Below are 115,343 nucleotides of genomic sequence, written 5' to 3'. Positions count from 1 at the left end.
TGCAGCAACGCCCATGCATGGCCTGCATGAAACCCAGTCCCCAAATGCACTTGCCAGCCCCGGCGCAAAGGACGAAAAAAGCCCCCTGTCCTCCGTTCGGTAAACCCTCATGCCTCAACCAAAACCTGTACGCAATGTGCTGTACATCATGTGCGACCAACTGCGCCGCGATTACCTGTCGTGCTACGGCCACGCTCATTTGCACACGCCGAATATCGACCGTCTCGCCGCCGCCGGTGTGCGATTCGGCCGTGCCTACACCCAGGGCACCATTTGCGGACCGTCGCGGATGTCGGCCTATACAGGACGCTATGTCAGCAGCCACCAGGTGGCTTGGAACGGGGTGCCGCTGCCGTTGGAAGAGTTGACGATCGGCGATTATCTGCGCCCCCACGGCATCCGCACCGCGCTGGTAGGCAAGACCCACGCCACGCCAAACCTGGACGCTTTGCAGCGCCTGAAGATCGACCCCCACGGCGCCCAGGCCGAGCCACTGAACGAGGTCGGTTTTGAAGCGTATATGCGTCACGACGGGATTTACCCTGACAGCCCGTTGTTCGACGACAAGCGCGAGTCCGCGCCCTACACGCATTACCTGCGCGAACAAGGCTACAACGGCACCAACCCATGGCATGACTGGGCCAACGCCGCAGAAGGTCAGGACGGTGAGCTACTCAGCGGCTGGCACATGCGCAATGCCGGGCTACCGGCGCGGGTAGCCGAGGCGCATTCGGAAACCGTCTACACCACCGACCGCGCCATCGACTTTATCCACGAACAAGCCGAGCAGCCGTGGTGCCTGCACCTGTCCTATATCAAGCCGCATTGGCCTTACATCGCCCCCGCGCCGTACCACGCGCTGTATGGCGCCGAGCACATCCAGGCGCCCATCCAGCCGGGGCAACCCAGCGATCACCCGGTTTATCAAGCGTTTCGCCAGCACCAGGAAAGCCTCAACTTTTCCCGTGACGAGGTACGCCTCACGGTGATCCCGACCTACATGGGGCTGATCAAACAGATCGACGATCAACTCGGGCGGCTGTTCGATGTTCTGCAAAGCAATGGGCGCTGGGACGACACGCTGATCGTGTTCACCAGCGACCATGGCGATTTCCTTGGCGATCATTTCCTCGGGGAGAAAGAATTCCTGCTGGAGCCGGCCGTAGGCGTCCCGTTGATTGTGCGCGACCCACGCGCCAGTGCCGATGCCAGCCGTGGCACATTCGACGACCGCCTGGTGGAAACCATTGATGCGCTGCCGACCTTCCTCGACGCCCTGGGGCTGCCTGCTGCCGACCACCGCCTGGAAGGCCACTCACTGATCCCACTGTTGCACCGTACGCAAAGCGCCTGGCGACGCTACGCCATCGCCGAATACGACTACGCCTTCCAGGCCCCGGCCCGTGAACGGTTGGAGCAGCCCATCGACCGTTGCCGCATGACGATGGTGCGCAGCGAACGCTGGAAATACCTGGCGTACGATGGCTTTCGCCCACAGCTGTTCGACCTGGAAAACGACCCGCAGGAACTGCATGACCTGGGGGCCGACCCGGCGTACGCCGACGTGCGCGAAACCCATTCGGGCTATCTGTTCGAATGGCTGCGCGGCCTGAAGCGGCGCACCACCATCAGCCACATAGAGATCGATCTGCGTGGCCAACGGTTTCGTTATGGAGAGCCGGAAACAGACAAGGTGGTGCAGATCGGCGTGTGGTGATCACACACCCTTGGTGGTCTTGCTGGCCTGCCCGTGCACGCTCACCGGCACATCGCCCTTGAGCGTGACCCGGCGCACGATACGCTCCTGGGTGCCATAGTCATCCACTGCGTAATGCTGGGTGGCGCGGTTGTCCCAGATCGCTACATCACCGGTGCTCCAACGCCAGCGCACGGTGTTTTCCAGGCGGGTGACGTAGCTCTGCAACAGGTTGAACAGCTGCGCCGAATCTGCCTGGGAGTATCCTTTGAGGCGCTTGACGAAGTGTCCCAGCAACAAGGTTTTCTCGCCGCTGACCGGATGTACGCGCACCACCGGGTGTTCGGTTTCGTAGACAGTGGAGGTGAACACTTTGCGGTATTCCTCCAGCGTCTCCACCGACACATCCGGCTTGCGCGCGGCGTAGTCGTATTCGTTGCTGTGCACCGCCCACAGGTTGTCCGCCAGGGCTCGCAGCTCGACGCTGAGGTCATTGTAGGCGCTGGATGTGTTGGCCCAGACCGTGTCGCCGCCGGACCTGGGTGCCAGCACCGAACGCAGGATCGAAGCCTTGGGGTAGGCGTCGACAAAGGTCACGTCGGTGTGCCAGGAGTTGGCGCGCTGGCCACGACCGCCGTCCAGCTCCATCAGGAAACGGGTGCCGTCGCGCACTGGTACGGTCGGGTGGGCAATCGGTTCGCCCAGCATGTGCGCAAAAGCTTCCTGGCTCTGGTCATCAAGGTGGGTCTGCTCGCGGAAGAAGATCACCTTGTACTGCACCAGGGCCTGCTGGATGGCCTCGACGGTAGCGGCATCCAGGTCGCCGGACAGTCTGACCCCACGGATCTCGGCGCCAATGCGCCCGCCGACGGGGTGAATGTCCAGCGCTTGGGCGATGGGTTGAACAGCGAATGCGGCATTGCTCATTGTGGTGACCCTCATGTGCCTGATGGTGGGAACGCTTTCCGACAACGCTCTATTCATATGCAATTTTGATCTAGCAGATGAATGAATGCTTCGTTGACGGAATAAGAGCTTGCATTTAAAACCTCAGCTCCCTCGGTCGCAAATGCCTTCGACCTATTTTTAAAATGCCGGGAAAGCATATGGATCTTCGCCAACTGCGCTATTTCATCGCCCTCAACGAACACCGCAGTTTTGTGCGTGCCGCGGACGCCATGGGCATCACCCAACCCGCGTTCAGCCGCAGTATCCAAAGCCTGGAACATGAGTTCGGCTGCGTATTGGTGGACCGTGGCAACAAGGACTTGCGCCCCACTCCCGAGGGCCAGGTAGTGCTGCAACATGCGCTGAGCCTGGTGCACGGTGCCGCCTTGCTGAGCAGTGAAGTCACCCGCATGACCAAGCTCGATGCCGGCGACCTGCGCTTCGGCACCGGACCGGCGCCCGCCGTGAAACTGGTACCCGATGCGGTGGCGCGCTTTATCACTGCACACCCGAAGATCCGGACCAGTTTCCAGGTGGATAACTGGGAAAAACTCAGCCGCGCTCTGAGCCGCGAAGAAATCGAGTTCTTCATTGCCGACATCCGCCAGTTCGAAAACGATCCAAACTTCCAGACCCGCGCGCTGAGCCCCAAGCGTGGTGTATTTTTTTGCCGTCCGGACCACCCGCTGCTGGCCAAGGACAGCCTGTCGACCAACGACATGTTCGACTATCCGCTGGCGTCGCCGCTGATCTCCCAGGGCATTCGCAAACTGCTGGCGAACCTCAGCGGGCGCATGGACTTTTCACCCAGCATCCAGACCGAGCACTTCCCGGCGCTGGTGAAGATCGTGCTGCAGTCCAATGCCATTGGCGTGGGCACCGAAGAAGCATTTGCCGAAGACATCGCCCGTGGCTCCCTGGTGGTGCTGCACTGGCGCAACCTGCCGCAGAACATGGACACCATGAGTGCGCGGTGCGGGGTGGTCAGCCGCACCGGCTCGCGCCTGTCGCCGGCGGCGAAGGCAATGATCGAGACGCTGGTACAAGTCGACCGCCAAGACGTGAGCGTGGCGGTCTGACGTCGCTTAGAGACCCGCCGCCTGCAGATTCGGCGCCACCCAGTCACTGACCTGGAAGGACTTGCGAATCAGCCGCTCCTTGGTCGCCAGGTCTACCGACTCCTGCAATTTGCCGAGGAACACCGGGTCGAGGGTCGAGGGGAACAGCTCGCTGAGCTTCTCGTTTTTCAGGTCATTGCTCAGGATGATCGGTGGGTAACTGGCCAGCCCCGACACCAGGTCGATATAGGCTTGCTTGTTGTTGTCATCGGTCAACCACTGCACTGCTTGCTGCTGGGCCTTGAGCAACTTGGCCACGACATCGGGGTGCTCATCGACGAACTTGCCACTGCCCACCAATACAGCCTGGATGCTGCCAGCGCCGCCGAGGTCCTTGGTGGTCAGTGGCAATTCGGCCAAGCCCTTGGCCTGCAGCGCACTGAGGCTAGAACTGCCCCAAGTGGCATCGATCTGCCTGGCAGCCAGGGCGGCGCTCGCGGCGCTGAAATCCAGATTGATTACTTTCAGGTCTTTTTCACTCAGGCCCTGGCTGGCCAGGGCGCTGTCGAACGAGAGTTGAGTGGCCGTGCCGCGAAACACCGCAACGCGCTTGCCCTTGAGGTCCTGCAGGGTCTTGATGCCAGAGCCGGGAACCACGCCCAGATACTGTTTGACGCCGCGTGCCGAAGCACTGAGCAGGCGGGTGTCCAAGCCATTGGAGCGACCGATGATCGCCGCCAGGTCGCCCAGGTAGGCCAGGTCCAGTTGACCGTTGGCGAAGGCCTCGTTGATCACCGGTCCTGCGCCCTTGAAGTAATTCCACTGGATCTTGATGCCTTGGTCGGCAAAGGCTTTCTCGAAGATCTGCTGGTCGCGCAACACATCCGTGATACCACCACCACTGTGCTGGCTCCCCGCGCTGAGGTCGGGTACGGCAATGCGGATTTCCTTGAGTTCGGCGGCCTGGACCCAACCGGCCAGGGCGGTACCCGCGAACAATGCAATCAAGCGTTTAAAGGGCAGTTTCATAAGCGCAGCTCCTGTGGGCGACGGTCGTCCGGGGAGCAGAAAGTAGGCACAACCTACACAAAACTTTAAATACTATAAATTCACAATTTAATAGCTTTTAGAACTATAAGGCTTAAAACGCCGACCCTTGGGGCCTATGCAAGAACAGCATTGAAAATATTCTCCGAATGCATTGGATGCGTGCTCGGCTGAGGCATTAAATGCATTTTCTTATCCCCCAATCATCTTGATTGCGTTTTTGTAAGATCAAAATCACATAACGCCATCGGCGACAACGGAGGTCATCCATGGCCCGAATATCACTGTTGAGCCTGCCTCTGGCCGCTCCCCGTCATGATCGGGCGCACCGCTGGCCGAAACTGGGAGAACGGTTATTGCCCTGGCTGTTGCCCTTGGCGCTGTTCGCGCTGTGGTGGCTGGCCAGCCACAATCACTGGATGAGCGAGCAGATTCTGCCACCACCCTCACTGGTGTGGAGCAGCGCTGTGGAATTGGCCGGTGGCGAGTTGTGGGCTCACCTGGCAATCAGTGTTCAGCGCTTGTTCTGGGGACTCCTGGCGGGCATCGGCGCCGGGGCGTTGCTGGGTGCCCTGCTGGGGTTCAGCGCCCGTGTCGAGCGCGTGGTATTCCCCACGTTCAGCGCTTTGGCGCAAGTGCCAACACTGGCCTGGATCCCCCTGTTCATGGTGTTTTTCGGCATCGGCGAAACCTTGAAGCTGGTGGTGCTGGTGAAGGCAATCGTAGTGCCCGTCACCCTGCATGTACTGGTCGGCGTGCGTGATGCCCAGCCCCACCTGCGTGAAGCCGCCCGCGTGCTGCGCCTGCCCACTCACCTGCTGATTCGTCGGCTGATCCTGCCGGCCGCGCTCCCCGCGTTCATGGCCGGCGTACGCCTCGCGCTGGCCGCCGGCTGGACCTCATTGCTGGCCGTGGAGTTGTTGGCGTCCAGCGAAGGCATTGGTTACTTGATGGTATGGGCTCGCCAGTTGTTCATGCTCGATATCGTTTTCGTGTGCATCGTGGTGATCGGCGTGTTGGGCGTGGTGATGGATCGCGGCATCGGCTGGCTGGACCGCAAATGGGTGCACTGGCCCCATCCGGCGACGGCACAGATTCCTCAGGGCCCCCGCTATCAAGGCTGGCAACGCCTGCAGCCTTGGCTGTTGCCGCTGCTGTTGCTGGCGTTATGGCAACTGGCAACCCAGCAGGATTGGGTGGATGCGAACATTCTGGTCAGCCCATGGACAGTCCTGCACACCACCGTGACGGGCGTGCTGGATGGCAGCCTGTCCGGTGCCCTGGGCAAAAGCCTGGGCCGTACGCTGGGCGGCTTGATCCTCGGCACCAGCCTGGGGTTTGCCATGGGCCTGTGGCTGGGATTGTCGCGGCGCAGCGAGCGCGTACTCGGGCCGACGCTGTCTGCGCTGCGCCAGATTGCGATCTTCGCCTGGGTACCGTTGCTCACCGCGTGGTTCGGACTGGGCGAGTTGGCCAAGGGGGTGTTTATCGCCCTCGCCGCGTTCTTCCCGTTATTTATCGCCACCCAGCGCAGCGTATTGAACCTGTCACCCCAACTGCGCGAGGCGGCGCAGGTGCTGCGCCTGAACCTGTTCCAGCGCCTGCGCCGCCTGGTGTTGCCCGGCGCTGCGACGGGGATTTTCGCCGGCCTGCGCCTGAGCCTGATCTATGCCTGGCTGGGCACCATCGGCGCTGAGTATTTCATGCCCTCCAACGGCGGCATCGGCAGCCTGATGATCGGCGCTCAACAGTTGCTGCGCATGGACCTGATCATGAGCGGCATGCTTCTGGTCGGCCTCACTGGCGCCGCCCTCAACCTTATCGGCCAACGCATCGAAACCCGCGCTACCCGCTGGAGACACGCATGAACGCACCTATCGTCCGCTTCAACCATGTGGGCAAGAGCTTTGACGTCGACGGTGTCGAGCTGGAAGCCATCCGTGAATTCAACCTGGAGATTGCCGAAGGCGAATTCGTCGCGATTGTCGGTTCCAGCGGGTGCGGCAAATCCACCCTGTTGCGCCTGCTGGTGGGCCTGGACACACAGTTCCACGGCCAGATCCAGGTGGACGGCAAAGCCGTCAGTGGCATCGGCCGTGAGCGCGGCATTGTGTTCCAGGAACACCGCTTGTTTCCCTGGCTGACCGTGGAGCAAAACATTGGGCTGGGGCTGGTCAACGAACCATCAGGCGACGCCGAGCGCAGCCAACGGGTCCATGATTTTATCGAGCTGGTCGGCCTGGCCGACTTTACGCGTGCCTACCCCCATCAGCTCTCCGGCGGCATGGCGCAACGCGTGGCAATTGCCCGCGGCCTGGTGGCCAGCCCACGTATCCTGCTGCTGGACGAGCCATTCGGCGCCCTCGATGCGCTGACACGCCAGCAGATGCAGGATGAACTACTGGCGATTCGCGCCCGCGCCAGGATCACGACAGTGCTGGTGACCCACGACGTGGAAGAAGCGATCTTCCTCGCCGACCGCGTCGTGGTGATGGAGCCAAGGCCAGGCCGGATCAAACAAGTGGTGCAAGTCACCCTGCCCCATCCGCGCCAACGCAGCAGTTTCGAGTTCCATCAATTACGTGAGGAGCTGTTGCACGAACTGACCAACGATGACCATTACCAGCCCCCTGTGCGCGAACAGATCCGCAACCTGCCCCTGGCCTTTATTGCCTGCTGAATGAGGAGTGCCTTGATGCCGCAACGTCCCAATTTTCTCGTGATACTGGCCGATGACCTGGGCTTTTCCGACCTCGGCGCCTTTGGCGGGGAAATCGCCACACCACACCTGGACGCCCTGGCCCTGAACGGCCTGCGCCTGACCGACTTCCACACCGCGCCCACCTGCTCGCCGACCCGCTCGATGCTACTGACCGGCACCGACCACCATATCGCCGGCATTGGCACCATGGCCGAGGCCCTCACACCCGAGCTGATCGGCAAGCCCGGCTATGAGGGCTACCTGAACGATAAGGTCGTGGCCTTGCCGGAGCTGCTGCGCGAGGCCGGCTACCAAACCCTGATGAGCGGCAAATGGCACTTGGGCCTGACCGCCGAACTGGCGCCCCACGCGCGGGGTTTCGAACGCTCCTTCGCGCTGTTGCCCGGCGCGGCCAACCACTATGGCTTCGAACCGCCCTACGACGAGACGACGCCCGGCCTGCTCACATCCACGCCTGCGCTGTATATCGAAGACGACACTTTCGTCGAGCGACTGCCTGAACATTTCTATTCATCCGACGCCTTTGGCGACAAGTTGCTGCAATACCTCAGGGAGCGCGACCAGGCGCGACCGTTCTTCGCTTACCTGCCATTCTCCGCCCCGCACTGGCCGTTGCAGGCTCCCGCCGAGATCGTCGACAAATACCGTGGCCGCTACGACGCCGGACCCGAGGTGCTGCGCCTGGAACGCCTGGAAAAGCTCAAGACCCTGGGGCTGATCGACGCGGATGTCGAACCCCATCCACTGATCGGATTGAGTGCCCAATGGGCCGGCCTTACCGAGACACAGCGCCAAGTGTCGGCGCGGGCGATGGAAGTGTATGCGGCCATGGTCGAGCGCATGGACTGGAACATCGGCCGGGTGGTGGAGTACCTGCGCCAGCAGGGTCAACTGGATAACACGTTCATCGTGTTCATGTCCGACAACGGCGCTGAAGGTGCGCTGCTGGAAGCCTTTCCCAAGTTCGGCCCCGAGCTGCTGACCTACCTCAACCAGCACTACGACAACAGCCTGGAGAACATCGGGCGGGCCAACTCCTACGTCTGGTACGGCCCCTCGTGGGCTCAAGTGGCAACCGCCCCGTCACGGCTGTTCAAAGCATTTACCACCGAAGGCGGGATTCGGGTGCCGGCACTGATGCACTACCCTCGGCTGACGCTTGAAGGCCGGATCAGCCATGGGTTTGGCACAGTGATGGACATCACGCCGACGCTCCTGGACCTGGCCGGTGTGCGCCATCCGGGCCAACAATGGCGCGGCAAGCCGGTGGCGCCACTGCGGGGCAAGTCGTGGCTGGGCTTCCTGTCAGGTGAAACCGCCGAGGTGCACGATGAGCACACCGTCACCGGCTGGGAGCTGTTCGGGCGCCGGGCCATTCGCCAGGGCCGGTGGAAAGCCGTGTACATCCCAGGCCCGGTGGGCCCGGCGACATGGCAGCTCTATGACCTGGGCCAGGATCCCGGCGAGATCCACGACCTGGCCCAGCGTCACCCGGACAAACTGGCCACGCTTATCGACCATTGGCAGCAATACGTGGACGAAACCGGCGTAATACTCAGCGCATCACCGTTTCAGCCGGATTGAGCCCCGCGTTTGTGCGCGCTTGCGGCTCCAGCCGATTGGCCCGCGCAAACGTCCCGAAGTCATTGAAGCGCACGCCCATCTCAGCCATCACCTGGTGCGCCACCTTGGCGGTCATCTGGCGGATGTAGAACGGTTCCTTCACCACAAAATGGTGAATGCCATGGGTGCTGCCGAAGTTGAAGCAGAACGCCTGCAGAGGCCACATCCACCAGGGGTTCAACACCTGGGTCTGCTGGATCACATTGCCCAGTTCCACATCGCCGTAGTAGTGCATGTTGGAGCTGACAAAGTGCAGGCAAAAGGTACGCAGCACGTTGGGGCCGATGATCACCACGGCAGCGATATCAATCACCTGCATCATCTGCACGGTGCCGGCTGACCACTCGATAGGCGCACCGAGCAGACTGGCAATGCCATTGGCGGCATGAAAGCCAAGGAACACATACCACGCGCCCCAATGCAGCAGTGCCAGCGGTGCATACACCAGCAGCGAGCGCTTGAGAATCGTCAGTTTGTGCGTCCAGGTCCTGGCCCGCAGGATACGGATGAAGGCCGACATGACGTTATCGCCTACCATCAGCAACCGCGCAAAACCCCAAGGCTCGCCGTTGGTGATGGCGCGCTCTTCCATGTCGGTTTCGGTGCCGGAGACCTTGTGATGGTTGAGGTGCAGGTGCCGGCGCACCCACGGGTTGATCGTACTGGGCCGCGCCAGCCATACCAGGCCCATCATCAGGTTGTGAGGCACACGCTGCTTGCGAAAGTACATGCTGTGGATCAGGTCGTGTTCCAGCTCGTGGGTCAGTGAAGCCAGGAACGCGTTGAGCAGCAGGCACACCCACCAGGCCATATGCCCGCTGATGTAGAGCGCTGCGCAGCCAATCATGCCCGCCAAGGCAAACGCCAGGATGCCCGCGCCCAACGCGTCTTGATGCAGCAGCCAAGGGTGCTGCTGGCGCAGGCGCACGCCCTCGGCCAGCACCACTTCACGGATATGCGCCGAGCGCTGTTGTGCGTTCATCTGCTGGGGACTTGCAGAAGTACCGTCCATGCTTCCATCCTCTGGTTATTGATGGATGCATCCTGGCCCAAGCGGTCCGCCAGGGCATCAGCCACGCACGCCAACCTGTTGACCGCAAGCGCCAATCGCCATGACCGAACCCACCTCCCTCGCCAGCTGGACCCGCGCCCTGCGCAAGCAACTCGACGCCCTGGGCCTCGACAGCGCCGCGCTGTGCCTGCAAGCCGGGCTCGACCCGCAGCAGATGGACGACCCGAATGCGCGCTATCCGTTGTCGGCGACCACGCGTTTGTGGGCGCTGGCGGTGCAGGCCAGCGGCGACACGGCGATTGGTCTGCGGGTGTCGCGGTTCGTCAGCCCCACCACGTTTCATGCGTTGGGGTATGCGCTGGTGGCCAGTGGCAGCTTGCGCGAGGTGTTCGAGCGCATCGTGCGCTATCACCAGGTGGTCAGCGATGCACTGGCCCTGGAGCTGAGCGGCGATGGCGAGCGCTACCGGTTTCGCCTGCTGCAATTGCCCGGCAACCCGGCGCCAGCGTTCGAGGCCATCGATGCGTTTGCGGCGATCTATGTGCGTACCTGTCGCAATCGCCTGGGGCGCGAATACGCGCCGCTGGCGGTGTACCTGCGAAGGCCGGAACCGGCCGATCCCAAGCCATGGCACACAGTATTTCGCGCGCCGGTGTTTTTCGGCGCTGAGGAAGACCGCCTGGAGTTCGCCGCGCAGGATTTCGACAGCCACCTGGACGACGCCAACCCCGAGTTGGCCGAGCACAACGAAACTGTGCTCAAGCGCACCCTCGCTCAACTGCAACCGCTGACCTGGGAGCGCAAGGTTCGCCGGGTGATCGAAGCGCAGTTGCCGGACGGCGAGCCAAGTGCCGAGCGCGTCGCCCAGGCGCTGCACCTGAGCCTGCGCAGCTTGCAGCGTCACCTGGCGGATGAAGGCTGCCGGTTTGATGCGCTGCTCAATGAGTGCCGCGAGAATCTGGCCTTGCTGCACTTGCGCGATCCGCAATGCTCATTGGCCGAGATCAGTCATTTGCTCGGGTTTGCCGACACCAGCAGTTTCAACCGCGCGTTCAAGCGCTGGACGGGGATGACGCCGGGGCAGTTCAGGGATGGGTTGCGGTAGGTGGATTTGCGGTGTTCGTGATGGCCCCATCGCGGGCAAGCCCGGCTCCTACAGGGAATGCATTCCAAATGTGGGAGCTGGCTTGCCTGCGATGGCGGTGGTCCAGGTATTGAAGATGCCGGATCAATCAGCGCCCACGGTCACGCCGCAACAACTTCTTCACCCGCGCCACCAAGGCCTTGGCTTCAAACGGCTTGAGCAAGTAATCATCCTCATGCAGTTCCAACTCGCGCAGACGGTCCTCGATTCCTTCCGGGGTCGTCAAGAACAACACCGGCGTCTCGCCCTTCTTGCGAATCGACTGCTGCAACCTCCAGGCATTCAAACCCGGCAACATTACATCCAGGATCACCAAGTCATAGTCAGTGCTTTCCACAAACCGCTGAGCTGCCATGCCATTGGCTGCGACTTCTACTGCGAAGCCGGCCTCACTCAAGCCCTGGGCCATAAGTTGCGCCAATTTCGGCTGGTCTTCCACTAACAACACCTGCATGCCTACCTCTTGGTTCATTACAAACCTGTAATCGAATTGTTCGGCTTTTGAGCGAGACCGCTGGCTAAGGTAACGGCCTGCTTTCTGGAGCCGTTCCCATGTACCGCAATACCTTGTTCTTGAGCTTCGCCATCAGCGCCAGCGTCCTGGCAGCACCACCGCTGCCGCGCCACGCCGACCTGGATTTGCACACCGCACGCCAACTGGCAGACGCCAGCCTGGCGCAGTGCACGGCGGCACTTACCGTACTCGACCGGGGCGGTAATCCATTGCTGAGCCTGCGGGCCGATGGCGTAGGTCCACACAACAGCATCGCCAGCCAACGCAAAGCGTACACGGCGTTGTCGACTAAAACCCCCACTCGGTTGTTTGCCGAGCGTGCGCGCAACAACCCAGAGGCCGCCAACCTTAACAGCTTGTCCGAATTGCTGTTGCTCGGGGGCGGCGTGCCGCTGTTCGCCGACACTGAACTGGTAGGCGCGCTTGGCATTGCCGGTGCCGGCGGTGCCGAGCAGGACGACGCGTGCGCGGTAAAGGCGGCCAATCAACTTGGCCTGACAATCACCCCTTGAGGAAACCTCAATGAAAACCCTGACTATGACCCTCGCCGCCCTCAGCCTGAGCGGCCTGAGCAGCCTGGCCCTGGCGGCCGGCAACCCGCTGAGCGTGCATGTGCTGAACCTGGAAAACGGTCTGCCGTCTGCCGGTGTCAACGTCACCCTGGAGCAACACGTAGGCGATCACTGGCAGTCGCTGTCCGAAGGTGTCACCAACCAGCAGGGGCGCATCGCCGAACTGTTCCCGGCCAACCAAGCCATGAAGCCGGGCGAGTATCGCGTGGTGTTCAAGACCGGTGACTACTACAAGAAAGCCAATCGCGAGACGTTTTTCCCGGAAGTCCCGGTAATATTCGAGGTCAAGCAGGCCGACCAGCACTACCACATCCCGCTGCTGCTGAGCCCTTACGGTTTTTCGACGTATCGCGGTTCCTAGCCAGCCCCCGCGGCCTGCCGCAAGCGCGGCAGGTCGAGCACTTCAATCGCGCCGTAACTCAGCTTGATGATCTCCTGCTGCTCTAACGCCTTGAGCAAACTGTTGGTGGTCTGGCGCGACAGGCTCAGCATCGCGGCCAGATCTTCCTGGGGCAGTTGCAGGACGCGACGGGAATGCTCTATCTCGCCGTACCCGCCGGCAATCATCAGCAGCCGGTGAGCGATACGTGTCGACGCCGGCATCAGGCTCATCTGTTCGATATTGATCAGCGACAGGCGCAACTTCTGGCTCATCAACAACGCCATGTCGCGCCAATACGCTGGGCTTTGGTCAAGAATCTCGAGCATCGCCGATTGCGGTACCTGCAACAGCGTGCACGGCCCAACCGACAAGGCGTCGTGGGTACGCGGCAAACCGTCGAACAGGCAGATCTCGCCGAACCAGTAAGGCGTTTCAACCAGGCTCAGAATAGCTTCCTTGCCCTGCGCATTGACCGCACTGACCCGCACCGCCCCCTCCAATACCGCATACACCCCACAGGGCGGATCACCGCGCCGGAACAGGTACTGCCCCGCCGTCAGCTGACGCAGCCGAGCCGCCGCCAGCAAACTATCCTGTAGCGGTACAGGCAGGTGGCTGAACCACTGGCCGGTGGCCAATCGGGCATGCCAGGTTGCCGCAATCATGAGAACTCCAGAGATTGTCGCCCAGTTGACAGTCAGTCGCTGGCTGACGGGAGATGATCAAACATCCTACAGGAGGAATAACAATGAAAAGCCTCGTCGATCACCTGAGTCAATACGCTGCCTACCACCGCGACCCGCGCAATATCGCCAGCCACTTTGTCGGCATCCCGCTGATCGTGGTGGCGGTTGCGGTGTTGTTGTCACGCCCGGAATGGGCCGTCGCTGGCCTATGGATCTCACCCGCCGTGATTGTCGCGCTGTTGGCGGCGTGGTTTTACCTGCGCCTGGAATTGGCCCTGGGTCTGCTGATGACAGTGCTGATGGGCCTGTCGGTGTGGGCCGGCCACGTGCTGGCGGCGCAGAGCACGCAGGTGTGGCTCGGCAGCGGCATCGGCCTGTTCGTGGTGGGTTGGGTGATTCAGTTTGTCGGGCATTACTACGAAGGCAGGAAGCCGGCGTTTGTGGATGACGTCTCGGGATTGATCGTGGGGCCATTGTTCGTGGTGGCCGAACTGGCATTCCTGTTGGGGTTGCGGCATGACCTCAAGCAGCAGATCGAGGAGCGTTCGGGGCCGGTGGTTCGACGCGATCTGAAGCCGAGAGAGGCCTAAATGTGGGAGGGGGCTTGCCCCCGATGGCGGTGTTTCAGTGACATGTTTATCAACTGACCCACTGCTATCGGGGCAAGCCCCCTCCCACATTGGCACCGTTTTCACATTGGGTAGTGCGGGGTTATCAGGCTTTCTGCCAGACCTTGGGTTTGAAGAACAGCGTCTCGCCGCGCGCCAGGCCGGTCAGGCTGTCGTGGTCTTTCACCACTTCAGCTTCGATCAGCTCGCTCTGGCCTTCCACTTTCAACGTCACACGGGTAGTCGCGCCGAGTGGGCGAATATCACGCACTTCCGCCGCGTGATGGTCTTCCAGCTCATGCCGCGACAGCGACACTTCGTGGGGACGGAACAGCACGTGTTTGTCTTCACCCAGGTGCAGGCGGTTCGAATCACCCAGGAAGTGGTAGACGAAATCGCTCGCCGGGTTTTCGTAGACGTCACCCGGTGAGCCGATCTGCTCGATCACGCCCTTGTTCATCACCACGATGCGGTCGGCGACTTCCATGGCCTCTTCCTGGTCGTGGGTCACGAACACCGAGGTCAGGTTGATGTCTTCGTGCAGGCGCGCCAGCCAGCGACGCAACTCTTTACGCACCTTGGCGTCGAGGGCGCCGAAGGGTTCATCCAGCAGCAACACTTTCGGCTCCACCGCCAGGGCGCGGGCCAGGGCGATACGTTGGCGTTGGCCACCGGAGAGCTGCTCCGGGTAGCGATCCGACAACCAATCCAGTTGCACCATGTTCAGCAATTCGTGGACCTTGACCGCGATCTGGCTTTCGCTCGGGCGCTGGTTCTTCGGCTTCATGCGCAGGCCGAACGCCACGTTGTCGAACACGGTCATGTGACGGAACAACGCATAGTGCTGGAACACGAAGCCGACGTTGCGATCGCGCACGTCGTGGCCGGACACGTCCTCACCGTGGAACACGATGCTGCCGTCATCCGGGGTTTCCAGGCCGGCGATGATGCGCAGCAAGGTGGTCTTGCCGCAGCCGGACGGGCCGAGCAAGGCCACCAGCTCGCCACTCTGGATGTCCAGGTTGATGCTGTTCAGGGCCTTGAAGGCATTGAAGTTCTTGCTGACATTACGGACTTCGATCGACATGACTTATTCCTCAGCCGCACCGGCGCGCAGGCGGTTAATACGGTTCTCGCTCCACTGCTTGAGCAGCAGGATGAAGAGCGCCAGGATCAGCAACAGACTCGCCACCGCAAACGCGGCAACGTGGTTGTATTCGTTGTAGAGAATCTCGACGTGCAGCGGCAGGGTGTTGGTCACGCCGCGAATGTGGCCGGACACCACCGACACCGCGCCGAACTCCCCCATGGCCCGTGCGGTACACAGCACCACGCCGTAGATCAGTCCCCATTTGATATTCGGCACGGTCACATGCCAGAACATCTGCCAACCATTGGCACCGAGCAGGCGTGCGGCCTCTTCTTCCTGGGTGCCCTGTTCCTGCATCAGCGGGATCAGTTCACGGGCCACGAAAGGCACGGTGACGAAGATGGTCGCCAGCACGATGCCGGGCAAGGCGAACACGATCTGGATGTCGTGGTCCTGCAACCACGGGCCAAAGAAGCCCTGGGCGCCGAACATCAACACATAGACCAGGCCGGCGATCACCGGCGATACCGAGAACGGCAGGTCGATCAGCGTCACCAGGATGCTCTTGCCACGGAACGAGTACTTGCTCACGCACCACGCGGCGCTGACGCCGAACACCAGGTTGAGCGGCACCGAGATCACCACGGCGATCACCGTGAGTTTCAGCGCCGACAGCGCGTCCGGTTCGAGGATCGCGGTGAAGAATGCGCCGAGGCCGTTCTTCAGGCCCTGGGTCACCACGATAAACAGCGGCAACAGCAGGAACAGGGCGAACACCAGCCAGCCAAGGCCGATCAGGATGCGTCGCGACGCGGCGCTGCCACGGCGGGCAGCGTTGGCCGAGGACGCGGCGGAAATAGACGATTGGGACATGTTCCGCGCCTCCTTATGGACGTTCGATGCGCCGCTGCAACAGGTTGATCAGCAGCAGCAGGACAAAGGAAACCACCAGCATCAATACGCCAATGGATGTGGCGCCGCGGTAGTCGTACTGGTCGAGCTTGACCATGATCAGCAACGGCAGGATCTCGGTTTTCATCGGCATGTTGCCGGCAATGAAAATCACCGAACCGTACTCACCGACACCACGGGCAAACGCCAACGCGAAACCGGTCAACCAGGCGGGCAGGAGCGCCGGCACCAGGATGTGACGGAACACCTGCAACGGCTTGGCGCCCAGGCAGGCGGCGGCTTCTTCGACTTCCCGGGGGATATCGGCCAACACCGGCTGCACCGTGCGCACCACGAACGGCAGGGTGACGAAGGTCAGCGCCAGGGTGATACCCAGCGGGGTGTAGGCGATCTTGAAGCCCAGGTCGGCGGCGAACTGACCGACCAGGCCGTTAGGCGTGTACAGCGCGGTCAGTGCGATGCCGGCAACAGCGGTGGGTAACGCGAACGGCAAGTCGATCATCGCATCGATGACCTTGCGGCCGGGGAAGGTGTAGCGCACCAGCACCCAGGCCAGCAGCGTGCCGATCACGCCATTGATCAACGCTGCGTACAGCGCGGTGCTGAAGCTCAGTTGCAACGCCGCCAGCACACGCGGTGCGGAGATGATGTTCCAGAACTGATCCCAGGTGAGTTGAGCGGCGTGTACAAACATCGCCGCCAGGGGGATGAGTACGATCAGGCTGAGGTACACCACGGTGTAGCCCAGCGTCAGCCCGAAGCCGGGTATGACGGGGGAGATACGACGCGACATAAGAGTCCTTGGTCAAAGGGTAGAAACCACTGTAGGAGCGCGCTTTTCTGTGGGAGCCGGGCTTGCCCGCGATGCAGGCACCACGGTGTATCAGTCACACCGCAGTGATGCTATCGCAGGCAAGCCAGCTCCCACAGAAAAGCGAGCCCCTACAGGTATTTTGGCTTACTGCGCCGTGTAGATCTGGTCGAACACGCCACCGTCGTTGAAGAATTTCGGCTGGGCAGTTTTCCAGCCGCCGAAGTCTTTGTCGATAGTCACCAGGTCCAGTTTCGGGAACTGCTGGGCGTATTTGGCGGCCACTTTTGCATCGCGTGGGCGGTAAAAGTTCTTCGCCGCAATCTCCTGGCCGGCCGGGCTGTACAGGTGTTTCAGGTATTCAGTGGCGATTTCGGTGTTGCCCTTTTTCTCGGCGTTCTTGTCGACCACGGCAACCGGTGGTTCGGCGAGGATGGACAGGGACGGCACGACGATGTCGAACTTGTCGGCGCCACCGTCTTCCTTCAGTGCCAGGAACGCCTCGTTTTCCCAGGCCAGCAACACGTCACCCTGACCGTTGTTGACGAAGGTGATGGTCGAGCCGCGAGCACCGGTGTCCAGCACCGGCACGTGCTTGAACAGCTCCTTCACGTATTCCTGGGCCTTGGCTTCGCTGCCGCCGGCCTTGAGGCCATAGGCCCAGGCGGCGAGGAAGTTCCAGCGGGCGCCGCCGGAGGTTTTCGGGTTCGGGGTGATCACGGACACGTCTTTCTTGATCAGGTCGCCCCAATCCTTGATGCCTTTTGGGTTGCCCTTGCGCACCAGGAACACGATGGTCGAGGTGTACGGGGTGCTGGCGTCCGGCAGGCGGGTCTGCCAGTTTTCCGGGAGGGTCTTGCCCAGCTTGGCGATTTCGTCGATATCACCGGCCAGGGCCAGGGTGACCACGTCGGCGCGCAGGCCATCGATCACGGCACGGCCCTGCTTGCCCGAACCACCGTGGGATTGCTGGATCTTGACGTTGTCACCCGGGTGGGCCTGTTTCCAGTAGTTGGTGAACTCAGCGTTGTAGTCCTGGTACAGCTCACGGGTAGGGTCGTACGAGACGTTGAGCAACTCGTAGTCCTTGGCAACCGCGGAACCTGCAAACACGGCGCTGGCCAGGGCGGCCAGGGCGTAACGGCGAATCGACGACATAGAAGCTCCTGAAATTCTTTGGGTGTTGGCTTTTTTTATAGTTGCGGGTCTATCGCCGTTCTTGCTCAGCTCGGTTTGTTACCCGGGTTCTGCAGGCGGAATTTTTCCTTGCGTTCAATCTGTACCACTTGGGCGTTGTGCACGGTGATTTCCACCGCGCCAAACCGCAGATCGCGCAAGGCGCTCTGGATCTCACGCAAAATGGCTGCTTCGTCCTGGCCGTCGACGCTACGTAGAGATGCGCTCATGGTCTCGCTCCTGAAATGAATAGTGCCTGGCAGTGGCGGCACTGCTTGCGGCGTGAGGGCGATAGTAGATAAGCGCGGATATTCTTAAAAATACTATTTAAGAATGTTTATATAACCAGAAAGAATTTTCTGGTGGGACGTGGGGTTGCGCGCAGATTGCTTTCAAATGTGGGAGGGGCCTTGCCCCCGATGAAGGAGTGTCAGTCAACCAATGGGGGGCTGATGCACCGCTATCGGGGGCAAGCCCCCTCCCACATGTCGAGTGCGTTTCAATGCTGGATTGGGGGGGCCCGGTTCCAGTCGATTTCATGAGCAGGCACCGGCCGGCCAAACCAATACCCCTGCCCCATATCGCACTGCTGATCCAGCAGAAACCGCGCCTGTTCAACCTGCTCGATTCCCTCTGCATGCACCTGCATGCCCATGCTTTTCGCCAGGGCGATTACCACGCGCACGATCGCTGCATCGTCCTCGTCCCATGGCAAACCGGCAACGAAGCCCTGATCGATCTTGAGCTTCTGCACCGGCAAGCGCTTGAGGCGCAACAGCGAGGAATAACCGGTCCCAAAATCATCGATTGCCAGGCGCAAACCCAGCTCGCGCAGACGATGCAGTTGTTCCAGGGCCATTTCAGGGTCATCCATCACCGCGCTTTCGGTGACTTCCAGTTCCAGGCAGGCGGGATCCAGACCCGTGTCGTGCAGCACCTGTGCGACCTGCTCGTACAACTCGCGCCGGGCAAACAGGCGGCTGGAGACGTTGATGGCGATAAAACTCAGCGGCACCTCATCGGCCAGCCATTGGCACATCTGCCGACAGGCCTTGTCCATCACCCAGGCGTCGATATCGGCAATCAACCCGGTGCGCTCGGCAATCGGGATGAACTCGCCCGGCGGCACCAGACCGCGCTCCGGGTGCTGCCAGCGCACCAGCGCTTCGACGCCGATCAGGCGGCTGCCCTGCAGGTCGTGCACCGGCTGGTAGTAGACGCACAGCTCCTGCTGTTCAAGGGCACGGCGCAGCTCACTGGCGATCTCCACCCGGTTCTGCGCATGGGCGGTCAGTTCTTCGGTGTACAAGGCATAGCTTTCGCGGCCGGCACTCTTGGCCTTGAACAGCGCGGAATCGGCGTTGCGCAACAGCTGTTCGGCGCTCAGGGCGTCGTTGGGGAACAGGCTGATGCCAATGCTGGCGCTGATAAACAGCTGATGGCCGTCGAAGATGAACGGTTGCTTCATCGCATCCAGCATGCGTTGCGCCAAACTGGCCGCTTGCGCCACCTGTGGACAACTTTCCACCAGCACGGCGAACTCATCCCCACCCAGCCGCGCCAGGGTCACGCCTGGGCCGAACAGCGCCTTGAGCCGTTCGCCGACCAGCTTGAGCAACTGGTCGCCAATGTTATGGCCCAGGCTGTCATTGATGATCTTGAAGTGGTCCAGGTCCAGCAACAGCAAGGCGCAACCACGCTTGTGGATTTGTGCCGAAGCCAGCGCCTGTTCGGCACGGTCGGTGAACAGCAGGCGGTTGGGCAGGTCGGTCAGCGGGTCGTGATGGGCGAGGTGAGCCAACTCGTGCTCGGAGTCCTTGATGGCGCTGATATCGGAAAATACCGCGACGTAATGGCTGACGTGGCCCTGGTCATCGTGGATCACACGAATGGTTTGCCACTGGGGGTAAATTTCGCCGCTTTTGCGCCGGTTCCAGATTTCACCGCTCCATTCGCCGGTGCGCTCCAGGCTCTGGAACATCTGCTGGTAGAAATGCGACGAATGGCGCCCGGACTTGAACAGGCTGGGCTGCTGGCCCATGACGTCTTCGCGGCTGTAGCCGGTGATCGCCATGAAGGCCCGGTTCACATGCACGATCAGCCCCTGCGCGTCGGTGACCAGCACGCCTTCGCGGGTGCAGTCGAACACGGCGGCGGCCTGGCGCAGGCGTTCGCGGTTTTCCTTCAACGGTTGCTGAAGCTGGCTGGCACGCGCAAATCGGGCGCACATCAGGTAAATCGCCAAGGCGCTGAAGGCCACCCACACATAGCCACGCACTTGCAGCCAGCGTCCCAACTCCCACGGTTCATCGAGAAAGCTGATCAATAAGTGGTTGCTGAGCTGGAGCCACGCAATGGAAACCAGCAGGTATACCAGCCCCACACGCAGGGCACCTCGGTATGAAAACGGCATATGTTCAGTAATCCTTACCAAAAAAACAGAATCGCCCTACAAAGGCTGCGGATTATAGAATAAGAAACATCCAGTCACTCCTATCTGAAAGGGCGGCTGGTTTTCTCTGTAGGCTTAGTGATAATGCGTGAGCTGTTCTTTTCTTTATCTGAGGGCCATACAGCCTATGTGGTACAACGGTTTTCTTGACCTGTCAGCCTGGCAACTGGTGGCAGTCACGCTGTTGATGACCCACGTGACCATTGTTGGGGTCACGGTCTATCTGCACCGTTATTCAGCCCATCGCTCCCTGGAGCTCAATGCCGGCCTGAAACATTTCTTCCGCTTCTGGCTGTGGCTGACCACGGCGCAGAACACCCGCGAGTGGACTGCCATCCACCGCAAGCACCACGCCAAATGCGAAACCGTCGACGACCCGCACAGCCCGGTCATCAAGGGCCTGTCCACCGTGTTGCGCAAAGGCGCCGAGCTGTACCGCGCCGAGGCCGAAAACCCAGAGACCCTGCGTATCTACGGCAAGAACTGCCCGGACGACTGGATCGAACGCAAGCTCTACACCCCCTACCCGCTGCTGGGCGTGGCGATCATGGGGGTGATCGACCTGCTGCTGTTCGGCACCATCGGCATCACCATCTGGGCGATCCAGATGATGTGGATTCCCTTCTGGGCCGCCGGCGTGATCAACGGCCTGGGGCATGCCGTGGGCTATCGCAACTTCGAATGCCGTGACGCGGCCACCAACCTGGTGCCGTGGGGCATCATCGTCGGCGGCGAGGAGCTGCATAACAATCACCATACCTACCCCAACTCCGCCAAACTGTCGGTGAAGAAGTGGGAGTTCGACCTGGGCTGGGCGTGGATCAAGGTGTTCAGCTTCCTGCGCCTGGCCAAGGTGCAGCGTGTCGCCCCCATCGCCCACCGCGTGGAAGGCAAGGGCCACCTGGACATGGATACCGCCATGGCGATCCTCAACAATCGTTTCCAGATCATGGCCCAGTACCGCAAGTTGGTGATCGGCCCGCTGGTCAAGCAGGAGCTGGAAAAGGTCGATCACTCGGTGCGCCATCAATTCCACCGCGCCAAGCGCCTGCTGTCGCGGGAAACCAGCTTGCTGGATGACCGCCATCACGTGCGCATCCAGAGCATGCTTGAACACAGCCATGCACTGAAAGTGATCTACGAAAAGCGCCTGGCGCTGCAGCAGATATGGCTCAAGACCAGCTCCAATGGCCACGATATGCTGGCGGCCATCAAGGAATGGGTGCATGAAGCCGAGGCCAGCGGCATCCAGTCCCTGCGGGATTTTGCGCACCAATTGAAGACTTATTCGCTGCGTCCTGCGGCAGTCTGATGCTGCGGTGGGAGGGCTTGCCCTCCCACCTATCGGCTTTTTGGCGTCATTTACCGGGCACCGGCAATCGGTCCTGTTGACGGAACTTCACTGCAATTCGCCTCTCTCAATGAACACTTCGCCATCATGGTGGCCCCTTGTAGTGACCGCTGCTCCTGTTTGCGGCGCGCCCAGAGAGAGTTGTGCCGATGGTTCACGAAAAGTCCTCCTTAATCGACGCGCCTGCAGCTGAGCATCCCCGCCCAGCAGCGGCGGCGACCCTGCTGGCGCTGGTGCATGCCCAGGGCGAAGTCGAGCGACTGAGCGAACGTGAGCAATTGCTGAGCTCAATGCTGGTCAGCGTGAATGCTGTGCTGTGGGCCATCGATTGGGAAACCCGCCGCGTGCTGTATGTGAGCCCCGCCTACGAACGCGTCTTCGGGCGCTCTGCCGGCCTGCTGCTGGCCGACCACCGGGAGTGGCGCAACAGTATCCACCCCGAAGACCTCGACTACGCCGAACACAGCCTGGCCCGCGTGCTGGAACAGGGCGCCGTGGAAGACCGCGAGTACCGCATCATCACCGCCGACGGGCAGATTCGCTGGTTGAGCGACAAGTGCTACATCAACCAGCAGGTCGAGCCCGGCGAGCCACTGATCGTGGTGGGCATGGCCGAAGACATCACCGAAAAGAAACAGATGGAGCTGGAGCTGCACCGCCTCGCCACCACCGACGTGCTGACCCAGAGCAGCAACCGCCGGCACTTCTTCGAATGCGCCAACCAGGCCTTCGACAGTGCCTGCGCACAAGGTGCCCCGCTGGCCTTTTTGCTGCTGGATATCGATGACTTCAAGGACATCAACGACAGCTACGGCCACCTGGAGGGCGACCAGGTACTGCGGCGTATCGCCGAGAGCGGTCGAGGGGTGCTGCGCCGTGGCGACCTGTTCGGACGCATCGGTGGCGAAGAGTTCGCCGCCGTACTGCCTGGTTGTGCGCCGGAGATGGCGTTGCAAGTGGCCGAGCGCCTGGGCCGGGAGATCCAGGAGCTGAGCTTCAGCTACGAAGGCCAGGCTTTCAGCGTGACCATCAGCCAGGGCCTTGCCAGCCTCACCGAGCGCGACTCGACCCTGGACAGTCTGTTCGCCCGTGCCGATGCGGCCATGTACGAGGCCAAGCGCCTGGGCAAGAACCGTGTGATCGCGGGCTAGGAGTCGACACTGCTCAAATGTGGGAGGGGGCTTGCCCCCGATAGCAGGGGGTCAGCCAGCACATGGGTGACTGATACACTGCCATCGGAGGCAAGCCTCCTCCCACATTAGGATTTGCGTACTCGAGTCAGCTCCGAAAAGCCCAGCTTGAGCAATCGCGCCGTCTTGCCCGCCGCCAGCTCTTCCAAACCTTCATGTTCAGTCAAACGCGCCATCTGCGCCGCCAGGTTCACCACCAGCGCATCCCGCGCATACACACCGCCCTCCAGCGAGTAGATCGCCGCAATCAACTGGCGCAGCTCCAGCGGCAAACGCCAACGCGCGCGCAGTGCCGAGCCGTAGGCGGCGCCAAAGGTGTAGAGGGATTCGCCAATCGCTTCGTCATCCAGCTCGCCGCCACCCTGGCGCCAGTCCTCCAGGCAGCGTAACAGCGCCAGGTCGCCCAGCCGATGGAGGATACCCGCGCTGTAGCAGCGCTCGTGATCCAGCTCCAGCATGCGGGCCAGGCGCCGGGCGTAGTCAGCGGTGTCCTGGGATAATTGCCAGTGCCGCTCGGCGTAGGCGACCAGCGCCGGGTCGCTCAGTACCACGTTGTGCTTGAGCGCCAGCCCGAGGATCAGGTTCATGCTTTGCCCCGGCACCAGCTTGTGCAGGGCGCCGGGCAGGGTCTGCACCGGTGCGCCGTGATGGCCTGCACTGTTGGCAGCGGCGATGAGCACGGCGGTGATTTGCGGGTCCATGCGCACCTGGTCTTCCAGATGCTTGAGGTCAAGGCTTTCCGGCCCGAGGCTGTGTTGCACGGCGGCTTTCACATCGACCCGCAAGGGCGCGCCATCGCACACTTCGCGGCGCCGCTCGAGAAACACTGGCAAGGTCATGCCGGGCGCCAGCGGTGGGATCTCGCAGTACACCGTTTCGCCTTCGTTGAGCAGCAGGTCCTGCAGGCGCTGGGTCAGGCCTTCCATGTTCAAGGGTTTGGTCAGGTACGCCGTGGGCGCCAGGGGCAAGGCTTCGCGCACGCTGGCGCTGTCATTGCGACTGCTCAGCAGAATGAACGGCAGAAGCGGCGAGCGGCGCTTATGGCGCACACTGCGCAGAAGGCTCAGGCCATCGATACCGGGCAACTCCCAATCGGCCAGGATCAGGTCATAGGCCTTATCTCGCAGCAGGGTCGCCGCTTGCTGCCCGTCCGCACACACATCCAGCCGCGCATCGCAGCGCACATTCAACAGCACTTGCTTGAGCAGGTCCCGCGACCAAGGGTCCGCCTCGGCAATCAACACGCGGGGTACAGCGGGTAAATCAACAGCAGTCATCCAGCACGCTCCATCGGCAATGCTTGCAACCTTAGTCAATGGAGCCGCCTACGTACAATGAACACGACCTGAATGTGCGGCAATGGGCGTAAAAAAAACCGCCGAAGCGGGTTTTTTCTGTCGAACAGGTCAACTTTCTCTTACAGCTCGGAGAAGCACTCTTCGATGATCGCCAGGCCTTTGTCCAACTGTTCGTCCGGCGAAGTCAGCGGGACCAGTACGCGCAACACGTTGCCGTAGGTGCCGCAGCTCAGCAGGATCAGACCCTTGTCACGCGCCTTGGCCACCACGGAAGCAACAGCCGCCGCATTTGGCTTGTGGGTGTCGCCGTCATCGAACAGCTCGACCGCGATCATCGCGCCCAGGGCACGTACTTCGCCGATCACCGGGTACTTGGCCTGGATGGCTTTGAGACCGGTCACCAGACGCTCGCCAACTGCCTTGCAGCGGTCCAGCAGGTGCTCTTCTTCGAACACTTCCATCACCGCCAGCGCAGCTGCGCAAGCGATCGGGCTACCGGCGTAGGTGCCGCCCAGGCCGCCTGGCGCGATGGCGTCCATGTATTCGGCCTTGCCGCACACACCGGCCAGCGGGAAGCCGCCGGCGATGGATTTGGCAAAGGTGGTCAGGTCGGCGGCAACGCCCATCTGTTCCATGGCGAAGAAAGTACCGGTACGGCCGGCGCCGGTTTGCACTTCGTCGGCGATCAGCAGGATGCCGTGCTTGTCGCACAGTTCGCGCAGGCGCTTCATGAAGGATTTCGGCGCGACGTAGAAACCGCCTTCGCCCTGCACCGGCTCGATGATGATGGCAGCGATATCACGCGGCTCGGCATCGTTCTTGAAGATGCGTTCGATGCTGGCGATGGCGTCGTCGTCGCTCACACCATGCAATTCGTTCGGGAACAGAGCGCGGAACACGCCGCCTGGCATCAGGCCCATGCCGGCCGAGTAAGGCACGACTTTACCGGTGAGACCCAGGGTCATCATGGTGCGGCCGTGGTAGGCGCCGGTGAAGGCGATCACGCCGGCACGGCCCGTGGCGGCGCGGGCGATTTTCACGGCGTTTTCCACAGCTTCGGAACCGGTGGTGACCAGCAGGGTTTTCTTGGCGAAATCGCCTGGGACCCTGGCGTTCACTTTCTCGCACAGTTCCACGTAAGGCTCATAGGCCAATACCTGGAAGCAGGTGTGAGTCAGCTTGTTCAGTTGCTCGGTCACAGCGGCGATGATCTTCGGGTGCACGTGGCCGGTGTTCAGCACGGCGATACCGCCGGCGAAATCGATGAACTCGCGACCTTCAACGTCGGTCACGGTGGCGTTCTTCGCGGATTCGGCGAAGATCGGGTGAATCTGGCCAACACCGCGCGGTACAGCGGCTTCGCGGCGTTTCATCAGGGATGCGTTGGTCTTGCTCATAAAGTCCTCATTCGCCACTCATCGGGTGGCGTGGTCCAAGGAATACGTGGCGGGGAGGCAACTACGGCAGCATGCGATGATCGACTGCCACAGCTTTCCCGGCCACTACGAATTACGCGATGGAACACGCAAAGGGTCAGCGCTCTCGTGCCCTTTGCGTTTGCTGCAATCTCTTGCCGGGTCAGATGCCCAGGCAGAGGTATTTGATTTCCAGGTAATCCTCGATCCCGTACTTGGAGCCTTCACGGCCCAGGCCCGAGGCCTTGATGCCGCCGAACGGCGCCACTTCGTTGGAGATCAACCCGGTGTTGACGCCAACCATGCCGTATTCCAGGGCTTCAGCCACACGGAACACACGGCCCAGGTCGCGGGCATAGAAGTAGGACGCCAGGCCGAACTCGGTGTCGTTGGACATCGCGATCACTTCGGCTTCGTCTTTGAAGCGGAACAACGGCGCCAGTGGGCCGAAGGTTTCTTCCTTCGCCACGGCAGCGTCTTTCGGCACGTCGACCAGGATGGTCGGCTCGAAGAAGTTACCTTCCATCACTTTGCCACCGGCCAGCAGCTTGGCGCCTTTGCTCAGGGCGTCAGCGATGTGTTCCTGCACCTTGGCCACGGCTTTCTCGTCGATCAGCGGGCCAGTGGTGGTGCCTTCTTCCAGACCGTTGCCGATCTTCAATTTGGCCACCGCCACTTTCAGCTTCTCGGCGAACGCGTCGTACACCGAGTCCTGGATGTACAGGCGGTTGGCGCAGACGCAGGTCTGGCCGTTGTTGCGGTACTTGGAGATGATCGCGCCTTCGACGGCCTTATCCAGATCGGCGTCGTCGAACACGATGAACGGGGCGTTACCGCCCAATTCCAGGGAAACTTTCTTGATGTCCTTGGCGCATTCGGCCATCAACTGGCGACCGATTTCGGTCGAGCCGGTGAAGGACAATTTACGCACGATCGGGTTGCTGGTCAGCTCACCGCCGATGTCGCCGGCACTGCCGGTGACCACGCTCAACACGCCTTTCGGGATACCGACACGGTGCGCCAGTTCAACCAGGGCCAGGGCCGAGAACGGGGTTTGCGAAGCAGGCTTGATCACCATGGTGCAACCGGCGGCCAGGGCCGGGCCGGCTTTACGGGTGATCATCGCGGCCGGGAAGTTCCACGGGGTGATCGCGGCGGTCACGCCGATCGGCTGCTTGATCACGATCAGGCGCTTGTCCGGCTGGTGGCCCGGGATCACATCGCCGTAGATGCGCTTGGCTTCTTCGGCGAACCACTCGATAAAGGAGGCGGCGTAGACTATTTCACCCTTGGCTTCGGCCAGTGGCTTGCCTTGCTCGAGGGTCATCAGGCGACCGAGGTCTTCCTGGTTTTCGATCAGCAGTTCGAACCAACGGCGCAGCTTATTCGCGCGCTCCTTGGCGGTCAGTGCACGCCAGGCCGGCAGCGCCTTGTCGGCGGCTTCGATGGCGCGGCGGGTTTCAGCGGCGCCCATCTTCGGCACGGTGCCAAGAATCTCGCCCGTGGCCGGGTTGTTGACCTTGATGGTCTGACCGTTGTCCGCATCGACCCAAGCGCCATCGATAAAGGCTTGCTGGCGGAACAACTGGGTATCTTTGAGCTGCATGTCGGGTTTCCTTAACAGCACCGCGCGCACGCGGAGCGAATTAGAGTTGTTGAAAGGCGCCTTGTGGGCTGCCGTCAGGGAAATCAGCCCCAGCACGCGGGATAGCGTGAATAGCGCGCGGGAGACAGAGCGTTTGAAATCTCAAACGAATCCTAGGATCAATGGGGGTACAGGGCAATAGTCTGTTCGAAAAAAAGAACGAAAACGGCGCTTTTAGTCGATCTTTCTGATCAGCGTCGTTGGCCCGGATTCTGCCCTTCCGATGGGTGGCGCCCGGCCTAGGGCCTTTATGCAGCGAATTCCTACGCTTGAACGCCCAAAGACCAGCATGGACGCCCAAGGTCGACATGGGTATGATGTCGCCCGCACAAGCATCCGTAGCTCAGCTGGATAGAGTACTGCCCTCCGAAGGCAGGGGTCGTGGGTTCGAATCCCGCCGGGTGCACCAGATACAATGAGAAAGCCCCAGGTCGAAAGGCCTGGGGCTTTTTTTGCATTTTGGGATCTGAGCTTCTTCGTCAATAAATGCTTCCAGCAAACTCCCCACGCCTCCCATTAACTCGATCCCGCAGGTTTCATGCCCCGTGTCCTCAAGATACTCTCAGGGTCCCCAGCGACTTTTATCACAACCTGCCCGAGGCCACAGATGAGTAACCTTCAGAAGCTGATAGAAAATGCAAAGTCGGGCTTATCTGTTCAAGAAAAAATCTCTGATGAGGATTGGCAAGCAATCGCTAAGCAATGCGGAGCCTCTGAAATTGTAGAGATCGAACAGCGTATTGCCAGGTTACGAGCCGAGCTGGAAACGGTTGAGGAGTGGGACGGAGATACCCAAGATGACATACATCTTGCGATTTCCAGGTTCACCCAATTACTAAAGTCCGCGAAAGCACGATAGCGATGCTAGTGGCGATGGAACCACAAGGACTCAACATGAATAAATTCCTAATAGGCTTCACTTACCACGAGCCCGAACGCTGGGAGTTGTTTCAAAAAGGCATCATTGAAGACTGCGAGTCATCCACCGGCGTTTACGTCACGGCCCCCACGTTGGGAGAGGCAATAGCTTGGACAGAACGGATTGCTGAGGAACTCCTGCGGGCATCCAATTCGGACCCTTTCCTTGACTGGAAGTCATTGGGTTACGACTGCTGGGTAGTGGAAGAGCCCAGCAACTCTGATTGGAGTCATTGCCTCGCCTTTTTCCAATCTGTCGAGACAGGCGTTTTTCCAGATATTGAGAAGATGGGGACGAGCGCATACGGGAAGTGGGTCGAAGGCTGTTGAGGTTTGCACACTTAATCCTACGAGCCTCGGTGAAACGATCTTCCTAGCCCATTACTTTTGCGACGAACAGCGTTGGATGCGTAGTGCGGGGAATTACCAGGGTGCGCCCGCAGTTGTTCGTCATCGTGGCTAAATCTAGCGCCCTCAATGAATATGAAAGGAAGCAGTACGCTGCGCCGTGTATGCCCACGTGTATGCCTAACCGAAACACTACCGGCCATCCCATTATAAACCGACACAAAAAGCCTCCAGTTCAAACGACGCCGGGGCACCATATAGCAGTCTCGGGCTGTCTCAGACGGTCTACGAAACACTCTAAGAAGCCGCCCCGTGCAGGTTTTCTTGTTTCTGGCTATATCTCCTTGCCTCTCCATATATCTTCCCTTCGTGTACTCATTCATGACCAGCCTTGACGAAATTCTTGACAGGTCTTGACGGATTTATCCGGCGTCATCAGCGGTTTGAGCGCTGTAAGCCACACAGGACAAGGCCTTGCGAGTATTCGGTTCGCCTGACCAGCACCAGCCTTGCCTAACTGGAGAGGCAGCCGTCAAGGTGGATGCTCGATCAATATCGTGGCGCGATGGGGTGGTGAGATACCGGGTCAGACAAATCCTTAGTGCGCCAGGCAATACTAGACAGGCCCTAGACGGATTATCGCCAATGGGTCTCGTCTGAATTTCCCCCAGCGCAAGCAATACGCTACCCCCAGCGTAAAAGGCTGCGTGCTGGCGAATGATGCTCGTCAAATATTCACCAGAGGGGACGACCAGTAAAATATGGACCAGAACCAGAAACTGTTCGCCTTGCCACCTCGCCAAACTGCTGATCGCAAAACTCAGCAAGACTGGCTTTTTGCCAGCAATGGGCTAGCATCAATGATTGCCACGCAGGACGTAACGTTAAAATAAGTTATTCAAAAAAACGAACACCTCTCAGGATCCTTTGGGGCACGCTGAAATTTTAATTACTGCCTCCAATAGTCAAATTTTCCTAATAAAATGCAAGGAGCGCGACATGCAATACGTAGCATGCTTAAGGGTAGGGCAAAACGATATAAAAGCTCTCATCAATTTAGAGCCTGAAAGGAGAGACGTGTTTACTCCTCTCTTGGACATGAGAGGAGATGACGACCGACACTTACAAACATTTTTGGCAAACTGGACTGATCATCCATTTTTCCTAGATATATCTAGAGTGAGAAAAGATGTTGCAGAGGATTTCATTGGAGGCAACGACCTTCATAATGCTAGTGACGCCTTTGAAAATAAACAGCAGTTTTTTCTAAACACTCAACAAACAAATAATCAAATAATCCCAGTTATTTCATGGACCGACGATGATCCGCAAAGAGACGTTATTCAGCTGGCTCTTTCTGCAGAGCGAAACTTCAACCAAATTGCAATTCGAGTCTTCTGCCCTGAAAAACCTACCCCTGCTTCTTGGGCCAGACTTTTATCAATTCTAGACTCACTAAATCTGCCTAACTTCGCGCATGTGATACTAGATTTCGGGGCAACCTCACCAACAAGTACGGCAGCAGGCTCCGAATTCAACCATTCAGTGAAACAGCTCAATGCTTACAACTTACAAAGCATAGTACTGCTTAGCACTTCATTCCCTATCGACAAACCAGCGTCTAACACCTCTCGATCTTCTGCTTGTTATGACGTCGCTTGGCAGTCAAACATTGACCGCAACGGCATAAATCCTAGCCCCACATACGGCGACTACGCGGCAACCAACCCAACCGCACCTATGGAGTACATTCCAGGGATGCCAGTACTACCATTCGGTTGTTATTACACTCCCACGGAATGGTGGCAAAGACGGAAAGGTGGAAATAAAGAATTTGCAAATTATATCGAAATAGCACAAGAGGTTAGAAACCTACCAGGTTATCATGGTGATGATTTCTGTTGGGCCACTCGTGAGTACTCCCGAATTGTCGCAACCTCTACTGGATACGGCAACAATGGAACATGGAACGGTTATAGAATCAATCAGCATATCTGCGCAATGATTTTATCTATAACCGACGACGCTAACGAAGAGTTTGACGAATTAGATTTTGACGACCTTATCTAAGAATATCGACTCTTAAGAGTTCGCAAAACGCAAGCTCTAATATCTGCCAGAGGAAGTGCGTCGCTAACTTTATGGCGCACATCCTTAATCAGATCTTTCCCGCGAACATTGATACCGAAGCTCTTAGCCAGAGAGTCGAGCTCGTCCCGCCATAAAAAACCAGTCAAATGGAATTTATCCTGCGATCTACTCGACTTAGCGCTTCTCACCATCGCCATTCCTGAATAATCGTCTACTACCAGTATTCCTACAGTGGGGATAGAGACTTCTAGCGCCTTAACTAAGTGTTTCGAATGGCAGCAAAGCCATACTTCATCAAAACAGGCTAAATAAGCTTCTTGCTGACCTCCCCACCTACTCAAAGTATCCGCGTGAGACTTTATCTCAAACGCACTCAACTTCCCGTTGGCATGAACGAGGTCAGCCCGCCTAGCCTTATCGATAAAGCAAAGCTCTTCAATGAAGACATCCTGAGCATCATGGGGCATCACTCTCGTGATCCATTGCTTAAGGAGAGGTCGTATTTCGGTTGGATTTAGCATGGCGCGATTATAGCCTTCGATTTTGAAGTCTTCACAGTAGATCTGAAAGGTGCTCGACGAGAGGGTGTCGAGCCCCTACCAAGTCGAGGAGCTATAGCATCACCAAATCTTATCGCGCCTCAGCAGGAGCCAAACCCCAGCATCGAGGAAGTCTGGTCCGGTAATACATCTGGTCGGGCTAATACGTAAAATGAATGCACCCGAATGAACACTACCCTGATCCGGGGTGCTGCTGGCGGAGGGGAGTGGCAAGAACGCCTCTGTGTGGTGGAACTGTCACACGGCGCCAGCACCATCGCCGCAAAAGTGTGGCGATGGCTGCTCAAAAGTGAGGAACGAGATAATCGGGGCACTTATGGACTGATGCGTCAAAGCATTGGTGTTGATGACCACACCTTTGCCCTTGGGCGAGTTTGTCACGATGACGTTACCGTTCGTCGAGGATAGAGCGACAAGCCAAGAAGGCTTTTTCAGCCAGCGTGAAACGGGGCAAAACGCCCCAGCAGCCAGCGCCGTGCGGGCTTTCTTGTTTCTGACGATCAGAGCAACGCCAACGTCGGCTCCCAAAGATCACGGCTAAGTGCCAATTTGGGATACGGATGCACACGACCCGCCGCCTATGCTGGGGTCGAACTCATCGAGCCTGAACCGAGGAGATCAGGCCATGATCCGTTACCTCCTGATCATGCGTATTAACCTGTAAACCGTATCCCCGGTTTATACCGCGCGACCATTGTCCATCGCATCCGTATTCTGGAGGAGCGCCAGGGTATTGGCCCTGTCTTCAATGGCAACGGGCGCAGTGAGGGTGTGAAATGGATAAGCCGCAGGAAATTGACGAGGAACATCGGCTCGCGGCGCACGCGCAAAGAATTCTAAAGAGTGGTGCGCTCGGTAAATCGCGGCAGGTCATTCGTCTTTTCGAGTTTCTCCTCGAGCGATCACTGACGGCAACCGCAACCAAAGAGGTCGAGATTGCACTCGCCGTGTTTGGTCGATCCACCAGTGTGGACCTGGCGGCAGATGCGACGGTTCGTGTGCATATTCACCGGCTGCGCAAAAAGCTGGATGCTGCACCCGCCGATGAGCGGGGCGAACGGCTTGTCCTGCCGCGTGGCGAATATCGCCTGGTCGTCGCGGCTCCCGATGAGCACGCCATGTATTCCGACCCTGTGGGCCGACGCTTCTTTGACCTTGATTGGCGGTATTTTGCCGGCGCTGCGCTTTTCCTCACATTCAACGCACTATGCTGGCTCTGGTTGGCAGGCAAGCCACCCAGTGATTCGCGTATCGAGAGCATTCTCTGGAGTGGTCTGACGCAGAGCCCAGCGCCTTTATTGATCGTGTCGGGCGATTTCTATGTATTCGGTGAACAGGGCACTGACGGTTCGATTCATCGAATGATCGCTGACGCCAGCATCGCGTCCAGCGAGGCTCTCAATCAGTACAAGCAGCGCATGCCTGGGATCGGCCAAAAGTATATCGATATGAACGCCTATCACTTGCCGAGTGGACTCGCATCGGCGCTGGTTTCGGTGACGCCCATCCTGGCCGCGACGAGGTCCGGCAACTCAAGCCTGATCAAGGATGTGACGACGTCACGTTTCACCAATCAGATGCTGAGCGATCACGATATTGTCTATGTCGGTTTACTCGACACTCTTGGCGATCTGCGGGAGCCGTTCTTCGATCTTTCCGGTTTTTCGCTGTCGGCCAGCGGCGATACCCTTGTGGATCGGGCGAGCGGCGAGCAATTTCAATCTGATTGGGCCGAACCATCCACGGAAAGAATCATGCGCCGTGATTACGCGTACGTTGCGCGCTTTCCGGGCCCCGCAGGCAATCACATCGTCGTCGTTGCCGGCATTATGGATCCCGCACTCGTAGAAGCCGCAAAGATTGCATCGGACAGTGCCGAACTGAGTCGCTTGAAGACCCAGCTCGGCAACAGCGAAGCCTTCGAAGCGATGTACGAGGTGCGCACATTTGGTCCATCGAATGTATCGGCAGAGTTGCTGATCGCCCGCCCGCTCGACGTCGGTCAGATGTGGCGTGCGAGAGGGGCCTCGCCTGGCAGTGGCGAAGCCAGGCCGAGACCTCTCAAGACCGAAGCAGCAGCTCAATAGCCACTGCGGTCAGGGATAGACCCTACGCAATGTCCACGAAAAGGTCCGCCTTGTCGCGCCGGACCTTTTCGAGGGTGACCAGCCAATCGCTATCGGTATCCCGGTAGCCCAAGGCCAAGAGAACAGCACTGTTCAACCCTTGTTCGGGAAGCCTCAGAAGCGCATTCACCGCTTGGTTGTCGAACCCTTCCATGGGCGTGGCATCGACACCCAGTTCAGCAGCCGCCAGCAGCGCGAACCCCAAGGCGATGTAGCATTGCTTGGACGCGTGGAAATACTGCTGCTCCTTGCTCATGCTGCCAAAAGAGTCGAGCAGCGATAGCCGGTAATCATCCGTGACACTGGCTGGCAGCTTGCGTATCCCATTGCTGTATTCAAAAAATGCGTTGACCCGCTCAGGCGTATATTCATCCCACGCAGCAAAAATCAATACGTGGGATGCTTGGGAGATTTGCTGTTGGTTAGCACAGATCGGCTGTAACTGTGCCTTCAACTCGGGGTTAGTGATAACCAACACTTTGAACGGCTGCAGGCCCGAACTGCTGGGGGCGAGGCGTATGGCTTCCAGGATCGGGTCGATCTTTTCCTGGGCCACCTTGTCGCCGTTGTAGCTTTTGGTTGCATAGCGCCAATGAAGGTTGTCTTGCAGTGCCATGTTGATTTCCTTGCAGGGAATTGAGCCAGCGATTGCTTGGCGTGCTTCAAGCTCGAGGTGTTTATCAAGCAGTCCGGCGCCCTCATGGATTCGGGCTCTTGCCTTCCTTCAAGTGACGCCAAAGTGTGATGAACGGATCGATATAGAAGCCCTTCAGGGTGTTGTGCGGATTGTTGGCGCCATACTCTTCGTCATTGCATCCCCAACGCCAGGACTCACCCTTTTTGGGCAAGTAGAGTGTTCCGAACATCCAATCCCAAAGCGTCAGTACGACGGCGTTGTTCTTGTCCCAGTGATGGGGTTCCATACTGTGGTGAAGGTTGTGCATGACCGGCGCCAAGACGATCCTGTTCAGCCACCCGTAGGAGATCGGCAGGTGGACGTGGGAAAACACATCTATCACGAAGAACGCTATATAGGCCGTGGTGGTGACTGCTGCCACCGTGCCAGGGTGAATGGGGCTCCCCGTTGCAAACAGTACCAACCCGGTGAAGGCGCCACCGCAAATCGCCGGGATGATATTCAGGCCAAAAAACTCGATGGGGTGCTGTCGGAAGAGCGTCCAGGGCGTGAGTGTTTCAGCGGTATGGTGAGGTTTGTGAAGATGCCACAGCAGTGCATTGGTATGGCACCAGCGATGCACCCAATACCCTACGAAGTCGACACTGAGGAAATAGACTAGAAACTGAACCGAGACGAGCAGCCAGGTCGACGTGATCACGGGATCCCGGGCGCCGAACTCCGTGGTGAGATAAGCGCCAACATTGTCAGCGATGGCGATGCCATTGATGGCGATGACACCGACAAGGGGAAAACCGAGCATCAGCAGGATAATACCGTTCCACCTATCCACGCGCGATGAGGGGTGGTCGTATTGCTCCTTGGGAAAGGCTGCGTTAGTTAGAGAGCGCAGGGTCAGAGGTCCCTGCCACTTTTGCGACAGGATGAACAGCACCGCGATCACTGTGACGAAAAGAGGCAGCCCAAAGGCCCATAAGCTGATTATTTCCAGTGTCGGTTCGTAGAACGCGACAATTGATTCCCAGAGTTGATGAATCGTCATCGTATATGCCTCGCCATTTATTGTTTTGTTATTGTTTTGAGGTCATGGACAACCTCGTATTTTCCTTCTTTGCGTGCAGGCCCGGTCAGTAGGCTTGTTTCAACGGGCTGCTGGGATAGTGCATATGACGTCATGCCGGTGACCAGTTGAGTAACGGTTAATTAACGGTACGTAGAAGGTTACTTCCATCGAAATTTTCGTAAAAAAATCATTCGAATCAGTGAGATAACCTTAGGGATATTCTCCGCGGCAAAACGCGCTTGCTTCCCGGCCAGGCATAAAAAAGCCCCAGTTCTTTCGAACTGGGGCTTTTTTGCGATTATCGATCTAGTGCTTTTGCAACGCCTCCAACAGCGCTGGCAAATCCTCCTGCGGAAAACGCTCATGCAATACCAGCAGTTGCTCATCCGCCGCCTTGGTGTGCCCCGCCAGGCGCAGGTTCACGATCTCCTGTAACCCCTCCTGCAACGTTACCGGCGCACGCTTGCTGAATTTGGCGCTGGACTCATCCGCCATCGAGCCCATGACTTGCGTGCTCTCTGCCTGGGGCGCGGCGGCCATTCGGGCCACGGGGGCAGGCGCGGACATCGCGGGTGCCGCGGGGCGCGGTGCTTCGTCGTGCAGCGCAGAGAAGGTCGCGGTGGAAATGTCGGGCTGCGGCACAGGCGAGCGCATCACCACGCCGATCATCAGGGCCAACCCTGCAACGGTGGCGAATGCCATCTGCCAGCGCGGCCGTTGGCAGGCTTGCAGCCAGCGTTGCCACAGGTTCGGCTGCGGCGCCGGGGCTTCGCGGCGGGCGGCGTTGAGGATGAAGGCGTCGAGGGACGCCGGCGGCTCGACGGAGCTGTGTTGACGATAGTGCTGGAACAATTCGTCGTCGGAATCTGGAGTGTTTCGGGAGTCGATCATGCGGGTATCTCCTCGGCCAGCAGGCGGCGCAGTTTCTGCTGGGCGTAACGCAGGCGGCTTTTCACGGTTTCCAGCGGGGCGTTGGTGAGGGCGGCGATTTGCGGCACTTCGAGGTCGCCGTGCAGGCGCAGCAGGAAGACTTCGCGCTGGTCTTCGGGCAGGTCTTGCAGCGCGGCATCGAGCCGCGCCTGGTCGCGGCTCAGGCTCAGTTGTTGCTCGGGGCCGGCGCTGTCGTCGGCCTGGGCATGCAATTGTTCGTCGTAGCTGTCGTGCAATGGGTTATGGACGCCGTGCTTGCGCCAGTGGTCGATCAGGCGGTTGCGGGCGATCTGGAACAGCCAGGTGCGAAAACTCGCCCGGCCTTGTGGCTGGGTGGCGCTGCGGATCAGGCTGAGCCAGGTCTCCTGGTAGATTTCCTCGGCCAGTTCGGCCTTGTTGCTCAAGGACACAAGGAATCGGTACAGGCCCTGGCGGTGCCGCGCGTACAAGGCTTCGAACGCGGCGCTGTCGCCGGTGCGGTAGCGGGCCAGCAGCGATTCGTCGCTGGGTAGATCATCTGGAACAGCCATGTAGGGGGCGAACTCCTTTTTATCAGCCGAAGCTGGTCTAACTGTGGGAGGGGGCTTGCCCCCGATAGCAGTGGGTCAGTAGCACACTTGATACTGATACACCGCCATCGGGGGCAAGCCCCCTCCCACATTTGATTGTTGTCATGGCTGTGATCAGGGTTTGAGGCTTTGGGCCAACTCCACCAGCTGCACGAACTCGTTGCGCAAGCCGAACGGGTCATCGCCCCGGGCCGAGCGGGCCAGTGCGGCGGTGTCCTGCAGGCTCATGCTGCCAGTGTAGCGGCCATCGTTCTTGAGCTGTTGGGCAAAGGCAGCCACTGCCGCCGCAAAGCGCAGGTCGTCGCTGGCTTTGGAGGGTTCCTGGCTGATGGGCCGTTCGATCAGTTGGCTGGCACCGCCCGCAGCAGGTTTGTAGCGCACGCGCAGCATCGCCAGTTCTGCTGATTTATCCCCGGCCAGAGGCGCAGTGGTGTAGCGCAGAGGCTCCAACCACCCCTTCTCGCCCTTCGGCACAATTTCGTACAGTGCCGTGACCGTATGCCCTGCGCCAATCTCACCGGCGTCGACCTTGTCGTTATTGAAATCCTCACGCTTCAAGGCGCGGTTTTCATAGCCCAGCAAGCGATATTCGCTGACACGCGCCGGGTTGAATTCCACCTGCAACTTCACATCCCGCGCGACCACGGCCAAGGTCGAGCTGAGCTGATCCACCAGCACCTTGCGCGCTTCGCGCAGGTTGTCGATGTAGGCGTAGTTGCCGTCGCCGGCATCGGCCAGTTGCTCCATCAGGTGTTCGTTGTAGTTATCCACACCGAAGCCCAGGGTGGTGAGGGACACGCCGCTCTTGCGCTGTTCGACGGCCATTTGCTTGAGGCTGTCGAAATCACTGATGCCCACGTTGAAGTCACCGTCGGTGGCCAGCAGGATGCGGTTGATACCCTTGTCGATAAAGCCTTCGCGGGCCATCTGGTAGGCCAGTTCGATACCGGACGCGCCCGCCGTGGAGCCACCGGCGGTGAGTTGGTCGATGGCGTTGCGGATCTTGGCCTTGTCGCGCCCGGAGGTGGGCTTGAGCACTATTCGGGATTCACCGGCATACACCACCAGCGAAACGTGGTCCTGGTCGCGCAATTGATCCACCAGCAACTTCAGCGTGCTTTTCACCAGCGGCAAGCCTTCGCGGCGGTCCATGGAGCCGGACACATCCACCAGGAACACCAAGTTGGCCGGTGCCAATTGCGCCACGGCGCGGTCGGACGCCTTGATGCCGATGCGCAGCAACTGGGTATGCGGGTTCCACGGTGTGGCGGCGACTTCGGTGGTCACGCCAAAAGGCGAGCCATCGGTGGGCAGCGCGTAGTGGTAGGGGAAATAGTTGACCATCTCCTCCAGTCGCACGGCGCCTTCGGGCGGCAGGCTGCCTTGGTTGAGGAAACGCCTGACGTTGGCGTAGCTGCCGGTATCGACGTCGACGCTGAAGGTGGAGAGCGGCGTTTCAGCCACACGGTGCACCGGGTTGTCCGGCAGGTTTTCGTATTGCTCGCGGGGTTCGCTGCGGTAGTCCATCGCGGCTGACTCCTGCATACGCATCGGTGCAGGCATTGCCATGCGTTTGACCAACGCACCCTGGGGTGACGCGCTTTGCAGCTCGGCGACGGGCTCGGCCGGTTTGGCCAACTCAGGGGATGAGGACAACCCACAACCGGCCAACGCCACCACCATGGTAACGGCAAAGCCTTGGGCGGCAGGACGCAGGAAAAACAGAGGGTGGGACATGGGCTGAACCTCGTGAATGAAATGATCCGTTCACAAGGTCAGACGCGAGGTGCGGGATGTTCGGGTTAACCCTGATTCAAATAACAGTCCAACTGTGGGAGGGGGCTTGCCCCCGATGGGGTGGGTCAGTCAAACATGTACTGACTGATCTACCGCTATCGGGGGCAAGCCCCCTCCCACATGAACTCAGTCCGTGCCGTACTTCGGGTTACGCGGACCGTACAGGATCCCCGCACGTTGCCCCGGTGACAGCAGGCGCGCACTGGTGATACCGGCAATCGGGTGCGCCGCATCGGTGGAGCTGTTGATCACCTGCTTGACCGCCGCCGTGATCAGCATGCCGATGAGGCCGCCGCTGTTGTTGTTGCCCTCTTCGCTGGACGCTCGCGCCGAGCCGGTCCACAGGGTGGTGCCGGTGCGCAGGTCCACCAGTTTGGCCGAAGCCGTCACGGCGGTGTCGCTGGAGATCAGCATGTACTTGGTGCCGTACTCGGTGACGGTGATGTACAGCGCGGCGTCCGCGCCGAAGATGTCATGCAGCTTGGTCGGTGGCAGGGCCTGGATGTCGTTGGCGGTGGTGAGGCCGTTCTGGCGGAAAGTTTCGTCCACCAGGGCAATCGGCAGCACGTAGTAGCCGGCTTCCGCCAACGGGTAGGTCACTTGCGAGACCAGGCTGTAGGACGCCTGCACTTCGGGCGATTCATTGAGCGGCGGTAGTACCAGGATCGACTTCGGTCGTGCCTGCTTGTACGCCGTGTAATCAATGGTCTTGGGGGCTGCGCAACCGCCGAGCAGGGCCAGGGCCAGCAAGGCGCCCGTAAGTTTCAACAGGCTCATTTAGTGGCGACTCCGGTCTTGGCGTTTTTCAGCAGAAAGTCCATGTACGAGGCGGATTCAGGGAACAGCGCCTTCTCGGTGCGGAACTCCTGCACCATCTGGTCATCCTTGCCCATGCTCAGGTACAGCATGCCCAGGTGGGCGTGATAACCCGGCGGGGCCTTGCGGCCGCTGGCGTTGATCTTCTGCAGATCGCGCTCCAGTGCCTCGACCTGCGCCTCCTTTGGCTCACCCTTGAAGTATTCGTAAACCTGCGGCTGATAACTTTCCCATTGATACAACGGCTGGGGCGCGGTTTGGCACCCGGCGACCGTCGCCACTGCTGTCAGCATCAGCGCCAACTTGACTGCCTTGCTCATCCTTGTACTGCTCCTTGAGGTGCTGCTGATCAGTTGCGCGGGTTCCAGGCGCCGGCATTGATGCCGTCGACGAGGCGGTTGATGGCTTCGCGCATGGCCAGGTCGAGGACCTTGCCATTGAGGGTGGAGTCGTAGCTGGCGGTGCCGCCGAAGCCGACCACTTCACGGTTGGACAGCGCGTACTCACCGGCGCCCTGGGTGGAATACACCACTTCGGAGGTGCTGATGTTGACGATATTCAACGCGACTTTGGCGTAGGCCACTTGGGTCTTGCCACGGCCGAGAATGCCGAACAGCTGGCGGTCGCCGGTTTCCTTGCGGCCGAACTCGGTCACGTCGCCGGTCACCACGTAGTCAGCGCCCTTGAGCTTCTGCACGGTGCCTTTGATCGCGGCTTCCTGGGAGATTTCGCCCATGTTGTCGCGGTCCAGCACGCTGAAGCGGTTGGTCTGCTGCAGGTGGGTGATCAGGATGGTCTTGGCCTGGCCGCCGAGGCGGTCGACGCCGTCGGAGAAAATGCCGCGCATGTAGCTGGAGCGGTTGTCGAACTTGCCTACGGCAATCGGCACGCGCACGCCGGAATAAGCGACGTTGGCGCTGGCGACTTGTTCCACCGGCATCGCGCGGTTGCTCTCCGTGGCACAACCGGCCAAGGTCAGCAGCGCTGCGGCGGTGAGGCCGGACAGCAGGATTTTGGACAGTGTGTTCACAGGGTGCTCCTAGGTAGAGAAATCCAGAATGATCGCGATGACCGCTTATCGAGCAGGAATATCACGCAGGTCATCGATGATGTAGCGGCTCAAGCCGTCAGTGAAATGTCGCTCGACACTGGCGTTACCGGTATTGGTGATGATGCCGCCGAGGGTCTTCCATTGTTGCGCCTGGCCCACCCAGTTGTTGGGCACCAGGCCTGATCGGCCCTGGCCGAAGTGCAACACCTCGGCCCCGGCTTTCTTGACCTTGACCTTGTAGCCGAAATCGATGCTTTGCAGGATGGTGCCGTCGTCGATCACCAGATTGCTCAGCCCGCCATTGGAGTCGATGATGTGGCGCACATAGACGATATCCACGTCCAGCAAGTAATCGGCGGTTTCCTTACTGGCGGCGTAGCGCTTGGCCTTGAGCAAACGATCGACCAGGTCGACGCCCAACGCCTTGCGAACATTGTCGTCGGCCATGAAGTGTTTGCTTTTACCCCTGACCTCAACGTCGAAGTTGTCGAGCCAGTAGGTAGCGGTCTTGGGAATAGTCACCGGCGCCGGGGAGATGTAATACGCCGGCTTGGAGGCACAGCCCGCCATGAGGCAGGCGGCGAGAAATACGGCAAACACGCGCATGTCTGAATTCGTCCCTGAAAAGTATCGTGCTTTAAACAATCGCGGCATTCTACGGAGTTGAAAGGCGTTCTCAAGTTGTTTTAAAGCCTGAGCGGCGCCGTTTTGCTGGCGTTCTGCCCTGCAAGCCCGGCAAACAACGCTAAGGCCTTGTCCGCAAAAAGAAAGAGTGATGGCTCTAAGCTATCACCCTGCCTACGTATTGATCACAACCGTCTTGGCCAACATATCGCCCAAACGACGACGCATGCCGAACAACACAAAAAGACCATCCAATACGCTGAACAGCAATTTCGGCGCATTGCGCAGGAACGACTGGAACAGCGTGCAGTTCATGGGGTACGGGTACCCCACCACCGCCGTGCGGCATACACGCTTACCCAAGCTCTGGCCATTGGGCAGCGCATCGCAGAACAAGCCGTACCCGAAGGCCAGGAACAACAATGCGTAGTGCAGGCCATTGAGCAATGCCGAGCCTGCTGCGGCGTCCAGATAGACAGAGCCCAGGCTTCTGTTCAAAAACAGCAGGAACAACACCACGGCCATATCGATGAAATAGCCGAGTAACCGTCTGAACGGGCTGGCGAGGTCCCAGGTTTCTTTAGTCGCTACTGAGTCGTTCATAACGTCCTTACCCTCTGCCATTGTCATAAATATCCGCGAGGCTGCGAACGCTGGCACAGTCGATGACCCGTGCAGCCAGGCGACGACCGATGCTGGCCAGGACGGTCGGGCGTTCAGGGGTGTTGCTTGCATCCATACGGTGTTGCTCCAGATTCAAGGTGTTCGTGTCTGCGTTGAATGTGAACGGCCCATGGCATCATGGCTCCAGCCCTTCAATTCAAACCGACCTTGAGAGACCGCTCGGACGACCAGGAGTCCTGGCCTGCCTGCAATAGCGGCTCGGCAGGAATGCGGTATTGAACGAATGCGTTGACCACGGCCTGGTCTACCTCGGCGTTGCCCGAGCTTTCGATCAATAGGATTTTCGGCACATTCGAACCCGACTGGCCTTGCACTTGCAGCGTCACCGGCTTGCTCGCGCTGCCGCGTTTGATTTGCTTGTTCAAGGCAATCTCGATGTCCAGTGCCGTACGATTGAGGCTCTTGCGACTGGTGTCAGCCCAGACCTCGTTGTAGCGCTTTACCTGTTCAGGCGTCAGCACCGGTCGTTGAGCGCGAATGCGCTGAAGGCCCTTCCAGGCAACATCGCCGGCATGCTGGCTGGCCTCCACGTAATACATCATGGCCCCGAACAAATCCTGCGGGCCACCTCGACCCTCTTCCATCAATCGGGCCAAGGCGAGTTTGCTTTTATCGCTGTCGCTGTTGGTCAGCGCCAACTGATAAAGCCGTCGCGCCTCCACATCGTTGCGCACTTGCCCGTGGCCCTCCTCGGCCATGCGCGCCAGCCTTTCGTAACCGACGCCATCCACGGCGGCAACGGACTCATAAAGCGATCTGGCCTTGGCAAAATCTTGTGGCACGCCGCCACGACCGGATTCGTACAAACCACCGAGCGCAGTCTTACAGCGCACGTTGCCGTTATCGCTGGCTTGACGAATGAACTGAACCTGATCGGCTGTGGGGCTTTTCTCGCCCTCGGACAGCATGCATTGAACGTTGGCCAGACTCTGCTCAAAGGAGCTTGGCGGCCTGGAAGCTTGACACCCGGTGACGAGGCCGGTGATTGCCAGTAGAACAATTGCTTTTTTCATGTGATGCGTCCGTGGAATCGGGAAACAGGGGCAGGCCAGCATTAACGCACGCGCTGGCTTATTTGAGCTCTTTCACCAAATACCCACTGGAGATCTGCGTAATCCCCGTGAGCGCGCGGCGCAACGCCTCGGGGTCGGTGCGATAGGTGAGCGGCGTGTAGCCGTAGACGTTCTGGCCATTGAACGGCGTGACCGCCTCGCTGGTGCGCCAGACCATTTCATCGCCGCGATTCATCTGCGCCACCACATTGAGGGTGGGGTACACCACACTGCTGAACCCTTGGGTCAAGCGAAAGCCCCACTCGGCCACGGTCAGTTGGATCTGCGCATCGGCGGGTTCGTCGTCACCCACCACTTTGAGGGTTGAGGTCTTGCCCAACGCATCGATAAAGCCCTGTTTGAGCAACGCGCCCAAATCGATTTTTTCAGCGTCCATCACCGTAAGGATCGCTACCGGCGTCGGCATCTCGGCCAACTGTCCAAGTTTCATGCCGCCTGCAAACCCGGCGCCGCTCAACGCCGCCGTGCCCAACCTGGAAGCACCGCTGGCCATGCCAACGCCCGCGCCAAGCCCGGCCCCCAATGCTGCGCCCCAGGCTTGCTCACGGCCCATGTAGACCATCTGTTGCGACTCCCACTTTACCGGCAACACCTTGACCGTCTTGATCTGGGCGCGGTGTTCGGGCGTAAGGGGATGGCTGACACAGCCGCTGAGGATAAGGGTGGCAAAGAGGATGAAGAGGAGGTTTTTCACATCAGTCCTTGAAGGTTTGCGCAGGGTGAAAAATGACGGCCTGCCGGACCTGGAGCCCGGCAGGCTTCAACGGTTTAACTCACTTGCTTTCTTTTGCCACGGTGCCCAGGGACGCATCCTTGACCAGGTAACGGCCTTCGAGGTCGCTCAGCACTTTAAGGCTGTTGCGTGCGATGGCGAAGCCCATGTCGACTTCCTGCTTGAGGTAAACCACCTGACCCGCCTTGACATCAATCGGCATGTCCGCCCAGTTTTCAGCCTTGGAGCTGATCACGTGCTTGCCCGGTGTCACGAAAAAATAGATGTACTGGTTACCGCGGTTGTAACCCATCTCCGAGTCGGCTTCCTTGTCATCCAGGAACACGTTGAAGCGAACCATCATCCCCACGTTGCTCGGACGCACCACATACACCAAGCCTTTATCGGCGACAGCAGCCTTAGGCAACGAATAGTTCGCCACATCGGCCTGCATCTTCTCCACCGACGGCGTCGAGGAGCAGCCAAACAGCGTGGCCAGCGACAGAGCAACAGCGGCTTTGCAGAACAACTTGATCATGTATTTCTTCCTTGTGGGTAGCGGTGGAGCGGCTTCGAAAACGCCGGCGACGGCCGGTTCACCTTTTCCTGATGCGTTTGGCCATCGCCAGTGTGTCGGCAGTGGGTGGCGTTACATGAGGCATTGTGCCATCACTGTGATCCCGTGTGCGGTTTTGTACAAAATGCGGTCTGGCCCGGATTTTCTCCTGATCGGCAAGTAATTATTAAATGAGACTGTCCCCTCTTTTGCGGAATTTGCCGCAGAAGCCACTTAGGTGCCCCTACCGAAATCCAATAAAAACCCCGATAAATAAATAACCAATGACACGCTCGCCAGGGCTGCCCGCCCTGCGGGGTTTGCATTTTGGGGAAATAGGGGTCAGACCACTATTCTTCTACTCTTCTATTCTTCTACTTTTTGAGATCACACTTTTTGGGCGCCCTGACACACCCTGCGAAACTCGTTTACCTAATGCCTGCTCAATCTCGGCCGCAAATTTCTGATCGCCCAAAACGTAATTACCGTTTGTAGAAAATCGAATTTTCTCTATCAACTCAGTTGAAAGCCGATCCTTGAATAAAGACCGGTAGGATTCGGCTCGTTGCATGGTGCTACTACCTAACTCTCTATAGACCGCATGTGGGCTTAAAAAGCTTGATGGCTCGCCCTGTGCATTTGCCCTGTAACTGGTCCAGCGATAGTCGCCCGGATGAGCAACCATGCCCGCTCTAACCGGATTCATTTCGATATATCGATAGCAAGCTAAAACATAGTTGTCTTTTTGAACCAGACAGGAACGGAAACGTCCTTCCCACAACGTGCCCGTTCGTTGATAGGTTCGATTGATGTATTGAACGTAGCGCTGCCCCAGCCCTTTCATAAGTAGACCAGCCCCTGCGAAGCAGGTGGGAGTCAACAACAAGTGAACGTGATTTGTCATCAAGCACATTGCGTGAATTTTACAGCCATACAATTCAGCAAGCAGGTCTAATTTATCAATGTAGAAAATATAGTCTTCGTCTGAATAAAAACACGCAGACCGGTTGTTTCCCCGCTGAATAATGTGCAACGGGATATCCGGCAGTATAACTCTAGGACGGCGAGCCATATAAACCCCCAAATGAATAAGAGCTTACAGCTTAGCCGCCCATCACCAGGCCAACAAAATCGAATAATTACAAAAAATAAATCATATTTTAAAAGAGCAATTCCGCTGAACTCTAAAAAGCGCAAAACCGTGGTCTGACCCCTATTTTCCTTAAATGAGACTGTCCCCTTTTTTTGACTGACCCCTATTTTTCCTTTTTTTATCAACCTAGTAAGATATCCTGAGTATCAACGGTCTCCACAGAACCATCAGTGACTAGAACCCCCAAGCCAAGCTGCGGATCAAAATTCGCATCAAAAATAAAACCAATTTGACGCATTCCCGCGTCAAAGGGAGACAATACTTTAATACACTTCAGAGTGACCAAGTCCCGCATATGATCAACTGCATGGGCGTTAGGGGCTTTGATATCAACCTCATCAGCATCAAAGCTATCTCGGTATTCCTCAGATCTACATATGTAATAGCTAAAGATAGCCTTTTCTACGGCCAAAGAGACGACAGCTTTATTTGAACTAAACTCTCGAAACGCAAGTCTCTGAATATCAGAGATAGAATCACCATCAAAAGTTTGGACAATGAGTTCAACCTCACACAAACGTCCAAAAATAAACACTTCACACAATCCTGTCCAAGCCTCGTCAAAATGCAGCTCACCAAAATCTCTATCTGATATAACTGTCATTTCTTAAGCGCCTCTAGCAAACTTTTCTCAGCGATTCCGCCAAGATGGCCATATTTCAAACCAAAATCCATCGAACCGACCTTGCCAGTATGGATAAACGAGGGCACCAACTGCAGTGTTCGCATATCTTCAACCTCATGCCACGTATATTTCTCTTCTCTAATAAACCGAGCCACATCAGCTTCTTTAATACCCAGTTGACTCGCCAACATTTTGTTAGACGCGGGAAAATTAGCATCCCTCAGGGTCTGACCCCTATTCCGTGTATTCCGTTTTAATTTCAACGCCGCCCAGTTTCGTATTTAAGCAAACCTTGCTCCTCACGCGCCTGTAAATAATTAGCCATACGCTGAGCTTCGACTCCATTAAAAATAGGTAAAAATAGGAAAAATAGGGGTCAGACCACCAATATACATTGGTGCACTAATCGTGGTCTGCCCCCTATTTCCCCGCAGACCGGTTGTTTCCCCGCTGAATAATGTGCAACGGGATATCCGGCAGTATAACTCTAGGACGGCGAGCCATATAAACCCCCAAATGAATAAGAGCTTACAGCTTAGCCGCCCATCACTAGGCCAACAAAATCGAATAATTACAAAAAATAAATCATATTTTAAAAGAGCAATTCTGCTGAACTCTAAAAAGCGCAAAACCGTGGTCTGACCACTATCTTTTCCCAATTCCTTATAACAATCATGAGGCGTTATAAGTGCAGAAGGTTCCAGCTGTGCATTTACTCGGGGGAAATAGGGAAAACAGGGGTCAGATCAGCAATATACATAAGTGCACTAATCGTGGTCTGACCCCTATTTCCCCTTTTTAAACGCAGAATTATTATTCAACTAAAAGACATTATTCTTTTTTCTAAGAAACCGATAAAGTTTTTCGCATACAAACTAGAAGTTTGATCAGAAAGATCAAGCCTATAAACAGGATATTCCCCATCATTAAGACCATCGTCTGTGGCAAAATAAAATGATTCCCCTGCACCCGGCGGTTCACAGATAAATAGCCTCTCCTTCCCACACAACCCATTTCGACCGTTAACGATTGACATATAAACGATATCACCCCCCCTTACACTATCAAATTCCATTTCGTAGATACTATAAATCTCCTCCCCAGATATTTCCCCGCCAGAATAAAACTTCAGCCACCATTTATAGCTATCAGGCAACTTCAACCCAAGGCGAGCTTCAGCTTTATAAATCCACTCATCAGCAATCCCGTCACCATAATCAGCAAACTCAACAAAATCCGACTCTTTAATAAGATTAATTATTCTCGAATAATCCACGCCCAATTACTCCCCGCTCCGAGCCCGCAACTTCCAATAATCCGACTGATAAGAATTAAACTCTTTAGCCTGCTTTGTCAATGTTTTTGCATTCAAATCCGTAGGAACTGAAACATAATCAGTCGTAGGATTTCTGTATTCTGCAGAGTCTTTGTAACGAGTATACCTAAAGCTTTGAGCGGCATTGGATGGGACATGAAGAACACTGCTATTCTGGCTATGGAAAACAGAACCAACTTCTGCAAGTGAACCACGAGTACCAGCGAATCCATTAACCTCAGTTTGCGAGAGATGATGTAACTCAACTGATTTCCCATCATACCCAATTGGTGCTCGACCCGAGGCCATCCTCTCAAGGTTTGAGCCTTGAACAGTTTTACCTCGTACTCTCCAGGTCGATACGGCCTCTGGGTCAAAGAGGTCGTTACGTTGATAAACAGTCCTATCTAGAACTGTTGTTTTATTCCAAAAACCATCAGCTTTAGGCGTGGTAAGTGCGACATTTCTACCCGCCATCGTGCCCGTATCAGCAGAACCTGGCACTTTTGCACCGTTTGCCCCAAGGACAAAAACCTCACCTGACGCCTCCGTCGCCAATTTCCTTTTCGCAAAGGCAGCGGCCACGACCTCTGAAATCCTCGCTCCCAGACCTACACCTGTGAGCGAAAGGGCCGCCTCATCCAACGCCGTGACCGGTTCAGCCGATTTCCTGGCGAGTACCAACAACCTCGACATCGCGTCTTTTGAAGCCAGATCGTTGGTCGAGACGTTAATGATTTCCGTCGCATGAGCATCTGCCTGCTCCCGACCGTACTGAGCCCATTTGTCAGCCAAGGGCAATTCGCCATAAAGGCCTTTGCCCAGACCATTAAACAGGCTTGTGTCTACAAACTGCTCTTTGGTCGAATTGAACGCATACACCGCAGAGCCATTGGCAATAATTGGGGTACCGTCTTTCCACGTTAATGGAATCTTCTGATCAGCCAATTCTTGAATCGCGCCTCTGGCAATCACCAAATCACGATCCAGCCAATCCCGCGTCGGGTCGTTGCCCCAGTTCTTTTCCAGTGCGTCTAAACGGGCGTTTTCGACGGCATCGACCTTTGATCCTGCTGCCATACGCAGCAAGTCTTCCCACGAGGCATCCGATTTCGGCTTGAGCCTGGTTTTCTCTAACTCTTCAGCTTTCTTCTTGAGTAGCGGCACCTCTTGGGTCAGGTGAAGCTGTCGATTGAATACTTCGACGCCGTAACCGGTCCCGCTACCGACAGCAGCGCCGCCGGTGCCATTCCCGGCGCCTGCTCCAGCCCCGATCCCGGTCGCAACCAACGCGGCTATGTTGTCCTGACTGGCCTCAGATAATTTGCTGTTCTCAAGCGCCTTTGCAATCGAGGGCATCAACGCAGCAGAAGCACCGGCCCCCAACGCGCCACTCTGTACGTTGCCGCTGGACAACCCAATGGCCGCCCCTGCCAACGCGTGCAACATGACACGTGCTGCTCCACCTTCAGCCCATGCGGCTCGAGTGGCCGCGTCCGATTTCGGGTTAAGGGATTGCGCCTCGGCGTAATCACCCACGCGCTTGAAGATCTCGCTGGAAGCTGTATTGGCAACGATACCGACTGTCGTACCGACGGGCGCGCCACCAAGGCCCGCGGCGATCAGTCCCGTCGCGATATCGGCCATCATTTTCTTGTCGCCGCCGAACTGCCACCGCTTGGCTTCCGAATAAGCCAGATCAGCGGCACGGGCGGTATCAGCAGCACCAGGCGCGCCTGCGTCTGCTTGTTCCTTCGCCGCCTGCCCAAGCTTCTTGGCCTCATCGGCCTTCGCCCTGCCTACCGCACTGATCACCCCACTGGCCAACTGCGCCGAGCTTTGGATCAGGTCAATACGCTCTTGCATGGCCTTTTCATCAGGCCGGTCGAGTTTCTGATTGGCGTTGGCGGTGTCGCGGTTCAGCCCCACCAGGTCATTGGTACCTTCGGCACTGCGAACCACAATCGTGCCTTCGCTGACCGCGCTACGGGTGTAGCTATGGTCTTTTTCCTTGAGCGCTATCGGGATGCTGCCGCCCATCGAGGCACCGCTGGTGCTGCTGGACGACACCGAAATACCGGCAGACTGACTTTTGATTTCGCTGACATTCTTGATGTCGCTGACGATCAGGCGGTCAGTGCTGAGCCGGTTCTTATCAGCTGACGCTTCACTGGCAATCACCGCACCTTGCAGGGTGGTGTTCTTGCCGACATTGATGTCGTAGCCGCCCGTGCCCGCATACAAACCGCTCTGGTCGGTCACGCCCTTGTAGTCGCTGTTCATATTGGCGGCGGCAAGGTTCGCCGAGCCCGCTACGGTAGAGCCGTAGCAGAACGGCGGGATGCAGATACTCGCGCCGAAGCCTGCGCTGCTCTGCTTGCTGCGCGACGACTCGGTGTCCTGGAGGGAGATGATATTGAGGTTGCCGCCAATATCTGCCTTGATACGGTCCGCACGAACCTGGGCGCCTTTAAGGGTGGTATCGCCACCGCTTTGTAACAACAGGCTGCCCGTATCGAGGGTGCTATTGACCTGAGTGACGGAGTTACCGTTGCCATTGTTCTTGGCACCCTGCGCTCCGAGGTCGAGGGTGAAGCCGTTTTGCTCGCCAATATTGAAGCTGGCGCCAATAGCGGTTTTATTTTTCGACCCTTCGTTTTTGCGGTCGGTGGTGTTTTGTGCGCTTTGCATCAACACATCGTTTTTGGCTAACAACAAGGTGTTGGCGGCTTTCAAGCTGCTGCCGGTGATCTGGATATCACCCTGAGTACCCGCCGCTGCGCCCGTGGCAACGATCGACAAGTCTTGCCCTGCGTTGAGCGTGCTCTGCTTGGCGGTGACGCTGTTGAATTCGCTGCTGTTTTTGCTGCGGTTATTGGCCAGTTCGGTGCCGATCTTGATCAGCGAACCGTTGCCGGGCGTGCCGCCGGTTTTGTTTTTGAAGCCGGAGCTTTGCGCATTGGCGTCCGAAGCCTGGCCGTTCAGGTTGTAGGCGGCGAGGGCTGCCTGGGCGATTTTGACTGCCTTGAGGCGTGGGTCATCAGCACTACGGGCCGCTTTGACGGCATCGCGCATGCTGGTGGCGGTGTCCACCACCGAGCCCGCGATCACGCGCCCAACGGCCAAGCTCTTGGAGCTGTCCTTACTGGTCTGACTGGCAGTCTCCACACCCGAGGTGACGGTGACATTGGCACCACTCAACTCCATGTTCTTGGTGCTCACCAGATCACTGGCCACCACCTTCAACTCACGCCCAGCGATCAACGACACATTGCCCGCACTCGAACCAATGGTGCTGCCGGTCAAGGTCATCTCATTGGCCGTGCCATTGTGCTTGGAGCTGTTGATGTACAGCTTCTGGTTGCCGGTCATGTCATCCAGACCGAGCTTGTTGCCGGTCAGCACGCCGGTGAGGTCGCGGTTTTTTTCCTTGTGCATGTCGGTGCGGGCGAAGGTGTTTTGCGCCGCATCGATGGTCAGGTCGCGGCCGGCCTGGACGGCGAGGTCGCCGGTGCTGACCAGGTTGGAGCCGGTGACCGTGGCGTCACGTTTGGCCGCGACGGTGACGGTTTCGCCGGAGACCATGCTGCCCAGGGCGGTGGTGCGTTTTTCGTCGACTTTGTCCTGGACCTTGCTCGACTTCAGGCCGCCCCAGCTGCTTTTGCTTTCCTTGCGTTCGTGGCGGGCGCTGTCGGCGTTGCTGACGGCAAGGATGTTCACGTCCTGGCCGGCCACCAGTTGGGTGGCACCTTTTTCAGCAGTGACGGCACTGCCGGCCAGCAGCAGGTCTGCACCAGCGACGACGGTGCTGTTTTTGCCAGCGCTGACCAGGCTGCCGACGTTGTTCACGGCATCGGTTTCATCCAGGCGGAATTTCTTGCCCTGGGAGGTTTTCTTGGTCTTGCTGTAGAAGCTGTAGTCCTGATTTTCGGCGGCTTTGAGCTCGAGGTTTTTGCCGGATACCAGGTATGCCTCGTTGCCGGCATTGACCTGACTGGCCACGGAGTTGATGTCGCAACCGGCAATCACATGCTAGTCGCGGCAGGCTTCCCCCAAGGACGTAGGCTTGCAGGGCGACGTGTTGGCTTTTTGATGCCTTGCGCGTTTTTACGCTGAGGACTTATAGTCCGCCGGTCGTCCACATGGCGATTCAGGTTTGGCGACCTGACGGTAGAGAATGCGCAAGCTGGGGGCTTTTTTGCAGCCACTTGCGCGCCTGCAAAGTCGTTTTATGACGGCTGTGCGCGGGAGACCTTCGGGTCTGCCGGTTTTCTCTACTGCCGGTTCGCCAACCTGCGTACAGCTGTCACCCATTCGTTTGGCGACGTTTGAGTGATGGCATTCATCACTTAAGTAGAGAGTCAAAAAATGAACAGATACATGCCCCTTACAGGCCACGATTCAACCATCCCCGCGCTGGTGATAGATACGCAAGCCCCCCTCGATGTTCTCTATGACGCCGCTTCGTACCGCATTCGTGCAGTCACTCAGTTTTTGGAGAACCTCGCATTTCGGGAGGAGATCAGCAGTGATGCGATAGTGCTTCACGACTTTGCGCTGTTGCTGGCAATTCCGCTGAGAGATGGGTGTGATTTGCTCGACGTGATTGGGCGGAAGTTGAACTCACAAAACTTATAAATAAAAATGGGCGGTTATTTTTATAACCGCCTTGCTTGACAATTTCAAACAGATGAAGATAAAAATCTATTTTTAAAGAACGTAATATTTCCAGACCAATTCCACAGAAACTCAAACAAAAAGGGTGTCTGGCCCCGATCACCCACTCGAGATGCTCTTCCATACTGATGTGGATGTTGCTGTAAAATTCGCATCATTAGCCGCTGGTTTACCGTTACCGACTAACTTTGTTTCACCAGACGGCGAGCCGCTCGCAGGTCCTTTTGAACCATCAACTTACCCAGGAAATGTGATTTCTATCTAAGTAATATAGTCCCTCAAGCCTTCCTGAAATTTCAGGCAGCTCGAGAAGGGAATCTGAAATATATGAGAAAGGGAGTCCGTTCCTTAGCTCTTGAGCTCTTGAGCTCTTGAGCTCTTGAGCTCTTGCAGAGTAGTCTGCCCAAGAAGGTTCAACCATCCCATTCCATAATGTAACAAACGAGCCATCTTCAAGAAGAATGACAGGCTTTAAGTACTCAACTTCTCCACCGCCATCCCAGTACAGATAGCCCAAGTAACTAGAACCATCTCCCCCAACAAAACTAGCGCGAACGATTATTTGAGCGTCAGTACAAGTTTCCTTATCAATGAGAGGGCGAACTGTTAAGTCATCTTCCGCAGACTCATCCATAGGAAAGTACCAAACACCACAACAAGCAAGATCATCAATAGCTAGTTCATATATCTGTTTATCAGTCATGCTTGCATACCTATTTAATCAGGTGCTTTATCGACTCAAACAATTCGGGCCGTCCTATACCGCCATAGGCTTTCTGCAACGCTGAGCTTATTTGACCAGAAGTATACGTAGCCGGCTTAACGCCTACCAGGGGAGACAAACATGAAATAGGGGTCAGACCACCAATATACATTGGTGCACTAATCGTGGTCTGACCCCTATTTTTCGCTGCCATCAGTTCGAAGGAGCGTGTGTGTCGAGAGGCGGAAATCTACTCATAATCAGCCGACAAATAGAAACTGTCCATTACCTTGGTCAAGCAAATGACCTTTCAAACACAATTCACGTAGTAACGATGACACTTGGCTTTCATCCATGTTTACCCCGCACGACTCAAAAAAATGAAGTACTCGCCAATTATCGATTATTTTCGGCTCATCAAAGCGTTTATGAACATCCACAATCCAATGGGGTTTACGCGACACTCTTTCAAAACGTATACCTGCACCATGTCTGAGAAATTGCCATTGATCACCATCAACAAGCATGTCTCCTCTCTTCGGGAAGTCGAGGAGCCAGGTAGAATCTTTTGCATTGGGGTACAGTTCGGCGAACGCAAGAACCAACTGACTCTGAAGCGTTGCAAAGAGAAACGCATAATCCATATTAGTTGGGCTCATAAATTAGTACCTCACCCGAGCTTCAGCAGCCTCTCTCATGAGCTGATCAGCCAATTCAGCAATCAGGTCTAATTTATCAATGTAAAAAATATAGTCTTCGTCTGAATAAAAACACGCAGACTGGTTGTTTCCCCGCTGAATAATGTGCAACGGGATTTCCGGCAGTATAACTCTAGGACGGCGAGCCATATAAACCCCCAATGAATAAGAGCTTACAGCTTAGCCGCCCATCACTAGGCCAACAAAATCGAATAATTACAAAAAATAAATTATATTTTAAAAGAGCAATTCTGCTGAACTCTACAGCGCAAAACCGTGGTCTGCCCCCTGTTTTTCCTATTTTTTCAGGTCCTTGGCTAGCAGCAAAATTTTTTAAGCATTCAAAACTGCAAAGCTTACATCATCGGACCTCAAAAATTCTTGAAAACAAGAAATAACGATATCTATATTTCTTGTGACAAAACTCGCCGGATAGTAATCGCCCAAAACATCAACCAATTTTGCTCCAATCGACGTATTATCAAGAGTACGCACAACATGCTCACCATCATCAAGGTATTGGTTCAGCATCAGAATATAATTTCCGGAATCAGCATAAAGATTGATTTCGTAAGGTCCGGCTTCAGGTGCCGGGGAAATAGACAACGAAACTACGCCGTCGACTTTACTATATAAAAATATAATGGACCTTACCTCTTCCATGGTCGGCTGATCAATTAGAGGGATTTGCGATCTGCCATGCTCAGGACTAAGGGTATACCCTCCGATGATCATCTATTTTTTCTCCTTAATAGACTTCATACCTGACTCCCAGCAATAGTTTTTCGGAAGCCCTGTTTTATCATCTATAGCTCTTACGGTTAAAGATTTGTGGGGATCCCTCAGGGTCTGACCCTATTTTCTAGCGCCTATACCGGAGCGTTGTAAGAAACATCTCCCGAATCGCTCCAAACTCCATTCGCAAAGCTCACTGGCCGCTGTGGATAACAAACCAATATCCCTTCGACGAACTGACGAAAGGATAAGTCAAGTCGCGTGACCCAACGCATATTGTCTATTTCCAACAAACGCCAGTTGTCTCCGCTGTCGAAACCGAAAGCAGTCCCAGCGCTATCCCAGCCGAACAGCCACACCTCGCCCTTCGCGCCCGCTTCATAAGGCCCGTCTTTATAAATTCCATCATCACCGAAGTAGTCAACCGCAGCAGAAAGCAGCATCGGTTGAATCGTCAAAAGCGGCAGCGCGCAGTCGTCCTCCTTGATCTCACCGTGCCCCCGTTCCTGCATAAAAGCAAAGTACTCGGTGGGAGCCGCCGGCCACTGTTGCCGAATCACACTTACTTCACTTGAAGAAACAGGAGTCAGCCGCTCCAATAGCGCACATCCCATCGCATTAAACGCTTCTAAATTTTCGTACATGTTCATGGTAGCCTCGGAGGGTGCTGCGGAAACGCTGTTGTAGTTGGACTTGCTGGGGCATGGACGCCACCTTGGTGAGCACTTCCACCCGGAACCGGATGCAAATTCCACCATTGGTTAGGTCCACCGTACTGCTGTGGTATCACATGGTGCGCCTGAAAATCCACACCACTCGCAGTTTTTGGCCATGCCAAACCAGTATTCAACTCCCACTCACGTTTAAGATTATTCCGCTGGCTATTGTATTGACGCTGTAGGGCCTGATAGTCACTTCTCGGCGCAATATAAGTATGATCAACCTGACGTAACTCATCCGCAAGTTTCGTGCGCTGATTAGAGGGCATTGGCACACCTGAATGATACTCGACGTCCCGGACCACCGCGCGAGCGTCACCCGAGATTTTCGTCCAGCCGGATGAGGGGAAATAGGGGTCAGACCAGCAATATACATAAGTGCACTAATCGTGGTCTGACCCCTATTTTCCGTGGTCTGACCCCTATTTTCCGCTATTTTCCTTATAGCTTACCGATCAAGGCCCCAGCTAAATGAATCGTCCCCTTTTTGGGTTGGCCATGGGGTTCAGTACCCCCCGGCACTGACATCCGCAACCGACAACCAATAATCCACTACTGCATCGAAGCCTCTGTCGTTGGCCCGAGCCTGCAACGCGACAAGCGCCTGCCGCGCATCGGTTATCGACCAGCCCGTGGAGTTCAGGCTAAGCCACGCATAGTCCAAGCGGCCGGCTTGCAAGAAGCTCTCAAACAACGGCTTTTTCTCTCGATCAGGATCAAACCACGCCGGCAATTGCCCACCTGTCGGCGGGGGCATATCCCGATCAATGATTTCGAAGGAACAACTGCTTTCCCACCATGGCCGGCCAGGGTCGGACGGGTTGGGAAAGTCTCCGGTGTAGGGCCCCGCGTCTTCAGCCATGCTCTCCAGCGGCGTCTCTTTGCTAAACAATTCGACGTTGGCGAAGCCTTGGGGATCATCACCGGTTTTCAATGACTGCGCTTCTAGCTCCTCCAGACAATCAAGCCCAACCGCTTGGGCAAATTGCTCAAGCTCTGGGGTGACAGCATCTTCGACACTGATGGACATCATAGCCAGAACACCCATCAACTGGGCAGGCGTGCGGGCAATCTCGATCGTCATATGCTCGGAGGCTACATACATCTTGACGAAGCAGGGTTCACGGTCGACAAACCAGTGCCTCCAATAGCCGATATAGGTCGGCCGCGATCCATCGCTCCACAGCGGGATCAACGCCGGCGGGAACCCGTACCATTGCGCTGGGGCATCCAGCGTGCAGATGGGCGGACGGATGCTTCCATCCGCGCAGGCATCCAGCACGGCGGGCAATCCTAAGGCTTCAAAGGTCTTCTTGAGATTCATATCTTCACCGTATTGGCGCCAGAGGCGTCGACCACTCAGGGATATCTATTCTATGCAACGGAGAAATTGGGCCCACCCAGGGTTTGGAAGTTGCACTAGTTTGCTGGTGTATCAGTTGATGAACTTCGCGCGAAGGTACGGGTACTAGATGCCGTGGGTCAACGATCTGGGTCGGGAAATCTGTCTTACCGAAGTTCCAGTGGTGGACTTCAGCAACGGCCTCGCCCGCCGCACGGGAAGACTTCACAAAGCGGCTGTTGACCGCCTTGAAGGCCTCTTCGAGTATTTTCTGGCTGGGATTCTGGCCGCTGGCCAGGGCGTCCAAGTAGCGCGTGTAGCCATTCGCGCTTTTAGCACTTGCCGCCGAGCGCATTGCATTGTTCCACATTTGCAATGATTGGGGGTTGTCGGCAATCACCGAGAGACCGAAGCTCTCGGGAACTAGTCGCCCTGCCAGCTCGTTGCCCGCAAACGCTTTGTTAGCGGCAATGGCCTTCTCGGCGTCGGAAAGGACCGCCAGGTAGCCGCCGTTCTTCGGCATAAGCCCATTGGGCGTTTCCATGTACAACTTATCACCCACCAGCACCTCATAATTGCCGGTACGGGTATTAATGACTCGTCGCGCGCCATCTGGAAGCCCACCGCCAGTGGCGACAAAATCAGCACCACCTGCGCCCTCGGTGCGGTACCACGAGGGCAATTGCATCTTGCCCGCAGTATTCGATTCGACGATTACGCCTTTACTCGCTGTACTCGCCGCGCCGTCATAAATCACACCCACCAGACCCAGACTATTCAATACCGCCTGGGAAGCCCACAGGGCTCGCTGGCCGGTGGTTTGCTCACCTAACGGGCTCGCCCCGCCGAAAGCCATCCAGCTTTGGCAGCCTATACCGATCGGCCCCATGCCGCCGCAACCAGCCGCATACATCTCATTCGATTTTTCTTTTAAGACTCCGCCTAAATCCTTTTGTAAGTCATCTTGATAGCCCTTGCCTATCTTGGCCTGTGTGTCGTTGGCCGGTTGCAGGGCCCATTCATCGCCTAGGCTGGTTTTGACCGAAACATTCGTGACGACACAGTACCCATTGCCCGAGATACCGCAAGGCAGGACCTGGCCGGGACTCACTTTAGAGTCCGAGGCCTGCAGGAAGTCAGTCGCCTCAAAGTGGTCGACTTTCAGGGTACTACCACCCTTTTCAAGCAGCGCGTTGATGTCGGCTGCCAGAGCATTGCAACCATTGGATTTAACGTTGATGCACGAGTCCTTGAACTCTTTTTTCTTCTGCGTCAGAGAGATCCCTTCGAGGATGCTCAGGTGGTTATTCTCGACCGCGTTCTTGCCCACTTGCGCCGCCGCCACAGCATTCAACGCATCCTTGCCAACCAACGATCCGGAGAGCCCAGCCGCCAGCGTCGAGAGGCTAGAGATTGTCGCCTTTTGCTCCTGAGTCAGTTCTGCGTTACTGGCGCCGCCGTAGAGCGTCTCGCGAATCAGCTGTTCAGTACCCTGCGCCGCCACTGCGCCCGCAGCCCCCGCCAACGCCGAGTTACCACCGGCCCGCGCCAGCACCGCACCCAACACGGCGTGGGCCATCAAGTTGGCATTAGGGTCACCCTCGGTCATTTGCTTGACCGTCTGCGCCAAATACGGCGCCGCCGCCCCCGCCAACGCACCACCAACGCTGCCACCCATCGCCGCTTGCACCACGGCCGTTACCGCCTGGCTGGCCTTCTGGAAGCTACTACCAACGCCGTAATCCTGCTGAGCACGCTGGCTGATCTGAGCCTGTGTCGGGTTGGCAATACCCTCCTCTATCAACTTCTGCCGCGACGCTTTGCTGAAATCGCTGTTGGGATCGTTTGCAGCCTTGATCCGGGCCGCGGCTATGGCATCGCCAATCCCCTTGGTCAACTCCATCGAGCTTTTGACCAGTTCCATGCGCTCTTGCATGGCCTTTTCATCAGGCTTGTCGAGGCGATGGTTGGCATTAGCCGTGTCGCGGTTCAAACCAACGAGGTCGTTGGCGCCTTCGGGGTTGCGCACTACGATCGTGCCTTCGCTGACAGCGCTGCGCGTATAGCTGTGATCCGAATCATTAAGCGCCATGCCATACAGAGCGCCCGGAGTGACGGTGCTCGCGCCGCTACTGTAAGAACCAGAGACGCTCATGCCCGCCGACTTGCTCTCGATCTCGCTCTTGTTCTTGATGTCGCTGACCAGCAGACGATCCGTGCTGAGGCGATTCTTGTCAGCGCTGGCTTCACTAGCAATCACCGCGCCTTGCAGGGTAGTGGTCTTGCCGACATTGATGTCGTAGCCGTCTTTACCGGCAAAGAAGCCGCTCTGGTCGGTAACAGCCTGGTAGTCGCTGTTCATCTTCGACGCCGCCAGGTTCGCGGACGCGGTGACCGGGGAGCCATAACAGATCGGCGGAATGCAGATGCTCGCACCGAAGCCCGCGCTGTTCTGCTTGCTCTTGGACGTTTCGGTGTCTTGGCGCGACAGAATGTTGAGGTTGCCGCCGATGTCGGCATCGATACGGTCAGCGCGTACCTGCGCGCCGATCAGGCTGGTGTCCTGGCCGCTGCGCAGCACCAGCGCGCCGGTGTCCAGCGTGGTATTGACTTGGGTGACGGAGCCGCCCGAACCCAAGTTCTTGGCGGTTTGCGCGCCCAGGTCGATGGTGAAGCCGTTTTGCTCGCCTATGTTGAAGCTGGCACCGATAGCGGTCCTGTTGCGTGAACCGTCGTTTTTGCGATCGGTGGTGTTCTGTGCGCTTTGCATCAGGATGTTGTTTTTCGCGGAGAGCAACGTGCTGTCGGCTTTCAACGTACTGCCGGTAATCGTCAAGTCACCCACAGTGCCCGGCGCATCGCCCGCAGCGATGATCGACAGTTTGCCCCCGGCGTTGAGGTTGCTCTGGTGAGCGGTCTGCGCCGTGTATTCGCTGCTGCTTTTGGTGCGGGTGTTGGCCAGTTCGGTACCGATCTTGATCAGCGACCCGTTGCCGGCAGAGCCACCAGTCTTGTCCTTGAAGCCGGTACTTTGTTTAGCGAGATCGCCCGCCTGGTTATTCAGGTTGTACATCGACAGCGCCGCCTGGGCGATCTTCACAGCCTTGAGGCGTGGATCGTCGGAGCTGCGCGCCGCCTCGGCTGCGTCGCGGATGCTGTTGGCGGTGTCGACCACGGTGCCCGCAATCACTCGCCCAACCGCCAAGCTTTTTGAGCTGTCCTTACTGGTCTGACTGGCAGTCTCCACACCCGAGGTGACGGTGACATTGGCACCACTCAACTCCATGTTCATGGTGCTCACCAGATCACTGGCCACCACCTTCAACTCACGCCCAGCGATCAACGACACATTGCCCGCACTCGAACCAATAGTGCTGCCGGTCAAGGTCATTTCATTGGCGGTGCCGTTGTGCTTGGAGCTGTTGATGTACAGCTTCTGGTTGCCGGTCATGTCATCCAGACCAAGCTTGTTGCCGGTCAACACGCCGGTGAGGTCGCGATTTTTTTCCTTGTGCATGTCGGTGCGGGCGAAGGTGTTTTGCGCCGCGTCGACGGTCAGGTCGCGGCCGGCCTGGACGGCGAGGTCGCCGGTGCTGACCAGGTTGGAACCGGTGACCGTGGCGTCGCGCTTGGCGGCGACGGTGACGGTTTCGCCGGAGACCATGCTGCCCAGGGCGGTGGTGCGTTTTTCGTCGACTTTGTCCTGGACTTTGCTCGACTTCAGGCCGCCCCAGCTGCTTTTGCTTTCCTTGCGTTCGTGGCGGGCGCTGTCGGCGTTGCTGACGGCGAGGATGTTCACGTCCTGGCCGGCCACCAGTTGGGTGGCACCTTTTTCAGCAGTGACGGCACTGCCGGCCAGCAGCAGGTCTGCACCCGCGACGACGGTGCTGTTTTTGCCAGCGCTGACCAGGCTGCCGACGTTGTTCACGGCATCGGTTTCATCCAGGCGGAATTTCTTGCCCTGGGAGGTTTTCTTGGTCTTGCTGTAGAAGCTGTAGTCCTGGTCTTGCGCGGCTTTGAGCTCAAGGTTCTTACCGGACACCAGGTACGCCTCGTTGCCGGCATTCACCTGGCTGGCGACCAGTTGCAGGTTCTGCCCGGCGCTCAGGGTGGCGTCGCCGCCGGCCTTGATCACGCTGGACACTTGCTGCACGTGGTCTTCGATGCTCTTGACCTTTTTTGTGTTGCCTGTGGAGTGCTGCTCGTTGGCCGCCGCAACGGCGTTGAAGTCGCGGGTGGCAATCAGGTTGACGTCGCGCTTGGCCTCGACCTGGCTGGCCACGGCGCTGATATCGCGCCCGCCAATCACATGCAGATCGCGGCCAGCGTCGACCACGGAGCCTTGCTGGGCGATGGTGGTGAAGCTGGAACGGTTGCCGATGGCGCCGCTGTCGAGGGTTTTCGAGGCGGTGATGTTGATGTCGCCCACGGCCTTGACCGTGGTGTCGGCACCGCTCTTGAGCACGCCGCCGACGTTGTTGAAATTGCCCCCGGCTTGCAGGGTCAAATCGTTGGCCGATTCGATGCGTGCGGCGCTGTCGACGAAGTCGCGGCGTTCGGTGCGGTAGTTGCTGGCGCTTTCGTGGGTGGTGACGCTGCGTTCGTTGAGCAGGTCGGCGCCGGCGGCGAGGTTGACGTTACCCGCGCTGATCACACCGCCTGCGCGGTTGGTCAGGTTGTTGCCGCTGAGCAGATCGAGGCGGCCACCGGCTTCCATCAACCCACTGTTGGTGAGGTTGCCGCCGGCGTTCGCCAACAGGCTGCCGGTGGCACGCAAGGTGCCGGCGTTGTTGAGGTTACGGCCGGTGATCAGGTTGACGTCAGTGCCGGAAATCAATGCGCCGTTAGGCGCCAGGCGGTTGCTTGCCTGGGCGAGGTACAGCACCGGCACCAGCACTTGTTGGCCGGCGACGGTGGCGTTTTCCAGCCACACGATGTCGTGGGTCAGGGCGGCGACTTGTTCGGCGGTGAGGCTTACGCCTACGGACAAATTCAGCGCACTTTTGCTGCTGATGGCGTTGTCCATCAGGTGCTTGAACAGGTCGGCGTCGCTGGTCTGGCCATCGATGAAACGCTGGCCGGTGCGAGCGAGCACGGCTTGCTGGATCAGGCGCTGTTCGTAGAAGCCATCGCCGAGGCGTTTTTGCGCGGTGTCGGGGTCGTAGCCGAGCTTGCTCAGCATGTAGTCCGAGCTCATGAACTGGCGCATGTCGGTGAGCAGCGGGTTGGTTTCGATCAGGTACTTATGCGGGTTGGCCGCGAACTGGCTGGTGGGCAGGCCTTTGGCGCCATCGCTGTCGCTGAGGTGAAACAGGCCGTTCTCGCCAGCGGGCAGGTCGAAGCCGGGCAGGCCCAGTGGGTTGACCTGTTGCTGGGCAACGTCCGGCGGCAGTTGCGGGTTGAGGCTGACCAGGGTCGAGTAGCCCGGCGCATGGGTGTTGGCACCGCTGCCGACGTAGGTGTAGCCACCGCGCACGACGCTGTTGTCGATGCCGGCCTGGGCCTTCACATCCACGCTGCCGCCGGCCTGGATGACGGCGGCGTAGCTTTGGTCGGGCACCATCAACTGGGTGGTTTTGCGCAGGTCGGTCTTTTCGCTCTCCATTTTGCCGATGAACGACGCCAGGCCGGCTTCGACGCCTGTCATGTCCTGGCCTGCCGAATAGCGCTGGGTGAAAGCCGCTGCCTCGCGGTACCAGCCCCCCGGCTTACGCTCGCGTTCAGAGGTAAAGACACGGTCGTATTGGGTGTCGTGGGTTACCAAACCAATGTTGGTCAGTTGGTCGACGCGCACGGTCATACCGCCACCGGCGGCAATGCTACTGCTGCTGTTGAGCAGCTCGCCGCCGGTGAGCAGCATGTTGCCGCCCGAGGTGATGCTGGACGCTGCCGTGGCCTGGCTGACGATGAAGTGATCACGCTGGGTAATCAGGAACGGGCGGTTCTGCTTGGGGCCGTCGCAGTCGCCACCGGTCACGCCAAAGATGCAGGCGGTGGGCGTGATGGAGGCGCTGTAGATGCCGGACTCGGTGTTGAGCACAGTCCTGATGTTCTGGATCGTGCTGGCGGCCAGGATCAGGTTGCGCTCGCTTTCGAGGGTGCCCGAGCTGTTGATGATGCTGGTGGCCAGGCCACCCTGGCCGTCGCGGTCGACGCGCAGGTTGCCCATGGCGTAGATCGTGGCGCCGAGGTTCTTCAGGCGGTCGACCTTGAGGCTCATGTCACCGCCGCTGAAGATCAAACCGTGGTCGTTGAGCAGGTTGCCCACCGAAAGATCCAGGCTGCCCTGGCTGGCGACGCTGCCGCCCACGGTCCAGTCCTGGCCGCTGCCAACCAGGGCGCGGGTGCCGAGCAGCTTGCCGGTGGCGGTCTGGTTCAGGGTCCCGACATTGACGGTCAGGCGCCCGGCCTGGATCGCGGTGCTATTGGTCCAATTAGCTTTATCGAGGGTCAGGTCGCCGTTGGTCACCAGGCTGCCGCCGACTTCGTCGAGGCTGATGCCACTGAGGTCAAGCACGCCGGTGCCCACGTGCAACACCTTGCCGCCGGTGTTCTGGAAGCGGGTGGCGGCGAGGCTCAATTGATCGTTGGCGGTCTCCAGGCTACCGCTGTTGTTGAGCAGGCCGCCGATGGCGTAGCGGGTTTTGCCGCTGGTGCCCAAGGCGCGCATTTGCCCGCTGTTGTTCAGGCTGGCGGTCTCGACATCGAGGGCCGTGGCGCTTTCGATCAGGCCACGGTTGGTCAGTGCGCCATTGAGGCCAACGTCGATGCGGTTGCCGGCGATCTCGCCGCCGTTATCCACATTCATACCGGTCAGGTGCACACGATCCCGGGCGAACAGCGCACCGCTGCCGTTGTTGAAATCCGTGGCGTCGATCTGCGCATCACCGGCTTTGGCGGCGATGCGGCCACCATTGTTGTCGAGCGTGCCGGCGGTGATGGTCACGCCAGCGTTTTCACTGTGGATCAGGCCATTGCCGCTGTTCTGCAACAGGCCGCTGGTAGTCAGGGTCAAGCCATCGTTGGCGGCCAGGGTGCCGTTGTTCTGGTTGTCGACGCTGTTGGCGAACACGGTCAGCAAGCCCTGGCTGGCGAACTTGCCACCCTGGTTATCGATGTGCGCGGCGCGCTGGATCAGCAACGGCCCGGCGCTGGCCAGCTTGCCGCTGCGGTTGATCAGGTCGCCGATCAAATCCAGGGTGATCGCCCCGCCGCCGGTCAGGCTACCGGCGCTGTTATCCAGGCTATTGCCGTTGAGGGTGAACGCACCGCTGCTGTCGATGATGCCGCCCTGGCTGTTGTCCAGCAGGCCGCTGACGTTGAGCGTCTGTGCGCCGTCGCTGAGCAGGCGCCCTTTGTTGCGGTTGTCGACACTGGCGGCGGTGATGTTCAGCGCCTGCTTGGCGCTCAAGGTCGCACCCTGGTTATCCAGGCTTTGCGCCGTGGCGGTGAGGCTGCGATTGGCGATCACGGTGCCGGTGTTGGTGATGCGCTGGCTGTCGAGGCTGACGTCGCCACCGGCATTACGCGTGTTGTCAGGGTTGACCCCGGCTTCGATGATGCCGCTATTGGTCAATTGGCCGTTGCTGGCCAGGGTGATGCTGTCGCGCGCGGCGAGGGTCTTGCTGTTTTTCAGGGTGCCCTTGGTCTGTGCCTTGAGGGTGGTGCCGGCGTAGACCGCGCCCTTGGTCTCCAGGCTGGCGGCCTTGATGTCCACCGCACCGCTGGCGGCCGCCTGGGCCATGCTCAGGTGGCCGTTGGCATCGAGTTGAATGTCGCCGCCACTGGCGGCCAGCGTACCGTCGAGCTTCACGCCCACACCGGCTTCGGTGCCCACCAGCTTGATCGCGCCGGCGTACATGCCGCCCAAGGCCGACGAGTCAATCGCCAGCTCCGGCTTGGCACTGCCGTCATCGGCACGGGCGGTGGTTTTCAGGCTTTGGGCATCGACGTCATTGCGCCCGGCGATCACCGTGAGTTGTTTCGCGTTGATCTGCGCATTGATCTTGGCCGAACGGGTGATGATCTCGAAACGGTCGACGTTGCTCGCGTTCAGGCCTTTGCCGTCGATGGTCACGGCGCCGCCGTCGACCTGATAGCTTTTCAGTTGCCCCGCCTGATCGATCACCGGTTTACCGGTGGTCAGGGTGACGTTGGGGGTGTTGATGAAGCCGCAACCGTTGCAGCTGATGCCGTAAGGGTTGGCGACGATCACCTTGGCCGACTGGCCCGCCACTTCGGTGTAGCCGCGCAATTGGCTGGGGCTGCCGCCTTTGACTTCGTTGAGGATGACATTCGCCGCGCCGCCCTTGAGGTTCGGGTTGCCGACAATGATCCCGCCCAGTTGCGTGCTTTGCACAATGCCGTTGGCGTTGTTGAGGATCACGCCGTTGGGGCCGACGTTGTAGTCCTTGAACTGGTTGTGGGACAGGCCGCTGCCATTAGGGGTGGCGATGTTCACCACCGGCACGCCGTTGCCCGCCTGGCCAACCGTGGTACCGGGGCCACTGACCACGATGCCTTCGGCACTCGCCAGCAATGGCTGCCAGAACAGCGCGTTGGCCAGGATCAAGGCCAGGCCGCGTTGGCTCAGGGTTTTCAGGGCAGTAACAGGGCGAACGTCCATATTCAAAATCTCAAAGCAGCGGGCGTTGAATTACAGGTAGAAATCCAGGCGGAAATAGATCGGCGCTTCGCGCTCGGTCATCACGCCAGGTCGCTCCAGGGAGTGGGCAAAGGTCACGCTGGTGCTGACGTTTTTGCCGCGGGCGAACAGCTCGAGGGAGTTACTCGACACCCGGCCGTGCTGCTCATCGTTGTAGCGATCGTGGCGAATCACGCCCTGGTCATAGCCGACGCTGGCACCGTATTCGGCAAAGGCCGGGCGCATCCAGTCGAGGGTCACAGGGCGGGCCCAGCGCACTTCGTTGCGCCAGTAGCCGCCGCTGTCGCCGGTCAGTTGCTGGTCCTTGAACCCACGCACCGAGTACGAGCCGCCGAGGCTCATGCGTTGCGCCGGGTACAACACGTCTTCACTGCGCTGCCCGGTGGCCAGGCTGGAAAAACTCAACGATTCGCCCCACAGCGTGAAAGGTTGCAGGTAGCTCAACGTGGCGGTGTATTTGCGGTAGCGCGGGGTTGGGGTGAGGTTGCCGCGGATACGTTCCTGGTCATCCTTCTGGGCGTCAAAGGCACCGGTGCCGTTCTGCATGCCGACATCCAGGTTGACGAAGGCGCTGCCGATACGGCGTCCATGGTTGATGCCCACCTGGAACTCGCTGAGGCGGTTGCTGCTGACGTCCAGGCGCTCGTCGTTGAAGTAGTTGTTGGTGCGTAGATGGGTCAGGCCGACATTGACCGAGGTCTTGCTCACGTCATCGCGATGCACCACGCGCTCGGCACGCAACTGGTGGTTCTGGCTGTCGCCTGTCTGCTTGTACTTGTAGCCGTCAAGGTCGCCCGGCGTGCGGTAGTCGCTCTCGCTGTAGGTGTAACTGAAGTTCCACCAGCCCCACGGCACGTTGTAATACAGCATGCTGTTTTTCGAGGTTTTCTGGTGGTCGCTGATGGCGTCGTGACCACCGCGCAGGATCAGTTGATCGGCCAGGCCCAGGGGGCTGTCCCATTCCAGGCCTGCGCCCCATTGCTGTTCGCCGGTGCTTTTCTGCCCGTCGTTGTTACGCGACAGGCTGGCGCGCCAGGGCTTTTGCGGGGTGTTCTTGACCAGCACTTCACTGCCGCCGATCTGGCTGCCGGGGGTCAATTCCATCTGCGCCTGCCTGGACGGCAAGCGGCTGAGCTGGTCGACCAGTTGCTCGACCTCCCGCAGGTTCAGCGCCTCGCCGACCTTGCCAGGAAACGCCATGGCCAGTTCGCGGTCGGTGACGGTGCTACCCTGCGCGCCTTTCAAGCCTTCGAGTTTGCCTTCCACCACCAGCACCTGCAGGTGGCCACTGGAAAGGTCCTGTTGCGGCAGGTAGGCACGGCTGGTGACGCGGCCCTTGGCGATGTAGTAGTCGGTGATCACCTTGAGCAGCTCATTGAGCTGCGCCACGCCCAGGCATTGGCCGATGTAGGGTTTGAGCAGACGCGTGCGGTCGGCGCCGGACAGGCTGTCGGCGCCCTTGAGTTCGATGTCTTTGATCGGGAAGCAGCGGGTGTCGACCGGCGTGGCCGGGGCCTGGGGCTTTGCTTCTTTGCCAGGCAGGTCCTGGAGTTCTTCCAGGCGCCGACGCTGCTCTTCCAGAAGACGGTTCTGGCGGTCGCGGATCAGGTCCTGGTCCCCTGGCGTAGGGGCGGCCATGGCACTGTTCAGGCTCAAATAAGCGAGCAGGAAAGTGCACAGAAAGTACCGAGTCCGTGGCAATAATAAAGACATGTTCGATCCGTCGAAAATCAAGGGCCGGCAAACTAACATCGAACTTTCACCAACTCAAAAGACCGAGCTAGTTTCACATTCATACTAGTTATTCACGCAAGCATTTGATTAATAACAACTAAAAATAATCAATCAGATGAGCGGGCTGTCATCGGAAGTATTATTCCGACCAGCGGCAGCACTATTGATCACGATTCATCGGAGAACTTAGAAATTGCCATTAATTGGCCATCAAGTTCCTGCCGAGATAGGTTAGTACCGGGAAAAGCAGAAAAGTTCGCGGGTGTTTTGTGAATTGGATCCCATATGTCGGGATTAACCGAAGTCGTTCCCACGTTGCAATGGGAACGACCTTGCAGCGCACTGGCTCAGCTGGCGTCTTTGTTCTGGTCCTTGCCGGGCACCAGGGTCAGCCCCGGCTTTTCTACATCGCGGGAGACATGGGACTTCACACCCGCCACACCGCCCTCGTCGTCATTCTGGATGACCAACACCCCGGGTCGGCGCAACTGCTCCAGGTCCCCTTCACCGAGGCTGAAGCTCTCGCTCAGGCGCTTATCGCTGAGGGCGTTGCCCTCGGCACGGCGCTGGGCAAACTTGCGCCCCTTGCGTTGCTGGTAGCGCGCCCAAGTGACCAGGATCACGGCATTGAACAATGCAATCCACAGGTACACCTGCAGGGTATTGAGCGCAGCAAAAATCGGTGCCTCGATGCGCGGCCCACCGTGGGTTTCCAGCATCGAAGTGATCCCCCGCGCCAGCAGCCAGATCAACCCGGCCCAGGCCATCAGGGTCAACAGCACATCAATGATCCACATCACCAAACGTTGGCGGGTTCTGACCAGTTTCATGATCACGCCTCCTCTTCAATGGGTTTGATGCCGCGATCGGGGCTGACCCAGCGCGCACGCTTGCGATGCTGGTTGAACAGCACCTTGGGGAAACTGACCAGGGTGGTAAACAGGCTCACCAGCCAGAACACCATCGGGTACCACACCGTCCAGAACAGGGTTTTCCACAGGTCTTTTTCGTAGCGGCGGTCGATCATGATGCTCACCGCGAACTGCACCAGGCACACCATCGCCAATACCAGCCCGGTAAACGCCGGCGGTACCAGCGAGTCCACGGTAATGGCCGGTGGCAGCACCATGAATTTGCCGAGTACGTAGAAGATCACCGACAGCAGGAAGGTAAACGCCCAACCGGTGGAGAGGCAGTACTCAAACAACAGCGGCCACAGGTAGCGATGGCGCCATTGCCAGATGCCACGGATGTTCTTGAACAGCACTTCGGCACCGCCCTGGGCCCAACGCAGGCGCTGCTTCCACAGGCCGCCGACGGTTTCCGGCATCAGGATCCAGCACAGGGCGCGAGGCTCGTAGAAGATGCTCCAGTGATCGAGCTGCAGCTTCCAACTGACATCGATGTCCTCGGTGATCATGTCGGTGCTCCAGTAGTCGATGCGGTCCAGCGCCTTTTTACGGAACGCTACCACCACACCCGACACCGTGAAGATCCGGCCGAACACCCGTTGCGTACGCTTGATCAAGCCGATGATCGAAGAGAACTCGCCCACCTGCACTCGACCGATCAGCGTCGAACGCGTGCGGATGCGTGGGTTGCCGGTGACCGCACCCAGGCGCGGGTTGTCGAGCATCGGCGCGACCATGTAGGCGGCAGCGTTTTTGTCGAGCAACGCGTCGCCATCGATGCACACCAGGTATTCACTGCGCGCCGCCACGGCGCCCATGCGCAGGGCCACGGCCTTGCCCTGGTTCTGCGCCAGGTGCAGCACCCTTAGGCGTGGATGCTCCAATGCCAGGGCGTCGAGCACTGCGGCGGTGTTGTCCTTGGAGCCGTCATTGACCGCGATCACTTCAATGTTCGGGTACAACTGGCCCAACGCCGCATGGATGGTGTCGGCCGCGTTATCGCCCTCGTTGTAGCAAGGGATGATGATCGAGATCAGCGGGTTGCCGGCCAGGGTTGGTGCCGGAGTGTCTTCTTTCCACGGCCAATGGCGCTCCCAGTGCAGCCAGAAGTACAGGCCGCCCGCGATCCACAACGCCGACATGAACAGCGGGTAGAAGAACACAAAGTCCATCAGGAACTGCCCGGTGACCAGGAAGATCAGGCCCAGGGGCACACCCAATACCAATGCCAGCACGAATAAAGCCAGGATTCTATCGAACATGGTCAAGGGTTCCATTGGTTGGAAAGGGCCGGACGCACAGTCTTCAGGTCCGGGGAGTTTTCCAGGAAGTTGTCCGGGTAGTAGCCAAAACTCGTGACACCCTGGCGCTTGAGCACACCCATCCACTCAGCCATCTGTTGACTGTCGATATCCGGTGCGGCCTTGGTGCGCCAGTCTTTGGCTTGCAGTTCGAATACGGTGCGCTCCAGCGCGCCAGGGCGTGCCTTGACCGTCGCCACCAGCTTTTCCAGCCAGGCGTTGGAGGTTTTGTATTCCTGGCCTTCCATCAGCGGCATGGCCATGGGCGCGGTCCAGTCGTAGGTCTGGAGGAAGTCATCGAGGTTCTGCGCGAACCAGGCTTCGCTGCCTGGGTTGAGCATCGGCTCGGCGAAGATATTGCGCGCCGTCAGCAACTGCGGCCCTCCGATGGCGCGGACCTTGGCGGTCAGCTCCTTGGTGAAGTCGATCAGGTAGCGGCTCTTGAAGCGCGTCCAGCGTTGCATCACCGCAGGGTCGGCACGCAAGGCCTGAATCGTGCCCGGCAGGCCGCCGGCGACATAGGCCTTGAGCGCGGCAGGGCTGGCATCTTCGAAATCGTTGAACACCGCATCGTCGTGGTACAGCACGCCGTCGATGGCATTGTTGCGTGCCAGGTCTTCGTAGATTTCACCAATGATCTTGCGCACCTGCGGATCAAACGGCGACAGACGCTTGTATTGGTCCGGGTCGAGGCCGACCTGGCCGGTTTTCGGGTCCCAGCGCGTCACCCGTGGCAGCTTGGGGTCGAGGGCAAAGCTGAGCACCGGCATCCACGCGTACACAGCAGCATGAGCCCGGGTGTGCAACTGCCAGGAGACGCGGTTGAACAGGTCGGCACGTACCGGCAGATGACGGTTGGGGAAGTACAGTTCATGCACCAGGCCGTCGCCCTTGGGATCGGCGAAGGCTTGCAGGAACACGGTGCCCGCGCCCATGTCCACCACCCGCTGTACAAGCTGGTCGAGGTTGCGTGCCTGTTGGGCCGGGTCCGGGTCGTAGACGTTATCCAGGTCCACGTGCAACACGCGCAGCGGTGCCTTGGCTTGCGCCGCGACAATGCTGTTGGCGAAGTGCTCGCCATCCGGGTCGGACGCCACCAGGAAGCGCGGGCTGTTCATCAAGTCGGCAGAGCTGTCGAGACCATCTTCCAGGGTCAGGGCCATCTGGTAGCCCTGCTCGCCAATGATCGCCAGCGAGGTGCCCTTGGCAGCACCGTAAGGCCATACCCAGACGCGCGGTTTCTTGCCGGTGACGTTCTGGATCTTGTTGGAGATGGCTACGACGTCGGCACGCATGCGCGCATCGAACTGCGCCTGGCTTTCATAGCGGCCCGTCGCCGGATCAAAGCGCAGCGAGGTTGCCGCCGGCTCCAGGTTGCCCTGGGGGTTGGCCAGGATGCCTTTATGGTTGTTGTCGGTATGCGCGGCAATTTCCACCAGGCCCGACTGCGACACTTCGCGAATCTGCTGCCAGGTCAGGAACTCCCCACGCGGCCGTGGCTGGCCGGCGAAGTCCACCGGCTGGTTCATCGGCGTATCGATCCAGTAGCCCACTGGCGCCAGCAGCGCCGGCCAGCGATAGGCGCGCAGCACCGGCATCACCCGGGTGTAGAAACTGGAGTAGCCGTCATCGAAGCTGAGCATGATGGCTTTGGGCGGCAACGCCGGCCCACCGTTGCGCGCCGCCAGGATCTGGTCGACGCTGACCGCCTGGTAGCCGTTCTCGCGCAGCCAGGCCAACTGCTCGATCAAACGTTCGGTGCGCACCGCCACCACTGCCTGATCGGGGTCGCGATCCTCGACGTCGTGGTAGGCAATGCCCAGGAAATGGTTTTTCGGCCACGGCGCTTCGTTGGCCGGTGTCGGCCGCTCGGCGGGTGGGGTGAAAGGTGCGGGTTGCTGGGCGCAGGCACTGGCCAGCATTACACCCAGGATCAACAGGCAACGGCTGAAGACGGTCATGGTCAGGCTCTTCTAGAAACGGTAAGTGAGGTCGACGAGCAGACGCAGATCGCGTTCGCGATCACCGTCGTATGGTCGGCTGACCAGGCTCAGGTTGGCGCCGGCTTCCAGTACATCGTTCCAGCGAAAGCGTTGGCCGTAGCCCACCAGACCGATGCCACCGGTGGAATAGTCCCGCTGGCTGTAGGTACCCGCACCGACCTGGAACTGCTGACTCCACTGGGTCTCGTAGCGGTGATAGAGCACGTGGTTGATGTTGAGGACGGGCAACACGGTGAAGTCCGACTTCGGGTTGAAGTAGATCGTGTCTTCCTTGCTGTTGCGGCTGGCGCCGACTTCCAGGCCCAGGTCCACCTGCACTTTCGGCGAGCTGTAGAGGCCTTCGCGGCCACTGAGCAAGGCTTCGAAGCGGTCGTTGCCGTCGCTGAAATGGGAAGGGCTGAGGGTCAGTTTCCATTCACGGCTTTCGTTGGCGCGCCAGCGGATGAAACCGCTGCCGCCGTTGGCTGTGATCCCGTCATTCAATGCGCGCAGTGGCGTGGTGGATAGCAGGTAACCCAGGCTGCCGCCGTATTGCCAGTTGTCGTTGATGTCGCGGGCAATCGACACGGCGGCGCCTTGTTTTGAGCCATCGCCGTAGGAATGGTTGGAGACCTCGGCCTCAATGGTCATGTCGCGTGTGCGCCGCTCTACGCCAACCACTTGCCAACGATGCTGCCCGGTGCCCTCTTCGAACGTGGCGCGGGCATAGCCGGCACCGGCGAACAGGCGCCAGTCTTCGTCGATGGGTGGCGTGTAGAGGCGGCTTTCAATGCCCCAGTCACGGCTGCCCGAGACGGCACCGGCATCGCCGTTGTTACCGCCGCCGAAGCTTTTCCCGGTGTAGGCCTCGACCCGCAGCTCGGCCATGTCATGCACTTCGCGCAGGCGTTGCAGGCGCTGCACCTGGCGGTTGTCCGGGTTGCGGGCGACCACGTCGTCGGTGAGGATGTCGAGTTGACGCCATTCCTGCAGGTCCAGCGCGGTGAAGCCCTGGGACATTTCCAGGCCGATGTCGCGCGGGCTCTGCGCTTCGGTTTCCTTGAGCGAGCTTTCAGCGCGTCTAGGCCAATCGCGGGCGCGGTACATTTCCGCTTGCGCCAGACGCAGGCCGATGCTGCCAGGGGCCTTGCCCACCAACTCCTCCAGGGCCTTTTCGCTGGACGGCAGGTCGGCGCCATAGGTGCCGGCCTGTGCGGACAATTGTTGGGCGTCCATCCACTCATCGTTCGGGTTGCCGATCGGCAGCCCCTTGAGTTCAACCCGGGGCTTCTGGGTGTCGGCCAAGTGCTTGGCGACCGCACGCGCTTCATCCACCTGGTCGTTTTCGAGCAAGGCGTAGAACAGCGCGGTGGTGTCTTCTACACGGTCGCCCAGGTCCGCATCGGGAGCATCCAGCGCCTCGCGGTACAACGGCGCGGCCTTTTCCGGCAGACGCTGATCGAGGTAGGACGCGGCCACCCAACGCTTGGCATAGGTGGGCAAGCGCACACCTTCGGCCTGGAGGGTCTCGTATTCGCGGATCACCTCTGCGGTACGCGCCCGTGCCTTGAGCGCGCCCAGGCGGTCGATGCGCCAGATCACCACGTCGTCATGGGCGGTGCCGTCAGGGGTCCAGCGAGCAAGGAGCCTGTCGTAGTCCTGCAGCGCACGGTCGGCGATGACATAGCGTTCTTTCTCGGTACGCGTTGCGAACTCGGCGATGCGCACACGCTCGGCGGCCAGGTCACCTTCGAGGCGACGCTGGGTCACCGGGTCGACAAGCCCCGGACGCTGGGCCGAGAGACGCAACGCCGGCTGCGGCAGACGGGCCTTTTGCAGGGCAACCACGTATTCGCGGGCGACCTCAGGCTTGTCGCCGGCGCGGATAAAGGCCTGGTCGAATTCAAACAGCGCGTCGTACTGCAAGCCTGCACGGGTCAGCGCGTAGCCCAGCGCCATCCGGCGGTTGGGATCGTCGGGCTTGGCAGCCACCAGTGCGCGTGTGCGTTGCACCGCTGCGTTGGCTTTGCCACCGTCAGCCTCGGTGAGGGCCAGGCCCAATTGCAGGTCAATGTTATTCGGCTCACGCAGCAGCGCCTTGCGATAGACCGCTTCGGCCTGCGCCCACTGCTTCTGGTTACGATACGTGCGCGCAACCGTGGCCAGCGCCTGGGCGGTCAGGTTGCGATTCTGCCCCTGGGCCTCGTAAACCTTCAGCACCTCGGCATCCTGGCCGGCCCAACCGGCGATCACCAGGTGGTCACTGATCTGGCCTGGCGTCTGGCGCTCGGCTGGCAATTGGCGCAATTGAGTCAGGGCGGGGGTGAAGTTGCCGTTGCGCGCCTGGATGATCAGGGCGTCATAGGCCGGGTCGGCCATGGCGAAAGTGGGCATCAGCAACTGGCTGCACAAGGTTACCCCGATGAGCAGCCGCAACCGGCCTGAGGCACTGAGTGGGAGTGTTCGCAGCATATCGTGAGCTTCCTTACACACGGAAAGCTGTAACGATAGGTGGTCCTGAGCGGTTTGCATCAGGGTGTCGGCGTCTCGTGACCCGACCTAGCTTTCCTGTAGGAACTATCCCCGACGCGTGGATGGAAAAGGACAAGTCATAACAATTGTTCAGAATTGCACTGCAAATCTGAAATACGAATGGGGGAGCAGGGTTAGCTGCGATAGAGGGTTGCCAGTCGACATAGGTGTCGACGGTTTGACCTTTATCGCAGCTAACCCCGCTCCCCCATTTTTTATTTCAGGGCGATGACGAAATTTTTACTGCGCGCCGCCAACCGCACCGACTTTGGACATCACGAAGCTGATGAATTGCTCGACGGTCATTTTCTGGCCGTTGAAAGTCACTTCATTGTTGGCGTAGTGCAGCTTGGACACCACATCGCTGCCCACCAGGGTTGCCAGCTGCGTACCCACGGCCATGCCGCTGACCATTTCGCTGGCCATCTGGGATTGCTGCTCGATGGCTTTGGGATCGGTCACACCGCCGACCTGCGCTTGCAGGGCGGCCACGTCGGCGATCATCGGCTTGGACAGGGTCAGGTTGGCGTCCAGCAGCGAGACCATCTGCTTGCCCAGTTCAACCGGCGGCAGCTCCATGGAGGTCGGTTTGGCCAAGTCCAGCACCAGGTTGAATTTGCTCTCGCCGTGGGTGGTTTTCAGCGACAGGTTTTCCAGCGCCAGGTGCGGCTTGGCAGCCAGCAACTGGTTGACGTTGGCTTCGGCCAGGGCCTGCTCGGCTTCGGTCAGTTGCAGCTCCGGCACCGGTTGTCCGGCAGCGGCAGCGGCTTGCACCGGCTGCATCTTGTCCTGGTACAGCTTGGTCAGCACCAGGCCCGAAGGCACATCGATGTTCTTCAGGCTCAGGGCCATGGCGGCAGAGCCGACCGGTTTGCCTTGGTAGCCGATCTCGTCGATCTTGTAATCGACGCGGCCGGCCATGTTGTTGTCTTTGACTTCGCTGGAGTCTTTCTGCTCGAAGCCCTTGAGGGTCAGCACGGCTTTCTGCGGGCCGAAGGTGACTTTGGTGTCGCTCAGCTCGATGGTGTTCTGCCCGGTGTAGAAGCCGAAGGTGGATTTCTCCAGGTTGCTGGCCACGGTCAGGCCGGCGAACTCAGCGTCGAATGGCGCACCATTGGCGTCGACAACGGCCAGTTTGAGGCTGTTCACGTAGCCATCCACCTTGACCTTCTTGCCTTCGGCAGTGCTGTCGAAATCCAGGTTGAGGCCGGAGAAGTCCACAGAGGACGTTTCGTCCTTGAACGCCAGGGGCAACAGTTCGAGATTGCCGTTCACCGAACGGCTGTAGCCGATATTGGCCACGCCTTTGAGCGGCGATACATCTTTGGCGGCAGCGAACCACTTCTCGGTGGTGGCGTTCTTTTCCAGTGCATAGTGACTGGTGGCCATGACCGGCAGCCATTTCAACGACACCAGGCGCGAGAACGGCAGCGGGCCGTGTTCGATATGGTCGACAATCAGCAGCTCGGGGTTCGGGTTCTGTTCGCCGAAGACCGAGCCCTGGCCCTTGAGGCGATAGTGCGCGGTACTGCTGAACAGGCCACGGTCCAGGGACACCAGCTCCAGGGAAACGGTGCCGTCGACGCCGGCCATGGAGCGTTGCAGTTCCTTGTTGGCGTCCTGCACGGCCGTTTGCAGCACCGGCTCCAACTGCTTGCCGGTGTACCAGGCACCGCCTGCACTGACGACGCCCACGGCGACAACAAAACCCAAAAGAACGACTGCTGGCTTATTCATGAAGTGACCTGATCAAATCCTGTGAGAAGTGGGCTGTCTTCCTTGAACCCCGAGGGGATTGGCTCAAGCCCGCCGAAAACGGGGGAAGATTAGCACTGGGGGCCGCGAACGGCCCAGCTTTTCAGAGGGATCAGTTCAGCAGTAGTTCAGGAGTACTCCAACTCAATTTCATCCAACTGGTGGTCAAAACTCTTCAGCCGCGCCGTCCAGGTGTACACCAGCACCTCAAACTCGCGGTGTATCACGGCGTTGCCGGGGGTATCGGCCTTGGGGTCGCAGAAGTCCAACTGGTAGCGCTCGCGGGCCATTTGCGTGGCTACGTCGGACAATTCCCGCGCGTTATTCAGCCAGTGCCTACCTTCGGCAACTTGTTTATCGAGCGCCACGCACTGTTTTTTCAGGACTTCGAGGCTTTTTTCCAGGGGGGTGCCGGTGAGGTCGCCCATGACTTCCTGGAAGGTACGCCCCGGCTGCCAATAGCTGCCCCAGAAATAGCGGTCGAACACCGTCTCGACCCGGCGCAGCGCGACCTTGGTGTCCCAGATCGCGACACGGGTCTTGCCCTGTTCGAGGAGCTTTCGCTTCACCCGCTGATTTTGGTAGGAGGCCCATGCCACCACACCGATGGACAGGGTGCCGATCACCAGACAGGCGCTGTCGAGAAACACCATGGCCTTGTCGAGTTGGTGAGCCAGCATGACGCCGTAGAAATAAGCAGCCGATAACAGCACCAGTGCGAAGAGCACGCACCAGAAAGCGGGAGCATAAGGGTTTTTCATTATTGGAATCCCCATGAGCAAACGCGAGCAGTGTCAGGTGGAGCGTCACGGCGCCCCACCTGACCAAGCATAGCTTTTAGCTCAGGGTTTGCCGGGCTGTGACGCTTGCGTTCGTCCGCTTTCCCAGCCGCCGCCCAGGGCCAGGAACAGATCGATCTGGCTCATGGCAACCTGGGTGTTGGCCGCCGCCAGCTGGGCGCGCACATCGGTATAGGTGCGGGTGGCTTGCAGGTCGGCCAGGAACGACGCGCGACCGGCCTGGAAGAAGCGATGGGTCTGGCCCGCCGCTTCCTTCGCCGACTCGCCGGCCTCATTCAGGGCATCACGGCGTTGCAGTTGCGCGGCGTATTGCGCCAGGCCGGTCTGGGTTTCGCGGATGGCATTGAGCACCACGCCGTCGAAGTGGGCCAGGGCGCCCTGGGTGGCGGCTTCGGCTTCGTGGATGCGTGCGCGGGCGCCGTTGGTCGGCACCGTCCAGCTGATCATCGGGCCGAAGCCCCAGCGGTTGGTGGGCGCCGTGCCCAAGTCGTCCAGTATGCCGACGGTGCCGACGGTGGCGCCGATGCTGATATCCGGGTACAGCGCAGCGGTGGCCACACCGATACGCGCCGTGGCGGCGGCCAGTTGGCGTTCGGCCTGGCGCACATCGGGGCGGCGCTTGAGCAGCGCAGCGCCATCGCCCACCGGCAGCAATTGCGCGATATGCGGCAGCTCGGCGCAAGTGCCGGTGCCGGCCGGCAATTGATCCACCGGCTTGGCCAGCAGCATCGACAGGCGGAACAGTCCGGCCTGGCGCGCTGCTTCGTAGCGCGGCATGTCGGCGCGCAGGGATTTGTATTGGGTCTGCGAACGGGTGACCTGGGTTTCATCGCCCCGCCCGGCGTCGCGCAGGCGTTGGGTCAGCTGGGTGCTCTGGGCTTGCAGATCGAGGGACTCGTTGGCGATGGCCAGCTCTTCATTGGCTGCGCACACCTGGGTGTAGGAACGCACGACATCCGCCACCAGGGTGATGCGGGCGATGTCGGCAGCGGCCTGAGCCGCATCCGCGTTGGCCTGGGCGCTTTCGATACCGCGCTGCAAGGCGCCGAACAAATCGAACTGGTACGAGGTGGTGATCCCCACGCTGCCGATGTTGGCCACCGGGACTTTTTCCGTCAGCAAAAACGCTTCACCGGATTCCTGCAGACGCTGGGCCTCGGCCTTGGCGCCCGCGCTCCAGCCGCCCGCGGATTCAGCTTCCTGGGTCTGGAAACGCGCGCGCTGCAGGTTGGCGGCGGCCACCCGCAAGTCGGTGTTGGAGGCCATGGCCTGGCGCACCAGCTCATCCAGGCGCGGGTCCTTGTACAGCTTCCACCAGTCGGCCGGCACCGGGGCCGAGACGACGTTGCCACCCTCGCCGGCAATCTGCCCTTGCAGGTCGCTCCGGTTGATGGCGGACTTTTCCGGCAGCGTGTAATCCGGCCCCACCACTTGGCAGGCCGACAGCAGCAACCCCAGCGTAGCGGTGGCCAGCAGCTGCTTCATGGCTTGTCTCCGTCTTTAACCTTGTCGCCGATGATCGAGACGGTGGCCGTGCGCCCGGCGATCATGCGGAAGTCCGCCGGCACATCGTCAAAGGCGATACGCACCGGAATCCGCTGGGCCAGGCGCACCCAGCTGAACGCCGGGTTGACGTTGGGCAGCAGGTTGGAGCCGCTGCTGCGGTCGCGGTCCTCGATACCGGCGACTATGCTTTGCACGTGGCCATGCAGGCGGGCGTTGTCGCCGATCACCCGGATGTCCACGCCCATGCCGACATGGATACCGTCGAGCTTGGTTTCTTCGAAATAGCCGTCGATATGGAACGAATTGCTGTCCACCACCGACAGCACCGGGCGCCCGGCGGTGACGAACTCCTGGGTGCGCGGCGCACGGTCGTTGACGTAGCCGTCCACGGGGCTGCGGATCACCGAGCGGTCGAGGTTCAGTTGCGCGGAATCCACCGTCACCTGGGCTTCGGCCAGGGCCGACTGGGCACGGGCCACGCGGGATTGGCTTTCTTCCAGTTGCTCGCTGGGCACCAGGTTGCCCAGGCCTCGGTTACGCTTGTACTCGCGCTGGGCCTGGGCCAGGGTTTCCTGGCGGTCGGCCACGGCGGCCTGGGCTTGGCGCAAGGCCAGCTTGAAGCGGTCCTGATCGACGGCGAAGAGCACCTGGCCCTTGGTCACCAACTGGTTGTCGTGCACGTCCACGCGCTGGATCAGCCCGGACACGTCCGGAGCGATCTGCACGATGTCGGCACGGATGTGGCCGTCACGGGTCCAGGGGGCAAACATGTAGTACATGACCATGCGCCACACCACGACGACCGCGAACGTCACGATCAACAACGTGAGGACTACACGGCCGATGGTCAAAAAAGGTTTTTTCATGTCATCAGGTATCGACTGAGTGAGTCCACCGCGCCCAGCAACAGCGCGTACAGCCCCACATTGAACAATGCCCGGTGCCAGACCAGGCGATAGAAGTGGAGGCGGGTCAACAACCCGTGCACCACCAGGAACAACACATACGTAATGCCCATCAGCACCAGCAGCGTGGGCAGGAACACCCCGCTGATATCCAGATCACCGATCATAAAGGCGCTCCATCAGGCAGCGGCGCTTGCATCTCAGTGCCGCCAATGAACTCCACACCCGGCAGCAACGCCAGGCGCAAACCGGCCAGCGCGTGCAGCAAGTGCAGGCGGGTGTCGTCTTCGTCTTGCAGGCCTTGGCCGTTGAGGGCACGGCGCGTGCGGTCCAGGGTCATCAGCAGACCGCTGGGCGCGGGCAAGCGTTCACCGGCCTTGAGACACGCCTTGAAGTAGCCGCCTACGCCTTCCACCACTTGGTTGAGCAACACCCGTGGCACGCCGAGGATGCGCGGCGAGTAGGCCAGCAAATCGAGCAGGTTCAGCGCCACGCGCAAATCGCGCAGGGCGGTGCCGGTGTCCTGGTTGATCAGGGCCAGGCGCGGCAGGTGTTGCATCAGGCGGTCGAGCATCTGCACGGCCATGTGGCGGTGTTCGGCCAGGGTCGCGGGTTCGGTGAGGCTGACGATGTCGCGCCAGCTGAAACGAGTCAGGCGCTTGGCCGCCAGCTCGGCGCCGAAAGGCCGCGCGATCAGCGTCCACACAAAGGCGAACAGCAGGCCCACCGGCCCGGCCAGGTTGACGTTGGCGAAGTTGAGGAAGTCGGCGTCGTAAGCACCCTGGATGCTGATGAACGACGAGGTGTTCACCAGCGTCAGCAACATGCCCAGGTAGAAACGCGGCTGTACGGTGAGCGTGCCGATGCAGATGAACGGCACCGCGAAGGCCAGCACCAGCATCGGAAAGTCGTGCAGATTGGGCAGCACCAGGAACAGATAGAGACTGGCGAACAACACCGACATGGCGGTCCAGAAAAAGAACCGGTAGATCTGCGGCGCCGGGTCGTCCATCGAGGCAAAAAAGCTGCAGGCGACGGCGGCCAGGATCACCGCACTGCCGCCGTCGGTCCAGCCGAGCAGGATCCACAATACCGACGCGACAATGATCGCGGTGACGGTGGAAAACGCCGAGTAGAACATCAGCCCGCGGTCGAGGAACGGCGTGAGCCGGCCCAGGCGCCAGTGGCGGTAGACGGCGCGCCAGGTGTCCTGGCTTTCGCACTGGATGGCGGCTTGCAGGCTGCGGCAGTCCTGCCACAGGTCGATCCACTCGGCCAGACGATACAGCGCATTGGAGAACAGCAGCGTGTGACGCTCGTCGAGCGCTTCGCCGCTGGGCTGCAGTGCGTCGACCTGATCACGCAGGACGCGCCAGCGTTCCATTGGCGCCGCTTCTTGGGTGTCCTCCAGCCACTGGCTGGTCGCTTCCAGCAGCGGCGTGATTTTATCGAGGAACTCGGGCGCGCGATGTTCGATGGCATAGAGCGCGTCGTCGAGGGCGTCCACCACCGGCAGCAGGTGAATCATGCGCCCGCGCAGCTCCTTGGTATTGCGCACCGTCTGCGGCCGTGCGCCTTCGTGAGGCAACTGGCCGATCATCAATTCGAGGGTATTGAAGGTGGCGACCATGCCGCCGCGCAAGGTGCTGATTTCTTCAGGCGCCACATTGCGCGTGATAAAGCGTTGGCTGTAGACCTGGGCATCGGCAAACCACTTGGCCACCGAGCCATCGAACACCGGCATCAGCCGGCGCGGCCAGAACATCGCACCCACCACCGCCGCTACGGCGATACCGAGGAAGATTTCTTCGGTACGCGCTTCAGCGACATCCCAGACAGCCAGGGGATTATCCACCACCGGCAAGGCGATCAACGGCAAGGTGTAGCCGGCGAGCATCAGCGCGTAGTTGTTCGCCGTGCGCAAATGCATCGACAGGAACAGCAAAGTGCCCGTCCACAGGGCAATCACCACCACCAGCATGTAGGGCGACTGCACGAACATCGGCACGAACAGCACGGCCGCCGCCGCGCCCATGAAAGTGCCGATGGCACGGTACAGCGCCTTGGAACTGGTCGGGCCGACAAACGGGCTGGAAACGATATACACCGTGGCCATCGCCCAGTACGGACGTGGCATTTGCATAAGCATGGCGATGTACAAGGCAATCATCGAGGCCGCGAAGGTACGCACCCCGTAGAACCAATCACGAGCGGGCGGGAAACCGGTAAAAAATCCGTTCAAAGCGACGCTGCCTCGAAAGCACGCAGCACACGCAGCGCGGCTTCCATATCACCTTGGGTCATGTCGGCCAGCACTTCCTTGCGCAGGCGTACCAACTGCACTTCCACCGCCTGTACCAACTCGCGGCCACGCTCGGTGAGGCTGAGGGACTTGGCGCGACGGTCGTGGATGTCTTCGGTACGGCACACGTAACCGTCGGTGCACAGCCGGTCGAGCAAGCGCACCAGCGACGGGCTTTCCATCCCCGAGGCCTGGGCCACTTTGACCTGGTGCACACCGTCGCCCAGGCGACCGATCATCAACAACGGCACGGCGCAGGCTTCGGAGATGCCATAGCTCACCAGCGTGGTCTGGCAGATTTTGCGCCAATTACGGGCGCCCACCACCATGCTGCTGCTGAGGTTCATCTGGAGTTGTTCGAGGGATTGAGGCACTGGATAGTTCGCATACAGTTAGTTTGCTAACTATCAATATGATGGGTGAAGCCAGATGCGTCAAGTTTTGAAACAATTTTGCGGATGGGTGGTGGGCGGTAGCGGTAAGTAAAGCGGGTCCTGGGGGCCGGTGCTGAATTCCCGCCATCAACCCCATGGCCCGTGCGTCAGAAAAAGTTCACTAACGCGGAAAAACCTCAGATTTTTTTAACCTTCACCAGATTTTTTCAACTTTTGCCCTTTCTGCTAAGTTTTTTGCACCCCTCGCCCACCCCGCAACATCAGATTCAACTCATCCACCACTTCTGCCCAATCCGCATCTTCCAGAATCTCCTCGCGCAAAAACGCCTTCTGGCTGTCCGTCCAGAAAAACGCATCCGCCAGGTTCAGCTCCGGCTTGAGCGGTGAATGCACCGCCACGAATTTCTCGATACTCACCGGGTCATCGGGCAGCCCGAGCTGTTTGAACAGTGATGGCAAGCTATGTACGGGCGATTGCATGACGGGCTCCTGATAGAAAAGCATTTACCCAGTCTAGCGGCAGCCCTCGGGTTGCGCCGACGGGACGTTGCACAACACGAACAAGCGCGCCCTGGCGCCTCCGCCATCCTGGCGACTGAGTTCGCGCCAGCCTTCGGGCAGCGGGGCGAATTCGTCCGGCGCTTCATTGCTGCTGATCAGCCACACACGGCGGGTTTCGGCGGGCAGTGCCGACAGGCGGTCGAGGTAGATGCGTCCGCCGTCCTGGTCCACCAGGGTGCCGAAACCATAGGCATTCGGCCGGGTTGAGGTGCCATCCGGCTTAGGTGGGGTGTAGAGCTGCAATTGGGCATCGGTCTGGTCGTAATACACATAGCTCAGGTACCACAACATGTCGCTGAGGACGATGCGGTCGTCTTCCTGGTAATTGCGGTTGACGAACTCCACCGGCACATTGAACTGGTCGTGCTCATCCACGGTGAAATTGTTCTTCAATCCCACCAGCTCGACGCCGACGAATAGCACAAACAATGCCGCTCCCAGCAGTGCAAACCGCGACGGCAGACGATCAATGGCCATCGCCAGCAGGATCGGCAAGCCCAGGGCGTACACCGTCAGGTAACGTTCGATAAACACCGGGGAAATAAACGACACGCCGTAGACCAGCAGCAGTGGCAACAGGAAAAAAAGCAACAACAGGCTGGCCGGTCGGTGACGTTCGCGATCGCGCCAGGCGGTAATGACAACCACCGCCACCAGCAGCAGCGGAAACAGCCAGAACAGCGGCGCCCAGAAGCCGACGCCTTCATCCTGCAGCACGAACTGCCAGATCATCGACGGCAGGGAGAACAGGCTGACGGGATCCTCCCAACCGATGTCGCCCCCCACCTTGAGCTGTTCGACATGCTGCACCAGGTCCAACAGGTTCGGCAGCCACGGCAGGTACAACAGCACAATCGCAGCGTTGGCCGCCCACCAGGCCGGACGCGTGATCAGGCGCTGGCCTCGCGGCGCCGTGCCACACAACACACCCAGGTAAGCCCAGTGCACCAGCACACAGAGCGCGGTGAAGTAGTGGGTGTAGAAACCGGCACTCATCAACACGACATACGCCGCCAGATAACGCGTGCGCTCGGGCTGGCGCACCCAGTACACCAACGCCAGCGTGGCGCCCAGCAGCCACACGCCGAGCAGCGAATACATGCGCACTTCCTGGCTGTAGCGTACCGCCGTCGGCAATAGCGCCAGCAGGATCCCCGCCAGCACCGCCGCCCGGCGGGTGGAGAGTTGCCGGGTCAGCCAGACGCCCAGGCCCACGGCGACCACACCGGGAATGGCGCTCATGCCGCGAATCGACCAGATGCTGTCGCCGAACAGCTCGATCCAGCCGCGCAGCAGGAAAAAATACAGCGGTGGGTGCACGTCGTGTGCGGCGTGGAACCACAGGTCGCCCACGGCGTATTCGCTGAGCAGCAGGCTCGAACCCTCGTCACCCCAGATCGCCGACGCCGTCAGGTGGTAAAACCGCAGGGCCATGGCCAGCGCCAGGATCGGCAACCACCAGAGACCGCTGATCCAGCCGGCACCTTCCCACGTGAGGCGATTGAGTGCCGGTAACGTCCCGACCTTTTCGTTTTGCTCTACCACAGACCGACGCACCTCAATTCCCCTGATTGCCCAAGCGCAAACACCGCCACTCTAGGACAAAAGCCCAGGATCCGCCGCTGGAATCGGACAAATCAGCAATTTGTGCAGGGCTTCTCCGAAGCAACCGCAGGAACAGGCTATTATTGCGCCCCTCCAAGGACTCAGGATCAAGGACACGTCATGCGCATCGGTTTTCTGTCACCCCTGGCACTGGCATTGCTCGCCGGTATTTCCCTACAGGCTCAGGCCAGTTCCGACGACTCGTGCTACCCCGACTGGCGGGTTTCGCGTGACAGCCTCGATTCGTGCAGCAACCTGCCTTTCCTCAGCCCCGGCAACGACAGTCGCGTCAACCTGCGCCTGCTGCTGGCCGATAAAAACGCGGCGCCCCTGGCACCCAATGCCTTGAGCGAAGACGATCTGTCCCAGGGCTTTGGCGCGGTGCCCTTCCCGGTCTACCGCCTGGCGCCGATTCCGAGCACCAACGAAGAACCGGATAACAAGCCCGACGACTCGCGCACTGCCGAACTGGACGCGCTGCTCCAGCCCCTGGGCATCAAGCGTGACGAGTACAAAACCGCCGGGGAAGAGTTTCTGAGTGGCGAAGGCAGCCGCTGCCGCAGCAACGACGATGACAGCGCCACCGCGTTCATCAGCCAGGTGACCAAGGCCGACATGCCGGCGGCCGAACGCGAGTTGCTGGTGAAGGCGCGCTTGCAGTTGCTGACGACCTGCTCCTGGGAAGGCCAGGTAGTCGACGCCCAGCAGATCCAGTCCGCCGATGGCCAACTGTTGCGCACTTACCTGCAAGCCGCTGCCGACTTCTACAGCGGCCGTTTCGGCGATGCCGAACGGGGGTTTGCCGCCGCCAGCTCCAGCCCTCTGCCTTGGCTGAAGGAAACCGCGCTGTACATGACGGCACGCACGTCCTTGAACCTGGCCCAGGCCGAGGCCTTCGACGAATACGGCATGCCGCAACTCGCGCGTGTGGACAAGTCGGCCTTGAACGACGCCGAACAAGGTTTTCTCGGCTATCTGAAGACTTATCCACAAGGCGTTTACGTGGCCTCCGCCCGAGGCCTGCTGCGCCGGGTTTATTGGCTGGGGGATAACAACAGCAAGCTTGCCGAGGCCTACGCCTGGGCCATGACCCAGGCCACTGACACACAGCGCAATGTGTCGGTGGATGAGCTGGTGGAGGAAGCCGACCTCAAGCTGCTGATGGTCAACAGCGAGACTGTCTCCACACCGATGATCCAGTTTGTCAGTGACTTGATGGTGATGCGCGGCGGCAACCAGCCCGCCCTCTCCCGCGCCGATCTGGAAAAACAAAAAGCCGCGTTCGCCAGTGCGCCGGACTTGTATGACTACCTGCTGGCGGTCAACGCGCTGTACAGCGAGCATCAACCGGACGCCGCCCTGAAGCTGTTGCCGCAAAGCGTGCCGTCGAACCTGAATTACTTCGCCTTCAGCCAACAGACCCTGCGCGCACTCGCCCTGGAAGAGAAAAAGGACTGGAAAGGCGCCGAAGCGCTCTGGCTGCAACTGCTGCCCCTGGCGAAATTGCCGCTGCAACGCGATCAGGTGGAACTGGCCCTGGCGATGAACTACGAACGCAGCGGCCAGTTGGCCAAGGTGTTCGCCGCCGACTCGCCGATCAGCGCCAAGCAGGTGCGTTACATCCTGCTGCGCAACGTCGCCGGCCCTGAGTTGCTGCGCCAGCAGATCGCCCAGGCCAGCGACCCGCTGGAACGCCAGACCGCACAATTCGTGCTGCTCTACAAAGACCTGTTGCGCGGCCAGTTCGCCACCTTCGCCGAGGACCTCAAGCAACTGCCGGCCAGCGCCCCGGAAGACAAGCTGGGCACCAGCCTGGGCTACGTCTACAGCGCCAGCCAGACCTTGAAACTGTTCCAGTGGAACGGTGACAAAGCCGAGTCCGGCTACGCCTGCCCGAGCATCGCGCAGATCGCCGCAACCTTGCAGGCCGATGCCAAAAACCCACAGGGCCTCAACTGCCTGGGCGAGTTCATCCTGCGCAACGGCCTGGACGGCATGCCGCTGGAACAGGCACGCGCCGCCGGCAGCCTGGGCAGCACCGCGTCGGACTTCAAGGGTGAAACCTTCTCGCGCCTGGACGGCTACAAGCAAGTGATCGGCAACGCCAAGGCGCCGAAGAACGACAAAGCCTATGCATTGTTCCGCGCCATCAACTGCTACGGGCCATCGGGCTACAACAGCTGCGGCGGCGTCGAGGTGGAGCCGGCCGTGCGCAAGGCGTGGTTCCGCCAGTTGAAAACCGGCTTCGCCGACACCCAGTGGGGCAAGTCCCTGCAGTACTACTGGTGAAGCACCTGTGGCTCGGCTTGCTGTTGCTGGCAAGCCCGGCCTTCGGCGCTGTCAACGCCCGCGACTATGACGCTTTCTGGCTGTGGAGTGGCGTCACCCCACAGCCGGTACTCAAGCAGGCCAAGACCCTGTATATCCTCCAGGGCCAGATCAACTCGACTCGCCGCGCCCCTCAGCTCGGCGTGCGGATGATCGCCCAGGGCATCAGCGTGCCGCGCCTGACCCAGGGCGACATCTGGATCGTCTACCGCGCTCACACCCTGCGCTGGCCCGAGCCGGTCTACAGCCAACTGCTCGGTCAGGTGCAACGCTGGCGCGACGCGGGCAACCCGGTGGTCGGTATCCAGATCGACTTCGATGCGCGCACCCAATACCTGCACGAATATGCCGGGTTCCTGCGCGACCTGCGCCAGCGGTTGCCAGCCGACCTGCGCCTGAGCATCACCGGCCTGATGGACTGGAGCAGCAACGCCGACCCGGCCGCCATCGCCCAACTCAAAGGTGTAGTGGATGAGGTGGTGGTGCAGACGTACCAGGGGCGCCATAGCATCCCGGATTACGCGGCGTACTTGCCACGCATGAATCGGCTGGGGCTGCCGTTCAAGATCGGGTTGATTCAGGGTGGAGAGTGGGAAGCGCCGGGGTATTTGCAGGGGAGCGAGTGGTTTCGGGGGTACGTGGTGTTTTTGCAGAATCCCTAACCTGAGCCGCACCCACCGTTCGCAACGGATACACCGATTCCCATCCTCCGCCCAACGCTTTATACAAGCCAACCATCGCCAGAGAGACGCCGGTCGAGCTTTCGACCCACTGCTCCTGTGTGGCCAACAGTGCGCTTTGCACGGTGAGGACGTTGACGAAATCCACCACGCCTTCCACGTACTGCTGCTGCGCCGTGCGCAGGGCAATCCGGTTCTGGCGCACGGCTTCGGCCAGGCTGTCGCGGCGCAATTGGCTGGCGTTGTAGCGGGTCAACTGGTCGTCGATCTCATGCCAGGCGCGCAGCACGGTTTGCTGGTAGGCGAGCGCCGCTTCCTGTTGCTGGGCTTCGCGCAGGTTCAACATGCCTTGCAGGCGCCCGCCGTTGAACAGCGGCAGGCTGAACTGCGGGCCGAAGGCAAAGGCACGGGAGCTCCAGGAACCGAAGTCCGAGAGTTGCATGGCCTGGGAGCCGAGGCTGCCGGACAAGGTAATGCGCGGGTAGAAGTCGCCCTTGGCCACGCCGATGCTGGCGGTGGCGGCGTGCAGGCGGGCCTCGGCCTGGCGGATGTCCGGGCGGCGTTCGGCCAGTTCCGAAGGCAGGCCGATCGCGACCTGGCGCTGGGTTTGCGGCACGGCAGCGTCCTTGGACAGTTGCGCGTGCAGCGCTTGCGGCGGCGCCCCCATCAACAGGCTGAGGGCGTTGATCAGTTGGTCCTGGCGCTGTTGCAGATCCGGCAGGCGCGCCTCGATGGCGGCGACCTGGGCGGCGGCTTCGGCGACATCCAGGTCGGTGGCCACGCCGTCGGCCAGGCGCAATTGCGACAGCTTGAGGCTGTGACGGGCGACGTCGAGGTTCTGTTCGGTGACGGCGCGGGTGTTCTGCACGCCGCGCAGTTGGATGTAGTCCTGGGCGGTCTCGGCGAGTACCGACAGCAGCACGGCGCGGCGGTCGTCTTCGGCGACTTGCAGGGTGGCGTCGGCGGCTTCGGTTTCGCGTTTTACCCGGCCCCAGAAATCCAGCTCCCAGGAGGCGGAGAAGCCCGCGTCCCACTGGTTGAACGCCGCACGGCCGTTCTCGCCGGACGGGTCGCTCAGGCCTTGGCCACTGTTGCGTTTGCGCTGGTAAGCCCCCGTCGCATCAACCTGGGGGTAGCGCTCGGCGGTCGTCACCTGGCGTACCGCCCGGCTTTGTTGCAGACGGCTGCTGGCCAGTTTCAGGTCAAGGTTATCGGTGAGCGCACGGCGTGTAAGGGCCGAAAGCTGCTCGTCGTGGAACACATCCCACCAGCGTTCCTGCAAAGGATCACTGACGGCGCGGCTGGCTGCCTGGCGCCCCTGTGGCTCGCTCCATTGCGTCACTTGCGGGCCCTGCGGCGTGTGGAAATCCGGGCCGACCGTGCAGGCGCTCAGGCTGATGAGGCTCAAGGTGAGCCAGGCAACTCGCTTCATTGCTGGGCCACCTCACGCTGCTGCGCGACCGGGCGGGTGTCGACGCTGGCTTCCACCGACATGCCGACACGCAGGCGTTCGATGTGGGCCTGGTTGGGTTCGAGGACGATCTTCACCGGGATGCGCTGTACCACTTTGGTGAAGTTGCCGGTGGCGTTATCGGGCTTGACCGAGGCGAAGGTCACCCCGGTTGCAGGCGCGAGGCTTTCAAGATGACCGTTGAGCAACTCGCCGTCCAGGCTGTCGACACGCACCTGCACCGCTTGACCGGCGTGCATGTGGGAAAGCTGGGTTTCCTGGAAGTTGGCCACCACGTAAGCCTCCTCCAGCGGCACGACCGCAAGGATCTTGCTGCCCGGTGTGACATAGGCGCCCACCCGCACCGCCCGCTCGCCGACCATGCCATCCACCGGCGCGACGATGCGCGTATACGACAGTTGATAACTGGCCAGTTCCAGCGCGGCCTGGGCACGCTTGAGCCCCCCTTCGGCGGCATCGCGCTGGGCGGTGAGGATTTCCACTTGCTTGCGCTCGGCCGCCAGCACCGCCGTAGCGTTGGCCAGGCGTGCGGTGGCCTGGTCGATGCGGGTCTTGGCTTGCTGGGCGTTCTGCACGGTGCCGGCACCGACACCGGCGAGGTGGTTGTAGCGGTTCAGTTCGTGTTCGGCAAAGGCCATTTCGGCGCGATCCGCTGCAACGGTGGCCTGGGCCTGGGCGATCACCGAGCTTTGGCGCTCCAGGGTCGCGGTGGCGTTTTTCAGTTGGGCCTGGGCGACCAAGGCGTCGGCATCGGCAGCCTGGGCAGCGGCGCGGAAGTCGCGGTCGTCGATCAGCGCCAGCAGTTGGCCGGCCTTGACGCGCTGGTTGTCTTCCACCAGCACCTCCTTGATGAAGCCGGCCACACGCGGCGCCACCAGGGTGAAGTCAGCGGCGACGAAGGCGTCGTTGGTGGTCTGGCGCTTGCTGCCCAACACGCCCGGCGCGACCAGGTACATCAACACACCCACGGCAACTATGGCGATGACGGCGACGGCGATTCTATCTTTGCGTTTCATGAACAGTCCTTTCAATCAAGTCGGTGCGCGCGGCGGAAAAATCCGCGTGGGCATCCAGAAAATCAGCAGGATCAACGCCACCGCGACCGCGGCCATGACGTAGTACAAATCCGAAGAAGTCAGCACCACGGCCTGCTCATGCAGGCGGTGCGCCAGGCCCGGCGCATCGCCGTCGGCCAGGGGCGAATTGCCCAGACGATCGACCAACATGGTCGAGTGGAAGTGCAGGCGCTGGGTGGTCAAGGTATCGAGCACGCCGGTGGCGATCACGGCGGCCAGGCCCTTGATGGTGTTGAACCAGGCCGAAGCAAACGGCCCGTCCATGGGCTGGATACTGCCGGTGGAGAGCATCAGCAGCGGCAGCACGGCCATCGGTTGCCCGAAGATTTGCAGCAGGTACAAGCCGTAGAAGTCGTCGCGAATCCACGCTGACGTCAGATGCGCACTGCCCACGCAGCACAGCACCAGCATGCCCAGGCCGATCCCCAGCACCCAGCGGCAATCGACCCAGCGCAAGTTGCACAACGCCGCCACCAGCGGCAGCGCGACCAACTGCGGGATCGCCATCAGCAACATCACCGGCGCGGTTTGCAGTGGACGGTAACCCTGCACCTGGGCGAGAAAACTCGATGGGATGATGATTACCGAGGTCAGCACCATCAGCACGCCGGCCAGCACAATCAGGGCGAACGCCAGGTTGCGCAGGCCGAGCATTTGCAGCTTGAAGAAGGGAATGGGCTGCGACCATTCGTTCAGCATGAACAGCACCAGCAACACCCCCCCGCCACACAGCAGGAAGGTGATCAGGCCCGACTCGAACCAATCCAGGCGGTTGCCTTGCAGAATGCCGATCACCAGCATGCAAATCGCCGGGAAGCCCAGCAGCAGGCCGCGCCAGTTGAACTGCTTGAAGCGCTCCAGACGCAGCGGGTCTTGCGGCAGACCATAGGCCACGGCGGCCATGGCCAGCAGGCACGGCGCGACGATTTGCCAGAACGCCCACTGCCAGCCGACGTACTCGGTCCACAGGGCCGCCAGCGGTGTGCCGAGGCTTGGGCCGAAGGTAGCGGTGAGTGCGTAGCCGGCCAGGCCGTACAGCTTGACGTTGGCCGGCAGGAAACGCAGGGCCACGGTCATCAGCATCGGCGGCAACGCGCCGCCGGCCAGGCCTTGCACGGTACGCAAAACCAGCAGGCTTTCGTAGTTCGGCGCGAACGGGCAGAGGACGCCGAGCACCGTGAACAACCCGATGGCATACAAGGTGAAGCGACGCAGGGAAAACGTTACCGAACACCAAGGCGCAAAGGCCATGGCCGCCACGGAAGTGGCGGTGTAGGCCGCGACGAGCCAGGTGCCTTCGTCAAACCCGATGTACAGCGCGCCACGGATATCCGCGAGAGCCACTTTGGTGACCATCTCGTTGAGACCGGAGACCAGCACCGCCAGCAACACCCCGACCAGGCCGATGATGATGCGCGGGCCGAATACGGGCGGGGTCATGGCAGTGGGTCTGGCTGCGGCCGCAAGGGTGGGGGCAGCGAGGGAAGTCATGAACAGGTAACTCGGAATGATCAATACCCGAGCAGTTTAATCAGGCACACACATGACAAAAAGTTACTTGTTGGCAGGATATAAGTGCGCCAAACGCAATTGTCAGGCGGGCTGGGCTTCGAGCCACGTGGCGTGACAGCTCTCGCGCATGGTTTCACGCAGCCATTTGTGGGCGGGGTCCTTGTCGAAGCGCGGGTGCCAGGACTGGGCCAATACCAGGGTCGGCAACGAGATCGGCAAGGCGAAGGCGCGCAGTGGCAGTTTCAGGCGCGTGGCGCTCAGCAGCGCTTCCTTGGGCACCGGCAACAGCAAATCGGAATCGGGCAGCATGAACATTGCACCGTGAAAGCCCGGAGCGATCATCGCCACGCGACGTTCCAGGCCCTGGGCGTTCAGTGCGGTATCGATCGGCCCCCGCGCAATACCGCGCCGCGAGATGCTGATATGGGAATAGCTGGCGAAACGTGCAGCGGTGATTTCCTCATCGAACAACGGATGGTCCTCCCGCGCCAGGCCGACGAAGGTAGTGGAGAACAGGTTCTGCACCTTCACTTCAGGGCTGGCGGGCATGGTGTTGCTCACCCGCAGATCCAGGCGACCTTCGCGCAGCGCCTCGTCGTCGGTGTCGCCTTCGGGCACGAAGCACAGTTCGCACAGGGGGGCCATGCGCTCCATGGTGTCGAACAGGCGCCCGCCATACACACCGATGAAAAAGTCATTGGCACGCACGCTGAAGCGGCGACGCAAGGTACTCAGGTCCACCTGGTCCGCCGAACGGAACAGCAGCGCCGCCTGCTCCACCACATTGCGCACCTGGCCTTGCAACTGCAGGGCCTTGGGCGTGGGCACCAGGCCACGACCGGCGCGCACCAGGATCGGGTCGCCCACGGCTTCGCGGATACGCGTGAGCGTGCGGCTCATGGCCGCCGGGCTGAGGTTCATGCGGCGCGCGGCGCCGACCACGCTGCCCTCGTCGAGCAGGGCGTCGAGGGCGACCAGCAGGTTCATGTCCGGTAGTTGCATGCCAGGCACTCGTGATCGGTGGCGCGTGAATTTGACGCAATCGTAGCGTATTCAACGTTGCATGCCCCAGCGTTTCACGGTCAAGCGCTCGAATGTGTCGAACACCAGGTTCTCCACCAACAGTCCGATCAGGATCACCACCGCCAGCCCGGCGAACACCTTGTCGGTGTACAGCTCGTTGCGGTTCTGGAAGATGTACCACCCCAGGCCACCCTTGCCGCTGGTGGCACCGAATACCAGCTCGGCGGCGATCAGGGTGCGCCAGGCAAATGCCCAACCGATCTTCAGGCCCGCGAGGATCGACGGCAGCGCCGCCGGGATCAGGATGAACAGCACAAAACGCATGCCCTTGAGGCCATAGTTGCGACCGGCCATGCGCAGGGTTTCGGACACGCTGAGGAACCCCGAGTAAGTATTGAGTGCCAGCGCCCACAACACGGAATGCACCAGCACAAAAATCAAGCTGTTCTGCCCCAGGCCGAACCACAGCAGCGCCAGCGGCAGCAACGCAATCGCCGGCAACGGGTTGAACATCGAGGTCAGGGTACTCAGCAAGTCGCGTCCCAGTTGGGTCGACACCGCCAGGGTGGTCAGGGCGAACGCCAGCACGATGCCGATCAGGTAGCCTTTGATCAGCACAGCCAGCGAGATGCTGACTTTGCTGAGCAATTCACCACTGAGCAGGCCGTCGTAAAGCGCATGAAAAGTCTGCAAGAAACTCGGCAACAGCAGGTCGTTGTCCTGGTAGCGTGCAACGGCTTCCCAAAGGATGGCGAGCACAATCAGGATCAGGCCCTTGCGCAGCCAGCCTTGTTGCCACAGGCGCTGTCGCAGGGGCAACTCGCGTTCCACAGGGACGCTGAGCAGCGGTTCCAGGGTGATTTCAAATTCCTCGCGCATTGGGTTGACCCTTCAGTAAGCGATGCGGATATCGGCGAAACCCAACTCACGTTCGGCCTCGGGTGCTTCATCGAACAGCAGGCGATGAATGCGCCGCGCCGATGCCTGGAACGCCACGCCCCCAAGGCTGTGCAGGTCGTATTGATGGCTGTGGACTTCCGCACGTACGCGCCCGGGATGAGGCGACAGCAACAGGATGCGATTGCCCACCACCAGCGCTTCTTCGATGGAGTGGGTGACGAACAGCAGGGTAAAGCGCACCTCTTCCCAGAGCAGCAGCAACTCTTCCTGCATTTTGCGTCGGGTCAGGGCGTCGAGGGCGGCGAAGGGCTCGTCCATCAGCAGGATTTTCGGCTGCATGGCCAGGGCGCGAGCGATGGCGACGCGGGCTTTCATGCCGCCGGAAAGGGTATGTGGATAGGCATCGGCAAAGGCGCTGAGGCCGACTTTGTCGAGGTAGTGCAGCGCGCGCTCTTCAGCTTCGGCGCGCTTCAAGGTCTTCGAGGCCAACAGCGGGAACATCACGTTCTGCTTGACGGTTTTCCACGGCGGCAACTGGTCGAACTCCTGGAACACCACGATGCGATCCGGGCCGGGTTGCTCGACCTTTTGCCCCAACAGGCGGATCTCGCCTTCGCAGGGTTTGATAAACCCGGCGATGGACTTGAGCAAGGTGGATTTGCCACAGCCTGACGGGCCGAGCAGCACGTAGCGGTCGGCCGGGTCGATCTCGAAACTCACTTGGTGGGTGGCCCGCACCACCCGCTCGGGCGTGCGATATTCCAGGCTGACGTTATCCACCGCCAGCAGCGGCTGCGCCGTGTTCAGAGTGCTGGCCGCGTGGCCTTGCAGGGGCATGTTCATTTCATCTCACTTGGCGCAAAGGGGATCAGAAAGGCGCATCGCCCTGGATGGTGGTGCGAAACAGCTTGCGGCGCAGGTGGCTTGGGCAGCCGGCGGCCAGGTGGATCAGCGAGCGGTTGTCCCAGAACACCAGGTCGTGGGGCTGCCATTGGTGGCGATAGATGTTGTGTGGCAACACGCTATGGGCGTAGAGCTGGGCCAGCAGGTCACGGCTTTCGTCTTCCGGCAGGCCGACGATGCGGGTAGTGAACCCTTCACTGACGAACAGCGCCTTGCGGCCGTTTTCCGGGTGGGTGCGCACGATGGGGTGCACGACTTCCGCGACCTGGGCGAGCTGCTCTGGGGTCAGCGTGGGGCGCCAGTTACCTTCGAATTTGGTTTCGCTGTAACGCGCGGTGTAGGAATGCGCGGCGCTGCGGCCCTCGACGGCTTTACGCAGGTGCTCGGGTAACTGGTCCCAGGCTTTGTGCATGTCGGCGAACAGGGTATCGCCACCTTCAGACGGCAGTTCCTGGGCGTGCAGCATCGAGCCCAGGCTCGGCAGCTCTTTGTAAGACAGGTCCGAATGCCAGAATTTGCCCGCATCTCCCAGGCCGATGGATTGGCCGTTTTCGATGATGTTGGAGACGATCAGGATTTCCGGGTGGTTGGCCAGCAGGAACTGTTTGAGCACGTGGATCTGCAGCACGCCGAAGCGGCGACTGAAGGCGATCTGTTGTTCGGGGGTGATGCGTTGGTCGCGAAACACCACGACGTGGTGGTCCAGGTGCGCTCGATGGATGCGGGTGAAATCCTGATCGTTGACCGGACGCGACAGGTCCAGGCCGATGATCTCGGCGCCGACACTGCCGGAAAAAGGAAGAATCTCGAAGGTTTGGGCGGTGGCGGTCGCTGTTGGAACAGTAGAGGTGGCGGACATGAGGTCACTCCCGGTCAGTCAGGAGAGCGACTTTATAGATATAAGAACTTCAATTTAAATACCGTTAATGAATATCCATATGCAGGAAAGTACCGTGAGAACTCATCCCTCTGGCACCTGGGAAATAAATTGCAACGGCAAAGTGTTGAGTACATCGCCGGCGGTCTTGCCATTGGTGGCTGCTGGAACAGGCTCAATGAACCTGGTTGCGTAAGACGCCATAAATGCCGGGTGTGGGCGCTGAGAGCATGGTGTTGAACCGCTTACAAGCCGAAACCGTGCCCGTTTGACAAGCTCATGGGCAGTCTCTAGTGTGCATTGGATCCAATTAGCCACCCAATTAGAAAAAGGAGGATAGCGTAACCGTGACGCAGAAGCCGAACCCTTTGAACAGCATCAAGATAAGCGGTCCTATTCCCGCGCATCTTGCTCGTTCCGTGATTGAAGAAACCTTGCGCAACGCCATCCTGGATGGTCGATTGCCCTGCGGTACCGCTATGCGTCAACAGGAACTGGCGAGCCTGTTCGGAGTCAGCCGCATGCCGGTGAGGGAAGCCTTGCGCCAGCTGGAAGCCCAATCACTGCTGCATGTGGTAACGCACAAAGGCGCCGTGGTTGCCCCCTTGATCGAGGACAACTCGGCCGAGACCTATGAACTGCGGATGCTCCTGGAGTCTGAGGCGCTGCGCTTGTCGATTCCTTTGCTCACCGAGGCCGATATTGCCGAGGCGGACGCCATTATTTGTGCTCTGGAGCAGGAAAAAGACTATGCCGAAATGGGCCGCCTCAATCGACTGTTTCACATGGCCCTCTATGGCAAAGCACCGAACCAGCGGCTACTCAAATTGGTGGAGCATGGGTTGAACGAAGAGGAGCGTTTCCTGCGTTATAACCTTGAGGCCATGGGGCTGGGCGAGACGTCCCAGGAAGACCACCGCGAACTGCTGAACCTGGTGGCGCGGAAGAAAACCCAGGAAAGCATCCTGACGCTGCGCAATCACTTGATGCGAGGCATGGAAGTGATCACAGCGTACCTCAATGGTCTGGATGCCCAAGGCAAGAAAGATACGCAGTAAGGCACACGGCCCTCTTGCCCCGACCTTCCCTGTGGCGGGGCATCCTGACTGACGGTGAGCGCCTCGCCCGAAGAAACTTCCCACTTACAACCAAGACGCCAACTTACATAAATATTATTTAGAAAAACTTCTAACATATTTGTATGTTCGCCAACTTGTTTAACCCGCTTATTATATTTATTAACAACCCCGGCACTCGTCATATTTAGCGACCCTGCACGCCAGCAGCCGTTTAACAACGACTGCCCCCTGCCAACATAAAGAACTCATCGCTGTTTACACAGCAGACGCGACAACTTATAGGCATCAACCATGCATCAACCGTTACTTGAAACAGCAAAACTGCAGTTATGCAGCCATTCGTTATTTTCAGAAATAACTTCCTTACGGAAGTTACAACTTTTCATGGAGAGCCATGTATTTGCAGTCTGGGACTTCATGACCCTCGCCAAACGCCTGCAACAGGATCTGACCTGTACACGCCTGCCCTGGCTGCCACCGACAGACCCGCTGGCCGCACGTCTGATCAATGAGATCGTATTGGGCGAGGAGTCGGACGAACATCCCGCGCAAGGCTATTGCAGCCACTTCGAACTCTATCTGGAGGCCATGGCCGAAGTGGGCGCCAGCACCACGTCTATCAACCGCTTTATTACGCTGCAACGCCAAGGCCTGGAAGCACATGCTGCCTTACAGGAAGTCGAGGTTCTTCCTGGCGTGGCGCGCTTTGTCAGCGACACCTTGAACCTCGCGCTGAGCGCTCCCACCCATTGTGTGGCTGCAACATTCCTGTACGGACGCGAGCATGTCATCCCGATCATGTTCGAGCGCATCCTGCAATCCGATCAACGCCTCCACCACCAGGCGCCTACCTTGTGCGCCTACCTCAAGCGTCACATTGAGATGGACGCCCAGGAGCATGGGCCGGCCGCCGAGCAGTTGCTCGAACGGCTCGCCAGCGCAGACCCGGCGCACGCGCAACAGGCCCATGACGCAGCCCTTACCGCCATGGAAAACCGCATCGCGTTCTGGGATGAGGTTCAGGGCTCGTTGCAAGAGGTGCGCCCATGAACACCGGCGACTACCCATCCATCGCCGACGACTGGGAGCGCCGCGCAACCATCCGTACACGCCCTCGCCGTTTGCTGGAAAACGATGACAAGCTGATCTACCCACTGTGCCGCCAACCGTTGGTGCTCAGTGCGACTTTTCTTGAACACTGCCCGCAATGGCGCGATTTCGTGCTGGTGCAGAGCTTCTACAAGTTCATCAACGACGTGGTGATATTCGAGACAGAGATCGTCGACAAGACTGCGCGCAGCATTGCCAAGAACCGCTTCTCGATCCCCTTCCCGCTGGCCTGCCGCGTTGATGCAATGACGGTCGTCGTGGACGAGGACTACCACGCACTGGTCGCACTGGATTTCCTGCAGCAAACCGTGGCCCTGACCGGCATACAGCCGTTGGAGCTACCCAGGCAAATCGAATTGACCCGCGCACTGCCGACAGCACAAGCCCAGGCGCCAGCCCATCTGCACGATGCAGTAGAACTGATTGCCGTGGCCATCGCCGAAAACACGGTGACCCATGATGTAGCAGCATTCTCCAAGGACAGCAGTGTCAAAGCCTCCATCCGTGGCTTGATGGCCGACCACCTGTTTGATGAAGGCCGCCACGCGCACTTCTGGACGCGACTCGTACGCATGTATTGGCAAGCCGCGAACGCGGACGATCGCGACAGTATTGCCAAGGTACTGCCGACGTTCCTGGCTCAGTACCTTACGAACGATCTGCAAAAAGACTTTGACCTTCACTTGATCGAACACCTCGACATCGACGCCAGCCTGCGCAACGCGTTGCGCAATGAAATCGCCGCGCTCACCTTCCCCATCACCCGCCGGCACCCGCTGTTGAGCAATATCCTTGGCTTCCTGCAACACAGCGGTTTGCTGCAGACACCGAGTGTGGTGCACGCGTTGAAAGACTATTTGCCGATGCCTGGGGGCGCGATATGAGGCGCCTGACAATCGGATTTTCCGGTGCCAGCAGCGCCTTGGACGCCATCAGACGGGAGCTGGAACAGTATGGGCATGCCTCGAGCGATGAAGGCGTCGACCTGTGGATAGACGACGGACGTCAGCCGCTGCGGGACCCGGCAGACCCAACCCCGGCGTTGAGCCTGCGCCTGGGCGTTGGCCCGGTATCCGACTGCGGACTGCCCGCGCTGCAGTTGCGCGCCTATGGGGCTAGCCGGAGCTTGTCGGGAGTCCTGGACATCGCCGACGAACCAACGGGCAACGGGCAACGCTTACGCCACCAAGTGAGCCACGCATTGGTGGAATGGGTCGCGCTGCACGTCAGTCGTTTGTCACGGGACCCTGGATATTTCTCCGTGAGTGCGGTTGCCAATGACTGGCCAGAGCAGGGTTTGGATGCGCTTGACGCGCTGGCGTTTGTCCATCGATTCAACCGCACCGAAGACCTCGCTGTACTGCGCGAAGCTCAAGTGCCCGTGATTGAACGCGTGCAGGCCAGCCTCCATAGGTCCGCTGATCGACCGGCGCTGAGGATCGCCGGTAGCGTAGTGACTTACCGCGAGTTGCACGTCCAGGCCCTCACGATCCAGCAGCAGTTACACCCCATGCTGGGCAATACGCAGGCGCCCCCCGTGGTTGGCGTGTGCCTGGAAAAATCCATCGAGTTGTACGCCAGTATCCTTGCGGTGCTCGGCTGTGGAGCGGTGTATCTACCGCTGGGCCCGGACCATCCGCCACAACGCCATCAAGTGATGCTCGAGACCGCAGGGGCGCATGTGTTGCTGGACGCCGGTCAACATCCTTTGCGAGCGCACTTCACTGCACTGGATGTCACCCGTCTCGACCTCAGGCATGTCGACCTCACGCTTGCGTTGATGCCAGCTCGCCCCCACCCCGATGCGCCCTGCATGACGCTCTTTACGTCTGGCACCACAGGCCAACCCAAGGGCGTGCTGCTCAGCCAGGCAAACCTGGCGCATTTCACGGCCTGGTTCAGGTCCTGTATGAACCTGGATGACCAGAGCCGTGTCTTGCAGTTCTCACCATTGAGCTTCGACTCATCGCTGATCGATATTTTCCCCGCTCTGATAGCGGGTGCCGAGTTGATCGTCCCCAGCGCCGAACAACGCCACGCCCCTGAGCAACTGTTGGATCTGCTCCACCAGCAACGCGTCACCCATGCCTTTTTGCCGCCTGCGCTGTTGAGCATTCTGCCGCTTGATCAACCATTGGGCCTGACGCACCTGCTGACCGGCGGCGATGTGTGCGAACCCCATGTCATCGAACGCCTGGCAGGGCAGTGCCGGTTTCACAACCTGTACGGGCCCACGGAGACCACGGTGCTGGCCACCCATCGGACACTGCACCCCGGTGACTGCAACCGCAACCTCGGCTACCCCATCGCCAACAGCCAGGTGCTGATCCTCGATGACACTCTGCAACCGGTGGATGAAGAGGTGATGGGTGAGGTGTACATCGTCGGCCCCGGAGTCAGCCTGGGGTATGTGGGCACGTCGCAACCGTCTGCCAGTCCTTTCGTGGAACTGGCAGTACCAGGAGGTCAGCCACTGCGGGCCTACCGCAGTGGCGACCTGGCACGATGGACCGCCGACGGGATCGTGCTGGGTGGACGGCGTGATGACCAAGTGAAAATCCGCGGGTTTCGGGTCGAGCCGCAGGAGATTGAACAATGCCTGCGCAATAGTCGGCTGTATCGCCAGGTGGCGGTAGTAATCGACCGGGACAGCAGGATCCGCAGCTACATCGCCCAGCCTGAACCAGACGCGAGCGTGGCCGCCCTGAAGCACCATGCACGGCAATGGCTGCCAGACTACATGCAGCCGGGTTTCTGGGAGGTGTTGCCCCACCTGCCGTGCTCCGTCAATGGGAAAGTCGACCGGCCGGCATTGCTGGCACTGCCGATTCGGCCTGCGTTGCAAGCGGACGGCAGTGCCGCGAAAAATCCGCTTCACGTTCGGTTGTCCTGCTTGTGGAGCGAGCTGCTGGCAGTGCCCGCAGGTAATCTGTCTATTGACCAGAGCTTCTTCGATCTCGGCGGGCATTCGATTTTGCTATCGACCTTGCTGCTGCGTGTTCGCGAGCAATTCGGCCGTAGCTTTGTGTTGAGTCACTTTATTGAAGTGCCGACGATTCGTACGCTCGCAACGCTGGTGGAGAACGGTGAACGACCTGATGCAGGATCCGGCCGGGCCGCTCGTGATGCTCAATCGGAGTGGGTGCTCGACACATTGCCCGAGGACCGTGCAGGTGATCCGCACAAAGTGATCGTGACCGGAGCCAACAGTTTTGTGGGTGTCCATATCGTCGAAGCATTACTGGCCGCTGGTGCAACCGAGGTGGCGTGCCTGGTACGTGAGGAACCGGGGCGGTCGCCAATGTCACGACTCATCCAGGCGTTACATGAATACCGCCTGGAGCATGTGGACCTGAGCCGAGTGAAGGTATATGCGGCCGATATCAGCCAACCTCGATTGGGCCTGGCTGACGCTGTGCATGAGTCTCTTGCCAGAGACTTCGGCGTGCTGGTCCATAACGCGGCGCGGGTCAATCACGTGATGGACTATGCGTCACTGACGCGGGACAACGTTGACCCCATACGCGAATGCCTGCGCTTGTGTGAAACCCACCGCAAGAAAGTCTTCAACTTTGTCTCGACACTGTCGGCCTCAAGCAGTGTCGACTCGCAGGGCTATGTCCTCGAAGCACCCGCCTCTACCACGCTGCCGCTGTACATCAAGAATGGCTACAACCTGTCCAAATGGGTTGCGGAGCGGCAGTTGGGGCATGCGGTGGCGCGCGGTGCCTGGGTGAATATCCATCGTCCCGGCAATATCAGCTTCAACAGCCGAAACGGTGCATGCCAGCCGCAAAAAAATCGCCTGATGCTGATGCTCAAGGGGTCACTGCAACTGGGCCTGCTGCCCCGGCTGGCGCTGAACTTCGACCTGATGCCGGTGGACTTTCTGGCTCGCTTCATTGCATTCCACTGCACCCGCTTTCACGCCAGCCGGAGTGTGTTCAACCTGCATAACCCACAACCGTTGAGCTGGGCGCACTACCTGGATGCGTTCAGTCGGGCGGGCCATCGCTTCAAGCGAGTGGGCATCGCGCAATGGCAGCAGGCGCTGCGAACGGTAAGCCAGGACAACGCACTGTTTGGCGTGCTCGGTTTTTACCTCGACCGTCTCGACGAAGACATCGGGGACACTTCAATGATTCGTTACGACAACGCGCGACTAGGTGTCCAGCAGATGGGTGAACACTACCCCGCAAAGGACACGGCACTGTTGAGCAAAGGCTGCAATTACCTCAAGGCCATCGGCTTTCTTTGAATACCCCAGGACAACCTCATGAAACTGCTGCAACCCGATACGTTAATCCGCAACCCGAGTGGCCTGCCGATAGTGGCGTCCGTTGTGGTCAACTGCTCCGCCTCTCGCCTGTGGGACATGGTGGGGCAATTTGCCGGCTTCGATATGTTCATTCCGGACTTGAGCCATATCGAAATGAGGGGCTCAGGCGTGGGCGCCTTGCGGACAAAATTCTTCCGCGATGGCAATTGTGTAGTGGAGCAACTCAATAGCCGGGACGAGCAGGCTATGCACATGACCTGGACCACGATCTACAACACCCTGGGTGTGGCCAGACTATGGGCGGCGATCCAAGTGGAAGCAATTGAAGCGGAGCGCGCCGAGGTGATGTGGACAATTATTGCAGAGCCCACAGAGGAGGCGAACGAGGGGTTCGAACAGTTTGTGCAAGGCTTTGCCAGCAGCGCCCTGGACAATGTCCGTCGAATGCTCAGCTAAACGGCAGGAGCGACTCGATGCGCCCCCGCCGTTGAATCAGCGGGTCATATCTTGAAGCTATCGACCAATTGCTTCAAACGATTGGCCTGCTGCGAAAGGGCATCGCAATCCTTCAGGGTTTCATTGAGATTCGCCACGCCCTGCTGGTTCAGCAAGTTGATCTGATTGATGTCCACATTGAGGGTCTCCACCACGGCCGTCTGTTCTTCAGTAGCTGCGGCGACGGACTGGTTCATGCCGTCGATCTCAACGATCCGCTGCGTCACACTTACCAGGCGCTCACCAGCCTGGTTCGCGACTTCTACGCTTTCTTCGCTGGAGGCCTGGCTGGCGTTCATGGTGGTGACCGCTTCGCGCGAGCCTACTTGCAGCGAAGTGATCATTTTGTGGATCTCCTCGGCCGACTCCTGGGTGCGGTGAGCCAGGTTACGCACCTCGTCGGCGACCACTGCAAAGCCTCGCCCGGCCTCACCTGCACGGGCGGCCTCGATGGCAGCGTTAAGCGCCAGCAAATTGGTTTGCTGGGAGATGCCTTTGATCACATCAAGGATGTGACCGATGTTGTCGGTGCTGGCGTTCAGGGTCTCGATCTGGGTGCAGGACAAGCTGATCTTTTGCGACAACTCAGACATGGCAAGGATGGTCTGCTCGACCACTTTGCGGCCATCGTCGGCCTGCTCGCTGGCACCACTGGCGTGTTGTGACGCATCGGCGGCGTTGCGCGCGATTTCCTGGGTGGCGGCACCCAGTTCATTGATCGCTGCGGCGACGCTGTTAGTGCGCGCGCTTTGCTCGTCGGAACCGACGATTGAGGCATTGGACGAGGCCATCACACGCTGGGACAAGTCATGCACCTGGCGGGTAGCCGAGGACACTTCCGAAATCGAAGCATGGATGCGCTCTACGAACTGATTGAACGCACTGCCGACTTCGCCAAATTCGTCCTTGCTGGTGACCGCCAGACGACGGGTCAGGTCACCCTCGCCCTGGGCGATATCCTGCATCGCCACGCCCATAGTGGTCAGGGGTCGCAGCAAGACTTGAATCAGCAAGCTCAGGAGCACGGCAATCGCAACCACGGCGATCAACATGGCAATCAACGCAGATGTCCGGAATTTGCCCAGCGGTGCGTAGGCTTTATCTTTATCAATCGATAGGCCGATATACCAATCCGCGCCTGGCAAGCCGCTGATAGGGGTGAATGACAAGATTCGGTCCTGGCCATTGAGAACGACGTCCTGACTGACCTTCTCAATCCGCACTTGGGTGCCGGGGTAGATGTCCTTGAGGTTTTTCATCACCTGGTCCTGATCGGGACTGACGATGACTTGCCCGTCACCACTGACCAGGAACGCATGACCAATGCCGCCAAAATCCACCGAGTTGATGATCTTCACCAGGGTCTGCAGACTCAGGTCACCGCCGACCACACCGAGCAACTCGCCGTTCTTTTTTACCGGCATGGCAATGGTCACGATCTGCCCACCCACCGCTGCCATATAGGGTGGCGTAAGCATGGGTTTATCTGCAGCGACTGCTTGTTTGTACCAAGGGCGCTGACGGGGATCGTAGCCGTCGGGCATTTTTGCGTCAGGACGTTGGGTAAACACGCCGTTGGTTTGGCCAACATAGGTGAACTGGAAGTTATCAGTGAACGCCGGCTGATCAACCAGGCCAGGAAGGTCGGCACCACTGCCTTGGTGAGCAACGTTTTGCGTAAGGCTTTCGAGCACCAATATTCGGCCACTAAGCCAGTTCTGCACACTGCTGGCAGTGAGTTCACCGGATTGCTGGATGGACGACTCCAGGTTCTGCTTGATCGTGCTGCGCTGCAGGTAGTCGTTGTAGAGGGTGAATAACGCGAAGGCCAGAACCACGACGCCTGACGCGGCCAGCAGAATTTTATGACTGAACTTGAGATTCATTTCATCGACTTCTTTTGCCAAAGGGGGGTGAGCGTGCCGAGCGGAACATTCCATGTAACGGTATAGGCAGCTTCTCGGGCCGCTCTATTTCGGTGCACGCATGGCTCGTCAGGCTTTCGGCCAAGCCGCGGTAAAGCTTAGAAAATTGTGAGACGTTTCTGATTTTTAAGCAGGAAACTGACCAGCGGTAGGCATATGTGAGGAAACTACAAATTGTGCCGACTTATAGCCCCAAACGACAAAACCCCTGTCTGCGCTAGCAGACAGGGGTTTTGGAATTCAATCTTGACGATGACCTACTCTCACATGGGGAAACCCCACACTACCATCGGCGATGCATCGTTTCACTGCTGAGTTCGGGATGGGATCAGGTGGTTCCAATGCTCTATGGTCGTCAAGAAATTCTGTGTACCGGACCGTTGGGTTAGCAACGTGCCGGTGAAATTCATGGACTTCTACATAAACAAAACCCCTGACTGCGTTAGCAATCAGGGGTTCTGGAATTTAATCTTGACGATGACCTACTCTCACATGGGGAAACCCCACACTACCATCGGCGATGCATCGTTTCACTACTGAGTTCGGGATGGGATCAGGTGGTTCCAATGCTCTATGGTCGTCAAGAAATTCGGGTACTGAGTCGTGGCCTGCGCCTCGCTTCAGCAAATTGGGTATGTGACAGCTTTCGGTGTTTTGTGAACGTCGAACTTTCGGTTCATTTCGTCTTCACACACCGCAATCTGATGCTCGTTAGAGTAGTCAAATTGCTTGGGTGTTATATGGTCAAGCCTCACGGGCAATTAGTATTGGTTAGCTCAACGCCTCACAGCGCTTACACACCCAACCTATCAACGTCGTAGTCTTCGACGGCCCTTCAGGGAACTCAAGGTTCCAGTGAGATCTCATCTTGAGGCTAGTTTCCCGCTTAGATGCTTTCAGCGGTTATCTATTCCGAACATAGCTACCCGGCAATGCCACTGGCGTGACAACCGGAACACCAGAGGTTCGTCCACTCCGGTCCTCTCGTACTAGGAGCAGCCCCTCTCAAATCTCAAACGTCCACGGCAGATAGGGACCGAACTGTCTCACGACGTTCTAAACCCAGCTCGCGTACCACTTTAAATGGCGAACAGCCATACCCTTGGGACCGGCTTCAGCCCCAGGATGTGATGAGCCGACATCGAGGTGCCAAACACCGCCGTCGATATGAACTCTTGGGCGGTATCAGCCTGTTATCCCCGGAGTACCTTTTATCCGTTGAGCGATGGCCCTTCCATACAGAACCACCGGATCACTAAGACCTACTTTCGTACCTGCTCGACGTGTCTGTCTCGCAGTCAAGCGCGCTTTTGCCTTTATACTCTACGACCGATTTCCGACCGGTCTGAGCGCACCTTCGTACTCCTCCGTTACTCTTTAGGAGGAGACCGCCCCAGTCAAACTACCCACCATACACTGTCCTCGATCCGGATAACGGACCTGAGTTAGAACCTCAAAGTTGCCAGGGTGGTATTTCAAGGATGGCTCCACGCGAACTGGCGTCCACGCTTCAAAGCCTCCCACCTATCCTACACAAGCAAATTCAAAGTCCAGTGCAAAGCTATAGTAAAGGTTCACGGGGTCTTTCCGTCTAGCCGCGGATACACTGCATCTTCACAGCGATTTCAATTTCACTGAGTCTCGGGTGGAGACAGCGCCGCCATCGTTACGCCATTCGTGCAGGTCGGAACTTACCCGACAAGGAATTTCGCTACCTTAGGACCGTTATAGTTACGGCCGCCGTTTACCGGGGCTTCGATCAAGAGCTTCGCGTTAGCTAACCCCATCAATTAACCTTCCGGCACCGGGCAGGCGTCACACCCTATACGTCCACTTTCGTGTTTGCAGAGTGCTGTGTTTTTAATAAACAGTCGCAGCGGCCTGGTATCTTCGACCGGCATGAGCTTACGGAGCAAGTCCTTCACCCTCACCGGCGCACCTTCTCCCGAAGTTACGGTGCCATTTTGCCTAGTTCCTTCACCCGAGTTCTCTCAAGCGCCTTGGTATTCTCTACCCAACCACCTGTGTCGGTTTGGGGTACGGTTCCTGGTTACCTGAAGCTTAGAAGCTTTTCTTGGAAGCATGGCATCAACCACTTCGTCACCTAAAAGGTAACTCGTCATCAGCTCTCGGCCTTAAGATCCCGGATTTACCTAAGATCTCAGCCTACCACCTTAAACTTGGACAACCAACGCCAAGCTGGCCTAGCCTTCTCCGTCCCTCCATCGCAATAACCAGAAGTACAGGAATATTAACCTGTTTTCCATCGACTACGCTTTTCAGCCTCGCCTTAGGGACCGACTAACCCTGCGTCGATTAACGTTGCGCAGGAAACCTTGGTCTTTCGGCGTGGGTGTTTTTCACACCCATTGTCGTTACTCATGTCAGCATTCGCACTTCTGATACCTCCAGCAAGCTTCTCAACTCACCTTCACAGGCTTACAGAACGCTCCTCTACCGCATCACTTACGTGATACCCGTAGCTTCGGTGTATGGTTTGAGCCCCGTTACATCTTCCGCGCAGGCCGACTCGACTAGTGAGCTATTACGCTTTCTTTAAAGGGTGGCTGCTTCTAAGCCAACCTCCTAGCTGTCTAAGCCTTCCCACATCGTTTCCCACTTAACCATAACTTTGGGACCTTAGCTGACGGTCTGGGTTGTTTCCCTTTTCACGACGGACGTTAGCACCCGCCGTGTGTCTCCCATGCTCGGCACTTGTAGGTATTCGGAGTTTGCATCGGTTTGGTAAGTCGGGATGACCCCCTAGCCGAAACAGTGCTCTACCCCCTACAGTGATACATGAGGCGCTACCTAAATAGCTTTCGAGGAGAACCAGCTATCTCCGAGCTTGATTAGCCTTTCACTCCGATCCACAGGTCATCCGCTAACTTTTCAACGGTAGTCGGTTCGGTCCTCCAGTTAGTGTTACCCAACCTTCAACCTGCCCATGGATAGATCGCCCGGTTTCGGGTCTATTCCCAGCGACTAGACGCCCTATTAAGACTCGCTTTCGCTACGCCTCCCCTATTCGGTTAAGCTCGCCACTGAAAATAAGTCGCTGACCCATTATACAAAAGGTACGCAGTCACCCAACAAAGTGGGCTCCCACTGCTTGTACGCATACGGTTTCAGGATCTATTTCACTCCCCTCTCCGGGGTTCTTTTCGCCTTTCCCTCACGGTACTAGTTCACTATCGGTCAGTCAGTAGTATTTAGCCTTGGAGGATGGTCCCCCCATATTCAGACAAAGTTTCTCGTGCTCCGTCCTACTCGATTTCATGACTAAGAGATTTTCGCGTACAGGGCTATCACCCACTATGGCCGCACTTTCCAGAGCGTTCCGCTAATCTCAAAGCCACTTAAGGGCTAGTCCCCGTTCGCTCGCCACTACTAAGGGAATCTCGGTTGATTTCTTTTCCTCAGGGTACTTAGATGTTTCAGTTCCCCTGGTTCGCCTCTTGCACCTATGTATTCAGTACAAGATAACCATCTTATGATGGCTGGGTTCCCCCATTCAGACATCTCCGGATCAAAGTCTGTTTGCCGACTCCCCGAAGCTTTTCGCAGGCTACCACGTCTTTCATCGCCTCTGACTGCCAAGGCATCCACCGTATGCGCTTCTTCACTTGACCATATAACCCCAAGCAATCTGGTTATACTGTGAAGACGACATTCGCCGAAAATTCGAATTTCTCAATTAAGAGAACTCACAAATTTTACCTTAGCCTGATCCGTTACCAGTGAAAGTAACGTTCAGTCTATCTTTCTATCACATACCCAAATTTTTAAAGAACGATCTAATCAAAGACTAGAAATCAACATTCATCATCACCTGGATGGAATGCTCATTTCTAAGCTTTCATACGTCAGAAGCAGTAGTGGTGGAGCCAAACGGGATCGAACCGTTGACCTCCTGCGTGCAAGGCAGGCGCTCTCCCAGCTGAGCTATGGCCCCGTATTTCTACAGGCGTTTCCCACACAAAATTGGTGGGTCTGGGCAGATTCGAACTGCCGACCTCACCCTTATCAGGGGTGCGCTCTAACCAACTGAGCTACAGACCCAATTTCGGGCTGCTTCTTTATCGTCTTCTTCAATGAATCAAGCAATTCGTGTGGGAACTTATGGAGCAGCTGATGTCGTCGATTAAGGAGGTGATCCAGCCGCAGGTTCCCCTACGGCTACCTTGTTACGACTTCACCCCAGTCATGAATCACACCGTGGTAACCGTCCTCCCGAAGGTTAGACTAGCTACTTCTGGTGCAACCCACTCCCATGGTGTGACGGGCGGTGTGTACAAGGCCCGGGAACGTATTCACCGCGACATTCTGATTCGCGATTACTAGCGATTCCGACTTCACGCAGTCGAGTTGCAGACTGCGATCCGGACTACGATCGGTTTTATGGGATTAGCTCCACCTCGCGGCTTGGCAACCCTCTGTACCGACCATTGTAGCACGTGTGTAGCCCAGGCCGTAAGGGCCATGATGACTTGACGTCATCCCCACCTTCCTCCGGTTTGTCACCGGCAGTCTCCTTAGAGTGCCCACCATTACGTGCTGGTAACTAAGGACAAGGGTTGCGCTCGTTACGGGACTTAACCCAACATCTCACGACACGAGCTGACGACAGCCATGCAGCACCTGTCTCAATGTTCCCGAAGGCACCAATCCATCTCTGGAAAGTTCATTGGATGTCAAGGCCTGGTAAGGTTCTTCGCGTTGCTTCGAATTAAACCACATGCTCCACCGCTTGTGCGGGCCCCCGTCAATTCATTTGAGTTTTAACCTTGCGGCCGTACTCCCCAGGCGGTCAACTTAATGCGTTAGCTGCGCCACTAAAAGCTCAAGGCTTCCAACGGCTAGTTGACATCGTTTACGGCGTGGACTACCAGGGTATCTAATCCTGTTTGCTCCCCACGCTTTCGCACCTCAGTGTCAGTATTAGTCCAGGTGGTCGCCTTCGCCACTGGTGTTCCTTCCTATATCTACGCATTTCACCGCTACACAGGAAATTCCACCACCCTCTACCATACTCTAGTCAGTCAGTTTTGAATGCAGTTCCCAGGTTGAGCCCGGGGATTTCACATCCAACTTAACAAACCACCTACGCGCGCTTTACGCCCAGTAATTCCGATTAACGCTTGCACCCTCTGTATTACCGCGGCTGCTGGCACAGAGTTAGCCGGTGCTTATTCTGTCGGTAACGTCAAAACAATCACGTATTAGGTAATTGCCCTTCCTCCCAACTTAAAGTGCTTTACAATCCGAAGACCTTCTTCACACACGCGGCATGGCTGGATCAGGCTTTCGCCCATTGTCCAATATTCCCCACTGCTGCCTCCCGTAGGAGTCTGGACCGTGTCTCAGTTCCAGTGTGACTGATCATCCTCTCAGACCAGTTACGGATCGTCGCCTTGGTGAGCCATTACCTCACCAACTAGCTAATCCGACCTAGGCTCATCTGATAGCGCAAGGCCCGAAGGTCCCCTGCTTTCTCCCGTAGGACGTATGCGGTATTAGCGTTCGTTTCCGAACGTTATCCCCCACTACCAGGCAGATTCCTAGGCATTACTCACCCGTCCGCCGCTCTCAAGAGAAGCAAGCTTCTCTCTACCGCTCGACTTGCATGTGTTAGGCCTGCCGCCAGCGTTCAATCTGAGCCATGATCAAACTCTTCAGTTCAAACATCTTTGGGTTTTTAAGAAACCCTAAACTTGGCTCAGCAATCGTTGGTTACATCTTTGATTTCTCGCGGAGTAACTTGTGATGCTGATAATCTTGTTGACTATCAGTCTGACCCCACAAGCACCCACACGAATTGCTTGATTCAGTTGTTAAAGAGCGGTTGGTTAAGATCTTTCGTCTCAACCGAGGCGCGCATTCTACAGCAGCCTCATTTGCTGTCAAGTGATTATTTTCAGAAGTTTTCGAAGATTTCTTCAACAACTTCAACCACTTGCGCTTCCGATCTCTCGTTAGCGGGAGGCGAATTCTACAGCGTTACACGCTGCTGTCAACACCTCTTTTTCTCCGCTTTCGATCGAGAGGATCGAAACGTTAATAGAGCCAGACAACACTGCCCTACCAACTCCTTCTGGGCTTCGATGAACTGAAGCAAGTCGCTGTCGAATTCTGCGTAACTCATTGTTTACCAAGGAGTTTTCCGTTTCGACTGCGCCGGAAGTGGGGCGAATTATAGACGTCCAGAATCTGCCGTCAACCCTTAATTTTGCTTTTCTATCAATTAGTTAGAGTTGATTAAAAAACCACCAATAAAGCGCCGCTAATGCTCTCTATATAGAAGACAGAATTCAGATGACGCCCGCAGCCTTCAATGCGACCACATTCGCCACCCCCAGCCCCAATACTTCCTGAAGCACCTTGGCCGTATGCTCTCCCAGCAGAGGAGGCGCACTACGATACTCCACCGGCGTCTTGGACAACCGTATCGGGCTGGCAACCTGAGGCACCATCCCTGCCAACGAATGAGGCAGCGCCATCGCCAGCCCACGCGCCTTCACCTGAGGATCGGCAAACACCTGCGCCAGGTCATTGATAGGTCCACAAGGCACACCCACCCGCTCCAGCTGCGACACCCACTCCGCCGTCGTCTTGAACACCGTAGCCTGACGTATCAGAGGAATCAGCTGTGCCCGATTGGCCACGCGCACCTTATTAGTAGAAAAGCGTGGATCATCTGCCCACTGTGGCTGCCCAGCCACTTCAGCAAACTTGCGGAACTGCCCGTCATTACCCACCGTCAGGATGAAGTCGCCATCGGCCGTGGGAAAGTCCTGATAAGGCACGATATTCGGATGGGCGTTACCCAGGCGCTTTGGTGGCACACCTGTCGTCAGGTAATTCATCGCCTGGTTGGCCAGGCATGCCACCTGTACATCCAGCAATGCCATATCGATATGTTGCCCGCCACCGTCATGATCCCGATGAGCCAGTGCCGCCAGTATCGCCACGGTCGAGTAGAGCCCCGTGAGAATGTCCGTCAGCGCTACGCCAACCTTCACCGGCCCAGCCCCCTCTTCTCCCTCTGGACGGCCAGTCAGACTCATAAGCCCGCCCAAACCCTGAATCATGAAGTCATAACCAGCACGCGCCGCATAGGGCCCTGTTTGCCCAAACCCCGTAATCGAGCAGTAGATCAGCTCCGGGTTGATCTCCTTGAGCGATTCATAGTCCAGCCCGTAAGCCGCGAGACCACCCACCTTGAAGTTCTCGATCAGGATGTCCGACTTGGCCGCCAGCTCACGCACCAGCGCCTGACCCTCCGGCCGCGTGAAGTCAATTGTCACCGACTCCTTATTGCGATTGGCCGACAGGTAATACGCCGCCTCACTGGTGTTCTCACCATAGGCATCCTTGAGGAAGGGTGGCCCCCAGGCGCGCGTATCGTCGCCGCTGCCCGGCCGCTCGACCTTGATCACCTCAGCCCCAAGGTCCGCAAGGATCTGCCCAGCCCAGGGGCCCGCCAGTACTCGAGATAAATCCAGCACCCGCAGGTGCGAAAGCGCGCCCATGCCGTGCTCCTATTAATAGAACGCCTGAAGACCGGTTTGCGCACGCCCCAGAATCAAGGCATGCACGTCATGAGTGCCCTCGTAGGTATTGACCACCTCAAGGTTGACCAGATGACGCGCCACTCCGAACTCGTCGGAAATCCCATTGCCACCCAACATGTCCCGGGCCATGCGTGCGATGTCCAGGGATTTGCCGCACGAGTTACGCTTCATGATCGAAGTGATCTCAACCGCCGCCGTGCCTTCATCCTTCATGCGCCCCAGACGCAGGCAACCCTGCAGAGCCAGAGTAATCTCGGTTTGCATGTCTGCCAGCTTCTTCTGGATCAACTGAGTTGCCGCCAGTGGACGGCCGAACTGATGGCGATCAAGCGTGTATTGGCGAGCGGTATGCCAGCAAAACTCGGCAGCCCCCAACGCCCCCCAGGAGATGCCATAGCGTGCAGAGTTCAAGCATGTGAAAGGCCCCTTCAAGCCACGCACATCCGGAAAGATGTTCTCTTCCGGCACGAACACGTTGTCCATCACGATTTCACCGGTGATGGAGGCGCGCAGCCCGACCTTGCCGTGAATCGCCGGAGCGCTCAAACCCTTCCAGCCTTTCTCCAGGACAAAGCCACGGATATCGCCGGCATCGTCCTTGCCCCACACAACAAACACATCCGCGATCGGGCTATTGGTGATCCACATCTTTGCGCCCGTCAGGCTGTAGCCACCTTCCACCTTGCGGGCGCGAGTAATCATCGCCCCCGGGTCGGAACCGTGGTTAGGCTCTGTCAGACCAAAACAACCGATCCACTCGCCAGAGGCCAACTTGGGCAGGTACTTCTGCTTCTGCGCCTCAGTGCCGAATTCATTGATCGGCACCATGACCAGTGACGACTGCACACTCATCATCGAACGATAGCCCGAGTCAACACGTTCCACTTCGCGTGCGATCAACCCATAGCTGACGTAATTCAAGCCACTGCCACCGTACTGCTCGGGAATCATCGCGCCGAGCAGGCCCGTCTCGCCCATCTCGCGGAAAATCGCAGGGTCTGTCTTTTCATGGCGGAAGGCCTCGAGCACACGCGGCGCCAACTTGTCCTGAGCAAATTGCTCAGCACTGTCGCGCACCATGCGCTCTTCTTCGGTGAGCTGCTGATCCAGCAGCAGTGGATCGATCCAGTTGAAGCTTGCCTTGCCAGCCATGAATAAGCCCTCGCGGAAGAAAACGGAAGTCGTGGAGCCAGCGTAGGCCCGCCATGCGCGTAGGGCAAACGAGGTTTCCGCATAGGGTTGTGCTAATTTCTCACTTCGAAGCAGCCAAAAATGGCGTATATGCGCCCTAGCAAGTGAGGACACGGTATATGCGCAGGAAAATCCCCAGTACCACCGCTTTGGTCAGTTTTGAAGCGGCAGCCCGCCACGAGAGCTTCACCAAGGCTGCGCAGGAGCTTTCGATCACTCAAGGCGCTATCTGTCGACAGATCGCCAGTCTCGAGGAGTTTTTAAGTGTCGAGCTGTTTCGCCGTTCACGGCGCGGGGTAAAGCTGACAGAGGCGGGTCTGTCGTATAGCCGTCGCGTGGCGACGCAACTGGATGCGGTGGAGCGCGATACGCTTTCCGTCATGGGCCAGCAGGGCGCCAACACCATCGAACTGGCCGTAGTCCCGACGTTCGGCACTCAATGGTTGATTCCTCGCCTCAAGGATTTCCAACGCCAGCACCCCGAGGTCACGGTCAACCTCACGAATCGAACGCGACCTTTCCTGTTTGCCGACACAGAGTTCGACGCCGCCATCTACTTCGGCGACGCCGACTGGTCCGGTACCGAATCCCACCGGCTGATGGGCGAAAATCCTGTACCCGTATGCAGCCCTCGGCTATTGGGTGACCGTGCGCAGTTCAGCGCCCAGGCGATTGCAGAACTGCCGCTCCTGCAGCAAACCACACGACCCTATGCCTGGCGCCAATGGTTCAACGCCCAACATTTGAACATCCCACGCGACATGACAGGCCCCCGTTACGAGCTATTCTCGATGTTGTCCCAAGCGGCCATGCATGACATGGGGATCGCGCTGATCCCCCCGTTCCTTATCCAGCGCGAACTGAACGATGGCCAATTGGTGATAGCAAACCCCGAGGCGCTGAGCAGCACGAAGGCTTATTACCTGATGATTCCCGACAGAAAAGTCGAATCCGCTTCGTTGCACGCGTTCAGAGACTGGCTCATCGACCAGTCGCAACGCTACAGCTCCAATGTTTAAAGGCTAAAACCGCATTACTGACTTTGTAGTCAATCAACCTACAGTCCTACAGATGTATATATATGTCGCATTTAAACAGAGCGTATCTCAAAGGTAAAAATACAGCTGAAAGCCATTAATTACGTGGCTTAGAGCGACTATTGCAAGCCAATGACCGACCATTCACACCAACCATGCAAAAATATTGGAAAAGCGTGCAAAACCCTTTAAGCCTATGTATTTGAACAGCTTAATTCAGTGCATTGCGACAATCAGTCACAGGGTGACTTGTAGTTAATTTTTCGTCACCCGTCATAATCCCTTGAAGGCCGTAAAGTTCGCCTGCAAAATGCCGCGCCCCGCTGTCATTTCAGCGGGATCGTGCTGATCGGCCGCCCCAGTTGCGCCACTCGCGGTGCACTGGCCTTTTTACAAAAAGATCAAAAGCAAAAAGATCATGCAGGAGATTTGACGTGCACATTGGTGTTCCTCTCGAAACCCAGACCGGTGAAACGCGGGTGGCTGCCACCCCGGAAACCATCAAGAAGCTGATCGGCCAGGGCCATAAGGTCACTGTACAAAGCGGAGCAGGCATCAAGGCCAGCATCGTCGACAGTGCGTATGAAACGGCAGGCGCGACCATTGGCAGTGCCAACGATGCGTTTGGCGCAGAGCTGATTCTCAAGGTGGTAGCCCCCAGCGACAGCGAGCTGACGCTGATCAAAAGTGGCACCGTGTTGGTCGGCATGCTCAATCCGTTCAGCAACGAAACCATTACCAAGTTGGCCGAGCGCGGTATTACAGCCTTCGCCCTGGAAGCTGCACCGCGCACCTCGCGGGCCCAGAGCCTGGACGTGCTGTCCTCCCAGGCCAACATCGCCGGCTATAAGGCGGTACTGCTCGCCGCTCATCACTATCCGCGCTTCATGCCGATGCTGATGACCGCCGCGGGCACCGTCAAGGCTGCTCGCGTGCTGATCCTCGGCGCCGGTGTGGCGGGCTTGCAGGCCATCGCCACAGCGAAACGCCTGGGTGCCGTCATCGAAGCGTCCGACGTACGCCCGGCCGTAAAAGAGCAGATCGAGTCTCTCGGTGCCAAGTTCGTCGACGTGCCTTACGAAACCGACGAAGAACGCGAATGCGCCGTCGGCGTCGGCGGTTACGCTCGCCCGATGCCCACCAGTTGGATGCAACGCCAGGCCCTGGCTGTGCACGAACGCGCCAAGCAAGCTGACATCGTCATCACCACCGCCCTCATCCCAGGCCGTAAAGCTCCGACGTTGCTCAGCGCTGAAACCGTGGCACAGATGAAACCCGGCTCCGTGGTGATCGATCTCGCGGCAGCCCAAGGCGGCAACTGCCCGCTGACCGTCGCCGACCAAGTGGTAGTGGAAAATGGCGTGATCATCTGCGGCCCGACCAACCTGGCCGGTGCCGTCGCTGCCGACGCGTCAGCTTTGTATGCGCGCAACCTGCTGGACTTCCTGAAGCTGGTCTTCACCAAGGAAGGGCAGTTTGAAATCAACCTCGAAGACGACATCGTCGCCGCGTGCCTGATGTGCCGCGACGGCCAAGTCATCCGTAAAAACGCCTAGGCAAGGATTCAGACGATGGAAGAGCTTATCTCCCCCGGTATCTACAACCTGATCATCTTTGTGCTGGCGATTTATGTCGGTTACCACGTGGTCTGGAACGTCACACCCGCACTGCACACGCCGCTGATGGCGGTAACCAACGCGATTTCGGCGATTGTGATCGTCGGCGCCATGCTCGCCGCCGCACTCACCGTGACGCCCCTGGGCAAGACCATGGGCACCCTGGCCGTGGCCTTGGCAGCAGTGAACGTGTTCGGCGGTTTCCTGGTGACGCGCCGCATGCTCGAGATGTTCAAGAAGAAAGCCCCGAAAGCAAAAGAAGAGGCGCCTAAGTAATGAGCATGAATCTGGTTACGACGCTCTACTTGATCGCGTCGATCTGCTTTATCCAGGCCCTTAAAGGCCTGTCACACCCGACCACTTCGCGACGCGGCAACCTGTTCGGCATGCTCGGCATGGCGCTGGCGGTACTCACGACTGTGGGCCTCATCTATAAGCTCGGCGCTGAACTCGCCACTGCTGGTATCGGCTACGTGATTGTCGGCCTGCTGATCGGCGGCACCGCCGGTTCGATCATGGCCAAGCGCGTGGAAATGACCAAGATGCCGGAACTGGTCGCCTTCATGCACAGCATGATCGGCCTGGCTGCAGTGTTCATCGCCATTGCCGCCGTAGTCGAGCCGCAATCACTGGGCATCGTCAAACACCTGGGCGATTCGATCCCTGCCGGTAACCGCCTGGAACTGTTTCTTGGCGCAGCCATCGGTGCCATCACCTTCTCCGGTTCGGTGATTGCGTTCGGCAAGCTGTCGGGCAAGTACAAGTTCCGCCTGTTCCAGGGTGCACCGGTACAGTTCGGCGGCCAACACAAGTTGAACCTGGTGCTCGGCCTGCTGACACTTGGCCTGGGCCTGGCGTTTATGTTCACCGGCAACCTCACCGCCTTCGCGTTGATGCTGGCCCTGGCCTTCGTGCTCGGCGTGCTGATCATCATCCCGATTGGCGGCGCCGATATGCCAGTGGTCGTGTCGATGCTCAACAGCTACTCCGGCTGGGCAGCGGCAGGTATCGGTTTCTCGCTGAACAACTCGATGCTGATCATCGCCGGCTCCTTGGTGGGCTCCAGCGGCGCGATTCTGTCTTACATCATGTGCAAGGCGATGAACCGTTCCTTCTTTAATGTACTGCTCGGCGGGTTCGGCAACGCGCCGGATGCGGGTGCAGCGGCGGGTTCTAAAGAAGCACGCCCGGTCAAATCCGGCTCGGCTGACGACGCGACCTTCCTGCTGACCAACGCCGACACCGTGATTATCGTCCCGGGCTATGGCCTGGCGGTGGCGCGGGCGCAACACGCGCTCAAAGAACTGACCGAGAAGCTGACCCACCACGGCGTCACCGTTAAATATGCGATCCACCCAGTGGCAGGCCGCATGCCTGGACACATGAACGTCCTGTTGGCGGAGGCCGAAGTGCCTTACGACCAGGTGTTCGAGATGGAA

Annotated in this window: 91 protein-coding genes, 3 tRNA genes, 4 rRNA genes and 1 pseudogene (1 of these 99 cut by a window edge); 28 read left to right on the top strand and 71 right to left on the bottom strand. The window is 58.9% G+C overall.

The genetic code is table 11. The features are described 5' to 3' along the window. Window positions 1–109: 109 nt before the first annotated feature. Window positions 110–1,717 (top strand): alkaline phosphatase family protein, encoded by a 1,608-nt coding sequence (locus tag LUU92_RS01030; RefSeq protein WP_257103032.1) that lies wholly within the window; start codon window positions 110–112, stop codon window positions 1,715–1,717. On the opposite strand, the gene LUU92_RS01025 is transcribed toward LUU92_RS01030, so the two are convergent. After that, entirely contained in the window at window positions 1,718–2,623 is a 906-nt protein-coding gene (locus LUU92_RS01025) for a TauD/TfdA dioxygenase family protein (protein ID WP_257103031.1), read from the bottom strand. 179 nt (window positions 2,624–2,802) lie between these two features. Between LUU92_RS01025 and LUU92_RS01020 the strand changes: the two genes are divergently transcribed. Further along, a complete protein-coding gene (locus tag LUU92_RS01020) occupies window positions 2,803–3,723 on the top strand; it encodes a LysR family transcriptional regulator (RefSeq protein ID WP_257103030.1) in 921 nt (306 codons plus the stop codon). Window positions 3,724–3,729: 6 nt separating this feature from the next. Here the strand turns inward: LUU92_RS01020 and LUU92_RS01015 are convergent, their stop codons facing one another. Next, a complete protein-coding gene (locus LUU92_RS01015; RefSeq protein WP_071489776.1) occupies window positions 3,730–4,731 on the bottom strand; it encodes an ABC transporter substrate-binding protein in 1,002 nt (333 codons plus the stop codon). A gap of 287 nt (window positions 4,732–5,018) precedes the next feature. Between LUU92_RS01015 and LUU92_RS01010 the strand changes: the two genes are divergently transcribed. The 3 genes from LUU92_RS01010 to LUU92_RS01000 are packed head-to-tail and all read left to right on the top strand — an operon-like array spanning window position 5,019 to window position 9,055. Continuing rightward, entirely contained in the window at window positions 5,019–6,617 is a 1,599-nt protein-coding gene (locus tag LUU92_RS01010; RefSeq protein ID WP_093121785.1) for an ABC transporter permease, read from the top strand. Further along, entirely contained in the window at window positions 6,614–7,429 is an 816-nt protein-coding gene (locus tag LUU92_RS01005) for an ABC transporter ATP-binding protein (RefSeq protein ID WP_092248659.1), read from the top strand. Before LUU92_RS01010 ends, LUU92_RS01005 begins: the two co-directional genes overlap by 4 nt. Window positions 7,430–7,444: 15 nt before the next feature. Further along, window positions 7,445–9,055, top strand: coding sequence for an arylsulfatase (locus LUU92_RS01000; protein ID WP_257103029.1), 1,611 nt, complete (start codon window positions 7,445–7,447; stop codon window positions 9,053–9,055). On the opposite strand, the gene LUU92_RS00995 is transcribed toward LUU92_RS01000, so the two are convergent. Continuing rightward, on the bottom strand, window positions 9,027–10,106 hold the full coding sequence (locus LUU92_RS00995; protein ID WP_257103028.1) for a fatty acid desaturase: 1,080 nt from the start codon (window positions 10,104–10,106) through the stop codon (window positions 9,027–9,029). The genes LUU92_RS01000 and LUU92_RS00995 overlap by 29 nt on opposite strands. A 100-nt stretch (window positions 10,107–10,206) precedes the next feature. Here LUU92_RS00995 and LUU92_RS00990 point away from each other — a divergent pair, with 100 nt between their 5' ends. After that, window positions 10,207–11,211, top strand: coding sequence for an AraC family transcriptional regulator (locus LUU92_RS00990; protein ID WP_257103027.1), 1,005 nt, complete (start codon window positions 10,207–10,209; stop codon window positions 11,209–11,211). Between the two features lie 127 nt (window positions 11,212–11,338). Here the strand turns inward: LUU92_RS00990 and LUU92_RS00985 are convergent, their stop codons facing one another. Next, window positions 11,339–11,704 (bottom strand): response regulator, encoded by a 366-nt coding sequence (locus LUU92_RS00985; RefSeq protein ID WP_071489770.1) that lies wholly within the window; start codon window positions 11,702–11,704, stop codon window positions 11,339–11,341. A gap of 98 nt (window positions 11,705–11,802) precedes the next feature. Here LUU92_RS00985 and LUU92_RS00980 point away from each other — a divergent pair, with 98 nt between their 5' ends. Next, entirely contained in the window at window positions 11,803–12,276 is a 474-nt protein-coding gene (locus tag LUU92_RS00980) for a GlcG/HbpS family heme-binding protein (protein WP_093121803.1), read from the top strand. 10 nt (window positions 12,277–12,286) lie between these two features. Next, window positions 12,287–12,697, top strand: coding sequence for a hydroxyisourate hydrolase (uraH, locus tag LUU92_RS00975; RefSeq protein ID WP_058424846.1), 411 nt, complete (start codon window positions 12,287–12,289; stop codon window positions 12,695–12,697). Here the strand turns inward: uraH and LUU92_RS00970 are convergent. Continuing rightward, window positions 12,694–13,383, bottom strand: coding sequence for a Crp/Fnr family transcriptional regulator (locus LUU92_RS00970; protein ID WP_071489768.1), 690 nt, complete (start codon window positions 13,381–13,383; stop codon window positions 12,694–12,696). The genes uraH and LUU92_RS00970 overlap by 4 nt on opposite strands. 83 nt (window positions 13,384–13,466) lie before the next feature. On the opposite strand from LUU92_RS00970, the gene LUU92_RS00965 reads away from it, so the two are divergent. After that, window positions 13,467–13,994 carry an Mpo1 family 2-hydroxy fatty acid dioxygenase gene (locus LUU92_RS00965; protein ID WP_257103026.1) on the top strand — a complete coding sequence of 176 codons (528 nt, stop codon included), beginning with the start codon at window positions 13,467–13,469 and terminating at the stop codon, window positions 13,992–13,994. A 124-nt stretch (window positions 13,995–14,118) separates the two neighbouring features. Here LUU92_RS00965 and LUU92_RS00960 read toward each other — a convergent pair whose 3' ends face one another. The 6 genes from LUU92_RS00960 to dibA all read right to left on the bottom strand — a co-directional run bounded on the left by LUU92_RS00960 (window position 14,119) and on the right by dibA (window position 20,414). Next, window positions 14,119–15,099: a sulfate/molybdate ABC transporter ATP-binding protein gene (locus LUU92_RS00960; RefSeq protein WP_034101869.1), complete on the bottom strand. Its 981-nt coding sequence runs from the start codon at window positions 15,097–15,099 to the stop codon at window positions 14,119–14,121. A gap of 3 nt (window positions 15,100–15,102) precedes the next feature. After that, window positions 15,103–15,975, bottom strand: coding sequence for a sulfate ABC transporter permease subunit CysW (cysW, locus tag LUU92_RS00955; RefSeq protein ID WP_010214166.1), 873 nt, complete (start codon window positions 15,973–15,975; stop codon window positions 15,103–15,105). A 13-nt stretch (window positions 15,976–15,988) separates the two neighbouring features. Further along, the gene (gene cysT, locus LUU92_RS00950; RefSeq protein ID WP_016975029.1) at window positions 15,989–16,807 is read right to left on the bottom strand and encodes a sulfate ABC transporter permease subunit CysT; all 819 of its coding nucleotides are present in this window, start codon (window positions 16,805–16,807) and stop codon (window positions 15,989–15,991) included. A gap of 165 nt (window positions 16,808–16,972) precedes the next feature. Then, a complete protein-coding gene (locus LUU92_RS00945) occupies window positions 16,973–17,983 on the bottom strand; it encodes a sulfate ABC transporter substrate-binding protein (protein WP_071489766.1) in 1,011 nt (336 codons plus the stop codon). Window positions 17,984–18,048: 65 nt separating this feature from the next. Continuing rightward, a complete protein-coding gene (oscA, locus tag LUU92_RS00940; protein WP_003170956.1) occupies window positions 18,049–18,231 on the bottom strand; it encodes a sulfur starvation response protein OscA in 183 nt (60 codons plus the stop codon). A 269-nt stretch (window positions 18,232–18,500) separates the two neighbouring features. Next, a complete protein-coding gene (gene dibA / locus LUU92_RS00935; protein WP_257103025.1) occupies window positions 18,501–20,414 on the bottom strand; it encodes a phosphodiesterase DibA in 1,914 nt (637 codons plus the stop codon). A gap of 166 nt (window positions 20,415–20,580) precedes the next feature. Between dibA and desA the strand changes: the two genes are divergently transcribed. After that, complete coding sequence (gene desA, locus LUU92_RS00930) at window positions 20,581–21,765, top strand: delta-9 fatty acid desaturase DesA (protein WP_092248684.1); 1,185 nt, start codon at window positions 20,581–20,583, stop codon at window positions 21,763–21,765. A 188-nt stretch (window positions 21,766–21,953) separates the two neighbouring features. Then, entirely contained in the window at window positions 21,954–22,955 is a 1,002-nt protein-coding gene (locus tag LUU92_RS00925) for a sensor domain-containing diguanylate cyclase (protein WP_071489763.1), read from the top strand. 107 nt (window positions 22,956–23,062) lie between these two features. On the opposite strand, the gene LUU92_RS00920 is transcribed toward LUU92_RS00925, so the two are convergent. The 3 genes from LUU92_RS00920 to gabD form a co-directional block, all read right to left on the bottom strand. After that, window positions 23,063–24,271: an HDOD domain-containing protein gene (locus tag LUU92_RS00920; protein WP_257103024.1), complete on the bottom strand. Its 1,209-nt coding sequence runs from the start codon at window positions 24,269–24,271 to the stop codon at window positions 23,063–23,065. Between the two features lie 140 nt (window positions 24,272–24,411). Further along, entirely contained in the window at window positions 24,412–25,689 is a 1,278-nt protein-coding gene (gene gabT / locus LUU92_RS00915) for a 4-aminobutyrate--2-oxoglutarate transaminase (protein WP_071489761.1), read from the bottom strand. Window positions 25,690–25,870: 181 nt separating this feature from the next. Continuing rightward, a complete protein-coding gene (gabD, locus tag LUU92_RS00910; protein ID WP_257103023.1) occupies window positions 25,871–27,313 on the bottom strand; it encodes an NADP-dependent succinate-semialdehyde dehydrogenase in 1,443 nt (480 codons plus the stop codon). Window positions 27,314–27,684: 371 nt separating this feature from the next. Between gabD and LUU92_RS00905 the strand changes: the two genes are divergently transcribed. The 4 genes from LUU92_RS00905 (at window position 27,685) to LUU92_RS00890 (ending at window position 30,688) form a co-directional block, all read left to right on the top strand. Further along, window positions 27,685–27,761 (top strand) — tRNA-Arg (locus LUU92_RS00905). A gap of 198 nt (window positions 27,762–27,959) precedes the next feature. Continuing rightward, on the top strand, window positions 27,960–28,211 hold the full coding sequence (locus LUU92_RS00900) for a hypothetical protein (RefSeq protein ID WP_257103022.1): 252 nt from the start codon (window positions 27,960–27,962) through the stop codon (window positions 28,209–28,211). 35 nt (window positions 28,212–28,246) lie between these two features. Next, window positions 28,247–28,600: a hypothetical protein gene (locus tag LUU92_RS00895; RefSeq protein ID WP_257103021.1), complete on the top strand. Its 354-nt coding sequence runs from the start codon at window positions 28,247–28,249 to the stop codon at window positions 28,598–28,600. A gap of 1,017 nt (window positions 28,601–29,617) precedes the next feature. Next, the gene (locus LUU92_RS00890) at window positions 29,618–30,688 is read left to right on the top strand and encodes a beta family protein (protein WP_257103020.1); all 1,071 of its coding nucleotides are present in this window, start codon (window positions 29,618–29,620) and stop codon (window positions 30,686–30,688) included. On the opposite strand, the gene LUU92_RS29060 is transcribed toward LUU92_RS00890, so the two are convergent. Further along, the gene (locus LUU92_RS29060) at window positions 30,685–31,230 is read right to left on the bottom strand and encodes a sce7726 family protein (RefSeq protein ID WP_371322029.1); all 546 of its coding nucleotides are present in this window, start codon (window positions 31,228–31,230) and stop codon (window positions 30,685–30,687) included. The genes LUU92_RS00890 and LUU92_RS29060 overlap by 4 nt on opposite strands. Window positions 31,231–32,045: 815 nt before the next feature. On the opposite strand from LUU92_RS29060, the gene LUU92_RS00885 reads away from it, so the two are divergent. Further along, window positions 32,046–33,356 (top strand): helix-turn-helix domain-containing protein, encoded by a 1,311-nt coding sequence (locus LUU92_RS00885; RefSeq protein ID WP_257103019.1) that lies wholly within the window; start codon window positions 32,046–32,048, stop codon window positions 33,354–33,356. A gap of 22 nt (window positions 33,357–33,378) precedes the next feature. Here LUU92_RS00885 and LUU92_RS00880 read toward each other — a convergent pair whose 3' ends face one another. The 19 genes and pseudogenes from LUU92_RS00880 to LUU92_RS00790 all read right to left on the bottom strand — a co-directional run. After that, window positions 33,379–34,011 carry a nitroreductase family protein gene (locus LUU92_RS00880; RefSeq protein ID WP_257103018.1) on the bottom strand — a complete coding sequence of 211 codons (633 nt, stop codon included), beginning with the start codon at window positions 34,009–34,011 and terminating at the stop codon, window positions 33,379–33,381. Window positions 34,012–34,093: 82 nt separating this feature from the next. Next, window positions 34,094–35,074: a sterol desaturase family protein gene (locus LUU92_RS00875; RefSeq protein ID WP_257103017.1), complete on the bottom strand. Its 981-nt coding sequence runs from the start codon at window positions 35,072–35,074 to the stop codon at window positions 34,094–34,096. 327 nt (window positions 35,075–35,401) lie between these two features. After that, window positions 35,402–35,986, bottom strand: coding sequence for a hypothetical protein (locus LUU92_RS00870; protein WP_257103016.1), 585 nt, complete (start codon window positions 35,984–35,986; stop codon window positions 35,402–35,404). After that, the gene (locus LUU92_RS00865) at window positions 35,983–36,555 is read right to left on the bottom strand and encodes an RNA polymerase sigma factor (protein ID WP_058426352.1); all 573 of its coding nucleotides are present in this window, start codon (window positions 36,553–36,555) and stop codon (window positions 35,983–35,985) included. Before LUU92_RS00865 ends, LUU92_RS00870 begins: the two co-directional genes overlap by 4 nt. 153 nt (window positions 36,556–36,708) lie before the next feature. Then, window positions 36,709–38,331, bottom strand: a complete 1,623-nt coding sequence (locus LUU92_RS00860) for a vWA domain-containing protein (protein WP_257103015.1) — start codon at window positions 38,329–38,331, stop codon at window positions 36,709–36,711. 186 nt (window positions 38,332–38,517) lie between these two features. Then, window positions 38,518–39,168 (bottom strand): DUF799 domain-containing protein, encoded by a 651-nt coding sequence (locus LUU92_RS00855; RefSeq protein WP_248485625.1) that lies wholly within the window; start codon window positions 39,166–39,168, stop codon window positions 38,518–38,520. Next, window positions 39,165–39,527 (bottom strand): DUF4810 domain-containing protein, encoded by a 363-nt coding sequence (locus tag LUU92_RS00850; protein WP_025855472.1) that lies wholly within the window; start codon window positions 39,525–39,527, stop codon window positions 39,165–39,167. The genes LUU92_RS00855 and LUU92_RS00850 overlap by 4 nt, the downstream gene beginning before the upstream one ends. Window positions 39,528–39,556: 29 nt before the next feature. Further along, window positions 39,557–40,237: a CsgG/HfaB family protein gene (locus LUU92_RS00845; protein WP_257103014.1), complete on the bottom strand. Its 681-nt coding sequence runs from the start codon at window positions 40,235–40,237 to the stop codon at window positions 39,557–39,559. Between the two features lie 45 nt (window positions 40,238–40,282). Beyond that, window positions 40,283–40,864 (bottom strand): hypothetical protein, encoded by a 582-nt coding sequence (locus LUU92_RS00840; RefSeq protein ID WP_257103013.1) that lies wholly within the window; start codon window positions 40,862–40,864, stop codon window positions 40,283–40,285. 192 nt (window positions 40,865–41,056) lie between these two features. Further along, window positions 41,057–41,485, bottom strand: coding sequence for an RDD family protein (locus LUU92_RS00835; protein WP_248485623.1), 429 nt, complete (start codon window positions 41,483–41,485; stop codon window positions 41,057–41,059). A 7-nt stretch (window positions 41,486–41,492) separates the two neighbouring features. Then, window positions 41,493–41,621 (bottom strand): hypothetical protein, encoded by a 129-nt coding sequence (locus LUU92_RS00830; protein ID WP_257103012.1) that lies wholly within the window; start codon window positions 41,619–41,621, stop codon window positions 41,493–41,495. Window positions 41,622–41,697: 76 nt separating this feature from the next. After that, window positions 41,698–42,579, bottom strand: a complete 882-nt coding sequence (locus LUU92_RS00825) for a tetratricopeptide repeat protein (protein WP_257103011.1) — start codon at window positions 42,577–42,579, stop codon at window positions 41,698–41,700. A gap of 58 nt (window positions 42,580–42,637) precedes the next feature. Continuing rightward, window positions 42,638–43,333 (bottom strand): hypothetical protein, encoded by a 696-nt coding sequence (locus LUU92_RS00820; protein ID WP_257103010.1) that lies wholly within the window; start codon window positions 43,331–43,333, stop codon window positions 42,638–42,640. Between the two features lie 79 nt (window positions 43,334–43,412). Beyond that, on the bottom strand, window positions 43,413–43,805 hold the full coding sequence (locus LUU92_RS00815; RefSeq protein ID WP_170856112.1) for a DUF2846 domain-containing protein: 393 nt from the start codon (window positions 43,803–43,805) through the stop codon (window positions 43,413–43,415). 460 nt (window positions 43,806–44,265) lie between these two features. Then, window positions 44,266–44,979, bottom strand: a complete 714-nt coding sequence (locus LUU92_RS00810; RefSeq protein WP_083351519.1) for a transposase — start codon at window positions 44,977–44,979, stop codon at window positions 44,266–44,268. A 202-nt stretch (window positions 44,980–45,181) separates the two neighbouring features. Next, complete coding sequence (locus LUU92_RS00805) at window positions 45,182–45,664, bottom strand: DUF6985 domain-containing protein (protein WP_071488112.1); 483 nt, start codon at window positions 45,662–45,664, stop codon at window positions 45,182–45,184. Beyond that, window positions 45,661–45,948: an HNH endonuclease gene (locus LUU92_RS00800; protein ID WP_257103009.1), complete on the bottom strand. Its 288-nt coding sequence runs from the start codon at window positions 45,946–45,948 to the stop codon at window positions 45,661–45,663. The genes LUU92_RS00805 and LUU92_RS00800 overlap by 4 nt, the downstream gene beginning before the upstream one ends. A 554-nt stretch (window positions 45,949–46,502) precedes the next feature. After that, on the bottom strand, window positions 46,503–46,961 hold the full coding sequence (locus tag LUU92_RS00795; RefSeq protein WP_071489613.1) for an SMI1/KNR4 family protein: 459 nt from the start codon (window positions 46,959–46,961) through the stop codon (window positions 46,503–46,505). Between the two features lie 6 nt (window positions 46,962–46,967). Further along, window positions 46,968–51,005 (bottom strand): annotated as a pseudogene (locus LUU92_RS00790) (hemagglutinin repeat-containing protein); the annotation flags it as partial. A 375-nt stretch (window positions 51,006–51,380) separates the two neighbouring features. Here LUU92_RS00790 and LUU92_RS00785 point away from each other — a divergent pair. Continuing rightward, window positions 51,381–51,638: a hypothetical protein gene (locus LUU92_RS00785; RefSeq protein ID WP_168233384.1), complete on the top strand. Its 258-nt coding sequence runs from the start codon at window positions 51,381–51,383 to the stop codon at window positions 51,636–51,638. 271 nt (window positions 51,639–51,909) lie between these two features. Here the strand turns inward: LUU92_RS00785 and LUU92_RS00780 are convergent, their stop codons facing one another. The 21 genes from LUU92_RS00780 to LUU92_RS00685 all read right to left on the bottom strand — a co-directional run bounded on the left by LUU92_RS00780 (window position 51,910) and on the right by LUU92_RS00685 (window position 82,780). After that, window positions 51,910–52,380, bottom strand: a complete 471-nt coding sequence (locus LUU92_RS00780; protein WP_257103007.1) for a hypothetical protein — start codon at window positions 52,378–52,380, stop codon at window positions 51,910–51,912. 260 nt (window positions 52,381–52,640) lie between these two features. Continuing rightward, window positions 52,641–53,039: a DUF6896 domain-containing protein gene (locus LUU92_RS00775; RefSeq protein WP_257103006.1), complete on the bottom strand. Its 399-nt coding sequence runs from the start codon at window positions 53,037–53,039 to the stop codon at window positions 52,641–52,643. A 372-nt stretch (window positions 53,040–53,411) separates the two neighbouring features. After that, window positions 53,412–53,813, bottom strand: a complete 402-nt coding sequence (locus tag LUU92_RS00770) for a DUF6911 family protein (RefSeq protein ID WP_078046315.1) — start codon at window positions 53,811–53,813, stop codon at window positions 53,412–53,414. After that, on the bottom strand, window positions 53,814–53,924 hold the full coding sequence (locus tag LUU92_RS29335; RefSeq protein WP_438811733.1) for a cytidine deaminase-like fold-containing protein: 111 nt from the start codon (window positions 53,922–53,924) through the stop codon (window positions 53,814–53,816). Window positions 53,925–53,947: 23 nt separating this feature from the next. After that, window positions 53,948–54,463, bottom strand: a complete 516-nt coding sequence (locus LUU92_RS00765) for a hypothetical protein (protein ID WP_257103005.1) — start codon at window positions 54,461–54,463, stop codon at window positions 53,948–53,950. A gap of 574 nt (window positions 54,464–55,037) precedes the next feature. Continuing rightward, window positions 55,038–55,856 (bottom strand): hypothetical protein, encoded by an 819-nt coding sequence (locus LUU92_RS00760; protein WP_257103004.1) that lies wholly within the window; start codon window positions 55,854–55,856, stop codon window positions 55,038–55,040. Window positions 55,857–55,860: 4 nt separating this feature from the next. Then, window positions 55,861–64,500: a two-partner secretion domain-containing protein gene (locus tag LUU92_RS00755; protein WP_257103003.1), complete on the bottom strand. Its 8,640-nt coding sequence runs from the start codon at window positions 64,498–64,500 to the stop codon at window positions 55,861–55,863. Window positions 64,501–64,530: 30 nt separating this feature from the next. Next, the gene (locus tag LUU92_RS00750) at window positions 64,531–66,252 is read right to left on the bottom strand and encodes a ShlB/FhaC/HecB family hemolysin secretion/activation protein (RefSeq protein WP_093121866.1); all 1,722 of its coding nucleotides are present in this window, start codon (window positions 66,250–66,252) and stop codon (window positions 64,531–64,533) included. Between the two features lie 368 nt (window positions 66,253–66,620). Beyond that, window positions 66,621–67,103, bottom strand: a complete 483-nt coding sequence (gene pgaD / locus LUU92_RS00745) for a poly-beta-1,6-N-acetyl-D-glucosamine biosynthesis protein PgaD (RefSeq protein ID WP_071489608.1) — start codon at window positions 67,101–67,103, stop codon at window positions 66,621–66,623. Window positions 67,104–67,105: 2 nt separating this feature from the next. Beyond that, on the bottom strand, window positions 67,106–68,446 hold the full coding sequence (gene pgaC, locus LUU92_RS00740) for a poly-beta-1,6-N-acetyl-D-glucosamine synthase (protein ID WP_071489607.1): 1,341 nt from the start codon (window positions 68,444–68,446) through the stop codon (window positions 67,106–67,108). A gap of 2 nt (window positions 68,447–68,448) precedes the next feature. Then, window positions 68,449–70,446, bottom strand: coding sequence for a poly-beta-1,6-N-acetyl-D-glucosamine N-deacetylase PgaB (pgaB, locus tag LUU92_RS00735; protein ID WP_257103002.1), 1,998 nt, complete (start codon window positions 70,444–70,446; stop codon window positions 68,449–68,451). 12 nt (window positions 70,447–70,458) lie between these two features. Then, the gene (pgaA, locus tag LUU92_RS00730) at window positions 70,459–72,939 is read right to left on the bottom strand and encodes a poly-beta-1,6 N-acetyl-D-glucosamine export porin PgaA (protein WP_257103001.1); all 2,481 of its coding nucleotides are present in this window, start codon (window positions 72,937–72,939) and stop codon (window positions 70,459–70,461) included. A 300-nt stretch (window positions 72,940–73,239) separates the two neighbouring features. Further along, window positions 73,240–74,736 carry a YdgA family protein gene (locus LUU92_RS00725; RefSeq protein ID WP_071489604.1) on the bottom strand — a complete coding sequence of 499 codons (1,497 nt, stop codon included), beginning with the start codon at window positions 74,734–74,736 and terminating at the stop codon, window positions 73,240–73,242. 146 nt (window positions 74,737–74,882) lie between these two features. After that, on the bottom strand, window positions 74,883–75,515 hold the full coding sequence (locus LUU92_RS00720) for an NADH:ubiquinone oxidoreductase subunit N (protein WP_092248747.1): 633 nt from the start codon (window positions 75,513–75,515) through the stop codon (window positions 74,883–74,885). Between the two features lie 81 nt (window positions 75,516–75,596). Then, window positions 75,597–77,039, bottom strand: a complete 1,443-nt coding sequence (locus LUU92_RS00715; protein WP_257103000.1) for an efflux transporter outer membrane subunit — start codon at window positions 77,037–77,039, stop codon at window positions 75,597–75,599. After that, window positions 77,036–77,926, bottom strand: coding sequence for an efflux RND transporter periplasmic adaptor subunit (locus LUU92_RS00710; RefSeq protein ID WP_058425808.1), 891 nt, complete (start codon window positions 77,924–77,926; stop codon window positions 77,036–77,038). Before LUU92_RS00710 ends, LUU92_RS00715 begins: the two co-directional genes overlap by 4 nt. After that, window positions 77,923–78,132 carry a DUF1656 domain-containing protein gene (locus LUU92_RS00705; RefSeq protein WP_010214247.1) on the bottom strand — a complete coding sequence of 70 codons (210 nt, stop codon included), beginning with the start codon at window positions 78,130–78,132 and terminating at the stop codon, window positions 77,923–77,925. Before LUU92_RS00705 ends, LUU92_RS00710 begins: the two co-directional genes overlap by 4 nt. Further along, on the bottom strand, window positions 78,129–80,207 hold the full coding sequence (locus LUU92_RS00700) for an FUSC family protein (protein WP_071489602.1): 2,079 nt from the start codon (window positions 80,205–80,207) through the stop codon (window positions 78,129–78,131). The genes LUU92_RS00705 and LUU92_RS00700 overlap by 4 nt, the downstream gene beginning before the upstream one ends. Beyond that, the gene (locus tag LUU92_RS00695) at window positions 80,204–80,614 is read right to left on the bottom strand and encodes a MarR family winged helix-turn-helix transcriptional regulator (protein WP_058425810.1); all 411 of its coding nucleotides are present in this window, start codon (window positions 80,612–80,614) and stop codon (window positions 80,204–80,206) included. The genes LUU92_RS00700 and LUU92_RS00695 overlap by 4 nt, the downstream gene beginning before the upstream one ends. A gap of 273 nt (window positions 80,615–80,887) precedes the next feature. Then, complete coding sequence (locus LUU92_RS00690) at window positions 80,888–81,142, bottom strand: DUF2789 domain-containing protein (RefSeq protein ID WP_058425812.1); 255 nt, start codon at window positions 81,140–81,142, stop codon at window positions 80,888–80,890. 33 nt (window positions 81,143–81,175) lie between these two features. Beyond that, window positions 81,176–82,780, bottom strand: a complete 1,605-nt coding sequence (locus LUU92_RS00685; RefSeq protein WP_222540737.1) for a glycosyltransferase family 39 protein — start codon at window positions 82,778–82,780, stop codon at window positions 81,176–81,178. Between the two features lie 168 nt (window positions 82,781–82,948). Here LUU92_RS00685 and LUU92_RS00680 point away from each other — a divergent pair, with 168 nt between their 5' ends. Beyond that, complete coding sequence (locus LUU92_RS00680; RefSeq protein WP_257102999.1) at window positions 82,949–85,117, top strand: PA5441 family protein; 2,169 nt, start codon at window positions 82,949–82,951, stop codon at window positions 85,115–85,117. Further along, complete coding sequence (locus tag LUU92_RS00675; protein ID WP_257102998.1) at window positions 85,114–85,818, top strand: DUF3142 domain-containing protein; 705 nt, start codon at window positions 85,114–85,116, stop codon at window positions 85,816–85,818. The genes LUU92_RS00680 and LUU92_RS00675 overlap by 4 nt, the downstream gene beginning before the upstream one ends. Here the strand turns inward: LUU92_RS00675 and LUU92_RS00670 are convergent. The 7 genes from LUU92_RS00670 to LUU92_RS00640 all read right to left on the bottom strand — a co-directional run bounded on the left by LUU92_RS00670 (window position 85,718) and on the right by LUU92_RS00640 (window position 93,580). After that, window positions 85,718–87,268, bottom strand: a complete 1,551-nt coding sequence (locus tag LUU92_RS00670) for an efflux transporter outer membrane subunit (RefSeq protein WP_257102997.1) — start codon at window positions 87,266–87,268, stop codon at window positions 85,718–85,720. The genes LUU92_RS00675 and LUU92_RS00670 overlap by 101 nt on opposite strands. Beyond that, complete coding sequence (locus tag LUU92_RS00665; RefSeq protein ID WP_257102996.1) at window positions 87,265–88,323, bottom strand: HlyD family secretion protein; 1,059 nt, start codon at window positions 88,321–88,323, stop codon at window positions 87,265–87,267. The genes LUU92_RS00670 and LUU92_RS00665 overlap by 4 nt, the downstream gene beginning before the upstream one ends. A 15-nt stretch (window positions 88,324–88,338) precedes the next feature. Continuing rightward, window positions 88,339–89,874, bottom strand: a complete 1,536-nt coding sequence (locus tag LUU92_RS00660) for an MFS transporter (protein ID WP_257102995.1) — start codon at window positions 89,872–89,874, stop codon at window positions 88,339–88,341. Window positions 89,875–89,976: 102 nt separating this feature from the next. Next, window positions 89,977–90,897 carry a LysR family transcriptional regulator gene (locus tag LUU92_RS00655; protein ID WP_071489597.1) on the bottom strand — a complete coding sequence of 307 codons (921 nt, stop codon included), beginning with the start codon at window positions 90,895–90,897 and terminating at the stop codon, window positions 89,977–89,979. A gap of 51 nt (window positions 90,898–90,948) precedes the next feature. Beyond that, window positions 90,949–91,797: an ABC transporter permease gene (locus tag LUU92_RS00650; RefSeq protein ID WP_257102994.1), complete on the bottom strand. Its 849-nt coding sequence runs from the start codon at window positions 91,795–91,797 to the stop codon at window positions 90,949–90,951. 12 nt (window positions 91,798–91,809) lie between these two features. Continuing rightward, window positions 91,810–92,661, bottom strand: a complete 852-nt coding sequence (locus LUU92_RS00645; RefSeq protein WP_071489595.1) for an ABC transporter ATP-binding protein — start codon at window positions 92,659–92,661, stop codon at window positions 91,810–91,812. A gap of 25 nt (window positions 92,662–92,686) precedes the next feature. Continuing rightward, window positions 92,687–93,580 (bottom strand): TauD/TfdA dioxygenase family protein, encoded by an 894-nt coding sequence (locus LUU92_RS00640; RefSeq protein WP_071489594.1) that lies wholly within the window; start codon window positions 93,578–93,580, stop codon window positions 92,687–92,689. Between the two features lie 365 nt (window positions 93,581–93,945). On the opposite strand from LUU92_RS00640, the gene LUU92_RS00635 reads away from it, so the two are divergent. From LUU92_RS00635 to LUU92_RS00615, 5 genes are all read left to right on the top strand, one after another. Further along, the gene (locus LUU92_RS00635) at window positions 93,946–94,656 is read left to right on the top strand and encodes a GntR family transcriptional regulator (protein ID WP_071489593.1); all 711 of its coding nucleotides are present in this window, start codon (window positions 93,946–93,948) and stop codon (window positions 94,654–94,656) included. Window positions 94,657–94,968: 312 nt separating this feature from the next. Next, on the top strand, window positions 94,969–95,727 hold the full coding sequence (locus tag LUU92_RS00630) for a DUF3050 domain-containing protein (RefSeq protein ID WP_222540734.1): 759 nt from the start codon (window positions 94,969–94,971) through the stop codon (window positions 95,725–95,727). Next, on the top strand, window positions 95,724–96,671 hold the full coding sequence (locus LUU92_RS00625; RefSeq protein ID WP_222540733.1) for a diiron oxygenase: 948 nt from the start codon (window positions 95,724–95,726) through the stop codon (window positions 96,669–96,671). Before LUU92_RS00630 ends, LUU92_RS00625 begins: the two co-directional genes overlap by 4 nt. After that, a complete protein-coding gene (locus LUU92_RS00620) occupies window positions 96,668–100,045 on the top strand; it encodes an amino acid adenylation domain-containing protein (RefSeq protein WP_257102993.1) in 3,378 nt (1,125 codons plus the stop codon). Before LUU92_RS00625 ends, LUU92_RS00620 begins: the two co-directional genes overlap by 4 nt. 18 nt (window positions 100,046–100,063) lie before the next feature. Then, a complete protein-coding gene (locus LUU92_RS00615) occupies window positions 100,064–100,522 on the top strand; it encodes an SRPBCC family protein (RefSeq protein WP_257102992.1) in 459 nt (152 codons plus the stop codon). A 44-nt stretch (window positions 100,523–100,566) separates the two neighbouring features. Here LUU92_RS00615 and LUU92_RS00610 read toward each other — a convergent pair whose 3' ends face one another. From LUU92_RS00610 to LUU92_RS00570, 9 genes are all read right to left on the bottom strand, one after another. Continuing rightward, window positions 100,567–102,447 (bottom strand): methyl-accepting chemotaxis protein, encoded by a 1,881-nt coding sequence (locus LUU92_RS00610; RefSeq protein WP_071489588.1) that lies wholly within the window; start codon window positions 102,445–102,447, stop codon window positions 100,567–100,569. 283 nt (window positions 102,448–102,730) lie between these two features. Beyond that, window positions 102,731–102,846 (bottom strand): 5S ribosomal RNA (gene rrf, locus LUU92_RS00605). A gap of 109 nt (window positions 102,847–102,955) precedes the next feature. Further along, window positions 102,956–103,071: ribosomal RNA gene (gene rrf / locus LUU92_RS00600) — 5S ribosomal RNA — on the bottom strand. Window positions 103,072–103,226: 155 nt separating this feature from the next. Next, window positions 103,227–106,118, bottom strand: a 23S ribosomal RNA gene (locus LUU92_RS00595). 247 nt (window positions 106,119–106,365) lie between these two features. Next, a tRNA-Ala gene (locus LUU92_RS00590) sits at window positions 106,366–106,441 on the bottom strand. 30 nt (window positions 106,442–106,471) lie between these two features. Then, window positions 106,472–106,548: transfer RNA gene (locus LUU92_RS00585), tRNA-Ile, on the bottom strand. Between the two features lie 83 nt (window positions 106,549–106,631). Further along, window positions 106,632–108,168, bottom strand: a 16S ribosomal RNA gene (locus tag LUU92_RS00580). Together the 16S, 23S and 5S rRNA genes with 2 tRNA genes alongside form the textbook arrangement of a ribosomal RNA operon. Before the next feature lie 629 nt (window positions 108,169–108,797). Further along, on the bottom strand, window positions 108,798–110,018 hold the full coding sequence (locus LUU92_RS00575) for a CaiB/BaiF CoA transferase family protein (RefSeq protein WP_071490973.1): 1,221 nt from the start codon (window positions 110,016–110,018) through the stop codon (window positions 108,798–108,800). A gap of 12 nt (window positions 110,019–110,030) precedes the next feature. Beyond that, window positions 110,031–111,212, bottom strand: a complete 1,182-nt coding sequence (locus tag LUU92_RS00570) for an acyl-CoA dehydrogenase (protein WP_003170842.1) — start codon at window positions 111,210–111,212, stop codon at window positions 110,031–110,033. A 158-nt stretch (window positions 111,213–111,370) separates the two neighbouring features. Between LUU92_RS00570 and LUU92_RS00565 the strand changes: the two genes are divergently transcribed. From LUU92_RS00565 to LUU92_RS00550, 4 genes are all read left to right on the top strand, one after another. Then, complete coding sequence (locus LUU92_RS00565; protein ID WP_257102991.1) at window positions 111,371–112,270, top strand: LysR family transcriptional regulator; 900 nt, start codon at window positions 111,371–111,373, stop codon at window positions 112,268–112,270. 452 nt (window positions 112,271–112,722) lie between these two features. Next, entirely contained in the window at window positions 112,723–113,844 is a 1,122-nt protein-coding gene (locus LUU92_RS00560) for a Re/Si-specific NAD(P)(+) transhydrogenase subunit alpha (protein ID WP_257102990.1), read from the top strand. A 15-nt stretch (window positions 113,845–113,859) separates the two neighbouring features. Continuing rightward, window positions 113,860–114,180 (top strand): NAD(P) transhydrogenase subunit alpha part 2, encoded by a 321-nt coding sequence (locus LUU92_RS00555; RefSeq protein ID WP_003220416.1) that lies wholly within the window; start codon window positions 113,860–113,862, stop codon window positions 114,178–114,180. Further along, window positions 114,180–115,343 carry the 5' portion of an NAD(P)(+) transhydrogenase (Re/Si-specific) subunit beta gene (locus LUU92_RS00550; protein ID WP_105699076.1) on the top strand. 273 nt of this gene lie beyond the right edge of the window, so only the first 1,164 of its 1,437 coding nucleotides appear in the window; it begins with the start codon at window positions 114,180–114,182; its stop codon lies off the right edge, out of view. Before LUU92_RS00555 ends, LUU92_RS00550 begins: the two co-directional genes overlap by 1 nt.

The organism is Pseudomonas extremorientalis (genome assembly GCF_024584605.1).
Classification (GTDB): domain Bacteria; phylum Pseudomonadota; class Gammaproteobacteria; order Pseudomonadales; family Pseudomonadaceae; genus Aquipseudomonas; species Aquipseudomonas extremorientalis.
Note: the sequence above shows the minus strand (reverse complement) of the source record. Positions and strands in the feature narration are given on the sequence as shown.

What these genes read in the sequence shown, in the direction of transcription:
- LUU92_RS00570 (WP_003170842.1), bottom strand. Translation starts at nt 111,212, where the DNA reads ATGGCTGGCAAGGCAAGCTTCAACTGGATCGATCCACTGCTGCTGGAT.
- LUU92_RS00995 (WP_257103028.1), bottom strand. Translation starts at nt 10,106, where the DNA reads ATGGACGGTACTTCTGCAAGTCCCCAGCAGATGAACGCACAACAGCGC.
- LUU92_RS00775 (WP_257103006.1), bottom strand. Translation starts at nt 53,039, where the DNA reads ATGAGCCCAACTAATATGGATTATGCGTTTCTCTTTGCAACGCTTCAG.
- LUU92_RS00670 (WP_257102997.1), bottom strand. Translation starts at nt 87,268, where the DNA reads ATGAAGCGAGTTGCCTGGCTCACCTTGAGCCTCATCAGCCTGAGCGCC.
- LUU92_RS00875 (WP_257103017.1), bottom strand. Translation starts at nt 35,074, where the DNA reads ATGACGATTCATCAACTCTGGGAATCAATTGTCGCGTTCTACGAACCG.
- LUU92_RS00840 (WP_257103013.1), bottom strand. Translation starts at nt 40,864, where the DNA reads ATGCGCGTGTTTGCCGTATTTCTCGCCGCCTGCCTCATGGCGGGCTGT.
- LUU92_RS01030 (WP_257103032.1), top strand. Translation starts at nt 110, where the DNA reads ATGCCTCAACCAAAACCTGTACGCAATGTGCTGTACATCATGTGCGAC.
- LUU92_RS00695 (WP_058425810.1), bottom strand. Translation starts at nt 80,614, where the DNA reads ATGAACCTCAGCAGCAGCATGGTGGTGGGCGCCCGTAATTGGCGCAAA.
- LUU92_RS00945 (WP_071489766.1), bottom strand. Translation starts at nt 17,983, where the DNA reads ATGTCGTCGATTCGCCGTTACGCCCTGGCCGCCCTGGCCAGCGCCGTG.
- LUU92_RS00835 (WP_248485623.1), bottom strand. Translation starts at nt 41,485, where the DNA reads ATGAACGACTCAGTAGCGACTAAAGAAACCTGGGACCTCGCCAGCCCG.
- uraH (WP_058424846.1), top strand. Translation starts at nt 12,287, where the DNA reads ATGAAAACCCTGACTATGACCCTCGCCGCCCTCAGCCTGAGCGGCCTG.
- LUU92_RS00780 (WP_257103007.1), bottom strand. Translation starts at nt 52,380, where the DNA reads ATGACTGATAAACAGATATATGAACTAGCTATTGATGATCTTGCTTGT.
- gabD (WP_257103023.1), bottom strand. Translation starts at nt 27,313, where the DNA reads ATGCAGCTCAAAGATACCCAGTTGTTCCGCCAGCAAGCCTTTATCGAT.
- pgaC (WP_071489607.1), bottom strand. Translation starts at nt 68,446, where the DNA reads ATGTTCGATAGAATCCTGGCTTTATTCGTGCTGGCATTGGTATTGGGT.
- oscA (WP_003170956.1), bottom strand. Translation starts at nt 18,231, where the DNA reads ATGAGCGCATCTCTACGTAGCGTCGACGGCCAGGACGAAGCAGCCATT.
- LUU92_RS01020 (WP_257103030.1), top strand. Translation starts at nt 2,803, where the DNA reads ATGGATCTTCGCCAACTGCGCTATTTCATCGCCCTCAACGAACACCGC.
- LUU92_RS00980 (WP_093121803.1), top strand. Translation starts at nt 11,803, where the DNA reads ATGTACCGCAATACCTTGTTCTTGAGCTTCGCCATCAGCGCCAGCGTC.
- LUU92_RS00865 (WP_058426352.1), bottom strand. Translation starts at nt 36,555, where the DNA reads ATGGCTGTTCCAGATGATCTACCCAGCGACGAATCGCTGCTGGCCCGC.
- LUU92_RS00715 (WP_257103000.1), bottom strand. Translation starts at nt 77,039, where the DNA reads ATGAAGCAGCTGCTGGCCACCGCTACGCTGGGGTTGCTGCTGTCGGCC.
- LUU92_RS00990 (WP_257103027.1), top strand. Translation starts at nt 10,207, where the DNA reads ATGACCGAACCCACCTCCCTCGCCAGCTGGACCCGCGCCCTGCGCAAG.
- cysT (WP_016975029.1), bottom strand. Translation starts at nt 16,807, where the DNA reads ATGTCGCGTCGTATCTCCCCCGTCATACCCGGCTTCGGGCTGACGCTG.
- desA (WP_092248684.1), top strand. Translation starts at nt 20,581, where the DNA reads ATGTGGTACAACGGTTTTCTTGACCTGTCAGCCTGGCAACTGGTGGCA.
- LUU92_RS00710 (WP_058425808.1), bottom strand. Translation starts at nt 77,926, where the DNA reads ATGAAAAAACCTTTTTTGACCATCGGCCGTGTAGTCCTCACGTTGTTG.
- LUU92_RS01015 (WP_071489776.1), bottom strand. Translation starts at nt 4,731, where the DNA reads ATGAAACTGCCCTTTAAACGCTTGATTGCATTGTTCGCGGGTACCGCC.
- LUU92_RS00610 (WP_071489588.1), bottom strand. Translation starts at nt 102,447, where the DNA reads ATGAATCTCAAGTTCAGTCATAAAATTCTGCTGGCCGCGTCAGGCGTC.
- LUU92_RS00625 (WP_222540733.1), top strand. Translation starts at nt 95,724, where the DNA reads ATGAACACCGGCGACTACCCATCCATCGCCGACGACTGGGAGCGCCGC.
- LUU92_RS00555 (WP_003220416.1), top strand. Translation starts at nt 113,860, where the DNA reads ATGGAAGAGCTTATCTCCCCCGGTATCTACAACCTGATCATCTTTGTG.
- LUU92_RS00885 (WP_257103019.1), top strand. Translation starts at nt 32,046, where the DNA reads ATGGATAAGCCGCAGGAAATTGACGAGGAACATCGGCTCGCGGCGCAC.
- LUU92_RS00690 (WP_058425812.1), bottom strand. Translation starts at nt 81,142, where the DNA reads ATGCAATCGCCCGTACATAGCTTGCCATCACTGTTCAAACAGCTCGGG.
- LUU92_RS00890 (WP_257103020.1), top strand. Translation starts at nt 29,618, where the DNA reads ATGCAATACGTAGCATGCTTAAGGGTAGGGCAAAACGATATAAAAGCT.
- LUU92_RS00965 (WP_257103026.1), top strand. Translation starts at nt 13,467, where the DNA reads ATGAAAAGCCTCGTCGATCACCTGAGTCAATACGCTGCCTACCACCGC.
- LUU92_RS00565 (WP_257102991.1), top strand. Translation starts at nt 111,371, where the DNA reads ATGCGCAGGAAAATCCCCAGTACCACCGCTTTGGTCAGTTTTGAAGCG.
- LUU92_RS00640 (WP_071489594.1), bottom strand. Translation starts at nt 93,580, where the DNA reads ATGTCCGCCACCTCTACTGTTCCAACAGCGACCGCCACCGCCCAAACC.
- LUU92_RS00765 (WP_257103005.1), bottom strand. Translation starts at nt 54,463, where the DNA reads ATGAACATGTACGAAAATTTAGAAGCGTTTAATGCGATGGGATGTGCG.
- LUU92_RS00750 (WP_093121866.1), bottom strand. Translation starts at nt 66,252, where the DNA reads ATGTCTTTATTATTGCCACGGACTCGGTACTTTCTGTGCACTTTCCTG.
- LUU92_RS00650 (WP_257102994.1), bottom strand. Translation starts at nt 91,797, where the DNA reads ATGCGCGAGGAATTTGAAATCACCCTGGAACCGCTGCTCAGCGTCCCT.
- LUU92_RS00880 (WP_257103018.1), bottom strand. Translation starts at nt 34,011, where the DNA reads ATGGCACTGCAAGACAACCTTCATTGGCGCTATGCAACCAAAAGCTAC.
- LUU92_RS00895 (WP_257103021.1), top strand. Translation starts at nt 28,247, where the DNA reads ATGAATAAATTCCTAATAGGCTTCACTTACCACGAGCCCGAACGCTGG.
- LUU92_RS00665 (WP_257102996.1), bottom strand. Translation starts at nt 88,323, where the DNA reads ATGAAACGCAAAGATAGAATCGCCGTCGCCGTCATCGCCATAGTTGCC.
- LUU92_RS01005 (WP_092248659.1), top strand. Translation starts at nt 6,614, where the DNA reads ATGAACGCACCTATCGTCCGCTTCAACCATGTGGGCAAGAGCTTTGAC.
- gabT (WP_071489761.1), bottom strand. Translation starts at nt 25,689, where the DNA reads ATGAGCAAGACCAACGCATCCCTGATGAAACGCCGCGAAGCCGCTGTA.
- LUU92_RS00720 (WP_092248747.1), bottom strand. Translation starts at nt 75,515, where the DNA reads ATGAAAAACCCTTATGCTCCCGCTTTCTGGTGCGTGCTCTTCGCACTG.
- LUU92_RS00705 (WP_010214247.1), bottom strand. Translation starts at nt 78,132, where the DNA reads ATGATCGGTGATCTGGATATCAGCGGGGTGTTCCTGCCCACGCTGCTG.
- LUU92_RS01010 (WP_093121785.1), top strand. Translation starts at nt 5,019, where the DNA reads ATGGCCCGAATATCACTGTTGAGCCTGCCTCTGGCCGCTCCCCGTCAT.
- LUU92_RS00785 (WP_168233384.1), top strand. Translation starts at nt 51,381, where the DNA reads ATGCCCCTTACAGGCCACGATTCAACCATCCCCGCGCTGGTGATAGAT.
- LUU92_RS00870 (WP_257103016.1), bottom strand. Translation starts at nt 35,986, where the DNA reads ATGATCGACTCCCGAAACACTCCAGATTCCGACGACGAATTGTTCCAG.
- LUU92_RS00680 (WP_257102999.1), top strand. Translation starts at nt 82,949, where the DNA reads ATGCGCATCGGTTTTCTGTCACCCCTGGCACTGGCATTGCTCGCCGGT.
- LUU92_RS00575 (WP_071490973.1), bottom strand. Translation starts at nt 110,018, where the DNA reads ATGGGCGCGCTTTCGCACCTGCGGGTGCTGGATTTATCTCGAGTACTG.
- LUU92_RS00630 (WP_222540734.1), top strand. Translation starts at nt 94,969, where the DNA reads ATGCATCAACCGTTACTTGAAACAGCAAAACTGCAGTTATGCAGCCAT.
- LUU92_RS00920 (WP_257103024.1), bottom strand. Translation starts at nt 24,271, where the DNA reads ATGACTGCTGTTGATTTACCCGCTGTACCCCGCGTGTTGATTGCCGAG.
- LUU92_RS00655 (WP_071489597.1), bottom strand. Translation starts at nt 90,897, where the DNA reads ATGCAACTACCGGACATGAACCTGCTGGTCGCCCTCGACGCCCTGCTC.
- LUU92_RS00850 (WP_025855472.1), bottom strand. Translation starts at nt 39,527, where the DNA reads ATGAGCAAGGCAGTCAAGTTGGCGCTGATGCTGACAGCAGTGGCGACG.
- LUU92_RS00970 (WP_071489768.1), bottom strand. Translation starts at nt 13,383, where the DNA reads ATGATTGCGGCAACCTGGCATGCCCGATTGGCCACCGGCCAGTGGTTC.
- LUU92_RS00725 (WP_071489604.1), bottom strand. Translation starts at nt 74,736, where the DNA reads ATGAATAAGCCAGCAGTCGTTCTTTTGGGTTTTGTTGTCGCCGTGGGC.
- LUU92_RS00925 (WP_071489763.1), top strand. Translation starts at nt 21,954, where the DNA reads ATGGTTCACGAAAAGTCCTCCTTAATCGACGCGCCTGCAGCTGAGCAT.
- LUU92_RS00985 (WP_071489770.1), bottom strand. Translation starts at nt 11,704, where the DNA reads ATGCAGGTGTTGTTAGTGGAAGACCAGCCGAAATTGGCGCAACTTATG.
- LUU92_RS00760 (WP_257103004.1), bottom strand. Translation starts at nt 55,856, where the DNA reads ATGAATCTCAAGAAGACCTTTGAAGCCTTAGGATTGCCCGCCGTGCTG.
- LUU92_RS00660 (WP_257102995.1), bottom strand. Translation starts at nt 89,874, where the DNA reads ATGACTTCCCTCGCTGCCCCCACCCTTGCGGCCGCAGCCAGACCCACT.
- LUU92_RS00830 (WP_257103012.1), bottom strand. Translation starts at nt 41,621, where the DNA reads ATGGATGCAAGCAACACCCCTGAACGCCCGACCGTCCTGGCCAGCATC.
- pgaD (WP_071489608.1), bottom strand. Translation starts at nt 67,103, where the DNA reads ATGAAACTGGTCAGAACCCGCCAACGTTTGGTGATGTGGATCATTGAT.
- LUU92_RS01025 (WP_257103031.1), bottom strand. Translation starts at nt 2,623, where the DNA reads ATGAGCAATGCCGCATTCGCTGTTCAACCCATCGCCCAAGCGCTGGAC.
- LUU92_RS00755 (WP_257103003.1), bottom strand. Translation starts at nt 64,500, where the DNA reads ATGGACGTTCGCCCTGTTACTGCCCTGAAAACCCTGAGCCAACGCGGC.
- LUU92_RS00860 (WP_257103015.1), bottom strand. Translation starts at nt 38,331, where the DNA reads ATGTCCCACCCTCTGTTTTTCCTGCGTCCTGCCGCCCAAGGCTTTGCC.
- pgaB (WP_257103002.1), bottom strand. Translation starts at nt 70,446, where the DNA reads ATGACCGTCTTCAGCCGTTGCCTGTTGATCCTGGGTGTAATGCTGGCC.
- LUU92_RS00805 (WP_071488112.1), bottom strand. Translation starts at nt 45,664, where the DNA reads ATGACAGTTATATCAGATAGAGATTTTGGTGAGCTGCATTTTGACGAG.
- cysW (WP_010214166.1), bottom strand. Translation starts at nt 15,975, where the DNA reads ATGTCCCAATCGTCTATTTCCGCCGCGTCCTCGGCCAACGCTGCCCGC.
- pgaA (WP_257103001.1), bottom strand. Translation starts at nt 72,939, where the DNA reads ATGCTGCGAACACTCCCACTCAGTGCCTCAGGCCGGTTGCGGCTGCTC.
- LUU92_RS00855 (WP_248485625.1), bottom strand. Translation starts at nt 39,168, where the DNA reads ATGAGCCTGTTGAAACTTACGGGCGCCTTGCTGGCCCTGGCCCTGCTC.
- LUU92_RS00900 (WP_257103022.1), top strand. Translation starts at nt 27,960, where the DNA reads ATGAGTAACCTTCAGAAGCTGATAGAAAATGCAAAGTCGGGCTTATCT.
- LUU92_RS00615 (WP_257102992.1), top strand. Translation starts at nt 100,064, where the DNA reads ATGAAACTGCTGCAACCCGATACGTTAATCCGCAACCCGAGTGGCCTG.
- LUU92_RS00770 (WP_078046315.1), bottom strand. Translation starts at nt 53,813, where the DNA reads ATGATCATCGGAGGGTATACCCTTAGTCCTGAGCATGGCAGATCGCAA.
- LUU92_RS00810 (WP_083351519.1), bottom strand. Translation starts at nt 44,979, where the DNA reads ATGGCTCGCCGTCCTAGAGTTATACTGCCGGATATCCCGTTGCACATT.
- LUU92_RS29060 (WP_371322029.1), bottom strand. Translation starts at nt 31,230, where the DNA reads ATGCTAAATCCAACCGAAATACGACCTCTCCTTAAGCAATGGATCACG.
- LUU92_RS00825 (WP_257103011.1), bottom strand. Translation starts at nt 42,579, where the DNA reads ATGAAAAAAGCAATTGTTCTACTGGCAATCACCGGCCTCGTCACCGGG.
- LUU92_RS01000 (WP_257103029.1), top strand. Translation starts at nt 7,445, where the DNA reads ATGCCGCAACGTCCCAATTTTCTCGTGATACTGGCCGATGACCTGGGC.
- dibA (WP_257103025.1), bottom strand. Translation starts at nt 20,414, where the DNA reads ATGCCGTTTTCATACCGAGGTGCCCTGCGTGTGGGGCTGGTATACCTG.
- LUU92_RS00645 (WP_071489595.1), bottom strand. Translation starts at nt 92,661, where the DNA reads ATGAACATGCCCCTGCAAGGCCACGCGGCCAGCACTCTGAACACGGCG.
- LUU92_RS00620 (WP_257102993.1), top strand. Translation starts at nt 96,668, where the DNA reads ATGAGGCGCCTGACAATCGGATTTTCCGGTGCCAGCAGCGCCTTGGAC.
- LUU92_RS00960 (WP_034101869.1), bottom strand. Translation starts at nt 15,099, where the DNA reads ATGTCGATCGAAGTCCGTAATGTCAGCAAGAACTTCAATGCCTTCAAG.
- LUU92_RS00815 (WP_170856112.1), bottom strand. Translation starts at nt 43,805, where the DNA reads ATGCAGGCCGATGTGGCGAACTATTCGTTGCCTAAGGCTGCTGTCGCC.